A 115,343-nucleotide genomic window follows, 5' to 3' on the forward strand; every position below is an offset into this window, starting at 1 on the left:
CGGGTGGCGGCCGTCGATCGACTCAACGCACTCGTGGCGGAGCTTCAGGAGAGCACGCCGAGCGAGCAGATCGACGGGTTGGCGGATCTGGCAATTGCGTTGGCTGCGGTCGGGGACTTAGCGCGGGCGAAACAGTTGCTGGCGACGGTTCCCGAGCAATGCCTTGGCTATGCGTTGGCCCCCAAGAAAGACCCGCAGTACGCAATCTGGCAAGACATCCTGGTCCTTGCGAGCGCCGCTGACCCGGAGACCCGTGTCAAGCGAGTCTCGACCTTGATGCGCCAGGTCGGTGGCATGACCGAAACGGAAGGGTCGTCGGCCGCGCATCGTTTGACGATGTCGCTAATCGAGGAAGCGACGCAGGTCGGACCTCGCTTCGGCTTCGAGGTGTCAAAGACACTGGCGGATTGGCATCTGATTGGCTGGCCGAACCGCGTCGACCTGCTCATGACGGGGATGGTCCGGCGAAGCCCTGAACTCGTAGTGGCTTGCGCGACGGTCTGGTGCGGTCTGTGTCTGCCGTTCTACATGGAACCGCACTACCGGGCCCCGTACCACGTCGGCGACTTCATCGACGTCGCCGCCGACGCCGCAGGACCCAGAGAGATTGAACCGCTCACGCGGATGCTTTTGGGGGCGATCGAGGTAACCAGCAGGGCACACGAGAGGGTCGGACTGCTCCAGCGCCTTCACACCGCTGCCGGAAGACATGGGTTTTCATCGGCCGAGCTCGATGCCGCCGTAGCCCGGTGGGCGTCAGAAGCGCCGGAACCTCGACACTCGTATACGCCAAGCAAGTACGACTCGGAGACTACTCTCGAGCAGCTTGAGCGCGCGTTTGAAGCGGATGGCGACGAACTGAACTACAACGCCCCGTACCGTTTCAGAGATTTGGCCGAGACGGCCCCGCTTCATTTGGTGCGGAGGATGTTTGAGCGCTGGCAGGTCTTGCAGGATGACGCGCGCTGCCGCTTCCTGGTGGTTAGAAAGTTGGCTGCGGCTGGGGAGGTCGAGTACGCCAAGAAGCTGATGCAAGGCTACGAGTCAAGCAAGGAGCCCTGGAGCTCCTGGAGCCAGTGGATGGGTGGCGGCAAGTTCTTTTACTTTGAGGCGAAGAAGCTCTTGCAGGGCCCATCCACATGCCCTGCTGCCTTCGAGAACATCGTCGATTCAGTGACGGCGGGCCAGGAGAGCACCCAGTCGCTACTGACAGAGCTAGATTCGATACTGCCGGTAATTAGCGCGACGCCGGATTGGCCAGCCATCTGGTCTCTGCTTGAGGAGCAGATGACCTGCACTCGCGAGTTCCAACTGGGGCGGCCCTTCCAGCCGAGCGAGCTACCGCTCAGAGACACGGAACTTTTGGAGGATCTGCTGCACTTTGCCTATCGGCTGCCCGTTGCAGAAGTTCAGCGGCACGCGCGCAATTGCACGTTGAGCTTGGCAAGGCAAGCCGGACTCGGCCAAGCTTTGTTCAAGTCCCTTATGCGGCGACTTATGGCCGGCGAGTTAGATGCCCCCTTGCAGGCGCTCGGAACGCTGCTGGCTGCTGACAGTGCGGACCTCGCACCCGAGTTGGGCAGCGCCGTGGCTGCGTTGGTCAGTCACCGTGACATAGCGGTGGCAGAGTCAGCCGCGCTCTTGTCGCATTGGTGGGGGCTGGCTGTCCCCTTGGACGCGATGCCACTTCCGCTCTTCTATCGCCTCGAACTCGAGCACCCGCCAGAGGGCGACCAGGCATTCACGGACGAGAGGACTGGTGCAATGCGCGTCGAGTCGCCGCTTGGCTGGACCGAGATGTTGCGCTCGACGGCACGTCACATTGCGAAGGCGGCAGGCATTGAGGAGATGACAGTTCGCCGACGCGCGGCGATGTTCATCCAGGATTGGGGTGGACTTGAGGCATTCGGGCTCTCTGGCGTCAAGAGGCTTGAGGCTCAGCTTCGCGTCCTCGACATGCAGATCACTTACCTGAAGCCCCACGCCTACATTGCCATTGCCGCCCTTCGCCACGTCGCGGGAGAACTGCGGCTGGCCGGCAAGCTGAAAGGCCGCGACAGGACGACGCTGTTGGAGCGTTTGGGTTGCCCGCTTCCGCCTCGGCCGCTGAGGCTCCCGCGAGTGCGTCCCGAATGGATTCGCATGCCGCTGCTTGACCGAAGTGCGGGTTGGTCCGAGCGAGAGCGGAAGTGGATTGACGAAGTCGGCGGTGACGTTGCCCCCTTCCCAGCAGACCGCCACGGCCTAGTCGTGGCCGAAGTATCCCGCTTCAAGATCCTCAAGCCACGGCTGTCGGAGCACCGCCTCTACCGCTTTAGAGCACCCTCGACAGAGATTGACAGTGAAGACTTCGACGACTGCTATGCCAGGCTGCCCATCGCTGTTTGGCTAGGCCAGTATGTCGCACTTGACAATGATCTGGCGCCAACGCTGGTAAGGCGAGTAGTTTGCTCCGTGGACATGGGCTTTGACGCAGCGGCCTATTCGTTCGCTTTGTGCCCGAACTGGGTGAAGCGGCTTCGCTGGAGCGCGCATGACGAGGAGCCCAGCGTCTTCCTCGACCCGAGCGGCGCTGTGGTCGCAAGGCTCTACTGGTGGCGTGATGCCGGCCCGGTTGATATCGATGCGGAGTCTCTATGGGGCGAGGGTTGCTACCTCCTTCTCACGTCCGTAGGCATCGAACAGGTCACCACTGCCCGTGGGAAGCCGGACCTGGACATCAGCGTGTTCGCAAGCAGGCAAATCAAGCAACCGAGCAGCTACGGGCAGTCTCTCTTGAAGACGGCGAAGAACGGCTACTCAATCTAAGCCATTCAGATTCAGCGGCGATGTCAAGCGAGAGGGGCCGTGCTGGCACGAGCTGGCTGTCCCGGAGGGCTGCTTCCCGCCGGTGGCTAGCGTTCGTAGCACCCTAACCATCGATCGCTCCCGCTGCGAAGCAGCCATCGGACTTTCCAAATCGAACTTCTGCTTTGGGTCGGTTGCTGCCTTGGATGTGCGACAGCTACCGACCCATAGAGGACATTTCAACGAGACGGGACAATCCAACCTGCATGAGACGCTTTTTCCGGTTCACTCAAGCTTTTTAGCTAACCTCTCACAACCCCGGTTGGGGGATTGAGTGAATGGCTAAGTGCATCTATACCGTAGCGATGGCATGAAGCCAGACGTCAAGTTGCTGCTCTACGTAGTCTTGAGACAACCGCTCCTGTTCTAGTCGACCAACTCCGTGTCGACCAGAGCGCAGCTCCTCAAAAAGGGACCGCTCAGTAAGAGTCAGGCCATAGTCCGGTAGCTCGGCTGGTCGCTCTTCGCACACCCCGCGCTCAACATGGGCGATCAGCGTGTCGCGATCCATCATCACGGCCTCAACATGGGGCTGCCTCAACCGTGCATCGGCGAGGAATTTCAGCCCCCATGTATCGAGATCCCCCCAGTAACCTACCTTTTTGTCCTTCAGCCACTCGGCTTGTAGCCAGGCGGTATTTGCGCCTCCTCCGAACACTGCAATGGTGCCTGGTAGCTCAGGAAGTCCGTAGCCAGCCTGGAGGTTCTCGATCACCAGCACACTCCGAGCGGGCAACGGATAGGTCATCAGTTGCTCAAAGGACAGCCGAACGAGATCAAGCCCAGCAAGGCGACCTTTCACGTCAGGGCAAAGTGGTTTCACGTGAAGCCAGTTGGATGGTGTGGCGCGGCAGCCTAACCAAGCCTCTAACCCGCCATGAGCGGAAACCTCTTGGTCGTGCATCGAATCCAACAGAGCGGCAATTAGACTCTGGTTCAGCTCCACGAACTTCGTATCCACCCTCTGTAGTGGCAGGGCCCGCAAGTATCGACGCTGGCCCATTCCACACTGGAGTTGCGGCAGCAGGCACGCCAGCAAATGGATGTCAGTCATGGAGAGCTTCTCCAGCTCTCCAAGCTGCTTGATGAGGGTAGTGAACAGAGCTTTATCCAACGAGAGCAACGGCTCCATTCGCTCCGCCCAGCCTCTGCTTCGTTCAACAGCCTCAGCCCCCAGCGCAGCGATGAGGGCTTGCGTTGATTCGATCTCCAACCTTATCGGGACTTCGCATTCACCCAGTTGCCGAAATCGCTTCGTCACCCATGCCACTTGATGTGGCCACGGCCATTTCCGCCAGGCCGCGATATAGCCATGGAAATGGTCAAGATCCTCAAGCGCCTGGCTACCGGTTGGCGGCTTCAGCAAGCAAGGAATGGGGAAAGGTCGCGTACCCAAGAGTCGCTCCCGCAGCCGGCCTGTATGGTCCCACTCCAGTCGGCGCAGCTCCTCAACAACGTCATCTGGAAGCCGTCCCCAATCCCTCACAGTGCTGGCTCCACTTCGATCCCCAGTGAACTGGCTGCCTTTTGCAGCCCCTGCTGTTCATGACGCGCCAGCTGCTCGTCAATTTCCTCCCAGGTGACCTCACAGAGCCGACTCTCATGCTTGTCCTGGTCACGCTCTGCGATCAACAGCGAGCGCGCCGATTCACGTGCAAGGTTGAGGTTCTTGTATGGAGTGATCAGATTCACGTGGATCTTCAATTCCCGGAAGACTTTGAGCACCCGGCGACTCACCGCCTCGGCGGTATTGGAGAACGCCTCATCCAGGAACACGGTGCAGTACAGCGGACGGTCGCTGCCGTCGGGCGTCAGCACGTAAGCCAAGCTGGCGGCTACTATCGTGCCGGCAAACGACTCCTTTTCCCCGCCTGACTTACCGCTGGAAGACTCCAGCACATCGCGTACCTTTTTGCTGCCTTTCTCTACTTCCTCGGCGAAGAAGGACAGCTGGTAGCGCGAATCCAACAGTCGCAGACTCTCTAGATTGCCCGAGGTTGCAGGATTGGTGGCTTTCTCCAGTTTCTCGATCAGCTCCTTCAGCTCGACAAAGCGAGCCTCATGATCGTCACTTCCAGCTCGCGCCAGCACGCGCATCAACTGGGCATTGAATGCTTTCACGTGTTCGAAGATTTCTGGCCGACTTCCCAGACGAAGGTAGGTTCCCTGCCGAAACTCCGTGCGCTCCAGAACATCGTTGATCGTTTCGATTCGGTCCTGGATGTCCTCACGTTCGGCCTGGATGGTTTGGCTGATTCGAGCAAGCGACTGTGTTGCGTTGCGGTTCAAGCGCTCTCGGAAACGCTCGACCAGGTCTGGCAATCCTTCCTGCTCCAAATGGGCCAAGTGATCGACGTACTCTTCTAGGGCATCAACTCCGACGAGCCAATCATTGGCGATGAGCGGCCATTTTGTTTTGAACTCGGAGACAATCCCGCTAGCCTTGTTCGATGCTCGAAACTCTCGGTTGTGGGCCCCCTTACGGGCCTCTTCCAGCGCTGATCGATGGCGATTTTCGAGTTCTGAAACCATCTCCAAATCGTCAAGGTCTAGCTGTCCCACACGCTTAGAAAGCAACTCCCTGACCTCATCCACCAAACCGGTCCGGGCGGCATCTAACGCCAGCTCCAGTTGTTGGTTCGCCTTGAGCTTGTCGCTCTCCAGCCCCCCGACTTTTTTGCTGACCAGTTCTTTCTTGCCTTGTACTTCCTTCAGCTCAGCACCTGCCTGCTCCCACCGAGCCTTCGCCACTCCCAATTCACTATCAGGCCGCTCCAGCGCCTCTAGATCCGCCCTCAGCGATTGCATCCGATCTTGCGCTGACTGGACATCAATTGCCGCCCAGGTGAGCTGGGCGATGCGCTCCCACACCCGAGTGTGCTTCTCGAGGTCGTCCATGGCCGTGCGCGCATCTGCTGTAAGCTGGGCCAACTTCTTGACCTCTGCCTCCAACTCGACACGATCCTTCCTTAACGCCGCTAGACGCCCCTTGTTACTGAATCCCAAACACCAGAAACGTGGGTTATCAATGCGCTGCTGGTCCTTCTTCTCAAATCGCCCTTTATCCAGGTGCACCAGGCCCTGGATGGTCATCGAGAAGTCGATCTGGTCCAGTATTTCAGTCGATGCCACGCAGTGCAGGTCGAAGCGTGAGAGGTGCTTTTTCAGCCAATCACGATAGGGGTGCGGCTTCCAATCCAGCATTTTTAGAAAGCCATCCGGTAGGAACTCAGCAACCTGCGGATGCTGGTTCAGCCGAACAACCTGCACCCTGACATGGAGACCCGTGTGGCGAGTGTTCAGCCACTTGGTCACCAGGCGATATCGCTCATCAGGCACCAGCAGTGTGGTGCGATGCCCTCCCAGCGCCCGTTCAATGGCGCCTTGCCAAGGTCGATGCGCCTCCAGGACATCGATCAGCTCGCCAACGAAAACAACCTCCGCAGGATCAAGCGATAAGCTCTCTACCAGTTGGTCGCGGAGCTTCTGATAGGAAGGTTCAATGTTGGAGTCCGGTCGCGACTCCATGTCTTCGATTTCACCTACCAGCTCCTTGAGCTGTGTTTGCTCACGGGAGAGGTTCGCTGCCGACGAAGCGAACTGATCCTGGCGCGCTTGACGTAACGCCGGCATATCCGCCAGTTCCGTTTGCGCTCTCACCTGGTTTTGCTTGAATACGTCGAGCGACAGCGTGTCTGGCAGACTAAGGTCTCGTACATCCATCTGATACAGGCGCGCATCGCGTACGCTGTCGTGATGCACCTGCGTTGCCGCTTTCAAGTCCTTCCGCAGCCCCTCCAGTCGCTCACCACCTTGCGACTGGTAGGCATGGAACAACGCCTGTACCCGTTCCGTTGCTTGCTCCTCCAAAGCTCCAAGGCGGGTCATTTCCTCTGCCAACTGAAGCAGTTCCGCCTCGTATTGCTTCAGGCGCATTTGCCACAGTCGAGAGCACTGCTCGCCAAAGTAGACCGGCAGGCCGGCTAGCTCAGCTGAGATCCGCCGCATCTCCTCCCTGGCCTGATTCAGCGCTTGGCTGGTCTCTGGCAACTCAATCAGGGCATCCCGCTGTCGCCGAGCATCATCGAGTTCGCTATGGACGCTGACCAAGTCATCGAATTCACTGACCGCAAGCCGGGCATGCTCCTTGACCTGACTGGGCTCCAGGACCAGATCTCGAATCAAGCTGGTGAGGTCATCAATCTTCTTCAAACCCAGCGCCCGGGAGAGCAGGGCAGGAGCGTTACGGTTCTCCATGCGCAGGAGTCGCACATAGGTCTCTTGATACTCGGTAAACGAATCGAATGCCTCGACCAGCGGGTCCTCTTTGAGGTGCTGTTTCAGCACACGGGCATTGCCCTCACCGAAGAGATGCAACAGCTCATCCAAGCCCACATCGCGCTTACCCACCACAAAAAGGCGTTTGAGGTCGTTGAGCGAGTTGCTGGCCTGGGTAATCCAGAACAGGGCCGCCAAGGTGATCTTCGAACCATCGTCCGCTTGGTACAGCGCCCGAAGCCCCGTTGCGGTCGCCCCTGAGCGTTTCAGCAGGGTAGCCGTCTCGCTGCCATCATGGGCCTTGCCATAGTTTCCTCGCACATAGGACATCAAGGTGCGATCCGTACGGTCCCCTTGAGCAGCCGCGATGTTGAACGACGCCTTGCTGGAGGGCAGCAGAAGCGCCATCAACCCATCAATGAGTGTCGACTTACCGGCACCGTTGTCACCGGTAATGAGGGTGCCCTCGGGGTCAATCTTCGCGGAATGCAGGCCATGGAAGGAGCCCCAGTTGTATACCGACAGCTCGGCTAGACGGATCTGACCGGTGCTGAACAACTCACTCAGACTTACCTCGCTTGCCTCAAGCATCCTGCACCTCTTCGCCCGTTTTGACGTCCGCATCACCGGCTAGGCGTTCGTACTCTTTCAGCAGACGTTCAAGAAAATCGGCATTGACGACATAGCGGATCACCGAGGTGATCTCAAACCGCTCGTCATCCCCGCGGACCGCACTGATGAGACGCTTATCTTTCAACAAGGCAAGCGATCCGTTGAGCGTCCTCCGCTCGGAGCGGGAGCTGTAGGTCAGCGGCAAAAAGGGTGTCATCAATGCCTCGATCCGCTCGATATCAATGATGATCTTCTGTTCGCCCGCTGTTTCTCGCTCCTGGTAGTACTTGCGCAGCACCAGCAAAAGCAGCGTGTCATAGAGGCTGAGCGTGCGCTTGTTGATCAGGCGTGACGCTTCGTCGGCCTCCTCGTCCTGCTCTGCCACCTCCTGCTGGAGCAGGATGGCGATACCGGCCTTCATGTCCAACAACATGCGCATGAACATGTTGCCCAAGTGCTCTGCGATCAGGCCCTCGTGCCGGCACAGCGCTTCGAACGCCAGGCGTTTGCTATCGGCCATCACCACCCCTTGGCGGAGTAGCAGCACCAGGGCGCGCCTGGCTTCCAGTGGCATGCCGACCTCAGAATCCCCAACGACGGGCGGCTCAACGGGAGCATCCCCAAACGTCTCCACCTCTCCGCTGACTGACGGCGTGTCAGGCCGATTTGCTCGATACTGGTCGAACAGGGCTGGGGCCTGTTGGGAATGCTGCTCTTCCTCGTTCATAAGGCGAGTTCCTCCAAATCCGTTGGAAACTGCTCGGCGGACATCAGCAAAGAGGGAATGTTGGCCCGAATCCAATTGCCAGTCCGATCCACTACCACCAGACTTTCAGGGTGTTCCAACACCACAGCGCTGACTGCTTTGGCGATCCGCACGTGCGCCACCAGCTCTTCCAATCCTCCGGTGATGGGGCGGTGACTAACGATGCTCGCCACCGTCATCGGGCCGTGCTCAGTGAGCAACTGCTTCACATCCTGGGCCACTTCCAGCACCTTGACCGTGTTGAGGTGATCCAGCATGCCGAGACTGGCGACGTGACTATTGGTATTTGCGGCCACCTGCCGGGTATCCAGGCGTTCCTCAGGTAGTCGTAGGTGGATACTGGACGGAGAACGCACGCGCAGACTGCCCGTGGGGAGGTCCACAACTACCGGCTCGCGCAGACTCACCTCCTGGTCTTTGAAGTTCACCGCCAGCCGCTCCAGTTGGCGAAGCAGTCGCTCGACTGCACGGCGCTCTTGCTGAACGCCGCTTTCCACAAAAGCCCGCAGGCTCTCCTCGGTCCGGCGACGGACCTGGAATACCCGCTCACTTTCCTTGCCCAACTCGCGGACCAAATGGGATAGGTAACGCAATTCGTCTGACTTCAGATACTGGGATGCCGGACGTGCCAAGATCGAGCGTATTTGCTCACGGAATTCAGTGATTCGATTCTGATCACAGAGCAACTGATAGAAGCCGTCGAAGGCCTGTCCGGCATCGGTCTGGAGCAGTTCACCTTCATGCTCTATCAGCGCCTTCACCACCTCACCGCGCCCAGACTCCGACTCGATCATGCGGATCCGCATACGCTGATCGAGTTGGCGAATTTCGTCCTCCAGCCGGCGAAAGTCGCCCGTGAGCACTGACGTCAACTGATACAGTCCCCGGATGCGCTCACGCTGCTCCGGCGCGCTCAGCTCTGGCACCTCGCCCATCCGCAAGCGCTCAATCTCCAGATCGAGTTCCTGCCGGCGGGCCGTCAGCAGAGTGATTCGCTCTTCCGGGTTTGGGCTCAGGGCGACAGCCAAATCTCGTACGGCGTCTTGCACAATGCGCAGGTGGGAGGCCGTGGCATTACTGTCTCGCTGATCCAAGCTCTGGGCAAAGCGCAGTGCCAACTCGAAGGCATCGGTTCGGGTGAGTTTGTCATCAAGCTCACGCAACCAGCCCGCCTGGATCCATTGGCGCAGATAGGTGCCCGCGTTGTCGTGCAGGCCATAGACCTCCTGCCAGATCGGCAGCTCGGCCTCCAGCGCGACACGTGCTTTCCCAAACGGCACTTCGCTGTCTTGAGCGAATAGATCATTGATGAAGGCAAGAACGATGGACGCATTCTCAGCGCGTAGCAGACGCCAAGCTGCATGCTCGGAGAGCAATCGCCTAAAACGCGCCTGCTGCTCGTGCAAGCTCATCGACACCTCCTTGTGTATCGAATTACGTCAGGTGCTGGTCTTTGAGACGTCCCGGCTCTTTACACCATATCTCGAAACATGCTGGTTTTCAGCAGGTCAGATAGCCACACCATGGCTTAGCCTACCTATTAGATCTAGCACCATCCGTGCCTTTACTTCGGCCAGCAGCTAGTCGACCAGGGCCTCCACCCAACCGGTGAAAGGCATACCGCGACAACTCGGGAACCTGCGCCATCATCACGACGCTCCTGTTCATTGATGCGCCAATGGCATCGACAGCGCAGCGCCACGCGTGAAATTCGCCAGCGTTTCGCGCAATGAGCGAAGACCGCCCTGGGAATGAAAATTAAAGATCAGATGCTCCACATGGTGACTGCGCACCGCATTGCGACGCGTATATCGCACGATGCACTCGACATCGGCGTTGAGTAGCTCGCTATTTTCGTATCCAAGCGCCCTGTAGATCACGAGGCGTGAAGTAAGGGTTAGGATGCATTTATGCAAATCGTAAGTGGGGACCCGCGATGACCATTATGAAAGGAGTGCGCATCGTGTCCGCGCCATGCTGCGGAGCTCACTACGCAGTGCCGCGATATCTCACGATGAACTTTATGGCGCTCGAGTACTGGACGGATGGCTGGCGTGAGTGCTCTCTCATGCCAAATGGAGCGGGCCTGCGCCGCTGCACATGCGGGCAGTTCGTTCTTATGAAGGAGTTGGTTGAGATCGGATCTGCCGAGGCCAGTGATCTGCCTCGCATTGACAAAGTCCCCGACGAACTTCTGCCTGAGTGCATCGAACAAACGGATCGTGAGGATCTTGAGGTTGCCGCAAGGCTGGAGTATTGGCGCTGCCTCAATCACCCATACAGAGAGCGATATCGGCTGCATCGGGATGCGGAAGAGGATTCCACCAAAGCTGCATGGGAGGCGGCCAATCCCGATCGCAGGACCTGGCTGGACAAATTTCGCGGTCTGAAGGCACCCACCTATCGCAGACCACTAGGGAGCCCCTTCACGTACCCAGCGTTCGAAGTGACGAACGAGCAGCTTCAGAACATGAAGCGGCTTAGCGAGATATTGTTGGGGTGGGTCAAGGCGTCTCGGCGCGGATACATCCTGGAGCTTTCCGAGCTCTACCGAGAGCAAGGGCGTTTCGCTGAGGCCGAGCAGGTGATCGTAACTCTCAATAACAACGAAGTTGGCATAACTAGCCGACTTATCAGCGACCTGGTCAATGAAAAACAGCCCGCACCGATGCGCTACATGATGTGACTTGGAAATTGACGCGAGGTGGTAATGCTATCCGCTAAGAGCTGCCCCAGATCTAGCGCAATGGCTGCACGCTTGTTCAATCCAGCAGCTCGCGGCGGGCCTTGTCCTGCTCGCGCATCTCGCGAGCCAGGTCGCGCAAAAGCGGCCTGACTCCACCCTTCCAGGCATTACGCGCGGTCGCGGCCTTTCCTTCCGAGCTTCTAGGGCCGGTGCTCTGCTTCCACGGTTGCCACTTCCGTATCAATTCCGCCTGCCGCGCCCGTCGCTCGGGTGTCCAACCGTTCGCCATGCTCCACCTCCAATAGTTCGTTCTGCGCTTTTTGGGATTTTTGCGGGCGCGCGGTTTGCTTGGTCGTGCTGTTGTTGACCTGCACCTGGTTGCCGATATTGGCCTGCTGCACGAAGGCGACCTGCCGAGGTGCCTTCAGCTCGGCGAGTGTCTGCAGAGTGGCTCTGGCCTGATTCTGGGCCTTGAGCGCCAGGCGCATATAGGACTCCAAGCCATCGCGTTGCTGGGAGCGCAGCGCCCGGCCGGTGAGCTGGGCGAACAGGTTGTCCAGCGTGTGGGCCTGTGCCAGCAGCATGCCCTCAACGCGGGTCAGGTCGCCGCTATTGATTGCGGCGGTCTGCCGACGCAGCTCGTCTACGACCTCGGTGACATCCGTATTACCCATCATCTTGCTGTCCACCAGTACGGCGGCGCTGAGGCATTCCGGGGTCAAGGCCGCACGTGCCATGGCCTGGGAGGCCGTTTCGCTGTCGTGCAGGGATCTTTTGAGCTTGTCGCTCATGCGTTCGTCTCCAGGGAGGTGTCATTGTAGTGTTGGCGCAGGGCGCTGCCACTGGTGCAGTAACGGCCTACCGGGGCATGGCAGGCCCGGCAGGACATCAGGTGCTGATAAAATTGGTCGCGTGCCCTCAGCCAGTCAGTCGAATCCGTCGCGGCCGTGTGAACGGTGCGCTGTGGCTTGTCTTCCTTGCCCTCGGCATGAACCAAGTGCTGCGGCTCGATCCACTGCGGGCGATTGATCCATGCCGGACTTGTGCGGATGAGCTCGGCCACCAGAGTGGTATCCGTATCGGCCTGCTCAATCAGATCGTGCGGCTCCAGATGCCCGCCTTCCAGCAGTTCCGCCGGTTGGGTGCCCAGCAGGCGGACAACATGACGCAGCCAGGCGCTCGACGCTCGCGATGGAGCACGTGTCTCATCGAGAGTGCCTACCCGGGGCTTGGCGATCTCCTCCAGGGACTGCTTGCGTTCAATTCCAGGTGCGGGCACCTCGGCCAGCTCGAGCTTCCGGGTCACCGGGGCGGCGGTGGTTTCATTCGCGGCGCTCAGTTCGGTCAGCAGTTCGTCCTTGTGGACGACGATGAACTGGCAAATCTCCGGGGTGATCCGCTCAACCGGCGAGACGCGCAGCTTGCCGGCTTCGGCCTCGACCGTCAGACCGGCCCGGTGCAGATAGTTCAGGGCGGCCATAGGTTAGAACTCCAGGTAGCCGGCGGCGGCGTTTGCGGATGCCGGGGGGGGCGGATTTTGCGGATTCTGCGGAGCGCCGAGCGACTGCTGGGCCTCAATGTGCGGAAGATTTGCGGAAGTTTGCGGATGCTTTGCCGTGGCCGGGCAGGGAGCGGGGATGAGCAGCGCTCCTTCCGCAACTTTCCGCAGGTCTTCCTCAATTGCATAGCCGAACAGTTGCTGGGCTTCCGCAGAGTCCGCAGCTTCCGCACGAGGGTTGATCCTGAAGTGTTTCCCGTCATAGGTCAGCAGGTGATGATGGTTCACCAGTACGGCCAGCACCTTGTCGCGCACCTTGGCCGAGCGAACTGCTGCCGGTCCCGATTTGCCCAGGTCATTGACGTGGAACTCTTTCCACTTTGCTGCGCGCTTGGAGTCACGCAGCCAGTTCATCAGCTCGAATGCGCGCTTCATCTCAGGATTAACCGTGTCGGCGTCGGTGTAGCGCAGCCACTCATCCAGGGAGTAGCGCGCCAGCATGCAGGCTCGGCGCATGCAGTCGGCGTCGATCTTCTCGGCCCCTTCGAAGTAGCCCAGCACGGTGGCCAGGCGCAATGCCTGTTCGGCCCCTCGTGCGGCGAACGGTTTCAGGTTCGCGAATTTTCCGAGCGGCCCTCGCTCATTTTCGATCTCGTTGCGGAAGTCCACCCAAACCTGAATTGCCTCTTCGTCAGGCTCCAGAACGGGCGGCGTAACCTCGCCAGTGTCCGGCTTGATATGCTCCGGGTTGGCGGCGATCTCGTTGCAGCGCGACCAGAACGCTTGCATACGCGGGTCCGCGTAGGCGCTGCTGCGCAGCGACTCGACGCTGATGAAGCAGGTGCCGGCCAGGCTAGCCGGCGCTGCGAGCAAGAAACGCGGCAGGAAGCCCTGCCCAACCAGCAGCTGATTTTCCAGCGCCTCGGCCACGGCCACCCGCTGTGCCATCAGAAGAATAGTCAGGCGCCGGTTGTGGGCCACGCCGGAGCCTTCCAAGTTGCCACGCGAGCGGGTGCGCTCGAATTTCCCCGAGCTGAAGGCCGTCGTCAGGCCACCGAGAGTCGCGGCTACGGTGTCAGCCTTCAGCGAGTGACCTCCGAGCATCTGCCCGCCTTCGTCCGTATCCCAGCTTGCTGCCGGCTTGCCTCGGATGAAGTCGCCCACCAGAGGCTCGAAAGTCGCATCGCTGTATTGGGTCTTGGGATCGGGCGGCATCGGGTTAGCCGCCAGGAACTCCTCACGCGCCTTGCCCTTCAGGCCGACTGCCATTTCCTCAATTTCCGCACAGGCTTGGCGGTGCTGAGCGCGTGCCTCCTTCTCTGCCTCGTCAATCGTCTTGAAGGCCAAGTCACGTGCGCTCGACTTACCTTCCCCCGAATCGAACAGCGACAACATGAACAGCGAACAGGGTGCGCCACCCGACTTACCCTTGAAGTGCCAGGCATTGACGCGGGTCTGTGCCAGATGGGTGGCCGCGCCGATAACGCACTGCCCGGCGATGGCAGCGGGCACCATTGCATGTTCGGCAATCGCCTCGACCGCGCTACGCATTTCGTAGGTCAGGGCGCTCTGGGGGTAGGGCGTCGGCGGTGCAACGTCCGGCAGCAGCGGTTTGGGGGCCGGCCCGGTCGGGGTCTGGATCTCGGTCATCAGGGGGGCATTCATACCCGGCCCTCCCTCAACAGGATCAAATCGTTGAAGTCGGTCAGATGCAGCGGTGCATCCTCCGGCCAGGCCGGCAGGACATACCCGCAATCGAGCATCGCGGCTGCATGGATGGCTGCCAGCTTGCCGGCGTTGGGCTTGCCCTCGGACTCCTTGGCGCGGTCATCGTCGCCGCCGACAATCAGCACGGCATTGGGATAGCGGCGCTTCAGTTCCAATCCAACCGGCAGCAGGTTGCCGGCGCTCATCGCCGCGGCGACCGGCTTGCCGGTCTGCTCGTGGAGAGAGGCCGCCGTGGCGATGCCCTCGACGATGAACAGTTCAACACCGGCCTTGATACGCCCGAACGGACAGTAGCAGCCGTTGATCCGGCTTCCCGGCAAGAAACGCTTGTTGCCATTCGCCTCGATGCGCTGAAGGTTCACCACTTCGCCGTGCAAATAGATCGGAGCCAGAAGCACGTCGCCGAGTTGGCGCAGGTGGTGGGGCTCGATGCACTTGCGGGTCAAGTACGGGTGATCAGGATCAGCCGGGCCGGCGAGCGCCCAATCGTGACACGCACGGGCAGCGGCGCGATTCCATTCGGCCTGCCGCTCTGCATCGGCTTGTTGCTGTCGCTGCTCACGCAGGCGTGCTAGATGCTGGTGCTCGACCTCCTTGGCGAGCCGGTCACTCTTATAGTCGCTGCCGAAGGGCAGCCCCAGTTGCCCCGCAATCATGCGGGCGGCATCAATCTGCCGGCAGCCGCGCAAGTAGGCCAGCAGCGACACGAGGTCGCCGCCTTTGTCGCCGCTGGCGAAGTCGTGCCAGTTGCCGGAGTGCATATTGATGCTGAACGACCCCGGATTGCGGTCGCCACGTACCGGGTTGGTCGGCCAGAACTCTTTGCCCTTGCGGGTGCCGTCCGGCAGCCAGTCAGTGAGCAGGTGGTCAGCGGCCAGCAGAGCCTTATCGGCGATACGCTGGATATCGAGGTGCAGGTTACCTTGCGAGAGGTGGGGGATGGTCTTCTTCATTACGCGCGCACCTCGCCGGTATGGTTGGCGGTGCGGCGCGCGAGGAACTCGGCGAGGTCGCTCAGGCGGTACTTCACCAAGCGGCCAACCTTGAGGAACGGCAGGTTATAGCGGCCGGTCGAGCGCCAGACGGCGAGGGTGGTCGGCTTCACGTCGAGCACGTAGGCGGCCTGTTTGTCGTCGACGCTGACGGGCGGGCTATTCGGATCAAAGCCGAGTTGGGCGGCGATCTCGGCTTTGAGTGCCGCGATAGTGGCGGCGTGCGGGGTGGACATGGGTACGACTCCATCGAGTGTGATTCGGCGGAGTCATGCTCTGAAAAGGCGGGAACTAGAAATATTCCAATCGTTACGAGTATTGGATTTTCGTTACGATTGTCAGATTGGCGCTATCTCTGTGCTCCCGGTTTTTTTGCGTAGTCCGGGGCAACGGGTCTAATCCATCTCCTGACGACGTCAGGGCCGCTTGCCAATTTGCGGTCCTCAGCCTCTTGAAGGTCGCCGTAGACGATTTCTGCCATTTTTCCGATCTTGATTTTCTGATGGGGATCCTCGCGCCATTTCTCCGTGGCGATGCTTCTGGCTAGAGCCATTACATCCTTTTTCCTATTACGGACAGCGTCCGCTCGCTTCTCAGCAAGATGCTTCCGCCTCGCTTCCAGTACAGTCATTGCGACCTCGGTTGCGATCTTCTTGGCAATCTCGACGATGTAGTCCGGCTCAGTCTTATTTTCTTCCAGCACGCACTTCAGCTCATCCACATAGATAATGTGCTGGGCTGTGACTACAGCAAGGCTCTCGGGGGTATAGGTTTCGAGCAGCTCCTGTGCGAGTTGCTCTGTGAATCGGGCATATTCTTCAGCGGACTTGGCCCTCACGCCCGGACTCCATTGGCTTGGACGGGCCAATTCCTCCGTTTGCGTTTTTTTAGCCGCGATCAGGCCACGAAGACCGAGGCCCGGAGCAGATGGCTCCTTTTTGTCGTCACTCATTTCACTCATTTCCAGACGATCCCACTTATTGATGAGGTCGGCCTGCCACGCGGGTGGGAAATCCGCTGCTCGGTTGCCACCATAGGCTGGCCGGTAACTAGCTTGAGTTGGTGTTCTACTTCTTCACCTTGCTTTTCGCCGGCAGCTTTACCTCATCGACCGGTGGCTTGATGCCTGCCGCCTCCAGCATGGCTTGCGTTGCTGTCTCGACAGACTGGCGCACTGGGTCGAGGTCAAGTCGGGCATAGATTGCCGTTGATTGAAGGTTCTTGTGGTTTAGGCTCTTGCCGATGATGGCCATCGAGGCGCCAGTCTTGGCTTGCCAACTGCCGAGGGTGCGGCGCAGATCATGGATGCGCAGGTCGGTCATGTCATAGAGCGCCGGCTCGACTGTTAGCTTCTCTGCGATGGCTCTGTAGTGCTTCTCGGCGGCGGCCGGGGCCTCGGTAATCTGGTTGTCGGCCTGTTTGCGCTCCTCGGCTGTCAGATTGCCGAGGCTTTCCAAGTGTTCGAGAAGGCGGCGCAGGCTTGCGCGGAGCAGAATCGCTGCCCATGCCTTTTTAGGCTCGACCAAATGACCAGTCTTCCCTTCCCCGGGGAACACGAATTGCGAGGTTCCGGTGGAGCGCTTGCGGACACGGAGGGCGGCTACGGCCTCTGGCGGCAGGGTTACATTCTGCGGTGTTCCGTTCTTCGTCATGCCGATGCGCCAGATCCGGGCGTCGAGGTCGAGGTCCCGCCAGGCCATTTCCTGCACGTTGGAGCGCCGCGCGCCAGTCAATAGCGACAGTAGGAAAAAGTCGCTCAAGCTCGACTCGGCTATGGCTGCGAACAGGTATGGAAGTTCGGCAGCTTGTGCGAAGCGGTCGCGAGAAGGTGCGGGGTTTTTCTGAACGCGGCTCGCCGGGTTGGTGCCCTCGAACAGCTCAAGGTCTGTGGCGAAGTTGAATACAGAGGAGGCGACGGCCATCGCCTTATCGGCTTGCGCTGGACTTGTTTTGGTCGCCTTTGCATGAGCAGCTTTCATGTCTTGCTTGGTGATGTGTGACAGCTTCTTCGACTTGATCGATTCCAGGTGCAGGCGCAGAAGGTCGCGGTAGTCCCTTTTAGTCTTCTCGCCCAGCGCAGTGCCGTCGCGCTTTTTCTTCTTCTTGAGGAAATCCTCGAACATCTCGGCAAAGGTCGGTTCTTCTCGAATCGCTCGGCGAGCTGCTGCGGGGTTCGCGCCGGTGGCGAACTCGCCGAGGACTTTCTGAGCCTCGGTGCGTGCCTGCTCGACAGTCATTTCAGGGAAGGTTCCCAGTTTCACCCAAGCAATCGAGGCGCCTGCCCGCTTGATTACGTAGAAGGTGCGGGTGCCGGTTGCGGTGATCCGCATTGCCAGCTTTGGCACTTCGGTATCGTAGATGGCCAAACGCTTGCCGGCCTCGGGCAGGGGGAATGCCAGAAGAGCGGTTTTGGTGAATTTCAGCTTCGCCATGATCCTGCCTCGACTCCTTCCAATAAAAGCCGGGCTAACACCGGGCTAACATGGGCTAACAAATTTGGTCGAAATTCATGTTAGCCCGTAAAGCTAGGGTAGGCGTTAAGGTAGGGTTTTGTATAGGATTATTAAGGTAGGTAAATGAGAGGGTATCTGTATACCTTCCCATTCGTAATGAGAAGGTCGGGGGTTCGATTCCTCTTACCGGCACCAGCTTCAACAAAAAGCCCCGCTTTCGAGCGGGGCTTTTTGTTTGTCTGGACTTCAGTCTGCGGCGTGGCCGTGGGGGTTGTGGCTCTGCCAGTTCCAGGCGTCGCGGCAAATGTCTTCGACGTCGCGCGTGGCATGCCAGTGCAGTTCGTCAACGGCCAGGCTGGGGTCTGCGTGGGAGCTCGCCACATCGCCAGGTCGGCGCTCCAGGAATTGCCGGGCAGCTCATGGTCGCAGGCCTTTTCATAGGCGCCGATGATTTCCAGCACGCTGTAGCCGCGCCCGGTGCCGAGGTTGAAGGTCCTGGCGCCCTGGGCGCCGTCCAGCCAGCGCAATGCGCAGAGGTGGGCGTCGGCAAGGTCGCAGGCGTGCAGGTAGTCACGCACGCCGGTGCCGTCGGGCGTTGGGTAGTCGCTGCCGAATCTGCGGATGTAGGGTTGTCGGCCGGTCGCCACTTGCGAGACGTAGGGCATCAGGTTGTTGGGGATGCCGTTGGGGGGGCTCGCCGATCTGCCCGCTGGCGTGGGCTCCGACCAGGTTGAAGTAGCGCAGGATGGCGATCTCCCATTGCGGGTCGGCGTGGGCGATGTCGCGTAGCGCAATCTCGGCTATCAGTTTCGACTGGCCATAGGGGCTGGCCGGCGAGGTGGGTGCGTCCTCGCGGATCGGGCTTTGCGCGGCGAGTCCGTAAACCGTTGCGGAGGAGCTATAGATGAAGCGCTTTACGCCATGGCGCTGCATCACCTCGCAAAGCGGCAGGGTGCCGGCGAAGTTGTTCTGGTAGTAGGTGATCGGGTTGGCCACCGATTCGGCGACGGATTTCAGCCCGGCCAGGTGGATGGTCGCTTCGATCGCGTGCTCGCTGAAGAGTCGTCCAGCGTGGCTTCGCAGCGGATATCGCCTTCGACGAAAGGAATGGCCTGCCCGGTGAGCTGCTCGATCCGCCGCAGCGGAACGGTGGAGCTGTTGCTCAGGTTGTCCAGGATGACAGGGGTGAAGCCCTGTTTGATCAGCTCCATACAAATGTGGGAGCCGATGTAGCCGCAGCCCTCGGTCAACAGGATCTTTCTCTTCATGATCTCGCCAGTGCTTTCCTTGCGCCGAATCGGCCGTCCCTGAATTCTCTCAGAGGCGGCCGAGCCGGCCCTATGCAGGGCGGCGTGATCGAATTGGCAACTTGGTGTCGTGTTACAGGCTCAAGCGCATCGACAGGTCCAGGGCCTTGACGTCCTTGGTCAGGGTGCCGATGGAGATGTAGTCCACACCCGTCTCGGCGACGGTGCGCAGGGTCGCCTCGGTGATGCCGCCGGAGGCCTCCAGCTTTGCGCGGCCGGCGGTGAGGGCGACGGCGGTGCGCATGTCGTCCAGGCTCAGTTCATCGAGCATGATGATGTCGGCACCGGCATCCAGAGCCTGACGTAGTTCGGCGAGGTCTTCCACTTCGATTTCCACCGGCTTGCCCGGGGCGATGCGGTGGGCTTCGGCGATGGCCTGGGCAATGCCACCGCAGGCGGCGATGTGGTTTTCCTTGATCAGGAAGGCGTCGTACAAGCCGATGCGGTGGTTGTGGCAGCCGCCGCAGGTGATCGCGTACTTCTGCGCCAGGCGCAGGCCGGGCAGGGTCTTGCGGGTATCGAGCAGCTTCACGCCGGTACCGTCGACCAGGTCGGAATAGTGGCGGGCGCGGGTGGCGGTGCCGGACAGCAACTGGAGGAAGTTCAGCGCGCTGCGTTCGCCGGTGAGCAAGGCGCGGGCCGGGCCTTCGAGGGTGAACAGGGTCTGGTCGGCGCTGACTCGCTCGCCATCGCGGACCTGCCATTTCACCTCGACGCGCGGGTTGACCTGGCGGAAGACTTCATCGACCCAGGCGCTGCCCGCTACGGTGGCATTCTCGCGGGTAATGATGCGCGCGGCAGCGTCGCGCTCGGCGGGGATCAGCTGGGCGGTGATGTCGCCGCTGCCCACGTCTTCGGCCAAGGCGGCGCGCACGTTGGCCTGGATTTCCCCGGAAAGCTCGGCGAGGGTGAGGTTCGGCATGGAGGGCTCCTGTTCGCAGTGGCGGGATTATACGGGCGACGGGCCTGGGCGGGTATCGATTGGCGTCTGCGGCCAGCCGCTTGTCTGTCAGACAAGCGGCATCTGAAACGACGTGAAATTCTTCAAGAATGCGAGAAATGACTCTTGGTTGTTCAAGAACCTTCCCTATAATGATGCCGAATCTTTCTACTTTTTGACGCCACGAAATTGACGTTATGGATGACGCTTCGATGACTGTTGGTACCGCCAGCCAGCCCGGCCAGGGCTGACGGCAGGAGACTTGCGATGCAGAAGGACGCGAACGCGAACGTAGTGCCGCTGAACAAGTCGGCTGCTCCCGAGCCGTCGGCGAGTTCGCTTGCCGTTCGTCTGCCGGCGGCAGTGGTCAGCGTGCGCGACAAAGTGGCTGTCCAGTTGCGTCAGGCCATGCAGGCGCTGTTCGACAACGCCGACGACACCCTGTTCGAGATGGCCGATCGCGCCGGCAACAACGCCGAACAGAGCGCCTATTTCGAAGCCATGCGCGACCTGCGTCTCAAGCGCAAGAACATCGAGCGCGACTTCCTGCAGAAAGTCTTCGAACAATTCGCCAAGCTCGGTCAGTACGAAATCGGCCGCGCATCGCCGCTGGGCGCCGTTTCCTACGACAATCTCACCCTGGTCCAGAACGATGAGCTGGAAGAGTCCGTGGCGCTGGATGCCATGGTCGCCAAGGTGATGAGCCGTGACGGTATTGCCCTGGGGCACCTCACCACCCGTTTCAACAAGCTGGTCAGCAGGAAAGTCGAGGACAAGACCAACCCGCTGGGGCCGCGCCTGCTGTGCGAGGCGTTCCTCGAGGCATGCCAGGGGTTGGGGGTGGAGATCAAGGTCAAGCTGATCATCCTCAAGCTGTTCGACAAGTATGTGCTGGCCGAGGCCGAGCACCTGTATGCCGAAGCGAACCAGACGCTGATCGCCCTCGGCGTGCTTCCGGAATTGAAGAACGTACCGCTGCGTCGTCCGCCGCAGCGTACGGCGCCAAGCCAGGGAAGCGCCGCTGCCTCCGGCACCGGCTCGGTGGAGCAGGGCGGTGCGCAGTACCTGGACAGCGAGTCCCAGGCGGCCTTCTCCGCCCTGCAGGACCTGCTCTCACAGGTGCGTGGCAGAACCGTCGCGCCGACCCGCGCCGTACCTTCCGATGCGGTACCGATCACCAGCAGCGACCTGATGCGCCTGCTCTCCCACCTGCAGTCTCACCTGCCGGCGCAGACCATCGATGAGATCGATGTACGCCAGCACTTGGATCACCTGCTGACCCGCGTCAGCTCCAAGAGTGGCCGCTCTCGCGTGGTCGGCCAGGTCGACGAGGACGTCATCAATCTCGTCTCCATGCTCTTTGAATTCATCCTCGACGACCGCACCCTGCCGGACTCCCTGAAGGCCCTGATCGGCCGCATGCAGATTCCGATGCTCAAGGTCGCGGTGCTCGACAAGACCTTCTTCAGCCGCGGCAGCCACCCGGCGCGCCGCCTGCTCAACGAGATCGCCTCGGCGGCTCTGGGCTGGGGCGAGCAGACCGACGGCCAGCGCGACTACCTGTACCAGAAGATCGAGCAGGTGGTGATGCGCCTGCTGAACGACTTCGTCGACGATCCGGCGATCTTCTCCGAGTTGCTCGAGGAGTTCATCGTCTTCACCGGTGACGAGCGTCGCCGCAGCGATCTGCTCGAACAGCGCACCCGGGACGCCGAGGAGGGCCGCGCCCGTGCCGAGCTTGCGCGCCAGGACGTGGAGCAGGTTCTCAACGAACGCCTGCTGGGCCGCACGCTGCCTGAAGTGGTGGTGCGCCTGCTGCAGGAAGCCTGGAGCAAGGTGCTGCTGCTCACCTGCCTCAAGCACGGCACTGCGTCTAACGAGTGGAGCGCGGCGCTGGTTACCATGGACGATCTGATCTGGAGCGTGGAGCCCCACGACGACCCGGATTCACGTCTGCGCCTGCTGGATAAGGTTCCGCAGCTCCTCAAGTCGCTGCGCGAGGGCCTGACTTCTGCTGCCTTCGATCCGTTCTCCACCGGCGAATTCTTCAGTCGCCTGGAAGGGCTGCACGTGCAGGCCTTCCAGCGCTACAAGCAGGCCGAGGAGCAACGGACCGCGGCGCTGGACGACGACCTGCCGTTGCTCGATGAGCCGCTGGATGCGCCTGTGGCGGCCGCTCCCGCTCCCGCTGCGCCGGCGATGGTGGCCGTCGTGGCGGAAATCATCCTTGCTGCTCCCGAAGAGGCCCGGGTGGTGGAGCCCGAAGAAGTGCTTGCCGATGATGACGCGTCGCTGCGTCGGGTCGATGATCTGCGGGTTGGCAGCTGGGTCGAGATCCAGGAAGACGAAGAGCACAAGCTGCGCTGCAAGCTGGCGGCGGTGATCCGCCCGAGTTGCCGCTACATCTTCGTCAATCGCACCGGCATGAAAGTACTGGAGAAAACCCGTATGGGCCTGGCCCTGGAGTTCCGCCGCAACGCCGTGCGCCTGCTCGACGACGCCCTGCTGTTCGACCGCGCCCTGGAGTCGGTCATCGGCAACCTGCGCCGCCTGAAGAACGCATGACCGGACCGCGCCATCGCGGCGCGGTGCTCCCGCGAGTTCATTTCCCTGTGCGGCTGCTTTAGAGTGGGGTTCTGCCAAGGAGCCCCCATGCAGCTCGATCCTCTTACCGGCTGGTGCCAAGGCGCCCAGCATTGCCCCTCGCCGAACTTCAATGCCCGCCCGGACGGCGAGGTGGTGTCGTTGCTGGTGATCCACAACATCAGCCTGCCGCCGGGCCAGTTCGGTACCTGTAAGGTTCAGGAGTTCTTCCAGAACCGTCTCGACGCCGACGAGCATCCCTATTTCGCCGGCATCGCCGCCATGACCGTTTCCGCGCACTTCCTCATCGAGCGCGACGGTTCGCTGTTCCAGTTCGTGTCGTGTAATGAGCGCGCCTGGCACGCCGGCGTGTCACGCTTCGACGGGCGGGAGAATTGCAACGATTTTTCCATCGGCATCGAACTGGAGGGGACCGATTGCGATCCCTATAGCGATCGCCAGTACGAGGTGCTGGCGGAGCTGACACGGCAATTACAGGCGTGCTATCCGGCCATTACCCCGGCGCGCATCCAGGGGCACTGCGATATCGCCCCCGAGCGCAAGACCGACCCGGGTGAGGCGTTCGACTGGGCGCGCTATTTCGCCGCCATCGGAGCGAAGGAGTCGATATGAGTTTCCTGGTGCTGTTGCTGGTTCTGGTTGTCGAGAAACTCTCTTCCTGGCGCGCGCGCCTGCAGCGCGACAGCCTGTGGCTCGGCTGGTTGGATACCGTGGGCGGTGTGCCGTCGCTGGTGGCCAAACCCTGGCTCGGGCTGCTCACGGCGCTGTTGCCACCCTTGCTGCTGCTGGCGCTGCTGCTGACCTTGCTGGAGCCTGTCGCCTATGGGCTGCTGGCGCTGCCGGTGCACCTGCTGGTGGCGGTGTGGAGCCTGGGGCGTGGCGACATCCTGCGGGCCACCGGCCCGTTCCGTGATGCCTGGCGCCGCGAGGATGCCCAGGGTGCCTACCACGTTGCCGAGCGCGACCTTGGCGTGCAGGCCGACAACGACGACGAGCTGCTGGCGCAGGTACAGGGCACGCTGGTGTGGCAGGCCTATCAGGCGTTCTTCGCGGTGATCTTCTGGTACGCATTGCTGGGGCCGGTGGCCGCGCTGACCTATCGTTTGCTGGCCATCGCAGCGGAGCAGGGCAGGCAGCCGGAGTTGCGCGAGCGTGCCGTCCAGTTGCGTCATGCGTTCGACTGGCTGCCGGCGCGGGCGTTGGTGCTGAGCTTCGCCCTGGTGGGCAACTTCGTCGCCGTCAGCCGCAGCCTGCTGCATGACCTGCTGGCCTGGGATGTACCCGCCGCCCGGCTGCTGGCCCAGGCCGGCTACGTCGCCGAGGACTTCAATGAAGGTGGTCTGGGCGCCAAGGGTGTCGCCAGCCTGGATGCTCTCTGGCAGTTGCTGGTGCGCTCGGCGGTGCTTTGGTACGCGGCCTTCGCCGTCTGGACCCTGCTGTTGTAAGAGCCTGACACCGGACCCGCCGCCGTTGGTCCGGTGATGGCATTTTAACCTTAAGTTACAGAACTCCCCGCCGATATCAGGTACACAGAAGCCTGTGCGCGCCGTTCCGGTCTGTGATCTCCATCACGAGCCGTTCCGGCGAGCGCGCGTGCGGCGTGCGCCAGTCCAGGGGCGCACCTGCCATCCCCGACAAGCGACATAACAATAACGGGAACAGGAGACGTCTTTGTGAGGACTGTGCTCTATCCGGCCATCGCGCTGATGAACCGCCTGAGCTTCGGCATGAAGTTCAGCCTGATCAGCGTGCTGTTTTTCCTGCCGATGCTGATCACCAATTTCTATCTGGTGCGTGACTCCTATCGCCAGTTCGTCAGCACCCGCTCCGAACTTCAAAGCCTGCAGCTGATCGGCAATGGCCAGCAGATCCGCCGCAATGTCGAAGCCTACAACGATCTGCTGCAGATCAACGGCGTGCTCGGCCAGTCCAGCAAGGGCGGCGGCATCGACGGGCGCATCGCCCAGGTGCACAAGGACCTGCTGGCGCAGATCGGTGCGCTGCAGCCGGTCACCCAGGACGTCGATCAGGTCGCCGAATTCAACGCCAAGCGCGACGAGTTGCTCAGCTCCCTCAAGGGCGTGGAGAGCGAGGGCTCGCTGCAGAGCAAGGCGGCTACGGCGGCACGCCTGCTCAGCCAGGTGCAGGTGTTCAACAAGCTGCTGCTGTCCCAGGGCGGGCTGAGCCAGGACGACGCCCGTGACGTGCGCCAGCTCGCCGAACTGATTACCACCGTGACCCCGCACATTACCCAGACCCTCAGCGTGGGCCGTACCATCGGCTCCGGTGCGCTGGGCCAGGGCTTCCTCAATTCGTCCGCGAGCGACCGCTTCAATGACCTGCTGCAGGAGCTGGAAAAGCTCCACGCCGAGTACGGCCTGAAGTTGCAGGACGCCCTGGGCGGCAGTGCCGCCGCGCAGGCCGCGCTGGCCACCGACGCCGAGGCCAGCCGCGAAACCCTCAAGAGCCTGGGCAAGCTGTTCGAGGACAAGGTGGTGATGGCCGATACCCTCGACACCCCCTGGGCCAACTTCTATGACCAGGTCAGCCAGTCGATGGACAAGACCTACCGCCTCGACGACCAGGTGCTGGCCTTCATCGACCACGCGCTGCAGGAGCGCCTGGCCAGCAAGCAGCGGCAGATGGTGCTGCTGGTGCTGGCGCTGCTGGTGGTGTTCCTCGCCATCGGCTACCTGTACAGCGGCTTCTACGTCTCCACCCGCACCACCCTCAAGAGCCTGGGGCAGATGATGGAGCACGTCGCCTCCGGTGACATGACGGTCACCTTCCGCGCGCAGAGCCAGGACGAGCTCGGCGAGCTCGGGCAGGCCTTCAACCAGACGGTGGCGAGGATTCACGACCTCATCGAGCAGGTCGGCCGCACCGTCGCCGAGGTCGAGCGGCAGACCGTGCGGGTCGAGTCGGTATCCGCCGAGAGCAACCAGGCCGTGACCGGCCAGCGCAACCAGATCGAGCAGGTCGCCACGGCGATGAACCAGATGGCGGCCACTGCCCAGGAGGTGGCGCGCAGCGCCGCCGTGGCGGTGGGCAGCGCGCACAATGTCAACCAGGAAACCGCCAGCGGCCGCGCCCTGGTGGAGTCCCAGGTGGGCAGCATCCAGCGCCTGGCCGGCGAGATCGACGAGTCGGTGGCGGTGATCAACCAGTTGGCGGCCGACAGCGCCTCCATCAGCCGCGTGCTGGATGTGATCAAGGGCATCGCCGAACAGACCAACCTGCTTGCGCTCAACGCCGCCATCGAAGCGGCGCGGGCTGGCGAGCAGGGCCGCGGTTTCGCGGTGGTGGCCGACGAGGTGCGCACGCTGGCCAAGCGCACCCAGCAGTCCACCGAGGAAATCGAGCAGATGATCGCCCGCCTGCAGAACGGCGTGGGCGCGGCGGTGAAGGCGATGGGCAGCAGTCATCACACCGCCGATGGCACTGTGAGTCAGTCGGAGCAGGTGCAGCTGGCGCTGGAGAACATCCTCCAGGCGGTGGGCGCCATCGTCGACCAGAACCAGCAGATCGCCGCCGCCGCCGAGCAGCAGACGGCGGTCGCCCATGACATCGACCAGAACATCGTGCAGATCAACCAGGCCGGTGAGCGCACCGCCGAAGGCGCCAGCGAGACCGAGCGCGCCAGCCGCGAGCTGACCGGGCAGGTGGTCGAGCTCAAGCGCCTGATTGGCGCGTTCCGGGTCTGAGAAAGGGTTTTCATCAGCAGCCCGGTATCCGCGTGAGCGCAAGGACGCTTCCCCATCTCGCGGATACCGGGTTGTCGGTGAATTCAGGTTCATGATCGAGTGCTTGTGACCCTGTAGGAGCGAGCTTGCTCGCGAACAGATGTCCCCTATGACGCCATCGCCGGGTGGTTCGCGAGCAAGCTCGCTCCTACGAAGAGCACGAGAGCGAATCGCGCAGCTTCGCTGTTACCCGTTCAATCCCGAGTTTCCCGGAGGAGCGGGCCATGCCCGCGATCGCGCCCATGGGGCGCTCCTACAAGAGCAGCGGCTCAGGTCCAGCCGAACAACTCCATCGCGTTGCGCGTGCTGGCGCTCGCCAGTTCTTCCGGGCTGACGCCCTTGAGCTCCGCCAGCGCCGCGCAGATCTCCGGAAGGTGTTCGGGGCTGTTGCGCACGTAGGGATACATGGCCGGCGCCATGTCCGGCGAGTCGGTCTCCAGCACGATGGACTCCAGCGGAATCTCCGGTACCACCTTGCGCAGGCGGTTGGCCTGCGGCCAGGTTGGCGCACCGCCCAGCCCCAGGCGGAAACCCAGCTTGAGGTACTCGCGGGCTTCCTCGCGGCTGCCGGCGAAGGCATGGATGATGCCCTGGCGCTCGGACCTGAAGCGCTTGAGGGTAGCGATCACCGCCGCATGGGAGCGGCGCACGTGCAGCAGCACCGGCAGTTCGAAGTCGATGGCGGCGCGCAGCTGATCCTCGAAGATCGCCTGTTGGCCGTCACGGTCGAGGTCTTCCAGGTAGTAGTCCAGGCCGATTTCACCCACTGCGCAGAGCTTGGGATGACCCGCCAGGCGCTCCAGCCAGTCACGCAGCGCCGTCAGGTGCTCGGGCCGATGGCGCGCCAGGTAGATCGGGTGTAGCCCGATGGCGGCATACAGGTCGGGTTCTTGCTCGACCAGTGTCCAGACGTCCTCCCAGTTCTCGCGGGACACCCCTAGCAGCACCTGACGGATCACCCCGCGCTCGCGGCTGCGCTGTAGCACCGCCTGACGGTCGTCGGCGAAGTCCGGGCAGTCGAGGTGGTTGTGGGTGTCGATCAGCTGCATGGTCTTACTCCGTGCGCAGTTTCAGGGTGCGCGCGACGGGATGTACGCCGGGGGTGTAGCTGTTCTGTTCTATCGCGCTCAGCGCCAGGTCCAGGGCCCGCTCGGCGATCAATGCGTGCTGCTGGGAGATCGCATTGACCTTCAGCGGGACGAAGTCGAGCAGCTGGGTGTCGCCGAAGGTGGCGATGCGCAGCCCCGCGGGCCAGCCCTCGGGCCGGGCCTGGAGCACGTCGAAGACACCTTCGAGCAGGACGTAGGAGGTGGTGATCAGCGCATCGGGCAACTGGCCCTGAAGCGCCAGCAACTCTTCCATCAGCCGGCGGCCGCAGTCACGGCTGAATGTCTCGCCGTGCTCGACCAGGACCTGTCCCTTGAAGTCGCGCAGCGCGCTACGGAAGCCCGCCGCCCGCTCCTGGCTGATGATCAGTTCCGAGCGCGCGCCGAGCAGGGCGATGCTCCGTGGCGCCGGGTTCAGCAGGCTGGCGGTGAGGCGCTGGCAGGCCTCGCGGTCGTCGCTGACCACCGAGCAGAAGCGCTGTGGATCGAGCTGGCGGTCCACTGCGATCACCGGCACGCCGATGGCCAGCAGGCGGGCCAGGCTGTCGTCGTTGCCCGGCAGGCAGCTGGCGACGATCAGCGCATCGCAACGTCGCGCGCGGAACAGGTTGAGTACCTGGCGCTCGGTATCGGGCTCGTCGTCGGAGCTGGCGATCAGCAACTGGTAGCCACGGGCCCGGGCGCCCTGTTCGAGCAGCTTGGCCAGCTTGGCGTAGCTGGGATTTTCCAGGTCCGGGAGGACGAAGCCGAGGGTACGGGTCTGGCCGCGGCGCAGGCTGGCGGCCTGCTGGTCCGGGTGGTAGCCGTGCTCTTCGATCACCGCGCGCACGCGCTCCACCGTGGCGGCGCTGATGCGTCGCTGCACGGCCTTGCCGTTGATCACATAGCTGGCGGTGGTGACCGAAACACCGGCCAGGCGGGCGATATCACTGAGTTTCAACGCGATGGGCTGCCGACAATTGGGGGCTTCAAGGATCACGCATTATCGAGTAACGTTCCAGTCTCAATAGGTGAAACGATTCAGCATTCCATGTGGACATTGCCTGAAAGCCGCTCCGGCGGCCGAGAAATCCACAGGTTCTAAGCTGTTCACCATACAAGCGGAAGACCGCCCCACGACGCCGGAGCACAGCTGCGCCGGCGAGGAGATCGCGATGCTCGAACTGAACGCGCAGCAGGTTCGCATGGACCAGCGCGCCGCCGACAAGCAGGCCGCCCTGGCCTTGCTCGGCGCGGCCCTGGAGGACGACGGACTGGTCGCCGCCGGCTATCTCGCCGGTCTGCAGGCCCGCGAAGCGCAGGGCTCCACCTACCTTGGCCAGGGCATCGCGATACCCCACGGCACACCGGACACCCGCCACCTGGTACAGCGGACCGGTGTGCGCCTGATGCATTTCCCCGAGGGCGTCGCCTGGGGGGATGGGCAAGTGGTGCACCTGGCCATCGGCATCGCCGCCAAGTCAGACGAACACCTGCGCCTGCTGCAATTGCTGACCGTTGCCCTGGGGGATGGCGAGATGGGCGAGGCTTTGCGCCTGGCCGGGAGTCCTGAAGCTGTCCTGCAACTGCTGCGTGGCGCGCCACAGACGTTGCTGCTGGATACGCAACTGGTCGGCCTGGGCGTCGTCGCTGAGGACTTCGACGAGCTTACCGTGCTGGGCGCGCGCCGGCTGAAGAAGGCTGGCTGCGTCGAACCCGGCTTCGCCGCCGAGTTGCACGGCAGCGAGGCGCTGCCGCTGGGTGACGGGCTCTGGTGGCTGCACAGCGCCGAGCGCGTCTCGCGGCCGGGCCTGGCCTTCGTCACCCCGCAGCGCGAGCTGAATCATGCCGGGTTGCCGGTGCGCGGGCTGTTCTGCCTGGCCAGCCGGGGCGATACGCACCGGGCGATGTTCGAACGCCTGTGCGACCTGCTGGTGGACGGCCGCGCGGGTGAGCTGGCGCTGGCCACGACCAGCCGCCATGTGCTGGAGGCCCTGGGCGGCGAGCTGCCGGTCGACTGGCCGAGCGTGCGGGTGCCGCTGGCCAACCCGCACGGGCTGCATGCTCGCCCGTCGCAGGTATTGATGCTGCTGGCGCGGGACTTCGAGGGCGAAATTCGCGTGCGCATCGCCGAAGCCGATAGTGCGCCGGTGTCGATCCGCAGCCTGAGCAAGCTGCTCAGCCTCGGCGCGCGGCGTGGGCAGGTGCTGGAGTTCTTCGCCGAGCCGGAGATCGCCGAGCGCGCGCTGGAGGCCGTGCGCCTGGCGGTGGAGCAGGGGCTGGGCGAGGAAGTCGAGCCGCTGCCCGAAACCTCCGGGCCCACTGCCGAAGTCGTTGAGGCCATCGAAGCGCAAGCGCCCGCCGCGCCGGAAGCGGGCAGCCGCCTGCAGGCCATTGCCGCGTCTCCCGGGATCGCCAGCGGGCCCGCTTATCTGCAGGTCGAGCGCCACTTGCGGTTCGCCGAGCGCGGCGAATCCGTCGAGGCCGAGCGCCGGCGCCTGGATGAGGCGCAGGAGGCGATTTCCGCCGAGATCGAGGCGCTGGTGAAGCGCACCCAGGTCAAGGCCATCCGCGACATCTTCGTCACCCACCAGGCCTTGCTGGAGGACCCGGAGCTGGCCGACGAAGTGCAGTCGCGCCTGGCCGAAGGCGCCAGCGCGGAGGCCGCCTGGAGCCAGGTGATCGAACGGGTCGCCAGTGAGCAGGAAGCGCTGCGCGACGCCCTGCTGGCGGAGCGTGCCGCCGACCTGCGCGACGTTGGTCGTCGAGTGCTGGCGCGCCTGTGCGGCGCAATGGGCAGCATGGCGCCGGAGCGACCGTACATCCTGGTGATGGACGAGGTCGGCCCCTCCGATGTTGCGCGGCTGGACCGCGAGCGGGTGGCCGGCATTCTCACCGCACGCGGCGGGGCGACCTCGCATAGCGCGATCATTGCCCGCGCGTTGGGCATCCCTGCGCTGGTGGGCGCTGGCGCCGCAGTGCTGGCGCTGGCCCCCGATACTCTACTGTTGCTCGACGGTGATCACGGCGAACTGCTGGTTTCACCGAGTGCCGAGTCACTGGCCGAGGCCGAGCGTCGGCGTGATCAGCGGCGGCGCCGGGCCGAACGGGCTGAGGCGCGCCGTCATGAACCGGCGATCACCCGCGACGGCCACGGGGTGGCGGTCTGCGCCAATCTCGGCGACACCTCCGGCGCCGCGGCAGCGGTGGAGCAGGGCGCGGAAGGCGTTGGCCTGCTGCGTACCGAATTCGTGTTCATGGACAACCCCCAGGCGCCGGATGAGGCGATGCAGGAGGCCGAGTACCGCCGCGTGCTCGACGCCCTCGACGGACGTCCGCTGGTGGCGCGCACGCTCGATGTGGGCGGCGACAAGCCGCTGCCTTACTGGCCGATCCCGCAGGAGGAGAACCCCTACCTTGGCGTGCGCGGGGTGCGCCTGACCCTGCAGCGTCCGCAAATCTTCCAGACCCAGCTGCGCGCGTTGCTGCGGGCCGCCGCCGGACGCCCGCTGCGCATCATGTTCCCGATGGTCGGGCAGGTGCAGGAGTGGCGGCAGGCGCGCGACCTGACCCGGCAGCTCTGCGTGGAGCTGGGCGGCGAGCACGACCTGCAACTGGGCATCATGGTCGAGGTGCCGTCGGCGGCATTACTGGCTCCGGTGTTGGCGCAGGAGGTGGACTTCTTCAGCGTCGGCACCAACGACCTGACCCAATACACCCTGGCCATCGACCGTGGCCATCCGACCCTCTCGACGCAGGCCGATGGTCTGCACCCGGCGGTGTTGCAACTGATCGACATCACCGTGCGCGCGGCCCATGCCCACGGCAAGTGGGTGGGCGTCTGCGGCGAACTGGCGGCGGATGTGCAGGCCGTGCCGCTGCTGGTGGGGTTGGGAGTGGATGAGTTGAGCGTGTCGGCGCGCAGCATCCCGCTGGTGAAGGCGCGGGTGCGAGAGCTCGAGTTGCCGGTTGCCCGTGAACTGGCGCAGGCCGTGCTGGCCCTGGGTTCCGCTGCCGAGGTGCGCGAACGCGTCGCCCAGGCCCTGCCGGAGGTGAACTGATGGCGCGCATCCTCACCGTGACCCTGAATCCCGCACTGGACCTGACGGTACGCCTGCCCCGGCTCGACGTCGGCGAGGTCAACCGCAGCGAGTCGGTGCTCAGCCAGGCGGCCGGCAAGGGGCTGAACGTCGCCCAGGTGCTGGCCGACCTCGGGCACTCCCTGAGCGTGACCGGCTTCCTCGGGGCGGACAACGCCCCGCCATTCGAGGCGCTGTTCCAGCGCCGTGGTTTCGTCGATGCCTTCGTCCGCGTGCCGGGGGAAACCCGCAGCAATATCAAGCTGGCCGAAGGCGGCGGACGCATCACCGACATCAACGGCCCCGGCCCTGAGGTGAGTGCCCCTGAGCAGGATGCCTTGCTCGACCGTCTTGACCGCATAGCCAGCGAGCATGAGCTGGTGGTGGTCGCCGGCAGCCTGCCGCGCGGTGTCGATCCCGACTGGTTGCGCGAATTGCTGCTACGGCTGGGGCGGCGCGGCCTGAAGGTGGCGTTCGACAGCAGCGGTGCGGCTCTGCGCGCCGGGCTCGACGCGGCGCCCTGGCTGATCAAGCCGAACGATACCGAGCTGGCCGAAGCCTGCGGCCAGCCTCTCGATACGCCAGCGGCGCTGGCGGCGCAGGCCGAGGCGCTGCGTGCGCGGGGTATCGAGCAGGTGGTGTTGTCCCAGGGCGCCGAGGGTGTGCGCTGGTTCGGCCCTCTGGGGAACTGGAGGGCCGTTCCGCCGAAGGTCGAGGTGGCGAGCACGGTGGGAGCGGGTGACTCGCTGCTCGCCGGCATGCTGCACGGCCTGCTGGAAGGCTGGCCGGCCGAGCGCGTGCTGCGCCATGCCACGGCGGTGGCTGCGCTGGCGGTCACCCAGTTCGAGTTCGGCATCGGCGATGCGCCGCGCCTGATCCAGATTCAAGACGGCGTGCAGGTCCAGGCCCAGGCCTGACCCGTACCGCCTCCAGAACAACAAGAGGTTATGAAGATGAACCTTGCCCTCATCACCGCCTGCCCGAATGGTCAGATCACCAGTGTGCTCAGCGCGCGCCTGCTGCGTGCTGCGGCCGAGCGCCTGGGCTGGTCGGTGTGCGTCGAACAGCGCGACCCGCAGCATCCCGAACGCCAGCTCTCCGAAGCTCAGATCGCGGCGGCCGACTGGGTGCTGGTGGTCAGCGCACAGCCGCTGGACCTCTCGCGCTTCGTTGGCAAACGTCTGCTACAGATTCGTCCGGCCGAGGCGCTGGCCGATCCCGCCGCCTTCCTCCAGCGCGCTGTGCAAGATGCGGAGGTCTGCCGGGCCGACGACTCACCGAGCGTCACCACTGGGACCGCGCGTGCGGTGAAACTGGTGGCGGTCACGGCCTGCCCGACCGGGGTGGCGCACACTTTCATGGCCGCCGAGGCCTTGCAGCAGGCCGCGCAGCAGATGGGCTACGGGCTGAAGGTGGAGACCCAGGGCTCGGTCGGTGCACGCAATCCACTGAGCGCCGAGGACATTGCCGACGCCGATGTGGTTCTGCTGGCGGCGGACATCGAAGTGAACACCGAGCGTTTTGCCGGCAAGCGCATCTTCCGCTGCGGCACCGGGGTGGCGCTGAAGCAGCCGCAGGCGATCCTCGATCGCGCGTTGAGGGAGGCGGTAGAGGAGTCCGCCACGGCAGCCGGCAGCGGCACGGCAGCGGGGAAGAGCGAGGCGCGCGGGGTGTACAAGCACCTGCTCACCGGCGTGTCCTTCATGCTGCCGATGGTGGTGGCGGGCGGTCTGTTGATCGCGCTGTCGTTCGTCTTCGGTATCGAGGCGTTCAAGCAGCAAGGCACTTTGGCGGCCGCGCTGATGCAGATCGGCGGCGAGGCGGCGTTCAAGCTGATGGTGCCGATGCTCGCCGGTTACATCGCCTGGTCCATCGCCGACCGTCCGGGGTTGGCGCCGGGGATGATCGGCGGCCTGCTGGCGAGCACCCTGGGCGCGGGCTTCCTGGGCGGCATCGTCGCCGGGCTGCTGGCCGGGTACTGCGCGCGGGCCATCGCGCAGTGGCTTCCGCTGCCGGACAGCGTCGCCGCACTCAAACCAATCCTGATCATTCCGCTGCTGGCCAGCCTGTTCACCGGGTTGGTGATGATCTACGTGGTGGGCTCGCCGGTGGCGGCGATGATGCATTCGCTGACGGGCTTCCTCGCTGGTATGGGCACCACCAATGCCATCCTGCTGGGGCTGCTGCTGGGCGGGATGATGTGCGTCGACCTCGGTGGCCCGATCAACAAGGCGGCCTATGCCTTCTCGGTCGGCCTGCTGGCTTCGCAGAGCTATGCGCCGATGGCGGCGGTGATGGCGGGAGGCATGGTCCCGCCGATCGGCATGGGCATCGCCACCCTGCTGGCGCGGCGCAAGTTCGCCCAGAGCGAGCGCGAAGCAGGCAAGGCGGCGCTGGTGCTGGGGCTGTGCTTCATCTCCGAGGGTGCGATTCCCTTCGCCGCCAAGGACCCGCTGCGGGTGATCCCGGCCAGCATCGTGGGCGGCGCGCTGACCGGTGCGCTGTCGATGCTGTTCGGTTGCAAGCTGCTGGCGCCCCATGGAGGGCTCTTCGTGCTGCTGATTCCCAACGCAATGAACCACGCGTTGCTGTACCTGCTGGCGATTGCCCTGGGCAGCGTGGTGACGGGCGTGCTCTATGCCGTGCTCAAGCGCTCGGAGGCGGCGCCGATGATGGTGATGGGCGAGCCCGCCCGGTAGGGCAGGGAGCGCAGTGAATAGCCCAAAAAACAGTTCTTCTTGCGAAGGTTGGCAGCGGCGAGCCACGACTCTGGCCCGGCGCTGCTCCGCTTATTTCTGCGCGATTACTGGCACCGGCAGGCGGTGCGAGTCGCCGCGGCCCATCGGGAAGTATTCGAAACCATGGCGCGCCATGCGCTCCGGATCGAACAGGTTGCGGCCGTCGAAGATCACCGGGGCTTTCAGGCGGCTGGACAGCAGGTCGAAGTCCGGGGCCTTGAACTGCTGCCACTCGGTGCAGATCACCAGCGCATCGGCGCCGCCGAGGGTGGCCTCCGGGGTGCCCATCAGCGTCAGGCGCTCATCGTGACCGTACAGGCGTTGCGCTTCGGTCATGGCCTCCGGGTCGAAGGCGCGTACCTGGGCGCCGGCTTCCCAAAGCGCTTCCATCAGTGCGCGGCTTGGCGCATCGCGCATGTCGTCGGTGTTGGGCTTGAACGACAGCCCCCAGAGCGCGAAGGTGCGTCCGGCCAGTTGACCGTCGAAGTAGCGGTGGATGCGCTGGAACAGCTTGTTCTTCTGGCGGACGTTCACCGCTTCCACGGCACGCAGCAGGTCGTTGGAGCAGTCCGCTTCCTTGGCGCTCTGGATCAGGGCTTGTACGTCCTTGGGGAAGCACGAGCCACCGTAGCCGCAGCCGGGGTAGATGAAGTGGTAGCCGATGCGCGGATCGGCGCCCATGCCCTGGCGCACCGATTCGATGTCGGCGCCCATGTGCTCGGCCAGTTCGGCGATCTGGTTGATGAAGCTGATCTTGGTCGCCAGCATGCAGTTGGCGGCGTACTTGGTCAGTTCGGCGCTGCGCAGGTTCATGCTGATGATGCGGTCATGATTGCGGTTGAACGGCTCGTAGATCTCGCGCATCACGTCCATCACTTCCGGGCGCTCGCAGCCGATGACGATGCGGTCGGGCTTGCGGCAGTCGGCCAGTGCGGAGCCTTCCTTGAGGAACTCGGGGTTGGAGACGATATCGAACTCCAGCGTGCGCCCCAGGTCGTTCAGCACCTTCTGCAGGTGCGCCTTGATGCGGTCACCAGTGCCCACCGGAACCGTGGACTTCTCGACGATGATCACCGGCTGGTGGCGGTGGCGGGCGATGCTCTCGGCCACGGCGAACACGGCGCTCAGGTCGGCCGAGCCATCGGCGCTGGGCGGCGTGCCCACGGCGATGAACTGCACACGACCGTGGGCAGTTGCTTCGGCAACGTCGTCGGTGAAGTGCAGGCGACCGGCTTCCAGGTTGTCCTTCACCAGCTCGGCCAGGCCGGGTTCGTAGATGCTGATCTGGCCGCGCTTGAGCTTGGCGATCTTTTCCTTGTCGATGTCCATGCACAGGACGTCATGGCCGACTTCCGCCATGACGGCGGCTTGAACGAGCCCGACATAGCCGATACCGAATACGCTGATTTTCATGCTGTGCTCTCCCGCTGAGGGCTCATGACCGTTTCAGGGGTCATTCGAACTGTGTGGAATTTTGGCGAGCGTCGCCGGGTTTGAGGGGGTTGGTTCCGTTGCGGCGGCGCGGTGCATTGATGGTGATCACACCGGCGATCACCAGGCCGACGCCGAGCGTGCGCGACAGGCTCAACGGCTCGCCCAGGCCAGGCAGCCAGGCGGCGCCGAGGTAGACCAGGGCATAACTGAGGCTGAGCAGCGAGTAGGCGCGGCTCAGCGGCAAGTGATTCAGGGCGAGCAGCCAGCAGAGCATCGACAGCGCGTAGGCCATCACTGCACCCGCCAGCACCAGCAGGGCGGCCAGGTCGAGGCTTGCGAGTGACTCGAGCCACTGTGCGGGGGCCGGCAGACGCGTCATGCCCCAGCGCATGCCCAGCTGCGCACCGCTGACCAGCAGCACGCTGCCCAGGGAGAAACCGATACCGCGCCAGACGCTCATGACTGCAGCCCCAGCAGGGCCACGCCGCCGACGATCAGGGCGACGCCACACCAGTGGCGCGCGTCGATGTGCTCCTGGAACAGCGCTCGTGCGGCGAGGGTCACCAGTACGAAGTTCAGGCTGAGCATCGGGTAGGCCAGTCCCACATCCAGGCGTTGCAGCAGCAGCAACCAGAGCAGCAGGCCGCCGCCCAGGCAGGCGACAGCCAGCACCAGCCAGGGCGTGAACAGCTTGGCCGACACACTGAGTTCGCGGCCTCGCCAGCTTTCCACCGCGAGCTTCTGCGAGATCTGCCCCAGGCAGGTCAGCAGGCACACGCTGGCCAGGAGCAGTGCGATCACGGCGCGGCCTTCGGAATCAGCAGCACCACGAGGTGGTTCTGCCGGAAGCTGACGGCGTCCTTCGGCATTTCTGCCAGGTCGTGCTCGTCATTGGCGCTGTTGACCCGCAACACGATGCCAACGGAGCCCTTGGCGCGGGCCTGGGCGATCCAGGTCTGGGCGTCGCTCAGCACAATGCTGCGGCCGGCGCCTTCGGGATAATTGAGGCCGTACTTCAGCTCGCCAACGGTATTGAGCAGGTGGATGTCGCTGCGCCCGGTGCGCCAGGCGAGCGCGGTGGCGGCGCCAAGGTCATTGCTCACCAGGCTGTCGGCACTGCGCAGCTCATCCAGGTGCTCGAGGATGAACTGGTCGGGCATCTTGCTGTTGACCATGCTGTTGGGCATGGCGTTGGGCAGCAGCGCCACCAGGATCCACAGGGCGAATGCCGGGGCCGCCCAGAGCTGCGCCGGACGCATCAGTTGCAGTGCGCCGCAGACCACCCAGGAGAGGCAGACGATGCTCACCATCAGTACGCTGGGCGTTTCGCCCTTGTACAACGGGTGGCGCAGTTGCAGGACCACCAGTGCGATCAGAGCGACCAGGCCGATCACCAGGACGAGCGCGCCGTTGATCCGCAGCATGCGCTGACGGCCTTGTTGCAGGGCGTCTGCGAGACTGTCGGCCATCATCAGGGCCAGCGGTGCGAAGCACGGCATGATGTAGGTCGGCAGCTTGCCCTTGGCCAGGCTGAAGAACAGGAACGGCATGACGAACCAGAGCAGCAGGAAGCCCAGCTTGCGATCACGCAGCCCGGTGAAGCCCTTGCGCAGCGCGGGGATCACCAGCACCGCCCAGGGCAGGGCGCTGGCGAACAGCAGCGGTACGAAGAACCAGAAGGGGCGGCTGTGCTGCGCATCGTCGCCGGCGAAGCGGCGGATGTGCTCGTGCCAGAAGAAGAAGTTCCAGAAGTCCGGCTCGCGGGCGTGGATCATCAGCGCCCAGGGCAGGCTCACCAGGACCGCCACCAGTACGGCCAGCGGGCCGTAGCGCAGCAGTTCGCCGAAACGCTTGTTCATCAGCGCATAGGGCAGGGCGACGATCACCGGCAGCAGCAGGGCGAGGAAGCCCTTGGTCATGAAACCCATGGCGCAGGCCGCGCCGAGCAGGCTCCAGGCGGCGACGCGCCCCCGTGATGTGGCGGCGTCGAAGGCGAACCAGACCGCGGCGAGGCTGAGATTCACCCAGAGGGTGAATTGCGGGTCGAGGTTGGAATAGCCGGCCTGTCCTGCTATCAGCCCGAAGCTGGCATACAGCAGTCCCGCGGCCCAGGTGCGGCGCGGATCATTCCACAGGCGGCGGGCCACCAGCAGCACCAGCAGGGTGCTGAAGGCGGTGACCAGGGCTGACGCGAAACGCACGCCGAACAGGTTTTCACCGAACACCGCCTGGCTTGCGGCGATCAGCCAGTAGCCGCCGGTGGGCTTCTCGAAATAGCGCAAGCCCATCAGGTGCGGCGATACCCAGTCGCCGCTCTGCAGCATCGACTGCGTAATCTGTGCATTGCGGGTTTCGTCGGGAATCCACAGACCGTGGAAGCACAGCGGTAACAGGATGCAGAGCACGAACGCGGCAAGTAGCGTCGGATAGGCGAGGCGCTTCATGCCCGTTGCACCCCCAGCCAGCCTTCGCGGCCGGCCAGCTCGCCACGCACCAGGCGGGCGACGGGAAGAGTGGCGGGGTTTTCCGGCAGCAGCCGGCCCAGGGGTTGGAACTGGATGTCATCCTGTCGGGCGCGCCCGAGCAACTGACGGAAAGTCTCTGCCATGAGAATGCCTTCTACCTCGGCATGGATCGTGTAGACGTTGAGTGCGTCGCGGCGGAAGCGTTGGAGGATGAAGTCGTTGAAGCCGGCGGCGGACACCTGCGGCCCGACCACTTCGTCGTACGTCGGCATATCCACCGGGACTTGCGGCGTACCGGCGCGGCCATCCTCGAGCCGGGGGCGGAACAGCCCCGTGCCACGGCAATCGCTGTTGTAGCGGAAGCCGAAGCGTTCCTTGGCCTCGACGACGCGCTCGTCGGCTCGCCAGCCAGCGACGGCGGAGCATTCCACCGGCTGGCCGATGATGTCGGCGAGGGTATCGACGCCCTGGCGAATCTGCTCCACCAGTTGCTCCGGGCTCCAGCGGCCGGCGTTGGCCTGCCAGCCGTGATGGTCCCAGGCATGCAGGCCGATTTCGTGGCCAGCGTCCTTGGCGCGCCGCATCAGGTGACCGAGGTCACGGCCGATGGGCTTGCCCGGCCAGGCGGTGCCGGCCAGGAGGATGTCCCAGCCGTACAGCCCGGCGGCATTGGAGCGCAGCATCTTCCACAGGAACTGCGGCCGGATCAGGCGCCACAGGTGTCGGCCCATGTTGTCCGGGCCGACACTGAAGAAGAAGGTCGCCTTGATGCCGGCTTCGTCGAGAATATCCAGAAGCCGAGGCACCCCTTCACGGGTGCCTCGGTAGGTATCCACATCGATACGCAGTCCTGCCTGCATTACGCGATGCTTTTGTCTTTCTGCGGTGCTGCGGCCGCATCGCTTGCGCGTTCGGCCAGCGCTTCACGCAGGAAGAAGTCCAGCGTCTTGCCGATGGTCTCGGACAGTTCGACGGTGGGCTGCCAGTCCAGCAGGCGACGGGCGTTCTCGATGCTCGGCTTGCGGTGCGACACGTCCTGGTAGCCGTCGCCGTAGAAGCTGCGGCTTTCCACTTCGCGGAAGCCGGCGAAGGGCGGGAAGTTGTCGCGCAGCGGGTGGGCTTCGAACTGACGCAGCAGCTCCTCGCCCAGCTGGCGGATGCTGGCTTCGTTGTCCGGGTTGCCGATGTTGACAATCTGCCCGTCGCAACGGCCGCCTTCGTTGTCGATGATGCGTGCCAGTGCCTCGATGCCGTCGTCGACGTCGGTGAAGCAGCGTTTCTGCGCACCGCCGTCGACCAGACGGATCGGGGTGCCTTCGACGAGGTGCAGGATCAGCTGGGTGATCGCGCGCGAGCTGCCGATACGTGCCGAGTCCAGGCGGTCCAGACGCGGGCCCATCCAGTTGAACGGACGGAACAGGCTGAACTTCAGGCCCTTCTGGCCGTAGGCCCAGATGACGCGATCGAGCAGCTGCTTGGAAACCGAGTAGATCCAGCGCTGCTTGTTGATCGGGCCGACCACCAGGTTCGACGTGTCTTCGTCGAAGTTGGCGTCGGTGCACATGCCGTACACCTCGGAGGTGGACGGGAAGATCACGCGCTTGTTGTACTTCACGCAGTAGCGGACCAGCTTGAGGTTTTCCTCGAAGTCCAGCTCGAACACGCGCAGCGGGTTGCGGGTGTACTCGATCGGCGTGGCGATGGCCACCAGCGGCAGGACCACGTCGCACTTCTTGATGTGGTACTCGATCCACTCGGTGTGGATGCTGATGTCACCTTCGACGAAGTGGAAGTCCGGGTTGCTGCGCAGGCGCTCGATGGCGTCGGAGCCGATGTCCAGGCCGTAGACTTCGTAGTTGCCGTCGCGCAGCAGGCGCTCGGACAGGTGGTTGCCGATGAAGCCGTTGACGCCCAGGATCAGGACGCGGGTCTTGCGCTTGGCCTTGCGAACGGCGCCGCGCAGGCGCGAGCCTTCTACCAGGCCCATTTCGCGGGCCAGTTGCGGACCGGCGAGGAACAGGCCGGCTTCGCCCTGCTGGCCGGAGAGGATCTCCAGCGAGTCTTCACCGCAGGCGATGCGCAGCGGATCGACGCTCAGGACCGAGCCGGGTGCCTGGCCGCCGTTGCCGCTGGCAACGCGGGAGCTCCAGACGATCAACTTGCGATCGCCCACAGGCGCGAAGGCGCCGGGGTAGGGTTGGGTTACCGCGCGGACCAGGTTGTGCAGTTCGCGGGCCGGACGCTGCCAGTCGATGGCACCGTCGGCGGCGGTGCGGCGGCCGAAGTAGCTGGCGCGGGACTCGTCCTGCGCAACTTCGCTCAGCTCGCGCTTGGCCAGCTTCGGCAGCGCGTCGTCCAGCAGCTCGCGGGATGCCTGGCGCAGTTTGCCGTGGAGGATCAGGGCGGTGTCGTCAGCGCCGATCGCTACGCGCTGCTGGGCGAGGATGGCGCCGGCGTCGGCGCGCTTGACCATGCGGTGCAGGGTGACACCGGTCTCGGTCTCGCCGTTGACCAGCACCCAGTTGGCCGGGGCGCGGCCACGGTAGCGCGGCAGCAGCGAGCCGTGGAGGTTGAAGGCACCTTCGGAGGCGCAGGCCAGCAGCTCTTCGCCGAGCAGGTTGCGGTAGTAGAAAGAGAAGATGAAGCGCGGCTGCAGTTCGCGGATACGCGCGATCCACAGCGGGTGGTTGACGTCTTCCGGCGCATGTACCGGGATGCCGTGACGCGCGCAGAGCTGGGCTACGGAGCCGTAGAAGCGGTTTTCCTGCGGGTCGTCGGCATGGGTGAAGACTGCGTCGATCTGGTAGCCGGCGGCGAGCAGGGCTTCGATGCCGGTGCAGCCGATGTCGTGATAGGCGAAGACGATGGTCTGCTGGGTCATGGCTGGAGAGACTCAAGAGAAGAGGAAGGGGTGGTAGAACGGGTTTCGAGGGTGGTCCGCTGGCGGACGATGCGCTCGATGAAGAAGCGTGGACGTGCGCGCACGTCGTTGTACATGCGACCCAGGTATTCGCCAAGCAGGCCCATGCCGACCAGTTGCACGCCGGTGAACATGAACAGTACGGCGAACAGCACGAAGACACCGTGGCCGGCCCAGGCGGCGCCGAAGATCGCGCGCAGGACGATGAGCAGCAGGGCGAAGCAGAAGCCGGCCGCCGCCATGGCGCCACCCGCCAGCGACAGCAGGCGCAGCGGGGTGGTGGTCATGCAGGTGACCAGGTCGAACATCAGGTTGATCAGGCGCATGAAGTCGTACTTCGACTCGCCGTGCTCGCGCTCGGCGTGGGCGACCAGGATCTCGGTGGTGTGGCGGGCGAAGCTGTTGGCCAGGATCGGGATGAAGGTGCTGCGCTCGCGGCAGGCCAGCATCGCCTTGACGATGCTGGAGCGGTAGGCGCGCAGCATGCAGCCGTAGTCGCTCATGGCAACGCCCGTGGAGCGCTGTACGGCGAGGTTGATCAGCTTCGACGGCCAGCGGCGCAGGGCAGAGTCCTGGCGCTTCTGGCGGACGGTGCCGACCACGTCATAGCCCTGTGCGGCCTGTTCGACCAGACGCGGGATTTCTTCCGGCGGGTTCTGCAGGTCGGCGTCGAGGGTGATGACCAGGTCGCCGCGGCATTCCTCGAAGCCGGCCATGATGGCCGCGTGCTGGCCGTAGTTGCGGTTGAGAATCACCGCGACGACGTGGCTGCCGGGGGCTTCGGCGGCTTCCAGGAGCAGATCGGCGGAACTGTCGCGGCTACCGTCGTCGATCAGGATGATCTCGTAGTCACGGCCCAGCTTCTCGCAGGCAGCGCCAGTGCGGCGCAGCAGCTCGGGGAGGCTGGCTTCCTCGTTGTACACCGGGATGACGATGGACACGAGGTTGATCGGATAGGGTTTCACAATTGCGTTACCGGGTGATGGTTTCGATAGCTTCCACCACTCGGTCGAGGTCGCCGGTGGTCATGTCGGGGAACAGCGGGATGGAACACAGGCGTGCCGAGTTCCATTCGGTGTTGGGCAGACTGACATCAGGGAAGCGCTGGCGATAGTAACTGTGAAGGTGGCTGCCGATAAAGTGGATACCGGAACCGATGCCGCGTTGCTGCAGGGCCTGCATGAAACCGTCGCGGTCGATACCGCAGCGTTCGGCGTCGATACGCAGGATATACAGGTGCCAGGCGTGGTGTTGCGGGTAGTCCGGCACGGCCAGGGGTTGCACCGGCAGGCCGGCCAGGCGTTCCTGGTAGGCGGCTGCCAGTTCGGCGCGGCGCGCGTTGATCGCTTCCAGGCGGTCGAGCTGGACCAGGGCGATGGCGGCGTTGATGTCGGAGAGGTTGTACTTGAAGCCCGGCTCCATCACCTGGGCCTGCGGCTTGCGGCCGTGGGTCAGGCGGTCATAGGCGTCCACGCCCAGACCGTGGAACTTGAGCATGCGCACGCGATCGGCCAGGGCATCGTCGTCGGTGACGAACATGGCGCCCTCGGCGCAGGTCATGTTCTTGATCGCATGGAACGAGAAGATCGCGGTGCCGGTCTGGCCGACAGGACGGCCACGGTACCGGGTACCGGCGGCGTGGGCGGCGTCTTCGATCACCGGGATGCCGTGGCGCTGCGCCAGCGCGTTGATCGGGTCCATGTCGGCGGCGGCGCCGGCGTAGTGCACCGGGATGATGGCGCGGGTGCGCGGCGTGATCGCGGCTTCGATGCGTGCGGCGTCGGTCATCAGGGTGTCGCGGTCGACGTCGACGAACACCGGGGTGGCGCCCAGCAGGCAGATCATGTTGACGGTGGACACCCAGGTCTGCGACGGGGTGATCACCTCGTCGCCCGGGCCGATGCCCAGCGCCAGCAGCGTGATGTGCATGCCGCCGGTGGCCGAGGCCAGCGCTACAGCGTGCTTGCAGCCGATGTATTGGGCGAAGCGCTGTTCCAGTTCCTGGTTCCGCGGGCCGGTGGTGATCCAACCCGAACGCAGCACCTCATTGACCGCCCGGATCTCTTCGTCACCGATGCTGGGGCGGGAGAAGGGGAGGAAGTTCATGTCCATGTTATGAGTCCTGATGGGCCTGTGCCGCAGTACTTGAGTGTAGGAAAGTTAGCTGGGTATACGTTAAGAACCCGTTAAGTGCTTGTGGTGAAACTGTAATCGGGCTCTCACGGAGGGTCACATAGCCTAGCTGAGCCTGGGCAGAGTGGGGGAATGAGTATTCTGAAAACGACAACTGAGTGTCGGTATTCGCTGTTGAACACTCGTTCATTCCTGGCGTATGTTGGTCCCACGATCTGACGGACAAAAATTCCAATACCCGTCGGACACTCCGTCATTCGGATGAGGCTCTCGCATGCGTTATTCCTCGCTTGTGGACAGGATGGTCGGACCCGGCGTTGCCGCCTGGGACATTCACTACGCGGCCATCGCCGCCCAGCGCGAAGGCCGGGATGTGATCGTCCTGAGCGTTGGAGATCCGGATTTCGCCACGCCGGACTTTATCACCGAGGCCGCCATCACCTCGTTGCGCGCCGGCGATACCCATTACAGCGACGTGGCCGGGCGCCCGGAGCTGCGCCAGGCCATCGCCGCGCTGCATCAGCGACGTTGCGGGCAGTCGGTGGCGGCGGAAAACGTAATCGTCGTCGCCGGAGCGCAGAATGGCCTGTTCGCCGCGGCCATGTGCCTGCTGGAAAAGGGCGATGAGGTGATCGTCTTCGATCCGGTCTATGTCACCTACGAAGCGACCCTGAAGTCCACCGGCGCCGTGCTGGTGCCGGTTCCGACCCGCGCAGGCAACGGTTTCCGCCCCGAGGCCGCCGATCTGGCCGCCGCCATTACCTCGCGCACCAAGGCGATCTTCTTCGCCAACCCGAACAACCCCACGGGCGTCGTGCTCAACCGCGAAGAGCTGCTGGCTATCGCCGAACTGGCCAAGGCCCACGACCTGTGGGTGGTGGTCGACGAGGTCTACGAGGGCCTGACCTTCGAGCGTGAGCACCAGGGATTCGCCGCACTGCCGGGCATGGCCGAGCGCACCCTGAGCATCGGCAGCCTGTCGAAGTCCCATGCCATGACCGGCTGGCGCGCTGGCTGGATCATCGCCAACCCGACGTTGGTCGGTCATCTGGAAAACCTCGCGCTGAACATGTTCTACGGCCTGCCGGGCTTCGTTCAGGAAGCCGCGCGGGTAGCCGTCGAGCGGCATGACGAGGTGGTTTCGTCGATGCGCGGGATCTATCGCCGCCGCCGTGACCTGGTGGTCGCCGCCTTGAGCGACTGCCCGCGTGTCAAGGTGCTCAAGCCGGAGGCCGGCATGTTCGTCCTGGTGGACGTGCGCGAAACCGGCCTCAGTTCGCTGGATTTCTCCTGGCAACTGTTCCATGCCACCGGCGTCTCGGTGCTCGATGCGGCGGCGTTCGGGCCGCAGGCGGAAGGTTTCGTGCGGCTGTCGTTCGGCCTGAGCGATGAGAGCATGGCCGAGGCCTGCGCTCGGATCATCCGCTTCGTCGAGTCCCTGCCGGCGAGTGGCAATCGCCCCGCAGGAACGGACTCCGTCCGCGATATCCCATGTGCCGATGCCGATCGCGGACGGAGTCCGCTCCTGCAAGAGCCGGCACAGCCGGCGACCAAGCCCGTCATCGAGGTCCGCGACCTGCACAAGCGCTTCGGCGACTTCGAGGTGCTCAAGGGCGTGTCGCTGTCGGCCCGCGAGGGCGGGGTGATCTCGCTGATCGGCGCCAGCGGCTCGGGCAAGAGCACCCTGCTGCGCTGCATCAACATGCTGGAGATTCCCAACCAGGGCACGGTTACCGTCAACGGCGAGACCATCGGCCTGACCCAGAACCGCCACGGCGAGCCGATGGTGGCCGACCAGAAGCAACTGACCCGCATCCGCTCGCAGCTGGGCATGGTGTTCCAGAACTTCAACCTGTGGCCGCACCGCACCGTGCTGGAGAACCTGATCGAGGCGCCGACCTTCGTCCTCCACGAGAGCAAGGCCGAGGCCCGCGAGCGCGCCGAGGCGCTGCTGGAGCGTGTCGGCCTGGCCGAGAAGCGCCACGTCTATCCGGCCTTCCTCTCCGGCGGCCAGCAGCAGCGGGTGGCTATCGCCCGTGCGCTGGCGGTACGGCCGAAGGTCATGCTGTTCGACGAACCGACCTCGGCGCTGGACCCGGAACTGGTGGGCGAAGTGCTGCGGGTGATCCGTTCGCTGGCCGAGGAGGGGCGGACCATGATCCTGGTTACCCACGAGATGGCCTTCGCCCGCGACGTTTCCAGCCACGTGGCGTTCCTCCACAAGGGCCTGATCGAAGAGGAAGGTACGCCCGAGGAAGTCTTCTCGCGGCCGTGCAGCGAACGCTGCCGGCAGTTCGTCAACGCGCACCAGAATCGCTGACCGATGCCGCGCAGTCGGCGCATCGATGAGCGTGACCCATAACAATTGAAAACAACGCAGGGGATCACGATGAACAAGAAAGGTCTGTGCAACTGGGTGGTGGGTGCAACGATGCTCATGGCCGGCGCGGTAAGCGCGCAGGCCGAGACGATTCGTTTCGCCCTGGCCGCCGAACCCTATCCGCCGTTCTCGCAGAAGCAGCCCGACGGCAGCTGGGTCGGCTTCGAACCGGACCTGATCCACAAGGTCTGCGCCGAGATGAAAGCCACCTGCGAGATCGACGAAGTGGCCTGGGACGGGATCATCCCGGCGCTGCTGGCGAAGAAGATCGATGTGATCTTCAACTCCCTGTCGATCACTGAGGAGCGCGAGAAGCAGATCGCCTTCAGCCGCCCCTACTACGACACCCCGGTGGCCGTGGCCGCGCCCCAGGCCGCGGACCTGCAGATCACCCCTGAGGGCCTGAAGGGCAAGACCATCGGCGTGCAGATCTCCACGGTCAGCTCCAACTACCTGAAGAAGTACTACGAGAAGATTGCCGACGTGCGCTACTACGACACCCAGGACTCGGTGAACGCAGACCTGGTGGCCGGGCGCATCGACCTGATGATGGCCGATGGCATCGCCGTGGCGACCTTCATCAAGTCGCCGGACGCGCAAGCCGCCGGCATCGTCAACAAGGGCGAGGTGAAGTACGACCCGCTGTTCGGCCGCGGCGTTGGCGCCGGCATGCGCAAGGACGACACCGCGCTGAAGGCGAAGATGGACGAAGCCATCGGCAAGTTGCTGGCCAGCGATGACTACAAGGCACTGTCGGACAAGTACTTCGGCATGAGCGTCGCGCCCAAGCAATAACGCTCCGGCGCGAGTGAGTAGACCCGCGCCCGTTCCGGGCGCGGGTACGATACTGAGCCTCCAGTTATGGAGAAGGCCATGCAAAGCATCTTCGACCTGATCGGATTCGGCCCCGCGGGCTGGGGCCCGGCGTTGCTCAAGGGGCTCCTGGTCACCCTGCAGATTTCCGTCGGCGCCTTCCTGGTCGGCCTGCTGATCGGCCTCGCCGCGGCCAGCGCCAAGATCGGCGGCCCCCGCCCGCTGGCGATGCTCGCGCGCGGCTATACCACCCTGTGCCGGGCGGTGCCGGAGCTGCTGCTGATCCTGCTGCTGTTCTACGTCGGCTCCATGGGCCTGAACGAGCTCTTCGCCTGGGCGGGCTACGGCGAGGTGAAGCTCAACGGCATGGTGGTGGCCATCGTCGTGCTCGGCCTGGTGCAGGGCGCCTATGCCTCGGAGATCTTCCGTGGCGCGATCCAGGCGATCCCCTACGGGCAGATCGAAGCGGCGCGGGCTTACGGCATGCACGGCTTCGGCCTGTTCCGCCGCGTGACCCTGCCAATCATGGCGCCCAACGCGCTGGCCGGCATGGCCAACCTCTGGGTCAACCTGATCAAGGACAGCGCGCTGATCAGCGTGGTGGGCACCAACGAGTTGCTCTACACCGCCAAGCAGGCCGCAGGCTCCACACGTCACTACCTGACTTTCTATCTCACCGCGGCGGCGCTGTATTACGTGCTCACCGTGCTTTCCAACCTGTTCGCAGGCTACATGGAGCGGCGCTTCCGCCGCTGGATTCCGGCGGTTTGAACGAGGCGCGGCGATGAACGAACACTGGCTATTCGTCTACGGTGCCCTGCTGCTCAAGGGGCTGGGCACCACCCTGATCATCCTGCTGATTTCCGCCATCCTGGGCTTCGCGCTGGCATTGGGCGTGGCGCTGGCGCGAATGTCGCGCAACTTCCTGGTCGCGCGCCTGGCGCTGGCGTACACCAGCGTGATCCGTGGCACGCCGCTGCTCGTGCAGATCTACATCTTCTACTACGGCCTGGGCAGCCTGTTCGCGCAGTTCCCGCTGATCCGCGGCAGCTTCCTCTGGCCCTATCTGCGTGACGGTTTCTGGTACATCGTCATCGCCCTGATCCTCTCGGTCGGCGCCTACGTCGGCGAGGTGGTGCGTGGCGGTCTGAAGGCCGTGCCGCGCGGCGAGCTGGAGGCCGCTTCGGCGTTCGGCATGAACCGCACGCTGGTGCTCTACCGCGTCTGGCTGCCACGGGCGATCCGCCTGCTGCTGCCGACCCTGGCGGGGGAGAGCGTGATGCTGCTCAAGTCCACGGCGCTGGCCTCGACCATCGCCGTGGTCGACCTGCTCGGCGCGGCCAACGTAGTGCGCGCACAGACCTTCAACGTCTATGAGCCCCTGCTGCTGGTGGCGGCGATCTACATCTGCCTGACCTTCATCATCGAAGCCGGCTTCGCCGTGCTGGAGCGCACCACGCCGATTCGCCGCGAGGCGCAAAGCACGACGCAGCGCTCCTGGCTGGGCAAGCGGCGGCCGCGCACGGCTGTTTGATAGTGGATTTATGGCTCGCATTACGATCTCGCGAGCTAGAGCTGGATTAGGCGGGCGGGGCTCGAGGAGCGGAGTTTACGCCAGTAAATGAGCATCTGAGAGCGCCGTCCAACGACATCCAGCCGACGCGCAGCAGGTCGTCAGGCATAGGCGCCGCGACGTAGCCCCTCTACCCAGCAGCGGCTGAGTTCCAGGCCGTCGGCGGCGCTGAAGGTGGCGGGGTTCAGACACCACTCCAGCCAGAGCCCGTCGAGCATGGCGGAGAGTCCGATGGCGGCCAGGCGCGGTCGCGCAACGGAGAAGCCCTCGGCGCTGGCGAGGTCACTGATGAGTTTTTCCAGGATGGTGAGGTAGCTCTGGTAGCCGCGCTCGTGGGCGTCGTTCACCGGCGGCGAGTGACGGATCAGGCTCCAGAACACCACCCAGGGGCTGAGCAGGTCGGGGTCCAGCACCTGGGGCGAGAAGGAGCCGGTAAGGAAGGCTTCCATGCGCGCCGCAGGATCATTGCCGGCGGCGTCGACCTGCTCGTAGAGGGCCTGGGTGACTTCGCTGGCGAGGGTCTCGTAAGCCTGGGCGACCAGGGCGTCGATGCTGCCGAAGTGGTGGTTGACCAGGCCGACGGCGACGCCGGCCTCCTTGGCGATGCGGCGCACCGAAATGCCCGCGTGGCCGTCGGCGACCAGGCACTTGAGGCAGGCGCGCACCAGGTGGTCGCGACGTTCCTCGGAGGTGGCGCGCTGGGCTTTCTGGCGAGGCATATCCAAGGGGGTGTCCTTCTGGGCTAGCGAATGGCTCCGATACTAGGAGGCGCCGAAGAAGATTTCCATGGGCGATTCGGACAGAGGCCCAACAGAGGAGAGTGCATATGATCGAGGACGTTTCCTTCAGCGTACCCGGGGATTCCGGTGCCGAGCTGCGCGTGCGCGCCTGGCGTGTCGATGGCGGCAAGCCGGGGCCGAAGGTGCACCTGCAAGCAGGTGTGCATGCCGATGAAATCGCCGGGATGCTGGTGCTCCACGAACTGCTGCCGCGCCTGCACGAGGCGGCGCGGAACGGTACGCTGAACGGCAGCGTGACGCTGGTGCCGCAAGCTAATCCCATCGGCATCGGGCAGTTCCGCCAGGGGCGCATCCTGGGCCGTCATCACGAGGCGAGCGCGCGCAACTTCAATCGTGGCTTCCCCACTTCGGCGGCGGCCACGGGGACCCTGGACAACCTCACGCTGTGGCAGAAGCGCCTGGCCGAACTGGCTGCACCGGCGGACATCGTGCTCGACCTGCACACCGACGACGAAGCGCTGCAATACGTCTACCTGCACGAGTGCTTCTGGCCCGCCGGCCAGGACCTCGCCGCGGCGCTGCGCGCGGAACTGGCGATCATCTGGGAGGGCGACAGCGACGGCGCCTTCGAGGAGGTGGTGATTGCGCCCTGGCTCGCCGAGCAGCGCCTCGATGGGCGCCTGGTGGCCACGGTCGAATTGCGTGGGCAGGGCGATGTCAGCGATGCGCTGGCGCGGCAGGACGCGGAAGGGCTCTATCGCTTCCTCGGGGCGCGCGGCGCGGTGACGGACGCCGAGCTGTTGCCGGAATGGAAAGGTGTCGCCACGCCCATCGGATTCATGGAAACCGTGTTCGCCCCGGCTGCCGGTGTGCTGGTGTTCGAGCGTGAGCTGGGCGAACGCGTCGAGGCCGGCGAGCGCTTCGGCCGCATCATCGCCCGTCCTGGTGATGCGAGCAGCGAGCACATCCTGCGTGCGCCGCAGAGCGGCATCCTCGCCACCCGCTACCGCGATCGTCTGATTCCCCAGGGCGCCATCGCGGCCAAGCTCACCGGCAGCGCATCTTCGAGCACCTGGAACTCCGGCGCGCTCGATCCGTGATGTACGGCCTTTCGTAGGAGCGGACTCCGTCCGCGATCATTTTCGACGCGGGTAGATCAAGGGTGGAGTCTGCTTTTACACCTGTATCTGGGGCCCCGCGTTCGCGGGGATGACGTGTGCGGGGGGGCTGGGCACAATACCGTCACTCCCGCGAACGCGGGAGCCCAGAAGACAGAAGGCTGTTCCTACGAAAGCAGCCCGGCGCAAATAAAAACGCCCGCGCAAGGCGGGCGTTTTCGTGAACGGCGAACTCAGTGGTGTTCGCGGGTGGCGCGGAAGGTGATGTCCGGCCAACGCTCTTCCATCAGGCCCAGGTTGACGCGGGTCGGGGCCAGGTAGGTGAGGTGGCCGCCGCCGTCCACGGAGAGGTTCTCCATGGCCTTGTCCTTGAACTCCTTGAGCTTCTTCTCGTCCTTGCATTCGATCCAGCGCGCCGACCAGACGTTGATCGCCTCGTAGGCGCACTCGACCTTGTATTCCTCCTTCAGGCGGCTGGCGACCACGTCGAACTGCAGCACACCGACGGCGCCGAGGATGATGTCGTTGTTGCGCTCGGGGAAGAACACCTGCGTCGCACCTTCCTCGGCCAGTTCCTGCAGGCCCTGGCGCAGCTGCTTGGACTTCAGCGGGTCCTTCAGGCGCACGCGGCGGAACAGTTCCGGGGCGAAGTGCGGGATGCCGGTGAAGCCCAGCGCCTCGCCTTCGGTGAAGGTGTCGCCGATCTGGATGGTGCCGTGGTTGTGCAGGCCGATGATGTCGCCGGCGAAGGCCTCTTCCAGCTGCTCACGCTCGCTGGAGAAGAAGGTCAGGGCGTCGGCGATCTTCACGTCCTTGCCCAGGCGCACGTGGCGCATCTTCATGCCCTTCTCGTACTTGCCCGAGCAGATACGCATGAAGGCGATGCGGTCGCGGTGTTTCGGGTCCATGTTCGCCTGGATCTTGAACACGAAGCCGGAGAACTTCTCCTCGGTCGGCGCCACGGTGCGCTCGTGGGTGCCGCGCTCCAGCGGTTGCGGGGCCCAGTCGACGATGCAATCGAGCACCTGGTCGACACCGAAGTTGCCCAGCGCGGTACCGAAGAATACCGGAGTCATCTCGCCATCGAGGAACGCCTGCTTGTCGAATTCGTGGCAGGCGCCCTGCACCAGTTCCAGCTCTTCGAGGAAGTTCTCGTAGAGGTCGCCCAGGTGCGCGCGGGCTTCGTCGGAGTCGAGCTTGTCGATGATCTTGGTCTCGATGCGCTCGTGGCCGTGGCCCGGCACGTAGACGATGATCTTGTCCTGGGCGAGGTGGTAGACGCCCTTGAAGTCCTTGTAGCAGCCGATCGGCCAGGTGATGGGCGCGGCCTTGATCTTCAGGACGGCTTCGATCTCGTCGAGCAGCTCGATGGGGTCACGGATGTCGCGGTCGAGTTTGTTGATGAAGCTGACGATGGGCGTGTCGCGCAGGCGGCAGACTTCCATCAGGGCGATGGTGCGCGGCTCTACACCCTTGCCGCCGTCGAGGACCATCAGCGCCGAGTCCACCGCGGTCAGGGTGCGGTAGGTGTCTTCGGAGAAGTCTTCGTGGCCGGGGGTGTCGAGCAGGTTGATCATGTGCTCGCGGTAGGGGAACTGCATCACCGAGGTGGTGATGGAGATGCCGCGCTGCTTTTCCATCTCCATCCAGTCGGAGGTGGCGTGGCGGTCGGATTTACGCGACTTCACGGTACCGGCGACGGCGATCGCCTTGCCCATCAGCAGGAGCTTTTCGGTAATGGTGGTTTTACCGGCGTCGGGGTGGGAGATGATCGCGAACGTACGGCGTTTGGCGACTTCGGCGGCCTGGAGGGTCATGGATGCGTGCCTGGCTGGAATCGATGATGGGCCCGGATCGGCCCAAAAGCGCCGGATTATAACGGGAAATGGCCGGTCGATCAGCGCCGCCGGGCAACCGGTGGTTGATGTGCGTTCGGGTGGCACCCATGAACTCACTCCCGATGGGTGTCCCGGCAGTCGATCAGAGGAGAGCGACGGCGCCATCGGCCAACCCGGCAATGGCCTCTTTATCCAGGGCGAAAAAAGCGCCTCCGGCGTCCCTTGTCATCCCTCTGAAACCCGCGCCTGTGCAGCATTTCATGACGTTTTGTTAAGGATTTGAAACGAAACGCCGGATCGCGACAAAGGGTTATGAAAAAGCGGCAATTTTTGATTGATCTGTGGTGCCTGTGGTCCTAAAGTTCGCGCCCGAACGCTCATGCTGGAAACGATCCATCCGGCTCAAGTACTGACGACGAGAGGTTGCCGGCCCGGTGACTCCGCCGCCCCGACAGGGGCAGGGAGTCCTGGAGAACTGGAACCGGTGATACTCGGCGACATGCCTTGGGAAGTAGGCGAACCAAAGTGGGGAAACTGATCAGGCGTTCGTGGCTCGAAAGATAAGAGCCGTCCCTCTTTTCAATTGCGTGTTTTGCCATTTGGAGTCCCAACCATGTCCATCAAGGTCGAGGATTACTTCGCCCCGGAAACCTTCCAGCGCATGAAGGCTTTTGCCGACAAGCAGGAAACCCCCTTCGTCGTCATCGACAAGCAGACCATCGCCAACGCATACGATCAGCTGACCGACTGCTTCCCCTTCGCCAAGATCTACTACGCGGTGAAGGCCAACCCGGCCACCGAGATCACCGAGCTGCTGCGCGACAAGGGTTCGAACTTCGACATCGCCTCGATCTACGAGCTGGACAAGGTGATGAAGACCGGTGTGGGCCCGGAGCGCATCAGCTACGGCAACACCATCAAGAAAGCTCGCGACATCCGCTACTTCTATGAGAAGGGCGTGCGCCTGTTCGCCACCGACTCCGAAGCCGACCTGCGCAACATCGCCAAGGCCGCGCCGGGCGCCAAGGTCTACGTGCGCATCCTCACCGAAGGCTCCACCTCGGCCGACTGGCCGCTGTCGCGCAAGTTCGGCTGCCAGACCGACATGGCCATGGACCTGCTGGTGCTGGCCCGCGACCTGGGCCTGGTGCCCTATGGTGTGTCGTTCCACGTCGGATCGCAGCAGCGTGACATCGGCGTGTGGGATGCGGCCATCGCCAAGGTGAAGGTCATCTTCGAGCGCCTGAAGGAAGAAGACGGCATCGAGCTGAAAATGATCAACATGGGTGGTGGCTTCCCGGCCAACTACATCGCCAAGACCAACAGCCTGGAAACCTACGCAGAGGAGATCATCCGCTTCCTCAAGGAAGACTTCGGCGACGAGCTGCCGGAAATCATCCTGGAGCCGGGTCGTTCGCTGATCGCCAACGCCGGCATCCTGGTCAGCGAAGTGGTGCTGGTGGCGCGCAAGTCGCGTACCGCCGTGGAGCGCTGGGTGTTCACCGACGTGGGCAAGTTCTCCGGCCTGATCGAAACCATGGACGAGTCCATCAAGTTCCCGATCCACGTGGAGAAGCAGGGCGAGCTGGAAGAGGTGGTGATCGCCGGCCCGACCTGCGACAGCGCCGACATCATGTACGAGCACTACAAGTACGGCCTGCCGCTGAACCTGGCTGCCGGCGACCGCCTGTACTGGCTGTCCACCGGCGCCTACACCACCAGCTACAGCGCGGTGGAATTCAACGGCTTCCCGCCGCTGAAGGCGTTCTACCTGTAAGCCCCAAGTGCGAATGAAGAGGCCCCGCGATGCGGGGCTTTTTCGTTTCCGGTGTTGGCTTTTCGTAGGAGCGAGCGTGCTCGCGAACGGATTCCGCAGCGGGGCTGGTTCGCGAGCACTCTCGCTCCTGCAGGATGCCGCTCCCTACGTTCAAGCGTCCCGGTAACCTGTAGGAGCGGACTCCGTCCGCGATGAGCCGGTCGCGACGTTGGATCGCGGACGGCGTCCGCTACTACGAAAAACGGTGCACCGGGAAATGAAAACGCCCCGCAGAGCGGGGCGTTTTCATTGTCAGGATCGACTCAACCCTTGTTGGGCTGTGCCGCCGGCGTCTGGGCGGTGGCCGGCGATTTCGCGTTCTTGACGATCTCCTGCTGCGGCGCGGACTGGGTCGGCGGCAGTTTGTCGAACTCATGCAGGCCATTCTTGGCGTAGGGGTCGCCGATCCAGCGCGGGGCCGCCACGAACTGGTCGCTGACCAGGCTCTTGGCCGGCTCGAAATGGTCGTAGCTCAGGCCCGCGAGGTCCGACAGGGTGTGGATCAGGTGCGAGCTGCTGTACGGGCGGCTGGCGGCAGCCTGCAGGTCACGCGGGTGCGCCGCCTGCCAGCTGGGCGAGGTCCAGAGCATGAACGGGATGGTGTACATCGGCCGGGTCGGGGCGCCTTCGTTGCGGCCCAGGCGATCGTGGTTGCCCGAGCTGTAGACATCCTCGCCGTGGTCGGAGAGGTACAGCAGGAAGCCGTTCGGATCGGTCGCGGCGTAACGCTTGATCAGGCTGGAGATCACGAAGTCGTTGTACAGCACGGCGTTGTCGTAGAAGTTGTAGGTTTCCACCTGCTCGTCGGACAGCGCCGAGGGCACGCCCTGGCGGTCATTGAAATGGCCGTACTGCTCCGGATAGCGGTAGCGGTAGTCCATGTGCGTGCCCAGCAGGTGCACGATGATGAGCTTTTTCTGCGCCGGGTCCTGCAGGGCCTTCTGGAACGGCTCGAGCACCACGCCGTCGTACTGGCTGGCGTTCTGGTTGCGCTGGTTGTTCAGGTAGACCGGCGCGTCCGTCTGCTGCGAGAAGGTGGTGAGCATGGTGTTGCGCTTGGTCATCGTCTGCTGGTTGGTGATCCAGAAGGTCTTGTAGCCTGCCTGTTTCATCAGATTGATCAGCGACGGATCGGTGAGGAACTTGTCGGGGTTCTGCTCGTCACCGAAGGTGAGGATCTGCTGCATCACCTCGATGGTGTAGGGACGCGGCGAGACTACGTTCTGGAACACCGTCAGGTTGTGGCCCTCGGCGGCCAGCGCATCGAGGTTCGGGGTGGTTTCGCGCGGGTAGCCGTACAGGTGCATGTGCTCGCGGGTGGTGGATTCACCCAGTACCAGCACCAGGGTGCGCGGCGCCTCGCCGCTGCCGTCCTTGAGGTTCTGCAGCGGCGGCAGCGCGGCGTTCTGTTCCAGCAGCTTCTGCATGTTGTCCAGTTGCTGGCGGTACTGGGCATAGCCCACTACCAGTTGCCAGGGCACCGCAGGCTCCATGCGCTGCTGCACCTTCTCCAGCGATTCGGCGAAGGTGCGATGCTGGGTCACCATCTGCTTGTAGAAGGGGTAGATCAGGTTCATCACCACCAGCAGCACGGCCACCGGAATGCGCGAATACAGCGGCAGGCGGACCGGGCGGATGCGTCGCCACAGCAGCACCGCGACCGCGCTGTAGATCAGCAGCGCAAGGCATAGCCAGACGCTGAAGTACTGACTGAAATACTCGCCGGCTTCGGCCGTGTTCGATTCGAACATGACGAAGATGACGCTCTGCGAGAACTCCTGGCGGTAGATGCCGAAATAGCTCAGGCCGACCAGCGAGGCGCCCCACAGCACCAGGCCGATGATCGCGGAAATCCCACGGGCGAAGCGTGGCAGCAACAGTACCGGGGCAAGCCACAGGCTGCTGAGGAAGAAGGCGTCACGGAAGCCGGCGAAGCCGGTGGTGCCGTTGAGCAGGATCAGCAGTTGGGTGACGCCGGAGAAGTACCAGAAGAACAGGAGCAGCCAGCCCAGGCCGGCCCAGTCGATGCCTTTACGGGCGGAAGGAGAAATCAGGGTAGACACACACGCCTCGTCGAATTCGGGACAGGAAGCTGCAATCCCGCAGCCGAAAAAGCCGGGGAGGGTATCAGGTCTGGCGTGAAAATTACGTCAAGTTGCAACAATCCTGTGCTAGACGCAGCGAATTCAGACGCATCCTGTCGGATTCTTCCCCCAGTTCAGCCGCGCGGAGGCAGTAGGCAAGCGCCATCTGGCGCAGAGGTTCCTGGGGGGAGCGGGCCAGTTGCTCGCGGGCGACCCGCAGGAAGTTCAGGTTGCCGCCATCCAGGGCGCGCTGCAGCCAGGGCAGGGCGGCCTCCAGATAGCCGGCCTCGGCCAGCACCGTGGCATGGCTGAACTGCCCACGAAAGTCGCCGGCCTCGGCGGAGCGCCGGTACCAGCGATGGGCGGCCACGGCATCGCGGGGGACCACCAGCCCATCCTCATGGAAGCGGCCGACCAGATTCATCGACTTGGCATGCCCCAGCCCTGCCGCCCGACGGTACAGCGCAAAGGCGCGCGCCTCGTCACGGGTCACGCCGCGACCGGTGGCCAGAAGGTTGGCCAGGTTGTACATCGCCCAGTCCAGGCCCGCCTCGGCGGCAAGCGCGTAGTGGCGAGCCGCTGCCGCAGGGTCGGCGGCGCAGCCCCAGCCGTGTTCCAGGCAGCGGCCGAGGACGTTGCGGGCCATGGAGTGGCCGCGCTCGGCGGCGATACCGAACCAGATCATGGCCAGCGCCGGATCGCGTTCGATGCCGTGGCCGTCGAGGAGGATCTGGCCGAGCAGCGCCTGGGCTTCCAGATCGCCCTCGCGGGCGGCGGTGAGGATCAGTCGTGCCGCCTGGCGTGGATTGTCGGCGAGCTGGCCGGTGAGGTCTTCAACGGCGATTTCTTCGGTACGGCGCAGGACGAAGCTCATGGGCGGTCAGACATCCACCCAGCGGCGCAGCAGGTTGTGGTAGGTGCCGGTCAGCTCGACCAGTGCGGGATGCTCGGGCACATCGCGGGTCAGGGCCTGGATCGACTGGTCCATCTGGAACAGCAGGGCCCGCTGGCTGTCCTCGCGCACCAGGCTCTGAGTCCAGAAGAAGGAGGCGATGCGCGCGCCACGGGTCACCGGGTTGACCTTGTGCAGGCTGGTGGCGGGGTAGAGCATCAGGTCGCCGGCCGGCAGCTTGACCTGCTGGGTGCCATAGGTGTCCTGGATCACCAGTTCACCGCCGTCGTAGTCCTCGGGGTCGCTGAAGAACAGGGTCGAGGAGACGTCGGTACGCACGCGCTCGCGGCCACCCTGGATATCGCGTACGGCGTTGTCGATATGGAAGTCGAAGGAGCCGCCGCCGGTGTAGCAGTTGAACAGTGGTGGAAAGACCTTGTGCGGCAGCGCCGCAGACTGGAACAGCGGATTGCTCCACAGGCGCTGCAGCATGGCTTCGCCGATCTCGCGGGCCAGCGGGTGGTCCTGGGGCAGTTGCAGGTTGTGTTTGGCACGGGCCGACTGGTAACCGGCGGTGGCCTTGCCGTCACCCCATTCGGCCTGTTCCAGGGCCGCGCGGATGCGCGCGACTTCCTCGCGGGTAAAGATGCCGGGAATGTGCAGCAGCATTGGGCGGTTCCGTCGGTGCCTGAAGAGGTGCCAATGATAATGATTTGCAACGGAGGCCTACAACCGTCGCGCTTTGTCATCGGCCAGTCACAAAGTGTAAATCTTGTAAATCAGATGCGTATGATAATGCCTAGTAATTGATATGAATTCTTAATTGCAATAGATTGCGCGGCCTTCATGAGCCCCTGGGGAGGGATTTGCAATGTTGCGCCAATCGTCCGATCTCGCCGGCAATACGCCGCGCCTTCTGGCATCCGCCGTCGGTGTCGCCATCACCGCCATGTCCGGCAGCCACCTGGCCTATGCCGCCGAGTCTTCGGAAAAGAAACCGACCCAGGACGTGCTGTCCCTGGACGCCGATACCGTCGTCGGCACCCAGCAGCAGGACCCGACGACCTACAGCGTCGAGAAGTCCGCGTCGAAAAAGTACACCGCGCCGCTGCTGGATACGCCGCGTTCGGTGACCGTAGTGCCGCAGCAGGTGATCAAGGACACCGGCGCGCTGACCCTGCAGGATGCCCTGCGTACCGTGCCGGGCATTACCTTCGGCGCCGGCGAGGGCGGCAACCCGACGGGCGACCGTCCGTTCATCCGTGGCTTCGACGCGCAGAGCGACACCTATGTCGATGGCGTGCGTGACACCGGTGCGCAATCCCGCGAAGTCTTCAACCTGGAGCAGATCGAAGTCAGCAAGGGCCCGAACTCGGCCTTCGGCGGCCGCGGCTCGGCCGGTGGCAGCCTGAACCTGATCAGCAAGCAGGCCAAGGCCGGTAACTTCACCGACGGCGGCTTCACCTACGGCTCTGACCAGACCCGCCGCTACACCCTGGACACCAACCAGGAGTTCCTCGACGGCAACGCCGCCTTCCGCCTGAACCTGATGACCCACGACCAGAACGTCGCCGGTCGCGACAACGTCGACTACAGCCGCTGGGGTATCGCACCGTCGCTGACCTTCGGCCTCAACGGTCCGACCCGTCTTACCGTCAGCCACTATCACCTGGAAAGCGACGATACCCCGGACTCGGGCATTCCCTACGCCAAGAGCGCTGACCGCAGCAAGCACAACCCGGACAAGCCGGTGAACGTCGACCGTAGCAACTACTACGGCCTGGAGGACCGCGACTTCCAGAAGAGCCGCGTGGACACCAGCACCATCACCTTCGACCACGACTTCAACGACAACCTGAGCCTGCGCAACACCACGCGCTATGGCACCAGCCACACCGACTACATCTGGACCCAGCCCGACGACAGTCAGGGCAACATCAACAACGGCACGGTCTGGCGGCGCAACAACAACCGCATCAGCACCACCACCACCGCGACCAACCAGACCGATCTGTTCGGCGAGTTCTACCTGGGCGGGTTCAAGAACAGCTTCACCACGGGCGTGGAATTCACCCGCGAAGACAGCAAGCGCGACAGCTACACGGTCAACACCAACACCGGTTCCAGCGCCGGCGCCAACAAGTGCAACCCGTCGATCATCGGCGCGCCGAGCGGCTATAACTGCACCAGCCTGGAAAACCCGACGCCGAACGATCCGTGGAGCGGCAGCATCACCCGCAACTACAAGCCGCTGAACACCGTCGGTACCACCCAGGCCATCTACGGCTTCGACACCATCGACCTGAACGAGCAGTGGCAGGTCAACCTCGGCGCGCGTTTCGACGCCTTCCAGACCACCGCGAAGAACCACGCCGTCACCCCGACCACCAAGTTCGAGGACAACTCCACCTTCTGGAACTGGCAGGGTGGCGTGGTTTATAAGCCGGCGCACAACGGCAGCATCTACGCGTCCTACGCTACCTCGGCGACGCCGCCGGGCAGCATGCTGGACAACGGCGACACCTCCAACGCGGTGGACGCCTTCGCGGTGAAGAACAGCCTTGAACCGGAAGAAACCACCAACTACGAGGTGGGGACCAAGTGGAACTTCCTGGACGAGCGCCTGGAACTGACCGCGGCGGTCTTCCGCACTGAGAAGGACAACGCCCGCGTGCTCGTCGCGCCGCAGACCTACGACAACGCCGGCAAGTCCCGCGTCGACGGCCTGGAGCTCTCCGCCAGCGGCAAACTGACCGACAAGTGGAAGGTCTTCGCCGGCTACAGCTACCTCGACAGCGAGCTGGTCAAGGCGGGCAAGGCCGGCCGTAGCGGCAACATCACCGCCAACGCCCCGTCCAACGACGGCAACCAGATGCCCAACACGCCGGAGAACAGCTTCACCCTCTGGACCACCTACGACATCCTGCCCAAGGCCACCATCGGCGGCGGCACCTTCTACGTCGACAAGGTCTACGGCGATGTGGCCAACACCATGTACGTCCCGGACTACTGGCGCTACGACGCGATGGCCAGCTACAAGCTGAGCAAGAACGTCGACTTCCAGCTCAACGTGCAGAACGTCTTCGACAAGAAGTACTTCGACAAGGCTTATGCCGCGCACTACGCGTCGGAGGCGGCTGGCCGCACCGTGCTGCTGTCCACCAACTTCCACTTCTAAGGATCGCCTGCAGGCGACCCACCCCGGCCGATGCTCCTCGGCCGGGGCTTTTCTTTGTCGGAGCGCCAGGCTGGCCCGGCGTAAGGCCTGGGTAAAGATTGTCAAATCGGCTGCATTTGCGAGCTGTTCTCAATAAAATCCCGCTCCGCGCAGAGTCGGCAGGACGTGAGGCCACGGTGTTGAAGAAAGTCTGGTTCCAGTTGCATTGGCTGTTCGGTATCAGCGCGGGGCTCGTGCTGGCGCTGATGGGCATGACCGGGGCGATGCTGTCATTCCAGGATGAAATCCTGCGCACCGTGAACCCTGCCAGCCTCACCGTGGAAAAGCGCGCCGAGGGCACGCTGCCGATGGACGAGCTGATCCGCCAGGTGGAGAGCGCAGAGCCGGGCAAGAAGGTTGCCTTCGTCTGGGTGAACATCGACGGCGACCAGGCCGGCCGTCTGTTCTATACGCCCCAGCCGGGCCAGCGCCGTGGCGAGTCGCGCTACGTCGATCCCTACACCGCTGACTTCCTGCCGGCGCCCAGGGGGGAAGGCTTCTTCAACTTCGTCATGCAGCTGCACCGCTTCCTCGCCGCAGGCGAGGCGGGCAAGCAGGTCACCGCCGCCTGTACCCTGATCCTGCTCTACCTGTGCCTGTCCGGCCTGTACCTGCGCTGGCCGCGCAAGGCCCTGAGCTGGCGCGCCTGGCTGACCTTCGACTGGGCCAAGAAGGGCCGGACGTTCAACTGGGACCTGCATGCCGTCGCCGGCACCTGGTGCCTGGCGTTCTACCTGCTGGCGACATTGACCGGCCTGTTCTGGTCCTACGACTGGTATCGAGCTGGCTTGTTCAAGCTGCTCGACGACGCCCCTGCCGGCCAGCAGAAGGGCGGCCAACGCGGTGGCGGCAAACGCGGGCCGGCGCCGGAAGGCCCGCCGCCCGTGGTCGACGCCAGCGCCGTCTGGGCGACCATCGAGCAGACCGGCGGCGCCGCGATGACCACCTACAACCTGCGCCTGCCGCCAGTGCAAGGCCAACCGGCCACCGTCTTCTACCTCGAGGGTGATGCCGACCACGAGCGCGCTTTCAACGAGATGAGCATCGACCCGGCCAGCGGCAAGCTGCTGGCCCACAAGCGCTACGACGACAGTTCGTTCGGCAAGCAACTGCTGACCAGCGTCTACGCCCTGCACGTGGGCAGCTATTTCGGCCTGCCGGGGCGCATCCTGATGATGCTGGCGAGCCTGTCGATGCCGCTGTTCTTCGTCACCGGCTGGATGCTCTACCTCGACCGCCGTCGCAAGAAGCGCGCGGCCCAGGCGGCGCGCGGGGAACTGAGCAACGATCCGGGCGCCGATGCCTGGCTGGTGGGCTATGCCAGCCAGAGCGGTTTTGCCGAGCAACTGGCCTGGCAGAGCGCCGGGCAATTGCAGGCCGCCGGCCTGCCGGTACGTGTGGAGCCGCTGGCGAAACTGGACCGTGCCCAGCTGGAGCAGACCCGCAACGCGCTGTTCGTGGTCAGCACCTTTGGTGATGGCGAGGCCCCGGACAACGCCCGTGTCTTCGAGCGCCAACTGCTTGGCCAGCGCCTCGGGCTGGCCGACCTGCGCTTTGCCGTTCTCGCCCTGGGTGATCGCCAGTACGACCACTTCTGTGGTTTCGCCCACCGCTTGCAGGGCTGGCTGCAGGGGCAGGGCGCTCGGGCGTTGTTCGAGGGTGTCGAGGTGGACAATGGCGATGCGGCCGCGCTCCACGACTGGCAACAGCGTCTGGCCGGGCTTTCCGGCGCCGCGCCGCAGGCCGCGTTCAGCGCACCGGCCTTCGAGGTCTGGACGCTGGCCGGTCGTTTGCACCTCAATCCGGGCAGCCAGGGCGAGTCCACCTGGTTGCTGTGCCTGGCTGCACCGAGCGATTCGCAGATCGAGTGGAGCGCCGGCGACCTGGTGGAAATCGTGCCCCGCCAGCCGCTGTTCCTGGTCAACGCCTGGCTTAACCGCCTGGGGCTGGACGGTGATTCCCGTATCCAGGTCGATGGCGTCGCCACGACGCTGAGGGATGCCCTGGCCGGCTGCCTGCTGCCGGGCAATCTCGAGCACTTGGTCGGCCAGCATGGCCAGGCGGTCTACGACGCGCTGATCAAGCTGTCGGTGCGCCAGTACTCCATTGCCTCGCTGCGCAGCGACGGTGCGCTGGAACTGATGGTGCGCCAGGAGCAGCACGCCGATGGATCGCTGGGCATCTGCTCCGGCTGGCTGACCCAGTATCTGCCGGAGGGCGACAGCCTCCTGCTGCGCCTGCGCCGCAACCGCGCCTTCCATCTCAGCGAAGACGACCGCCCGCTGATCCTGATCGGCAACGGCACGGGCCTCGCCGGCCTGCGCAGCCTGCTGCGCGCCAGCATTGCCGAGGGCTGCCGCCGCAACTGGCTGCTGTTCGGCGAGCGCAGCATCGCCCATGACTTCTACTGCCGCGAGGAACTGGAAGGCATGCTTTCGCGTGGTGAGTTGCAGCGCCTGGACCTGGCGTTCTCCCGCGACCAGGCCGAGAAGATCTACGTGCAGGACCGCCTGCGCGCCGAGGCCGGGACGCTGGCGCAGTGGCTGGACGAGGGCGCGGTGATCCATGTCTGTGGCAGCCTGCAGGGCATGGCCGAGGGCGTCGACCGCACGCTGCGCGAGCTGCTCGGTGATGCCGGGGTCGAGGCGTTGCTGGAGAACGGGCGCTACCGGCGCGACGTGTACTGACGCGCGGCTCTCGCTGGCATGGCCCGCTCCTACAGGAAGAACCGATTTCTACTGCAGGAGCGACTGTCCTCATGCCCTACGCCCCTGCTCCCGTAGGAGCGGGCCATGCCCGCGATGCTGTTGCGGCGCACAAACAAAAAGGCCCCCGCGAATGCGGAGGCCTTGATGTCGGGGGCGTCACTCAGATCCAGATGAACACAGCCAGCACTGCCGCGAGGAAGCCCCACTTCTGCAGGTAGTACAGCTTGCGGTTGCGCTTCTTCAGCGCCTTGCCCTGCAAGCGGATCTTGTACAGCGAGGCGAAGGCGCGGTTGATGCCGCCGGTCTTGTCGCCCGCATCGTTGGGCGAAGCCGCCGCCGCCATCACGCTGCGGCTGAACCAGCGGTTGAACGCCGTGGCCCAGCGGTATTTCAGCGGGCGCTCGATGTCGCAGAAGAGAATCACCCGGTCATGGTCCGTGGTGTTCTCGGCGTAATGGATGTAGGTCTCGTCGAACACCACCGCCTCTCCATCGCGCCAGTGGTAGCGCTCGCCGTCCACCTCGATGAAACAGCCCGGATCGTTCGGTGTCATCAGTCCCAGGTGGTAGCGCAGCGAACCGGCATAGGGGTCGCGGTGGCGGACCAGGCGCGAGCCCGGCGGCAGCTCGGCGAACATCGCCGCCTTGACCGAGGGGATCTGCCGCAGCAGCTCGGTAGTCTTCGGGCACAGCGCGTCGGCGGACGGATGGCTGTCGTCGTACCACTTCAGGTAGAAGCGTTTCCAGCCGGTCTTGAAGAAGGAGTTGAAGCCCACGTCGTTGAGCTGGTCGGAGCGCTTGATGCTGCCGGCATCGCGCAGGTGCAGGGCTTCGCTGCGGATGGTTTCCCAGTTCTCGGTCAGCAGGCGCATCTCGGGGAATTCGTCGGTCGCCAGGTACGGGCGGCTCGGTACCCTGGAGAACAGGTACATGATGCAGTTGATCGGTGCCAGGAAGCTGGAGTGGTCGGTCAACTGGCGAGAGAATTTGTGGCGCACCCGTCCACGCAGATGGACATAGATGATGCTCAGGCCGAAGGCGGCCAGAATGGCGGCTTTGATCATTCAGGGAGGTTTCCGCGGGTCTAGGTGGGGGATAGTACTCCTCCTGAACGTGACTGAGTATTCTCCGAAGGCCAAAGGCCAGCGCGTGCTTTAACCTGTAGGAACTTTCGAAGGATGGTGAGACCGATGACCGAGCGCACGACGCGGATCCTGCTCAACTGCGACATGGGCGAAAGCTTCGGTGCCTGGCGAATGGGTGACGACACCCATGCCATGCCGTTGATCGACCAGGCGAACCTCGCCTGCGGCTATCACGCTGGCGATCCGCTGACCATGCAGCGCACCGTGCGCCTGGCGGTGGAGCACGGCGTCAGCATTGGTGCGCACCCTGCCTACCCGGACCTCGCGGGTTTCGGCCGCCGCCACATGAGCTGCTCGCCCGAGGAGGTGCAGGCGCTGGTGCTCTATCAGCTTGGCGCGCTGGACGCCTTCTGCCGCGCCGCCGGTACCCGCGTCGACTATGTGAAGCCCCACGGCGCGCTGTACAACGACCTGGTGCGCGACGACGCGTTGCTCTGCGCCGTGCTCGACGCCTGCGCCGCCTACCGCAAGAGCCTGCCGCTGATGGTGCTGGCGTTGGCCGACAACAGCCGCGAGCTGCAACTGGCCGATGCCGCCGATGTGCCGCTGATGTTCGAAGCCTTTGCCGACCGCGCCTACCTGCCCGACGGTCAACTCGCGCCGCGCCGCCTGCCCAATGCGGTGCACCACGAACCCCAGCGCATCCTCGACCAGGCCCTGGCCATCGCCCGTGGCGAGCCCTTCCCGGACATCGACGGCAACCCGCTGCGCCTGCGCGCCGACAGTCTCTGCGTGCATGGCGACAACCCCGAGTCCCTGGCGGTGCTGCGGCGTCTGCGTGGCCTGCTGGACCAGGCATGATCCGTGTCGAAGCCTTCGGTGCCCAGGCGCTGCTGATCACCCTGGCCGAACAGCCAGACGGAACGTTGCCCTTGCGCATCGCCCGCCTGGCCGAGCGCCTGCGCGTCGAGCTGGGCATGGCGCTGACGGATTGCGTGCCTGGCTGGACCACGCTGTTGTTGCACTACGACCTGCTTCGTATCGACCTGAGGCAACTGCAAAGTCGCGTCCAGGCCGCGCTGGCGGAGTGGCCCGATGATTTCCTCGACGACAGTGCCGGGCGCCTGCACGAAATCGCCGTGTGGTACGCCGGTGAAGACCTCGGCGACGTCGCGCGGCAGTGCGGGCTCAGGCCTGCACAGGTGATCGAGCTGCACGCCGGCCGCGATTACCGCGTCGGCGCCATCGGCTTCGCCCCCGGTTTCGCCTACCTGGGCGAGCTGGACGAGCGCCTCGCCTTGCCGCGCCGGGCCACGCCGCGCACCAGGGTAGCCGCCGGCAGCCTGGCCATCGCCGAGCGGCAGACGGCGGTTTATCCACAGGCGTCGCCCGGCGGCTGGCACCTGCTCGGCCGCACCGCGCAGCGATTGTTCGATCCGCATCGACAACCGCCTTGCCCATTGGCGGTCGGCGACCGCGTGCGTTTCGTACCCATCGGCGAGGCGGCCTACCGCGCCGCCGGTGGCGAATCGTGAGCCTCAAGGTCATTGCCTGCGGCCCGTTGTGCCTGCTGCAGGACGGCGGCCGGCAGGGTTGGCAGCGACTGGGCGTATCGCCTGGCGGCCCCGTGGATAGACACGCGGCGGCCTGGGCCAATCGGTTGCTCGGCAATGCCCAGGGCGCTCCGCTGCTGGAAATCGCACTGGGCGGCGTGGAGCTGGAAGCACAGACTGACAGCTGGCTGGCGTTGACCGGCGCCGAGCTGCCCGCGACGCTGGACGACGAGCCGCTGCTTGCCTGGTCGCGCTTCCGCGTGCGGGCAGGGCAGCGCCTGAAGCTGGGCTTCGCCCGCGCCGGGCAACGTATCTACCTCGGCGCGGCGGGAGGCTTCCATGCCGAGCCGGTATTGGGCAGCGTCGCCACCCAGACGCGGGAAAAACTGGGCGGTCTCACCGGGAATGGCCAGCCGCTCGTCGTGGGCGACCTGCTGGAATGTGTCGACGAGAGCGATCGCTTCACTTCGGGCGCCAGCGTGCCCTGGCCCTATCGGCCGGATTATCGCGAATCTCCGGTGCTGCGCGTGCTCCCCGGCCCGGATGCGTTCCCCCACGAACAGCGACAGGCGTTCTTCGACCAGGCCTGGCAGATCAGCCCACAGTCCGACCGCATGGGCGTGCGCCTGCGCGGCGAGGCACTGAGCGCGCCGCGCCGGCAATGGTCGTTGGGGATAGTGGAAGGCGCCATCCAGGTGCCGCCAGATGGCCAGCCGATCCTCCTGCTGGCCGACCGGCAAAGCATGGGCGGCTACCCGCTGCTGGGCGTGTTGCACCCGCTGGACATCGGCCGCCTGGCGCAATGCCCGGCACACAGCGAAGTGCACTTTGCGCAGGCGAATGTGGAACAGGCGCAGGCGCACCTGCGCGCGTTCCTGCGCTTCTTCGCTACTTAGGCAGGTGCCGCAGCGGCAGCGGCGCCGACTCCTTCACCGTCTGGATGGCGAAGTTGCTGCGGATGTCGCTGACGCCTGGCAGCTTGAGCAGGGTGCCGGTGAGGAATTGCTCATAGGCGCGCAGGTCGGGCAGCACCACTTGCAGGAGAAAGTCCGATTCGCCGCTGACCAGGTGCACCGAGATGACTTCCGGCAGGTCGATCACCGCCTGGCGGAAGGCGGACGCGCTGCTGTCGCTGTGACGCTCGACCTTCACTCCGACAAATACCGTCAGGCCCAGGCCCACTTCGTCACGGCCCAGCTCGGCGTGGTAGCCGCGGATCATCCCGGCCTCTTCCAGCAGGCGCACGCGGCGCAGGCAGGGGGAGGGCGAGAGGCCGATTTCCTCGGCGAGCTGCACGTTGGTCAGGCGGCCGTCGCGCTGCAGGGCGGCGAGGATGCGGTGGTCGTAGGCGTCCAGTTTTGGATTTGGCACGATTGGATTCTCTTGCGGGTCACGATTGGCAGAGTGTGCCAATCAGTCTGCCGATCATGGTCGAATACGCAAGCACCTGCCTTGGCCTTCGGGCATAGAATCCTTATCCGCTATCCCATTCTCTGGAGCGGATCTATGGATATCGGTGTGTTCCTGCTGGCCCTGGCGATGGTTTACCTGCTGCCGGGGCCGGACATGATTCTCCTGCTGCACACCGGCGCCCGCGACGGTAGTCGCGCCGCGCTGGCGACCGCCGTCGGCCTGGCCCTGGCGCGGGGCTGCCATGTGGCGCTGGCGGCGACCGGGCTGGCGCTGTTGTTTCGCACGGCGCCCTGGACCTTCGATGCGGTGCGTGTCGTCGGCGGTGTGTACCTGGCGTGGATCGGGCTGCAATTGCTGCGGGCGCCTGTCGGCCTCGCTGTGCAGAGCGGCGAATGCACTAAATCCCCGGCAAGTTATGGGCGAGCCTTTCGCCGTGGCGTGCTGACCAATCTGCTGAACCCCAAGGCGCTGTTGTTCTGTTCGGTGCTGCTGCCGCAGTTCATCCAGCCGCAGAACGGGCCGCTGGCCATGCAGTTCGCGTTGCTGGGCGGCGTGCTGGTGGTGGTTGGGCTGGGTTTCGACAGCTTCTATGCGGTCAGCGGCGAGCGCATGGGCCGCTGGCTGGCGCGGCATCGGTTGATGCAGCGGGTGCAGCAGTGGGGCTTTGGCGGAATTCTTTTGGGCTTCGGTGTGCGCCTGGCACTGATCCGCGACCTGTAGGAACGCGCCATGCGCGCGAATCGCGGCATGGCCCGCTCCTACAAAGGCTCGGATGTCAGAGGTCTTCCGGCTCGATTTTCCACAACCTCGCCACCGAGGGCTTCTGTGGATTGCGCGCCACCACCAGCAGGCCCAGCCCAGTGCCGCGCAGCTCGCGCAACAACTGGTCGCCCTTACACTGCAGCAGGTCTTCGGCGAGATGGCCCAGTGCAATGGCAGCGGCTGCCGGATGGGTGGCGACGGGCACGTAGCCGCCATCGTCGATGTCCAGCACGACATGCTCTTCGCCGGGCTCCGGGGCGGGTAGGTACAGGCTGGCCTTGAGCAGTTGCGCCATGGCCTCGTGGCGCTGTGCGGCGGACAGCTGCCCCTGTGGCAGTGCGCGCTCCAGCGGGTAGAACTCGTCCTTGGGCTCCGCTTTCGGTCTGGTCTCGGGAGGTGCGGCGGGCGTTTTCGCAGGGGCGGGTTTGGGCGACGGTGCAGTCGCAGGCGCAGGGGCGGGTTTGGGGGGCACTACAGGCGCAGGCGGCGCAGTGAACTCCGGTTCTTCGGGGGCCAGGCCGTCCCAGTCGATCTCGTCGAGATCGATCTCCTGCTGGGCCTTCTTCCTCGGCGTCGCTTTTTTTCGCGAGCTCACGGCCGCGCGAACATCCGATCGCCGCTGGCGTTTCCACTTGTGGATCTGGACGTTGGCGATGATCGCGGCGACGAGAATGAGCAGGAGGAAGAACAGCAGCATGAATGGCGTGGCCCTCTGGATAACGGCCACTGCGGTGCGGGGCGGTGGCGGGACGCCACCCTAGCGGGGAAGTTCAGGCCAGGCGGTAGGCCTGATCCTGATGCGTCGAAGGACGCAGCTGAATCCGGAGGGGTGGGCCGGCCTAAGACCGGCCCACCGTGTTTCAGTTCAGAAACTGCTCCGCGTGGTGGCAGGCCACCTGGCGCTCATCGAGCAGGCGCAGTTCCGGCACCTCGGTCCTGCAACGCTCGGTCGCATACGGGCAGCGCTTGTGGAAGGCGCAGCCAGTGGGCGGGTTGAGCGGGTTGGGGAGTTCGCCCTGGATCTTGATCTTGGGCTTGTCCGGATCGGGGTGGATGGCCGGGGTCGCCGAGAGCAGCGCCTGGGTGTAGGGGTGCAGCGGGCGTTCGTAGAGCTTGTCCGCTGGCCCCATCTCCGCCGGGCGACCGAGGTACATCACCAGCACATCGTCGGCCACGTGGCGGACCACGGCGAGGTTGTGGGAGATGAACACGTAAGCGGTGCCGAACTCCTGCTGCAGATCCATGAACAGGTTGAGCACCTGGGCCTGGATCGATACGTCCAGCGCCGAGGTCGGCTCGTCCGCCACCAGCACCTTGGGCCGCAGCATCATGGCGCGGGCCAGGGCGATGCGCTGGCGCTGGCCGCCGGAGAACATGTGCGGGTAGCGCTGGTAGTGCTCGGGGCGCAGGCCGACCTGTTTCATCATCGCCTGCACGCGCTCGCGGCGTTCGGCGCGGGACAGGCTGGTGTTGATGACCAGCGGCTCGGCCAGCTGGTCGCCGATCTTCTGTCGCGGGTTGAGCGAGGCGTAGGGGTTCTGGAACACCATCTGCACGTCGCGGCGCAGTTGTTTGCGCGTCTCGTGGTTGGCGCCCTTCACTTCGTGACCGGCAATCTGCAAGGAGCCGGAGGTGGGTTCCTCGATCAGGGTTAGGGCGCGCGCCAGGGTGGACTTGCCGCAACCGGATTCGCCGACCACGGCGAGGGTCTTGCCGGCCTGCAGGTCGAAGGACACGCCGTTGAGTGCGCGGACCAGGGCGTGCGGCTTGAACAGGCCCTGGGCGATTTCGTAGTGACGGGTGAGGTCGCGGGCGGTCAGGACGGTGTTCATCGGGCCACCTCGGCGTTCAGGTTGAGCGGGTAGAAGCAGCGCACCGCGCCACGCGCATGGGGTTCCAGCGCCGGGCGCACGCTGCGGCAGTTGTCCTGGGCATAGGGGCAGCGCGGCGACAGCAGGCAGCCCTGCGGCCGGTCGTACTTGCCGGGGACGATGCCGGGCAGGGTGGCCAGGCGTTCCTCGCCGGCGCTGTGCTCGGGAATCGCCTTGAGCAGCGCTTCGGTATAGGGGTGGGTAGGCAGGTCGAACAGCGCCGGCACCTGGCCGATCTCCACGGCCTGGCCCGCATACATCACGCAGACACGCTGGGCGGTCTCGGCGACCACGGCGAGGTCGTGGGTGATCAGGATCAGCGCCATGCCCTGGTCACGCTGGAGGTTCAGCAGCAGCTCCATGATCTGCGCCTGGATGGTGACGTCCAGTGCGGTGGTGGGTTCGTCGGCGATCAGCAACTTGGGTTCGCCGGCAATGGCCATGGCGATGGCGACGCGCTGGCTCATGCCGCCGGAGAGCTGGTGCGGGTAGGCGTCCAGGCGCTGGGCGGCGCCGGGGATTTCAACCCGTTCGAGCAGTTCCAGGGCGCGCTGGCGGGCGGCTTTGCCGCGCAGGCCGAGGTGCAGGTTGAGCACTTCCTCGATCTGGTAGCCGACGGTGAAGCTGGGGTTGAGCGCGGTCATCGGGTCCTGGAAGACCATGGCGATGTCCTTGCCGACGATGCGCCGCCGCTCACGGCCCTTGAGGCGCAGCATGTCGGTGCCGTCGAATTGCATGGTGTCGGCGGTGATGATGCCGGGGGCGTCGATCAGGCCCATCAGCGCCATCATGGTCACCGATTTGCCGGAGCCGGATTCGCCGACGATGGCCAGGACTTCGCCCTTGTCCACCGAGAGGTCGAGGCCGTCCACCACCGGAACGGCGTTGCGGTCGCCGAAGCGGACCGAGAGATTGCGCAGGTCGAGGAGGCTCATACGGCGGTCTCCATCAGGCTCTTGTTCTTGTAGGAGCGAGCTTGCTCGCGAACGGGGAACGCAGGGGGTTGCAGGTTCGCGAGCAAGCTCGCTCCTACGAAGAGCATCAGGGTATTCATCGGGATGCTCCTCACGCCGCGTTCTTCAGCTTCGGGTCCAGCGCGTCGCGCAGGCCGTCGCCCATCAGGTTGATTGCCAGCACGCTGAGCAGGATGGTCAGGCCGGGCAGCGAGACGACCCACCAGGCGCGCTCGATGTAGTCGCGCGCGGAGGCCAGCATGGTGCCCCACTCGGGAGTCGGCGGTTGCACGCCAAGGCCGAGGAAGCCCAGGGCGGCGGCGTCGAGGATGGCCGAGGAGAAGCTCAGGGTGGCCTGCACGATCAGCGGCGCCATGCAGTTGGGTAGCACGGTGACGAACATCAGGCGCAGGGTACCGGCGCCGGCCAGGCGCGAGGCGGTGACGTAGTCGCGGTTCAGTTCGCCCATCACGGCGGCACGGGTCAGGCGCACATAGGCCGGCAGCGAGACGACGGCGATGGCGATCACCGTGTTGAGCAGGCCTGGGCCGAGTACGGCGACGATGGCCACCGCCAGCAGCAGCGAGGGCAGGGCCAGCATGATGTCCATCAGGCGCATGATCACCGGGCCCAGGCGGTTGGGCGAGAAGCCGGCGAGCAGGCCGAGGATGATGCCGGGGATCATCGAGATCAGCACCGAGGTCAGGCCGATCATCAGCGACAGCCGCGCGCCGTGCATCAGGCGCGACAGCAGGTCGCGGCCCAGCTCGTCGGTACCAAGCAGGAACTGCGCGTGGCCGCCTGCCAGCCACACCGGCGGGGTGAGCAGGAAGTCGCGGAACTGCTCGCTCGGGTCATGGGGCGCGACCCAGGGCGCGAACACCGCGCTGAACACGATGACCAGCATGAACAGCAGGCCGCCGACCGCGCCCTTGTTGCGCGAGAAGGCTTGCCAGAACTCTTTCAGCGGGGACGGGTAGACCAGGCTCGGATCGCTGGCGGGAGCTTTGCTTGCGGTATTCATGGCGTGGGCTCCTCAGCGTTGGTGGCGGATGCGTGGGTTGGCCAGACCGTAGAGGATGTCCACGATGAAGTTGACCAGGATCACCAGCGTTGCCACCAGGAGGATGCCGTTCTGCACCACCGGGTAGTCGCGGCGGCCGATGGCGTCGATCAGCCATTTGCCGATGCCCGGCCAGGAGAAGATGGTTTCGGTAAGCACGGCGCCGGCGAGCAGCGTGCCGACCTGCAGGCCGAACACGGTGAGCACCGGGATCATGGCGTTGCGCAGGGCGTGCACGAACACCACGCGGGTCGGTGACAGGCCCTTGGCGCGGGCGGTGCGCACGTAGTCCTCGCGCAGTACTTCGAGCATCGAGGAGCGGGTCATCCGGGCGATTACTGCCAGCGGGATGGTGCCCAGCACGATGGCCGGCAGGATCAGGTGGCGCACGGCGTCGAGGAAGGCGCCTTGCTCGCCGGAGAGCAGGGTGTCGATGAGCATGAAGCCGGTCTTCGGCTCGATGTCGTAGAGCAGGTCGAGGCGCCCGGATACCGGGGTCCAGCCCAGGCTCACGGAGAACAGCATGATGAGGATCAGGCCCCACCAGAAGATTGGCATGGAGTAACCGGCCAGGGAGATCGTCATCACCCCGTGGTCAAACAATGAACCTCGCTTGAGCGCGGCGATCACCCCGGCGAGCAGGCCGAAGGTTCCTGCGAACAGCAGGGCGGCCAACGACAGTTCGAGGGTGGCGGGGAAGAGGGTGAGGAATTCCTTCCACACGCTGTCGCGGGTGGTCAGGGATTCGCCCAGGTTGCCCTGGGCAAGATTGCCGATGTAGTCGAGGTACTGCTGGTAGAGAGGCTTGTCGAGGCCCAGGCGGTGCATGGCCTCGGCGTGCATCTGCGGGTCGACGCGGCGTTCACCCATCATCACTTCCACGGGATCGCCCGGAATCAGGCGGATCAATGCGAAGGTCAGGAGGGTGACGCCGAAGAAGGTCGGGATCAGCAGACCGAATCGGCGTGCGATGAAACTCAGCATGGTGGTTGAGGACTCCTCATCGAGCGGCTACTCATCGGGGGTGCTGATGGCGCCGGTTTCTTATTGCTTCACCTGGATATTGGCGAAGTTGTTGGTGGTCAGCGGGCTTATGGTGTAGCCCTCGATATTGCTGCGTCGCACATTGAACAGCTTAGGATGCGCGAGTGGAATCCATGGAGATTGTTCGTGGAACACTGATGTCGCCTTTCTATAAAGTTCCGCCCGTTTTTCCGTGTCATTCGTCTGACGAGCTTCCTGAATCAGTGATTCGAAGGCCTGATCACACCAGAACGCGTGGTTTTCTCCGGATTTCGGCGCTGCGCAGGAGAGGTTCGGTGAGAGGAAATTGTCCGGATCGCCATTGTCCCCGGCCCAGCCGCCGTAAAGCGACAGATCGTGCTCGCCGGCTTTGATGCGCTTGATCAGCTCGCCGAACTCCAGGGTACGGATCTGCAGGTCGATGCCGACTTTGGCCAGATCGGATTGCAGCATCTGTGCCATCTGCGCGGCGTTGGGGATGGTCGAGGAGCTGCCGTTGCGGGTGAACAGCGTCAGCTTGAGGTTCGCAACGCCCGCTTCCTTGAGAAGCGCCCTGGCGCGATCCGGGTCGTGCGGCCAGTCCTGGATGTCGCGGTTGTAGCCCAGCATGCTGGACGGGTACGGGTTGATGGCCGGAGTGACGGCGTCGGCACCGTAAACCGCGTCGAGCATGGCTTTCTTGTCCACGGCGAGATTGATCGCCTGGCGTACGCGCACATCGTCCAGCGGCTTGTGCCGGGTGTTGATCGCGACATAGGTGGTCAGCAGGGCGTCGATGCTGTCTACCGCCAGGTTCTTGTCCTGTTGCAGCGCTGGCACGTCGGCGGGCTTGGGGTAGAGCGCGATCTGGCATTCGCCACGGCGAATCTTCTGCAGGCGAACGTTGGAGTCCGGGGTAATGGCGAAGACCAGGTTGTCGACGGCCGGCTTGCCGCCGAAGTAATCCGGATTGGCGCGGTAGCGCACCTGGGCATCCTTGGCATAGCGACTGAAGACGAACGGCCCGGTGCCGATGGGCAGGTTGTTCAGTTGGCCCTGCTGGTTGGCGGCCAGCAGCTGGTCGCCGTATTCGGCGGAGTAGATCGAGGCGAAGCCCATGGCCATGTCGGCCAGGAAGGGCGCTTCGGGGTGGTTGAGGGTGAAGCGCACGGTGAGGTCGTCGACCTTGTCCACCGACTTGATCAGGTCGCGCATGCCCATGGCGTCGAAATAGGCGTAGCCGCGCACGGCGGAGTCGTGCCACGGGTGCTTGGGATCGAGAGCGCGGTGGAAGGTCCAGAGTACGTCGTCGGCGTTCAGCGGGCGGGTGGGCTTGAAGTACTCGGTGCTGTGGAATTTCACATCGGGGCGCAGGTGGAAGGTGTAGGTCAGCCCGTCAGGGCTGACCTCCCAGCGTTCGGCCAGGGACGGCGTCAGTTCGGTGGTACCGGGACGGAAGTCCACCAGCCGGTTGAAGATCGCTTCCCCGGAAGCGTCGTTGGTCACCGCGCCAGTGTACTGGACGATGTCGAAGCCTTCCGGGCTTGCCTCGGTGCAGATCACCAGGTTCTGCGCCAGGGCGGTGCCGCTGCCCAGGACGAGCAGCAGGGGAAGTATGCGTGCGATGGACATGCCGGCTCTCCTTACAGCAGGTTGAAGGGGAAGTTGCTGACCAGGCGGATCTCGTTGACGCTGCCGTCGCCCTGGTTCTGGCTGGCGAGATGTTTCATGTAGCTCAAGCGGAAGTTGCTCTGCCTGAGCGGGCCACCCTGGAGCGTATAGCCGCCCGACAGGCCGAGTTCGTGATGCCTCTCACCGTCCTGATTGCGCACTTCGTCGTAGTTGCCGTAGGCGCCGTTGCGATCGCCGTCGTAATGGGTGCCATCGATGCCCCAGCCCTTGGCGTACCAGGCCATGCTCGTCAGCCCCGGTATGCCGAAGCCGGCCCAGTCGGTGCTGTAGCGCAGCTGCAGGGATTTTTCGTTCGGGCCGTTGTAGTCCGACAGCAGCGAGTTGGCCAGGTAGATGGCGGCGGTCTCGTGCACGTAGTCGAAGTACTCGTCGCCGCGGATCTGTTGCCAGCCCAGCAGCACGGCATGGGCGCCGTGGGTCAGGGTGAAGCCCAGGCTGTAGGCGTCGTTGTCGATATAGCCAGCCCTGCGGTCGCCGGTATCGTGGGTGCTGTAGTAGTTCAGGCTGGTATTGAGTGCCAGGGCTTCCGGGTCGCCCAGGTCGTGGGAGGCGCCGAAGTAGTACTGGTTCCAGACGTCCTCGAAATTGCCGGCATAGGCCGTCAGCTTCAGCTCCTTGAGCACCTGGTAGCTGCCGCCTGCATAGCTGAAACGGTCGCCGTGGAAGCCCCTTGCCCCGTATTCGCTGGTGAGACGTTCATTGCCTGAGCCGGTGCGCGGGCTGGCGCGGGTGAAGCTGCCGCCCTGCAGTTGCAGCCCTTCGAGTTCTTCGCTGAGCAGGCTGATGCCGTCGAAGCTGGACGGCAGCGCTCGGTTGTCATTGATGTTGAAGACCGGCGTCTTGACTTGCTGGCGGCCGGCGCGCAACTCGGTGCTGGAGGCGCGCAGTTTTACGTTGGCCAGGCCCGCCTTCGACCACTGCCCGATGGCATCGCCGTCGCTGTCGGTCAGGGTTCGGGTGCCACCTCCGGCGATGGCTCCGTGCCCGCGTTCCAGGGCTGCCTCGTTGAAGACGGCGGTCTCCAGGCCAACCCCCACGGTGCCCTGAGTGTAGCCGGAGCTGTACTTGAGCTGGCTGCCCTGTGTCCAGGTGTAGCGGCTGTGGGTCGGTTCGGTATAGCCGTCCTTCTTGATGTTGAAGTGGAAGCTGTCCTTCATCTGCTCGCGGGCGGCGAAGTTGCGCGTGCTGAAGGTCAGTTGCTGGCCTTCGATGAAACCGCGGGCACCCGCCTGGCCTTTCATCACCACCTCTTCTGCGCGATTACCTTCCTCGGGCGGCAGATCTTCGCCAGCCTTGGCGGCCCAGGCCTGGTTGAGTACGGCCCAGCTGATGGCCATGGCCAGGAGGGACCGGGTACGCGTGTAGTGCTGCATGAGTTGCTCCTTGTTGTAGTTGGGTTTTCCTAGCAACGAATGCATCTCCTCCACCCATCGCGGTGATAGGGGAGCCGGCAGGCGGAGGAGAGGGCGGGGTGCGCCGCCCGGTCTGTGCCGGGCTGGCTGTCAGGCTGCGGTCAGGGTTGGTTGGCCACGCCGTAGAAGGAGTTGCGCCCGAAGGGGCTGATCAGGAAGCCCTGCACCGACTTGCGCATGGGCTGGTAGACGGTGGAGTGGGCGATGGGGCTGATGGGGAACTGCTGGGCCAGGAGCTGCTGCGCCTTCTGGTAGAGGGCGACGCGCTGGTCGTGGTCGGTGGTGGCCTTGGCCTGGCGAACCAGTTTGTCGTAGTCCGGGTTGCACCACTTGGAGACGTTGTTGCCGCTCACCGAGTCGCAACCATAGAGGGTGCCCAGCCAGTTGTCCGGATCGCCGTTGTCGCCGGTCCAGCCGAACAGCATGGCGTCGTGTTCACCCGCGTGGGCGCGCTTGATGTATTCGCCCCATTCGTAGGTGACGATCTTCGCCTTGATGCCGACCTTGGCCCAGTCGGCCTGGATCATCTCGGCCATCAGCTTGGCGTTGGGGTTGTACGGGCGCTGTACGGGCATTGCCCACAGGGTGATTTCGGTGCCTTCGGCCACGCCGGCTTTCTTCAGCAGCGCCTTCGCCTGTTCCGGATCGTAGGCCTGGCCCTTGATCGAGCTGTCATAGGACCACTGGGTGGGCGGCATGGCGTTCACCGCCAGCTGGCCGGCGCCCTGGTAGATGGCGTCGATGATCGCCTGCTTGTTCAGCGCCATGTCCAGCGCGCGGCGCACGTCGGTCTTGTCCAGCGGGGCGTGGGTGACGTTGTAGGCCAGGTAGCCGAGGTTGAAGCCCGGTTGCGAGGGCATGTTCAGGTTCGGGTCCTGCTTCAGCGCTTCAAGGTCCGCCGGGCGCGGGTTCAGGGTGATCTGGCATTCGCCGGCCTTGAGCTTCTGCACGCGCACCGAGGCGTCGGTGCTGATGGAGAAGATCAGGTTGTCGACCTTCACGTCGTCGGGCTTCCAGTAGTCCTTGTTGCCCTTGAAGCGGATCAGCGCGTCCTTGTGGTAGCGGCTGAATACGAAGGGGCCGGTGCCAATGGGCTTCTGGTTGATCTCGGCCGGCTTGCCCTGCTTGAGCAACTGCTCGGCATACTCGGCGGACTGGATGACGGCGAAGTTCATCGCCAGGTTCTGCACGAACGCGGCGTCGACCTCGTTGAGGGTGAAGGTCACGGTGTGTTCGTCGACCTTCTTCACCTTGGCGATGTTGCGGTCCAGGCCCATGTCGGTGAAGTAGGGGAACTCGGTGGGATAGGCCTTGCGGAACGGCTGGTCCTTGTCGAGCATGCGGTTGAAGGTGAACAGCACGTCGTCGGCGTTGAACTCGCGGGCCGGCTTGAAGTACTCGGTAGTGTGGAACTTCACGCCAGGGCGCAGGTGGAAGGTCCAGGTCTTGCCGTCGGCGGAGGTTTCCCAGCTTTGCGCCAGGGCCGGCTGGACTTCGGTGCTGCCACGCTGGAACTGCACGAGGCGGTTGAACAGGGTTTCGGAGGTGGCGTCGTAATCGGTGCCGGTGGTGTACTGGGCGGGGTCGAAGCCCGCCGGGCTGCCTTCGGAGCAGTACACCAGGCTGGAAGCGGCATGGGCCGCGGAACCGGCGAGCAACAGCCCACCCAGGGCGATTGCGTGCAGGGAGTTACGTCGCATGTTGCGCATTGCCTGACCTCATTCTTGTTCTTCTGCAGCGGCCGGCGAACCGATAGGGTCCGGGACCGGCTCGGGCGGACGGGGCCGGATAGGCCTGTCCGTAAATGGCTGGACTGTGGGTGTCCAGCCGTCGCAGAAGTTAAGTCAGGCTGAAATTAAGTTCAACTTAAAATTCAGTGGGACTGAAAGTACTTCCAGTCTGTGAATCAGGTCGCGGGGTGTTCGCCGAACAGCGGCAAGGTGGTGACCGAGAGCATTTCCGCGACGCTGTCACCTGCATTGCGCAGGCAGTGGCGTTTGCCTGAATCAAAATGCACGGAGTCGCCGGGGCCCAGCGGATAGGTGTGGCCATCGATCACATAGGTGATGCGTCCGCTGAGGACGTAGGCGAATTCCGAGCCATCATGGGTGATCAGTTCCGATTCGTAGCCCACCGGGACTGTCACCTTCACTGCATTCAGCTGATTGCCGGGAAAGCTGCTGGACAGGCGCTCGTAGCTCAGCGGTTGGCCTTCGATGGTGTAGCGCACGCGCTCGCCCTGGTGCGAGTCAGGCGGTATTTGCTGCGGCGAATCGAACAGTGTGTTGAGCGGCACATCGAGGGCCTTGGCAATGCTCGCCAGGGAAGACAACGAGACGCCGGTGAGATTGCGCTCGGCCTGGGACAGGAAGCTGGCGGTAAGGCCCGACTCGGCAGCTACCTGGTTCAGGGTTTTCTTCGCCGCGCGCCGATAACGACGCAGGCGTTCTCCGATTCGATCTGAGGACATTGGCAAGGCTCTTGTGGGACGTCGGCAGCATACCAGCGCGATCGCTCTCTGAAAGCATTGAGCCATAAAGTCTTTGACCGAAAATTTCAGTGCTGCTTAAATTTCTGTTGTTTCCATTCTCGTAGGGAGAGTCGCATGACACTGGGTGTAGGGGGCGTCAGCCCCGAACAGGCACTGGCCACGTTGCAGGTGATGACCGCTGGCGCCAAGCCGATCGCGCTGGAGGAGTACCGCTTGCGCATCGCGCGCCTGCAGCAGCTCATGCTGGCTCAGGGGATGGCGGCGGTGTTCATCGATGCCGGCAGTTCGCTGTTCTACTTCACCGGGCTGAAATGGAATCCCAGTGAGCGGATGGTCGGCGCACTGGTGCCGGCGCGTGGCGACGTGCACTACATCGCGCCCGCCTTCGAGGAGGGTACGGTACGTGAACTGCAGGTGCTGCCCGGCAGCATCTGCGTCTGGGCTGAACACGAAAGCCCCTTCACGCTGCTGATGGCGATGCTGGCGGAGATCGAAGTTGGCGCCGGAGCGCGGGTCGGTCTTTCCCACAGCCTGCCGTTCGGCATGTATGAGCGCCTGCGCCAGGTGACGGGATCAGTGCAACTGGTCGATGCCGGCGCGTTGATCGAGCAGTGCCGGCGCTGCAAGTCGCCGGCCGAGCTGGCGCTGATGCAGCGGGCCAAGGACATGACCCTGGAGGTGCACAAGGCCGCCGCCAGCATCCTGCGCGAAGGCATCACCACCACCGAAGTGGTGCGCTTCATCGAGGCGGCGCACCGCAAGGTCGGTGCGCCGGATTCGACCTTCTGCATCGTGCTGTTCGGCGAGGACAGCGCCTTCCCCCATGGCGTGCGCCAGCCGCGCCCGCTGCGCGATGGCGACATGGTGCTGATCGACACTGGCTGCCAGCTGTATGGCTACAACTCGGATATCACCCGCAGCTATGTGTTCGGCAAGCCCAGCGCGCGCCAGCGCGAGCTGTGGAGCCTGGAGAAGGCCGCGCAGCAGGCTGCTTTCGATGCAGCGGTACTGGGTTCACCTTGCGAGCAGGTGGACGCCGCTGCCCGCCGTTGCCTGGAAGCTGGTGGCCTGGGACCGGACTACGCGCTGCCCGGCCTGCCGCATCGCACGGGGCATGGCATCGGCCTGGATATCCATGAGGGGCCGTACCTGGTGCGTGGCGATAGAACGCCGCTGGAGATCGGCATGTGCTTCAGCAACGAGCCGATGATCTGCGTGCCGGGTGAATTTGGCATCCGCCTGGAAGATCACTTCTACATGACGGCCGAGGGGCCGCGCTGGTTTACCCAGCCGAGCCATTCGTTGGACGATCCGTTCGGCCTGGACGCCTGATCGCTCGCGAACAATCTCGTTGTGCGGCAATTCTGTGCGTAGGAGCAACTGTCTTTTGGGCTCCCGCGTTCGCGGGAGTGACGGTGTCATGTATCGCCCTCTGCACACGTCATCCCCGCGAACGCGGGGACCCAGAAAACGATGTAGGAGCGGGCCATGCCCGCGATAGGTCAGCATCGCGCTGGACGCCATCGCGGACGAAGTCCGCTCCTACGGGGCCAGTTCGACCCGTGAGAAGTTGTTCGATCCCAGTGGGCTCAGGGTGAAGCCACTCACTCCAGGCCGCACCACCGCGAACTGCTTCGGGTAGGCCAGGGCGATCCACGGTGCCTCGCGCTGGAAGATCGCCAATGCCTGGCGGTAGAGGCCTGCGCGGACATCCTGATCGGTGTTGGCGCGGGCCTGGCGCAGCAGTTCGTCGAACTCGGTATTGCACCAGCCAGCCTGGTTCTCGCCGCTCCTGGCCGCCTCGCAGGACAGGTTCGGCGTGAGGAAGTTGTCCGGGTCGCCGTTGTCGCCGACCCAGCCCATGAAGATCAGGTCGTGCTCGCCTTCCTTGGCGCGCTTGATCAGCTCGCCCCATTCGAACACGCGGATGTCCGCGTGGATGCCGATCTTCTCCAAGTCATCCTGCAGCATCTGTGCGCCGATGCCGGGGTTGGGGTTGGTCGGGCCGCCGCCGGGGCGGGTCCAGATCGACAGCTTCAGGCCGGGTTTGATGCCAGCTTCATCCAGCAGCTGTCGTGCCCGTGCCGGGTTGTGCGGCCAGCCCTTGAGCTGCGGGTCGGAGCCCCAGAGCGTCGGCGGGTAGGGCGCGATGGCCTGCGTGGCGGCGCCTTCGCCGAACTGTGCCTTGAGGTAGGCCCGGCGATCGAAGGCGAGATTGATCGCCTGGCGCACACGCACGTCGTCCAGCGGCTTGTGCCGGGTATTGAGGGCCACGTAGGCCACCAGCAGGGAATCCAGCTCCTCCACCTTCAGGTTCGGCTCAAGGCGCAGTGCGGGGATGTCGGTGGGCTTGGGGTAGACGGCGATCTGGCAGTCGCCGGCCTTGACCTTCTGGATGCGTACGTTCGGGTCCGGGGTGATGGCCAGCAGCAGGCGGTCGATCTTCGGTTTGCCAGCCCAGTAGTCCGGGTTGGCGTTGAAGCGCACCTGGGCGTCCTTCTGGTAACGCTGGAAGATGAACGGGCCGGTGCCAATGGGGAGATTGTTCAATTGCTCGGCCTTCTGGGCCGCGAGCAGCAGGTCGCCGTATTCGGCGGAATAGATCGAGGCAAAGCCCATCGCCAGGTCGGCGAGGAAGGGCGCCTCGGGGTGCCTGAGGGTAAAGCGCACGTGATGGTCGTCGAGCTTGTCCACTGCGCCGATCAATCCGGGCAGGCCCATCGACTCGGCATAGGGGAAGCCGCGCGGCGCCAGCTTGTGCCATGGATGCTGCGGGTCGAGCTGGCGCTGGAAGCTCCAGAGCACGTCGTCGGCATTGAACTCGCGGGTGGGGCTGAAGTAGTCGGTACGGTGGAACTTCACGCCCTGGCGCAGGGTGAAGGTGTATTGCAGGCCGTCGGGGCTGATCTCCCAGCTTTGCGCCAGGGCCGGCACCACGCGGGTGCTGCCGGGAGCGAACTGCACCAGGCGCTCGAACACTGTCTCGGCCGATGCGTCGGCGGTAGTGGCGGCGGTGTATTGGGTGATGTCGAAGCCTTCCGGGCTGGCCTCGGTGCAGACCACCAGGGATTGGCCGAAGGCCGGCGCGCAGCCAAGCAGGCTGGCGAGGGTCAGGCGGACGAGCGCTTTGCGCACGGCGGTTCGCCGGGGGATGGGCCGCCGGAAGTTCCGGCGGCCACTGGCCTTACTTGCCGACGCTGACGCCGTAGAAGGAGTTCAGCGCGAACGGACTGATCTTGAAGTCCTGAACGCTCTTGCGCATCGGCTGGTACACGGTGGAGTGGGCGATCGGGGTGATCGGCACCTGCGCCTTGAGGATGTGCTGGGCCTGCTTGTACAGCTCGGTGCGCTTGGCCTGGTCCGGCGTACGCTTGGCTTCCTTGATCAGCGCGTCGTAGGGCTTGTCGCACCATTTGGAGAAGTTGTTGCCATCCACGGCGTCGCAACCGTAGAGGGTGCCCAGCCAGTTGTCCGGGTCACCGTTGTCACCGCTCCAGCCGATCAGCATAGCGTCATGCTCGCCGCCCTTGGCGCGCTTGATGTACTCGCCCCACTCGTAGGTGACGATCTTCGCCTTGATGCCGACCTTGGCCCAGTCGGACTGGAGCATCTCGGCCATCAGCTTGGCGTTGGGGTTGTACGGACGCTGTACCGGCATGGCCCACAGGGTGATCTCGGTGCCTTCGGGTACGCCGGCCTTCTTCAGCAGTTCCTTGGCTTTCTCCGGGTTGTAGCCGGCGTCCTTGATACTGTCGTCGTAGGACCACTGGGTCGGCGGCATGCCATTCACGGCGAGCTGGCCGGCGCCCTGGTAGACGGCGTCGATGATGGCCTTCTTGTTCACCGCCATGTCCAGCGCTTCACGCACTTCCAGCTTGTCCAGCGGCTTGTGCAGCACGTTGTAGGCGATGTAGCCGAGGTTGAAGCCCGGCTGCGACGGCATGTTCAGGTTCGGGTCCTTCTTCAGCGACTCCAGGTCGGCCGGGCGCGGGAAGAGGGTTACCTGGCACTCGTTGGCCTTGAGCTTCTGCATGCGCACGGAAGCGTCGGTGTTGATGGCGAAGATCAGGTTGTCGATCTTCACCTCACCCTTGTTCCAGTAGTCCGGGTTGGCCTTGAAGCGGATCATCGCGTCCTTCTGGTAGCGACTGAACACGAAGGGGCCTGTGCCTACGGGCTTCTGGTTGATGTCGCTGGCCTTGCCCTGCTTGAGCAGCTGGTCGGCGTATTCGGCGGACTGGATGGAGGCGAAGCTCATCGCCATGTCCTGGATGAACGCGGCGTCGACCTCGTTGAGGGTGAACTTGACGGTGTGGTCGTCGACCTTCTCCACCTTGGCGATGTTTGCGTCCATGCCCATGTCGGTGAAGTAGGGGAATTCGGTCGGGTAGGCTTTGCGGAACGGATGGTTCTTGTCGAGCATGCGATTGAAGGTGAACACCACGTCGTCGGCGTTGAACTCGCGGGTCGGCTTGAAGTACTCGGTGGTGTGGAACTTCACGCCAGGACGCAGGTGGAAGGTGTAGGTCTTGCCGTCTTCGGAAATGTCCCATTTTTCCGCCAGGCCGGGGATGACCTGGGTGCCGCCGCGCTCGAACTGGGTCAACCGGTTGAACATGGTTTCCGCCGACGCGTCGAAATCGGTGCCGGTGGTGTACTGGCCGGGGTCGAAGCCCGCCGGGCTGCCTTCGGAGCAGTAGACCAGGTTGTTGGCGGCGTGAGCGAGCAGCGGAGCGCTGGCGATCAACCCAGCGGCAATCATGGAGCGGATGACGGCGTTCTTACGCATACGGACCTCTGGTTATTCTGGTTGTCATCGAGGAACAGCCTTGTGAGCTGCGTTGCGTGAAACTATGCACGGCACATGCCGGGCGCAAGCTGCTGACGGGGATGAGTGTAGAAGTTGTGACGCGGGTGCAAGGGAATGTCGCAATTTCGACAATGGGAACCCGGCGGTCAGGTCGCGGCGCCCCGGTTCCCGGTGGCGCTGCGCGAGGGGAGGGGGATGGCGTTACCGCTGGCCCGCGAATGGGGCGCAGCGGTAACGGCGGAGGTCAGGGCATCTGCACTTCGATCGTGCCATCGGCGCTGACCACCACCTGGCTGGTGCCGGCTTCAACTTCCGGAGCGGCTGCGCCGCCGTAGCTGTCGGCCTTCATCGCCGCCATGCGCATCATCGGCATCGGGCGCGGCGCGCCGGAGGTGTTCAGGTTCAGGCTGACCAGCTTGTAGCCCTTGCCGCCGAGCGCGTCGGTGAGCACCTGGGCACGGGCCTTGAAGGCGCTCACGGCATCCTTCATCAGGGCATCTTCATTCTTTACCCGGGTGGCGTCGGCGATGCTGAAGTCCATGCTGCCCATCTTCAATTTGCCCAGCAGGTCGGCGGTGAGCTGCGACAGGGCGGCGAAGTCGGCGCTTTCCAGGCGGATTTCGGCGCGCTCGCGCCAGGCGGTGATCTTCTGGCCCTTGTCGTCATACACCGGGTAGCTGTTGCGGCTACCCAGGCTGACGGTCACGCCCTTGACCTTGCGCGCCTGCTCAAGCGCTGCGTTCAGCGCGGTGGTGGTCTCGGCGGCCAGCTTGGCCGGGTCGCTGGCCTGGACCTCGCTGTAAAGGGTCACGTGCATCAGGTCGTGGGCGACTTCCTGGCTGACCTCGGCGCGCAGCGAAACCTGGTTGTAGCGTGGTTCGTCTGCCAGCGCGCCCAGGCTGGTGGCACACAGGGCGATGGCGGCGGCGATGGCGGTGAAGGGTTTCTTCAGTACAGACATGGATGACTCCTTGTTCCAGAAAATGTCCCGGCCACAGCTTAATAGCGGCAGTGGCGAGGACTGTCAGACCCTTTGACGGGGATTGGTTCCGAAACGGGTCAGGGGCGGGTGTCACCAATTGTTTCCGACCGCCGAACCCTGCGCTGGAGTATGCTGTGGCGCTATGCCGCATAAGTTGGAGGGGGCTCTTGGCTATACTCGCGCAAATTCCGGAATTCACCATGCGCACACCGGTTTTCCAGCTTTCCGCCAGTCGTCAGAACCTCCTGCATCTGACGCTTATCCGTATTCTCGTGCTTGCCGCCCAGGCAGGTTCTGTCGGGCTCGCGTACAAGGCGCAACTGATCCAGTTGCCCTGGCTGGCCCTGGGTGTGACCCTCGGTGTTTCCCTGGTGCTCTGCCTGGGTACCGCCCTGCGCCTGCGCGGCCCCTGGCCGGTGACCGAGCTGGAGTACGCCGTCCAGCTGGCCTGCGACCTGCTCATCCACAGCGTGCTGCTGTATTTCTCCGGTGGCTCGAACAATCCCTTCGTTTCCTATTACCTGGTGCCGCTGACCATTGCCGCGGCGACCCTGCCCTGGCTCTACACCATTGTCCTCGCCGGCCTGGCGCTGGCCAGCTACACCGTGCTGCTGGTGTGGTTCCACCCGCTGGAGATGGCCGCCGGACAGCGTGACAACCTGCTGGTCTATGGCATGTGGCTGAGCTTCGCCCTGGCTGCCGCCCTGATCACCTTCTTCGTCGCACGCATGTCCGAATCGCTGCGCCGACAGGAACAATTGCAGGCCCAGCGCCGCGAGGAAGGCATGCGTGACCAGCAGTTGCTGGCCGTGGCCACCCAGGCTGCCGGCGCCGCCCACGAACTGGGTACGCCGCTGGCGACCATGAGCGTATTGCTCAAGGAATTGCGCCAGACCAATGCGGACCAGCCGATGTTGCAGGAAGATCTCGCCCTGCTGCAGGAGCAGGTGAAGCTCTGCAAGGACACCCTGCAACACCTGGTGCGCGCCGCCGAAGCGGATCGCCGGCAGGCGGTGGTGGAGCAGGGCGCCGATGAGTGGGTGGATTCGGTCCTGCACCGCTGGCACCTGATGCGTCCGGAGGCCAGTTATCGTTACCAGACCCTCGGCAAGGGCAAGGCGCCGCGCATGGTGCCGCCCACCGACCTGAGCCAGGCGCTGCTCAACCTGTTGAACAACGCCACCGATGCCTGTCCGGACGACCTGGATGTCCGTCTGGACTGGGATGCCGGGGAAATCTGCCTGAGCATCCGCGACCAGGGGCCGGGCGTTCCCCTGGCGATTGCCGAACAACTCGGCAAGCCTTTCTTCACCACCAAGGGCAAGGGTTTCGGCCTGGGCCTGTTCCTCAGCCAGGCCAGCGTGACGCGGGCAGGCGGTACGGTGAAGTTGTACAACCATGAAGATGGCGGCACTCTGACGGAGTTGCGTCTGCCAAGAAGTTATGGCGTGGCTTGAGGGCCGCGTCTGCGAGGAAGTCCCATGAGCGAAGAGATCCAGTTCGAAGGCGAAGAGCAGCCCCACCTGTTGCTGGTGGATGACGACGCCACCTTTACCCGCGTCATGGCCCGCGCCATGACCCGCCGCGGTCTGCGGGTATCGGTTGCCAGCTCCGCCGAGGAAGGCCTGGCCCTGGCCAAGGAAGACCTGCCCGACTACGCCGTGCTCGATCTGAAGATGGATGGCGATTCCGGCCTGGTGCTGCTGCCCAAGCTGCTGGAGCTGGACCCGGAGATGCGCGTGGTGATCCTCACCGGCTACTCCAGCATCGCCACCGCGGTGGAGGCCATCAAGCGCGGCGCCACCAACTACCTGTGCAAACCGGCCGACGCTGACGACGTGCTGACCGGTCTGCTGTCCGAGCATGCCAACCTGGATACCCTGGTGCCGGAAAACCCCATGTCGGTTGACCGACTGCAGTGGGAACATATCCAGCGCGTGCTTGCCGAACATGATGGCAACATCTCCGCCACCGCCCGTGCCTTGGGTATGCACCGGCGAACCTTGCAGCGTAAGCTGCAGAAGCGCCCGGTGAGGCGTTAAGTAATCGATAACACGAGGAGCGCCAACTGAGCGCTCCTTTCATTTTCAGCCGTGCGAGCGAGAATCCATGACCGACAGCGCCGAATACCGCGCGGCGAACGATGCCGTTCGCAGCCATTTCTTCCACCGGGTCTGGCAACTCACCGCGCCCTACTGGCGCAGCGAAGAAAAAGGCACCGCCTGGCTACTGCTGATCGTGGTGATCGCGCTGTCACTGGTCGGCGTGGGCCTCAGCGTCTGGCTCAACAGCTGGTACCGCGACTTCTACAACGCCCTGCAGAACAAGGACCTGAAGAGCTTCATCCACCTGATGCTGATGTTCTGCGGCATTGCGGCGGTATTCATCCTCACGGCGGTCTACCGCCTGTACCTGACCCAGATGCTGACCATCCGCTGGCGCCGCTGGTTGACGGAGAAGCACTTCGCCGCCTGGTTGGGCGACAAGAACTACTACCGCCTGGAGCAGCGTGGTCACACCGACAACCCTGACCAGCGTCTCTCCGAAGACCTCAACAGCTTCACCGACACCACCCTGACCCTTGGCCTGGGCCTGATTCGCAACCTGGTCAGCCTGGTCTCCTTCGCGGTGATCCTCTGGGGTGTGTCCGGCAGTGTCGAGCTGTTCGGCCTCACCATCCCCGGCTACATGTTCTGGGCCGCGCTGATCTACGCGGCGGTCGGCAGCTGGCTGACCCACCTGATTGCCCGTCGCCTGATCGGCCTGAACAACCGTCAGCAGCGTTACGAGGCGGACCTGCGTTTCGGCCTGGTGCGGGTGCGCGAGAACGCCGAGAGCATCGCCCTGTACAACGGCGAGGCCAACGAGAACGAGCGGCTGATGACGCGCTTCCGCAATGTCTGGGGCAACTTCTGGGAACTGATGAAAATCCAGAAGCGCCTGACCTTCTTCAGCTCCGGCTACGCGCAGATCGCCACCGTCTTCCCCTTTATCGTTGCCGCTCCGCGCTATTTCTCCGGGCAGATCCAGCTCGGCGAACTCATGCAGATCAACTCGGCCTTCGGCAACGTGCAGGACGGCCTGAGCTGGTTCATCGATGCGTATGCGAGCCTCGCCACGTGGCGTGCTACCTGCGACCGTCTGCTGAGCTTCCGTGGCGCCATGGCCGAGACGACCCACGAGTCGGCCAATATCGACGTCCGCAAGACCGGCGACACTCTGCAGCTGCAGAACCTCAGCCTGAGCCTTGGCAGCGGCCGCGAATTGCTGGAGCCCGCCAGCCTGACTGTGAACCCCGGCGAGCACGTGCTGATCGGCGGCCCTTCCGGTGGCGGCAAGAGCACCCTGCTGCGGGCGATGAGCGGCCTGTGGCGCTACGGCAGCGGCGTGGTGCAAATGCCCGAGGCGCGTAGTCTGTTCGTGCCGCAGAAACCCTACCTGCCGATCGGCACCCTGGCCGAGGCGCTGTGCTATCCGGAACCGGGCAACAGCCACGACGCCGAGCGGATGAAAGAGGTGTTGCACCTGTGTCGCCTGGACTCGCTGGCGTCACGCCTGGACGAAGCCGATCACTGGCAGCGGGTGCTGTCGCCCGGCGAGCAGCAACGCCTGGCCATCGCCCGTGCCTTGCTTTTCGCACCGCGTTGGCTGTTCCTCGACGAGGCCACCTCGGCCCTGGACGAAGCCGACGAAGCGGCGGTCTACCAGGTACTGCTGGAGCAATTACCGGGCGTGACTCTGGTCAGCATCGGCCACCGCGGCAGCCTCAAACGATTCCACCCCAGGCAGTTGCGTCTGGAGGATCGCCGGTTGCGGGAAATGGAGGCGGTATTGCCAGCCTGATGGCAGTTTGATTCCCTGGAAAAGTGTGAGCTGGTTAGTAGGAAACGTCTGAAAGTCATCTCAAAAGGGATGAATTCATCTTAATTTCTTACATTTTCCAGTGCTTAGTCGCTGCGAAACTTTCAGGAACAGGTACCCTGTGCGCCCCGGCCGGGCACTGCCCGGCTTCAAGGCAGCTCAACGGTACCGTTATGAAGTCCCTTTCCCCGTCACGGCAGGCACTGACCCGTTCGGACCTGCGCCTGGTCGATCCGCACCGGCTCCTGCTGGGCGTTGCCGGCGTGTCGTTGGTGGTGGCCGTGGCGGCTTTCGCTGGCGGTATCTGGGTGGGGCGCGCCCATGTCGAGCCTGTCGCGCAGCCGGTCGCCGTAGTCGGGAACGGTGCGGAAGAGCCGCAGGAGCGCTTTGCCGCCGAGCGCATCGGCCAGCTGTCCGGTCGCCTGCAGGTGCTGGAAAAGGATGCCGCCTACCTACTGCAGGCCGTCGACAGCCACGAAGAGATCGCCCGCAAGCTGTCGAAACTCGATCCCGCGCTGGCTCCGCAGGCCAAGACGCCCACACACCGGCGCGCGGTCGAAGGCGATGGTGAAGGCGGTATCCTGCTGCCGCCCCGTCCGTGCGCCGAGCCACTGCCGTCCGCCGACATCGACCAGAACGAGCGCTCCGCCCGCTGCCTGCGCCGTGTCTTTGACCAGCTGATGGATCAGGTCGCCCGGCGTAGCGCCGATTTCATGGCGATTCCGGCGCGCCGGCCGATGGAGGACGCGCGCCTGGGCTCGCCATTCGGCAATCGCGTTGATCCTTTCAACCGCCGCCTGGCCTTCCATTCCGGCCAGGACTTCTCCGCGCCCGCGGGTAGCCCGATCCACGCAGCCGCTGGCGGGCGCGTCATCGTCGCCGACCGGAATCCCTCCTACGGCAATCGCGTTGAAATCGACCATGGCAATGGCCTGGTGACCCGCTATGCCCATGCCTCGAAGCTGCTGGTGAAGGTGGGGGACGTGGTGCTGCCGGGGCAGGAGATAGCCAAGGTTGGCTCCACCGGCCGCTCCACCGGGCCGCACCTGCACTTCGAGGTGCTCTACCACGACGAGTTCGTCGATCCACAGAACTTCCTCTCTCTGGGCGGCATGGAGATCGACAGCGATGGCATGGCCTCGGACTAGGAAACCCTCCACCCGCGACCTGCTACGCGCCGAGCACTTCCCCCACGTTCCTCGCCGTCATGCCCGCGCGGGCTGGGCGGTCCTGCTGGCGTGCTTGGTTCTGTCCGCGCTGCTCGGGGGCGCCTACCTGCTGCGCGCGCAGGATGACGGCCAGATGCGCGAACGCATCGAAACGCTGGAGGCGGAAAACGCCAGCCTGACGGCGGCGCTGGCGGAGTGGCGCCTGCAAGGCGATGAGGACCGCGCCAATCGCGAGCAGCTGATGCGCCGGATCGACGCGATGTCCGCCGAAATCAAGAAACTGAAGACTGAGCTGGCCTTCTTCCGCCAGCAGAAACCTGGCAAGTAGTCCGTTGTAGGAGGACAGATGTTCAGCAACAGCAAGAAGAAGGCGCCGCAGGTGTCGGTGGACAAGTTCTCCAGCCTGCTGTCGGGCAATGTATCGCTGGTAGGGGACCTGCAATTCGAGGATGGCCTGAAGATCCTCGGCACGGTGAAGGGCAACATCAGCCACAAGCCGGGCGCGGCGAGCCTGCTGGCCTTGAGCGCGGAAGGACGGATCGAGGGCAACGTGAGCAGTTACGATGCACTGATCGACGGCACCATCATCGGCGATCTCTATGTCGAGCACCTGCTGGAACTGCACTCCAACGCCCGGGTTATCGGCAACATCCAGTACCGCCAGCTGAGCATGGAGAACGGCGCCACGGTGGATGGCAAGCTGACCCGCCTGGCCGATGGCGAGGCGCCCAAACCGCTGGAGCTGCCGGCGCCTGCGCGCGAAGAGGCAGCCGAGGCCTGATTTGCCCCGGCGGGATCGGTACTTAGCTTGCTATGATTGCCGTTCCCGCCGCCCAGAACGCTCCGCCCCATGCTCGCACTCCTGCTCCAGACCTTCGGCATCACCGCCCCGGTCTTCGCCATGCTGTTCCTTGGCGTGCTGCTGCGCCGCGTGGGAGCGATCAATCCGGAGTTCATCCAGACCGCCTCGGCGCTGGTGTTCAATGCCACCATGCCGGCGATGCTGTTCCTCGGCATCTATCATTCCGACCTGCACAGCGCGGCGCGTCCGGCGTTGCTGCTGTACTTCTGCGTGGCGACCCTGGCGGGCTTCCTGCTTGCCTGGGGCTGGTCGATCTGGCGGGTGCCCCGTGCCGATCGCGGCGTCTATACCCAGGGGGCGTTTCGCGGCAACAACGGCATCATCGGCCTGGCGCTGGCGACCAACCTCTACGGAGATCACGGCCTGGCGCTGGGCTCGGTCCTCGCCGCCCTGGTGATCCTCTGCTACAACACGCTCTCGTCGGTGGTGCTGGCGATCTACAGCCCAAGCATGAAGTCCGACCCCTGGAGCATCCTCAAGAGCGTGCTGCGCAACCCGTTGATACTCGGCGTGCTGGCGGCGCTGCCGTTTTCCTGGCTGCAGATCGCGCTGCCAGCCTGGCTGCTGACCTCCGCCGACTATTTCGCCCAGATGACCCTGCCGCTGGCGCTGATCTGCATCGGTGGCACGCTGTCACTGGCCTCGCTGCGGGAAAGCGGTGCTCTGGCGGTCAGCGCCAGCCTGATGAAGATGGTCTGGCTGCCGCTGCTGTGCACGTCCGGCGCCTGGCTGTGCGGCTTTCGCGGGGCCGAACTGGGCGTGCTGTTCCTCTACTTCGCCAGCCCGACGGCGGCCGCCAGCTTCGTGATGGCCCGTGCGGCGAACGGCAACCATGAGCTGGCTGCCTCGATCATCGTGATCACCACCCTGGCGGCGGCGGTGACCACCAATTTCGGCATCTTCCTGCTGCAGTGGGGCGGCTGGATGTGACGGACGGCGGTACGCGCTTCCAGACGGCCGAAGTGCGATAAGCATGAGTTTTCTTGTAAGACATTGCTGAAAGACTGTACTGCGCCCCACGTCGCTGCGAAGTTCATTTCTTCGTTGTACAAGAACGGTTACATTTGGCACCCGTTTGCACGATCAAGGATTGTTCATGCATCTCACGCGCCGGAACCTGTGTGCCGCTTCCTGTCTTCCAGCCTGTCTGCTGGCGGCCGTGGTCGCTGCCGAGCCGAGCGCCGAGCTGAGCAGTCCAACCGCCGGCTGGCGCTACTCCGGCCTGACCGATGACGTGAACGCCCCGCGCGTGGCTTATCCCACGCCGCCGATCGACCGTGGCGCCGTTCGTGGTCGCAGCCTGATCGAAGGCCACCTGCGCGAAGTGGCCGGCGTCGACCGCGCCCAACGCCTGGTCGTCAACGGCAATCCGCTGCCCCTGTATACCGACGCCGACGGCAAGTTCGTCCGCCCCTATAACTTTGGCGCGGGCAGCAACAGCGTCGCGGTGAGCAGCGACCAGGGCAAATCCCTCAAGCGCATCCAGTTCTACGAGGCCAACAACGGCCGGGTGCCGCCACGCATTCGCCTGGTACTGGGTTGGAACGACCCCAAGGCGGAACTCGACCTGCATATCGTCACCCCGGATGGCCAGCATGCTTTCTGGGCTCACCCGCGCCTGAGCAATGGCGGCGGCCTCGACCCGGATGGCGTCGACGGCCCCGGCCCGGAAATGTTCACCATGGCCGCGCCGCTCCACGGCACCTACCTGGTCTACGTGAACTACTGGGGCAACTACAACGCCAGCCAGGGTTACAACTTCCAGGAAGGTAACCACGAGCAGGACGTGATCACCGCCGAGATCAACCTGGTGTTCAACGAAAACACCGTCAACGAGAAGCGCGAGACCTTCGTGGTGCCCATGCGCACCATCGGCGATCTGGTGCTGGTGAAGACCTTCAACTACTGAATTCGCCCCTCGCAGGGATGACACGGGACAAGCGATCCATGAGCGACAACACCCCCTCCATCAACCAAGACAGCACTCCCACGCCGCCGGCTGCGCAGCCTCCTCGCCGCGGTCCGCTGATCGCCATCGGTGTGGTTGCCGCCGTACTGGTCGCCGGTGGTCTCGCCCTGGCCTTCGGCCTGATTCCGGCCTTCCACTCAGCGCCGGTGAGCAACCTGGAAGCGCCGGAAAACCCGGAGGTGGTGCGCGACCTGAAGCGCCCCGACGCCCTGATCGAGAGCGCCTCGCTCAGCCAGTTGCCCAAGGCCGTACTGGAAGTGCCGCTGCTGCGCGACGTGCTGACAGAGGACTTCGTCTTCTACTACGAGAACAATGCCGACCGCCTGGGCCTGACCGGCACCCTGCGGCGCATCGTCTACGAGCATGATCTGAGCCTGAAGGACAGTGTCATCGAGGAGTTGCTCGACCAGCCGGCCCAGGTCGCCCTGTGGCACGGCGCCGATGGCCGCCTGCGCGACTTCATGGTGGTGCTGCGTCGTGGCGGCCTGGCCAAGCTCCTGGAGCCGCTGGCGAAAGTCGCTGCCGACGATAGCCAGTTGAAGAAGGTATCGGAGATCCAGGTGAAGGGCGCTGCCACGCCGGTCTACAGCCTGCGCTACGGCGCCGAAAGGAGTGTGCTGTTCATTTCCCGTGGCGATCAGATGCTGGTGCTGTCGAATCCGAAGATGCTCTTCCCCGCCGCCAATGAAGGCAGGTTGGGTGAGTCGGACGCCGCCATTGCCAAGGACCTGGGCACGCTCCTCGAAGGTGAGCCGCTGTTCGCCAAGGACTTCGGCCTGGAGCCGCGCGGCGAGTTGAAGCAGCGCATCACCCTGGGTGCCGGTGCCCTTGCCATGGGCTACCAGCGTTTCATCCCGACCTTCGCCGGGGTTCGTTTCGAGCAGGGCAAGGAAGGCTGGCACAGCTACCTGGCGCTCAACGAAGTGGCCCGTCAGCCGGAACTGGATTTCACCCCTGTCTGGCAGGCCATGCCCATGGGCGCCAGCGCCTGCGTGGCGTTGCCGGTCACGCCGGGCCTGTACGACAGCATGCTGGTGAAGCTGGGCGCCGAACAGAAGATGGCCGCGGCCTTCTCCGAGCACCTCTCCGGCGCCGCCGGCCTGTGCTGGTATCCGGATTCGCGCCTGCATTCGCCGCTGCTGGCGGTAAAGCTCGACGCACCCGCCAGCCCGGAACTGGACGAGCAGCTGGGCAAACTGTTCGGCAGCATGATCGGCGCCTACGAGGCCAATGTGGAGGCGGGCGCCTTCGAGGTGGAGAGCCGCGCCGAGGGCGACGGCCGCCTGTGGCAGCGCCAGGTCAGCTCGCGCTTTGGCCAGTACCCGGCCAGCGAGGCGGAGAACCCCGATCAGGTCAGCGGTAACGGCTTCTTCCGCGTCAGCCTGCTGCGCGAGGGCAATACCCTGTTGTTCTCCATCGACGACAAGCTGCTCGACAAGGCTCGCAACACCCTTGCCAAGCGCTTCCCGCCGCTGGCCGACGTGCTGCCCAAGGATGCCCTGGTGCCCGCGTACCTCGCGCCCAAGAGCCTGTCCGAACTGCTCCAGAATGAAACCCTCGACAGCCTTCCGCAGGACATCGAGCCGGTGTTCCGCAATGCCGCCGACACGCTGCTCCTGCCGCGCCTGAAGACCCTCGCCGGCAACGGCTCCTACGCCCTGACCCTGCCTGCCGGCAGCGAGCCCGGTGGCGAGTGGCAGTGGCTGCCGCTGGACTGGAAGGCGCTGTGATCCGAAAGCCCCTCACGCTGCTCGCAGGTCTGCTCGTCGCCACGCTGGCGCAGGCGACGGAGCCTGCGCTGGATGCGCAGCAGACCCAGGTGTTCCGCGCCTGGTTCGTGCGCATCGCCGAGGAGCAGCTGCATCGCGGCCCGAACCCGCGCTGGTACCAGCAGGACTGCGCGGGGCTGGTGCGCTTCGCCGCCAACGAGGCGCTGAAGGTGCACGACGCCAAGTGGCTGCGCGCCAACGGCATGTCCAACCGCTACCTGCCGCCGGAGCTGGAGCTCACCGGCGAGCAGCGCAACCTGGCGCAAACCTGGCAGCAGGGCGGTGGCAAGACCGGCCCCTACGTCAACGCGATCAAACTCATTCAGTACAACAGCCAGCTCGTCGGCCGCGACCTCAACCAGGCGCGGCCGGGCGACCTGATGTTCTTCGACCAGGGCGATGACCAGCATCTGATGATCTGGATGGGCCGCGACATCGCTTATCACACCGGCACTCGTACGGTGACCGACAACGGCATGCGCTCGGTCAGCCTGCAACAACTCATGACATGGAAGGACACCCGATGGATACCCGACGAATCCAATCCCAACTTTATCGGCGTCTATCGCTTGTCCTTCCTGACCCGATGAACGCGCTGCGCGGTATTGCCGCTGCCCTGGCCTGCGCCGGCCTGTTCGCCGCCGCCCCCGCAATCGTGCAGGCGGACGACGAGGTCCCGGCGAGCAACTACACGCCCATGGCCGGCGAGTCGTTCTTCCTGCTCGCCGACTCAAGCTTCGCCTCCGACGAAGTGGCCAAGGTGCGCCTCGAAGCGCCGGGCCGCGATTACCGCCGTTACCGCATGGAGCCATACGGCGGCGCGGATATCCGCGTCTACCGCATCGACAAGCCGCTGGACTTCCTCAAGCGCCAGAAGAACCTGCACCGCGTGCTGTCCGAAGGGCAGTTCAAGGGCGAAGGCCTGTCCAACACCCTGGCCTACCTGTGGGACAACTGGTACCGCAAGTCGCGTCGGGTGATGCAGCGGACCTTCTCCTACGAGTCGCGCAAGCAGGTCACCGAAGTGGTGCCGGAGCTGAAGATGGGCAACGCCATCGCCGCGCCGACGCCCTATGATCCGCAACCGCAGTACGCGCCGATCCCCGGCCTGCCGATGGTCAGCCAGTTCCGCTACCCGCTGTGGGACGCCAAGCCCATCCAGCCGCCGAAGGACGTGACCCTGATGGGCTCGTCCAGCGAGTTCATCAACGTTGCGCCGGGCAACGTCTACGTGCCGCTGGGCAAGTTGAAGCCCGGCCTCTATCTGGTGGAAGCGCTGGTCGGCAAATACCGCGCGACCACCGTGGTGTTCGTTTCCAACAGCGTCGCGGTGAGCAAGATCGCCGGCAACGAGCTGTTGGTGTGGACTGCCCGCAAGCACGAAGGCACGCCAGTGGGGGGCGCCAAGGTGCTGTGGACCGACGGCCTGGGCGTGATGAGCAGCGGCAGCAGCGACGCCGACGGTCTGCTGCGTCTGCAGCACGTCAGCCCCGAGCGCTCCTTCGTGATCGGCGAGGACGAGGAGGGCGGCGTCTTCGTCTCCGAGAACTTCTACTACGACAGCGAAATCTACGACACCAAGCTCTACGCCTTCACCGACCGTCCGCTGTACCGTCCGGGCGACTGGGTGTCGCTGAAGATCGTCGGCCGCGAGTTCAAGAATTCCCGCGAATCGCAGTCGCCGCAGAGCGCGCCACTGCGCCTGTCGGTGATCGACGCCGCCGGCACCACACTGCAGACCCTGGATCTGAAGTACGACGCCAAGAGCGGCACCAACGGTCGCTTCCAGCTGCCGGCCAACGCCGTCGCCGGCGGCTACGAGCTGCGCTTCGACTACCGCGACCAGACCTACAGCAGCGCCTTCCGCGTCGCTGAGTACATCAAGCCGCACTTCGAGATTTCCCTCGACCTCGCCAAGCCGGACTTCAAGACCGGCGAGCCGGTGAAGGGCAACCTGATCCTGCTCTACCCGGACGGCAAGCCGGTGGCCAACGCGCGCCTGGAGCTGAGCCTGCGCGCCCAGCAGCTGTCCATGGTCGACAACGAGCTGCAGTACCTCGGCCAGTTCCCCGTGGAGCTGTCCAGCTCGGAGCTCACTACCGATGCCCAGGGCCGCGCTGCGATCGACCTGCCGGCGGCCGAGAAGCCCAGCCGCTACATGCTCACCGTGTTCGCCAGCGATGGTGCCGCGTACCGCGTGAAGACCAGCAAGGAAATCCTCATCGAGCGTGGCGCCGCGCGCTACCGCGTGAGCGCACCGCAGCGCTTCAGCGCCGCCGGTGACAAGGTCGAGTTCACCTATGCCGCTGAACAGCAGACGCAGGTCCTGCCCACCGCCTACCGCTGGCTGCGTCTGGAAGACCGCAGCAGCGGCGACGGCGCGGTGGCCGACGGCAAGTTCGCCATCACCTTCGACAGGCCCGGCACCTACAGCATCGAGCTGCGCGACAAGGCTGGCCAACTGCTCGGCGGTACCGGCCACTCGGTCAGCGGCGACGGCGTCAAGGCCGTGCCGGGTACCGTGGAGATCGTCCTCGACAAGGCCGAGTACAAGGCCGGCGAGGAAGCCCTGGCGCTGATCACCTTCCCCGAGCCGGTGGACGATGCTCTGCTCTCGCTGGAGCGCGACAAGGTCGAGGCCACCGCACTGCTGTCCAAGGGCGGCGACTGGCTGAAGTTGGAGAGGCTCAACCCGACCCAGTACCGCGCGCGCATTCCGGTGAAGGCCGAATTCTCGCCGAACCTGACTTTCTCCGTGCTCTACACCCGCAGCGGCGACTACAGCTTCCAGAACGCCGGGATCAAGGTCGCCGTGCCGCAGGTGGATATCGCCGTCAGCACCGACAAGGAACGCTACGAGCCGGGTGAGACGGTCACCGTCAACCTTGACACCACCTACGCCGGCAAGCCCGTTTCCAGCCACCTCACCGTGAGCGTGGTGGATGAGATGATCTACGCGCTGCAGCCGGAGATTGCACCGGGAATCGACCAGTTCTTCTACCACCCGCGCCGCAACAACGTGCGCACCAGCGCCAGCCTGTCGTTCATCAGCTACGACGTCGCGCTGCCCGGCACGCCCAGCGCGCCCGGTCGCGCCAACCGCAGCGAACGTGGCGTGAAGGTGCTGGAGCGTCCGCGCCGTGAGGAAGTGGATACCGCCGCCTGGGAGCCGGAGCTGGTCACCGATGCCAACGGCAAGGCGAAGTTCACCTTCCGCATGCCCGACTCCCTGACCCGCTGGCGTATCACCGCCCGCGCCATGGATGACGAAGGGCAGGTTGGCCAGAAGAAGCAGTTCATCCGCTCCGAAAAGCCGCTGTACCTGAAATGGAGCGGCCCGAAACGCTTCCGCACGGGTGATGCGCCGGACCTCGGCCTGTTCGTCTTCAACCAGGGCGAGCAGGACACCAAGGCCGAACTGCTGATTCGCGCCAACGGCGAAGAGAAGACCCAGGCGCTGGAGCTCAAGCGCGGCGTCAACTACATCGCCCTGCCGCAGCAGCCGCTGAGCGACGGTGACTGGAGCGTGGAGCTGCGCCAGGACGGCCAGGTGCGCGACAGCCTCGGCGTGCACTTCAGCCTGGTAGCCGACAGCTGGCAGGTGCTGCAGTCCAAGCCGCTGCAGGTCAACGCGCAGAACACGCCGCTGCAGCTGCCGGCGGATGCTCGTGATGTGACTCTGCGTCTGGACGACAGCGCTCAGGCGCTGCTGCGCGGCAATCTCGACTCACTGCTGAACTACCCCTGGGGCGGCGTCGAGCAGACCGCCAGCCAGCTGCTGCCGCTGAGCATCGCCTACCCGATGCTGGCCAGCGGCGAGCCGCGCGTGCGCGACCGCCTGCGGCTGATCTTGCAGACCAGCCGCCTGCGCCTGGTGCAGATGGCCGGCCCGGATGCCTACTTCACCTGGTGGGGCGGCGAAGACAACGACGCTTTCCTCACCGCCTACGCCTACTACGCCGACTGGTACGCCAGCCGCGCGCTGGAAATCCAGCTGCCGCCGGACCACTGGCAGCGCGTGCTGGAGCTGTATTCCGCACGTGCCACCGCCACGCCGCTGCTGCAGCGCGCACTGATCCTGGCCTTCGCCCGCGACATGCAGTTGCCGGTGCAGACCCTGGTCAGCGGTCTGCTCACCGACCTGGAAAACGCCGGCAACGGCGAGGCGGCGAAATCCGTGAACGACTTCGACAGCGTCGACAGCCTGGTCATGGGTCAGCCGGACTCCGAGCTGGGCCTGGCGGTCGCCCGTGTGCTGGCGGCCAGTCTGGCTGAGCAGAGCAAGGTCGCGCTGCCGCAAGGCTTCGCCAAGCAACTGGATGCCGCTCGCCTGAAGGTCAACACCAGTGAGCAGCCCTTCGCCCGCGCCGTGCAGCTCTACGGCGGCCCGCTGGATGCCAATCGCGCCCGCTCGCTGCTGTTGAGCCTGGCGCCGCAGCAATCTACCGTCGAGCGCGCGCTGGCCCTCGCCTGGATGCAGCGGGCTGTGGCGGCCGCTCCCGCCGCGGAGCTGCCCAAGCCGGTGGCTGACTGGAAGGAAGGCCGAAGCACCACCGGTGACGCGTTCTGGAAGTGGCAGGGCAAGGACGTTCCGGCGCAGCTGGACCTCTCCGCCGCGCCGTCGCGCCCGCTCAATGCCTCCGTCACCTTCCGCAGCGCCGAAGCGCCGGCCAGCCAGTTACCGGTCACCATCAAGCGCCGCCTGCTGCGCCTGGTGCCGGGCGACGACGCCTTCGCCTTCAACGCCGAGGAGCTGGGCGACAAGCCGCTGTCCAGCGACGAGCTGTATCTGGACGAAGTGACCCTGACCACCGAGCAGGCGCAAGCGCTGCGCTACGGCATGCTGGAAGTGCCGCTGCCGCCGGGTGCGGATGTCGAGCGCACCACCTGGGGCCTGCAGATCAGCGGCCTGGGCGGCGTCGAGGCGACCAGCCTGGAGCGCGCGCGCAACGAGCCGGGCGACCTGTTCTACGGCGTGCCGATCGATACCCTGGGCGGCGAGTTGCGCTTCCGTCATCTGGTCCGTTTCTCGCAGAAGGGCGAGTTCGTCTTGCCGCCGGCACGCTACCAGCGCCTCTATGCGCCGCAGGAGCAGGCGCTGGAGCAGCAGCCGGCCCTGGCGAAGATCAAGGTCCAGTAATCCATGCGTGCGTGCTTCGCCGGGCTGATCCTGCTGTTGCCGTTCTGTGCCTTCGGAGCGCCTGCTCTGGCACAAGGGCAGTCGGCGCAGCTGGCCTGGCGCAGCGCGCAGGGTGACGAACTGCTGCGCCTCGGGCCGCAGCAGGTACTCGATCGTCAGCCGTTGCCCGATGATCTCAAGACTCCGCTGGGCAGCCTGTGGAAGCTGTTCGTCTATGCCTGGCTGAACGATACCGGCCAGCAGGAGCCGGCCTACCAGTGCCGTGGCGAGAGCAAGGAAGAAGTCTATTGCTGTGCGGCGGGGCAGAGCATCGAGCGCGATGCCGCGCTGGTGAAGTCCTGTGGCCTGTACTTCCAGCCGCAGCGCCTGGGCATCGACGGCGAAGTCTGGCAGCAGTACTGGCAGGCGCGCCATGCCCCGGCCTGGATCGCGCAGCTGGACCGTCTGGCGCCGCAGACCGAAGTCCCGGTCGGCGAGTTGCTCGATCAGCTGCAGCACCTGCCCGCTCAGGAACAGGCGCAGAAGGTGTTGCTGGATGTCAGTCTCGCCGCCGACGAAGGCCGTGCCCCGGCCTTGCTGGGGGGACGCCTGCGGGTGAAGACCTGGAGCTGGGATGAGGCTGGCAAGCGCGAAGGCGGCTTTGCCGGGTGGCTGGCTGACGGCACGCCGCTCTGGGCGCGCGGGCCGGGTACCAGCAAGACGGTGCTGGCGAATTACGGCAACGCCATCGGCGCTGCGCTGCCTGCTCCCTGGCCTCGTGATCCGGGGCGTTGCGTGGAGGTCAGCCTGTTCAGCCGCTATCCGCTGAAAGAGGTCTACGACGCGCGCAATCAGCCTGCCACCGAAGGCTTGCTGGACGGTTCGCAGAATGTCCTGTTCGCCAATGGCGTTCGGCTCGACGTGAACAGCCATGGCGATCTGTTCCTTGAGCGCGGCGCCGCTGGCCCGCGCCTGACTGCGCGCCTGTCCCGCGAGGAATACGTGGCCCGCGTACTCGACCGCGAGGCCTCCGCCACGCCGCCGGAAGCGGCCAAGGCGCTGGCGGTGACCATCCGTACCTACCTGCTGCAGAACGCCGCGCCGCGTGGTGACTGCCTGAGCATCGATGACAGCAGCCAGCGCCAGCGCGTCGCACCGCGCCCGGCCAGCGAAGCTGCGCGGGGTATCGCCGCCTGGACCGCCGATCTGGTATTGGCTGGCGGCACTGTCACCTACCACTCGGACGAGGCGGGGCAGTCGAAATTATCCTGGCGCGACGCCCAGGAGCAGGCCGCCCAGGGGCTGCGCTACGACGCGATCCTCGCCCGCGCTTTCCCGCGCACCAGCCTGAGCCGCTGGAGCAACCCGTCTGCCGCGTGCCAGCCGCTGCCCGAGGCCGAGCGCTGGCTGCGGGCGCAGCGCCGCAATTGGCGGCCACGCCTGGAAGGCGAGCCGGGTTATGAGGAATTGCAGTCCTTCGCCGTGTGCCGCCTGAGCAGCGGACGGCCCTATGTCGACCGCGAACGCCAGCGCATCTTCGTGCGTGGCCTGTACTCCCAGCAGGACCGGCTCGACCTGACTCATGAATACCTGCACCTGGCTTTCCAGGCGCACCCCAATGGACAAGACGAGGGCTACGTGGAAAGCCTGGCCCGTCGCCTGATACTGGAATGATCGCCATGAAACTCGCCCACGCGCTCCGCCTGTCCCTGCTCGCCAGCCTGATTCCGTGGGGCGTACAGGCTGCCGAATCGCCAATTCACTTCGACACGCCGGTAGGCGGCTGGCGAGCCGGTGATGGCGACAAGGCGGACTTCCGGCAGACGGTGAACTATCCGGCGTCGTCGGTGAATACCCGTGCGGACCAGGCCGAGACCGCGCGCATCCGTGGCGAGATCCGCTCGCTGCCCAAGGACAACAAGGACCCTGCGCGGCTGGTGGTGAATGGCGTGGCGATGCCGCTGAAGGTCGATGACAACGGCGGCTTCGACCGTCCCTTTTCCTTCCCGGCCGGCACCAACAGTGTCGAGGTGATTACCCCGGACGGCCAGCAGCGCAAGCGCGTGCAGTTCTACCACGGCGGTGGCGGCGGCGAGGTGCCGGCCAAGCTGCGCGTGCTGCTGTCCTGGGATTCCGACAACACCGACCTCGACCTGCACCTGGTCACGCCGGACGGCGGGCACGTCTGGTACGGCAACCGCTCATTGGCCAACGGCGCAACCCAGGATGTCGACGTGACCACCGGCTACGGTCCGGAAATCATCGCCAGCCCGACGCCGCTCAAGGGCCAGTACCTGGTCTACGTGAACTACTACGGCGGTGGCTGGAGCGAGGATGAAAGCTCGGGTGACGTGAATGCGGCCAAGCCGCTGACCACGGCGCAGGTGACCATCGTCACGGAGGAGGGGACGGTGAACGAGAAGCAGGAGAGCTTCCTGATCCCGATGCGCCAGCCGGGTGAGCTGACCCTGGTTAAGCGGTTCAGTTACCCGTAAGGCCAGGAAAGTATCTGTAGGAGCGGACTCCGTCCGCGATGGCCTCTGGCGCGAGGCAAACCTGTCGCGGACAAGGTCCGCTCCTACAGGATCACGCCACGCGCTGTTTGTAGGGCGAATAACGCGTCAGCGTTATCCGCCGCCGAGGTATAGGCGGATAACCCGTTCCGGGGGGATGCACCCTACGTGCTGCTTCGGGTGAGGTTTTTTGCGCCGCTTCGGCGTGCGCGCGACCTTCTTGTTTCGCCCCCTCGGGCGACCTACTTTGGCAAACCACCCAAAGTAGGCAAAGGTCTCGCCCCTCCATCCGGTTTCTCGCTTAGGCGAAAAATACCCTCGTTGAAGCGCAGTTTCAGGGGCCCGAACTAGGCGTCCCCCCACGAAGGGCCATCCATGGCCCATCGCGGCTCTCGCGGCATCCATGCCGCTCAACCCCTGAAACTCCGCTTCAACGAGGCCTCCTGAAAGGGGCACTTCGGAGTGTGCGGGTACTTCTCTGGAAGTCATCAAGAGCCAGAACCGAAGCTCGATGCGCTTTTCGTAGGAGCGGGCCATGACTGCGATCAGCGGCCGTTGGTGCTGCTGAAAGTCAGGCTTTCTGATCCGCCTGCCACGCCTCGATCACTTCCTGCGCCGCCCGGAAGGCATCAATAGCCGCCGGGACGCCGGCGTAGACCGCGCAATGCAGCAGTGCTTCGCGAATCTCTTCCACCGTACAGCCATTGTTCAGCGCGCCACGCACATGGCCTTTGAGCTCCTGAGGGCATTTGAGCGCCGTCAACGCGGCCAGGGTGATCAGGCTGCGGGTCTTGCGCGGCAGGCCTTCGCGATTCCACACACCGCCCCAGGCGTGCTCATTGACGAAGTCCTGCAGCGGCTGGCTGAAGTCGGTGGCGTTGCCTAGGGCGCGGTCGACGAAGGCGTCGCCCATCACTTCGCGGCGAACCTGCTCGCCGGCCTTGCGGTTGTCGTTGTTCATGGTGATTCCTTCAGAGACCTTCCAGGCGCACCCGGGCGGTGCCGGAGCGCAGCATGTTGAGTTGTTCAGCGGCGGCTTTCGAAACGTCGATGATTCGCCCACGGCCGAACGGCCCGCGGTCGTTGATACGCACCACAACGCTGCGGCCATTCTCGAGGTTGGTGACCTTCACTCGTGTGCCGAAAGCCAGGGTGCGGTGGGCAGCGGTGAGGGTATTCTGATTGAAGCGCTCGCCGCTGGCGGTACGCTTGCCATGGTGCGCCTTGCCGTAATAAGAGGCGGTGCCCTCGGCGCGGTAGCCGCGGCCGGAGACCTCCGAGTCGCTGTTGTACGACGAAGTGCTACAACCGGCCAGTAGGGCTAGGCCGGCGAGGAGGAGGAGGGTGGGGAGCGAACGCCACATAAGGGAGCTTCCAGGAGTGGGGCGATTTACCCGGTGCTGATCGGGCTCTGCCCTGTCATTCCTGTCGCAGCACCGAGGGGGCCATCCCTGGCCGGTCGTTCGCCGGGCCAACGCAGGCGTTGGCGCTCTTCTGGAAAGAAGGGGCGATTACCCTTCGAGCTTCTTCTTCAGCAGTTCGTTCACTTGTGCCGGGTTGGCCTTGCCCTTGGCGGCTTTCATGGCCTGGCCGACGAAGAAGCCGAACATCTTGCCGCGCTTGGCTTCGTCGCTGGCGCGGTACTGCTCGACCTGCTCGGCGTTGGCTGCCAGCACGTCGTCCAGCAGCTTCTCGACGGCGCCGGAATCGGTGTTCTGCACCAGGTCCTTGGCCTTGATGATCTCGTCGGGTGAGCCTTCACCCTCGGCCATGGCGGCGAACACGGTCTTCGCGGCCTTGCCGTTGATGGTGCCGTCCTTCAGGCGCAGGATCATGCCGCCCAGGTGCTCGGCGGAAACCGGCGATTGCTCGATCTCCAGGCCATCCTTGTTGAGCAGGCTGGAGAGCTCGCCCATCACCCAGTTGGCCGCCAGCTTGGCGTCGGCGCAGATGGCCTGGACCTGTTCGAAGTAGTCGGCCATCTCGCGGCTGGCGGACAGCACGCTGGCGTCGTAGGCGGACAGGCCGTACTGGCTCTCGAAACGCTCGCGCTTCTGGTCCGGCAGTTCCGGCAGCTGGCCGCGCAGTTCTTCGAGGAAAGCGCGCTCGATCACCACCGGCAGCAGGTCCGGGCAGGGGAAGTAACGGTAGTCGTTGGCTTCTTCCTTGCTGCGCATGGAGCGCGTTTCGTCCTTGTTCGGGTCATACAGGCGGGTTTCCTGCACGACCTTGCCGCCGTCCTCGATCAGCTCGATCTGGCGCTGCACTTCGTGGTTGATCGCCTTCTCGATGAAGCGGAAGGAGTTCACGTTCTTGATCTCGGCACGGGTGCCGAACTCGGCCTGGCCCTTGGGGCGTACCGAGACGTTGCAGTCGCAACGCAGCGAGCCTTCGGCCATGTTGCCGTCGCAGATGCCCAGGTAGCGAACCATGGCGTGGATCGCCTTGACGTAGGCCACGGCTTCCTTGGCGCTACGGATGTCCGGCTCGGAGACGATCTCCAGCAGCGGCGTGCCGGCGCGGTTCAGGTCGATGCCGCTCATGCCGTGGAAGTCTTCGTGCAGGCTCTTGCCGGCGTCCTCTTCCAGGTGCGCGCGGGTAATGCCGACGCGCTTGACGGTGCCGTCTTCCAGGGTGATGTCCAGATGGCCCTTGCCGACGATGGGGTGGTCCATCTGGCTGGTCTGGTAGCCCTTGGGCAGGTCCGGGTAGAAGTAGTTCTTCCGGGCGAACACGTTGCGCTCGGCGATTTCGGCGTTGATCGCCAGGCCGAACTGGCAGGCCATTCGCACGGCCTCCTGGTTCAGCACCGGCAGGGTGCCGGGCATGGCCAGGTCGATCAGGCTGGCCTGGGTGTTCGGTGCGGCGCCGAAGGTGGTGGCGCTACCGGAGAAGATCTTCGATTGGGTGGAGAGCTGTGCGTGGATTTCCAGCCCGATCACGGTTTCCCATTGCATGTGTGTCGTCCTCAGAATCCAGCCGGTGCTTGTTTGTGCCAGTCGGTCGCCAGTTGGTACTGGTGCGCGACGTTGAGCAGGCGGCCTTCCTGGAAGTACGGCGCGAGCAGCTGGACACCCACCGGCAGGCCGTCGACGAAGCCGGCTGGCATGGACAGGCCCGGAATGCCGGCGAGGTTGGCGGTGATGGTGTAGATGTCTTCCAGGTACTGGGCGACCGGGTCGTTGTTCTTCTCGCCCAGTTTCCAGGCCGGGTTCGGCGTGGTCGGGCCGAGGATGACGTCGACTTCGGCGAAGGCGCTGGTGAAATCGTTCTTGATCAGGCGGCGAATTTTCTGAGCTTTCAGGTAATACGCGTCGTAGTAACCGGCGGAAAGCGCGTAGGTGCCGACCATGATGCGGCGTTTCACTTCAGCGCCGAAGCCTTCGGCACGGGAGCGCTTGTACAGGTCCTGCAGGTCCTTCGGGTCCTCGCAGCGGTAGCCATAGCGCACGCCGTCGAAGCGAGACAGGTTGGAGCTGGCCTCTGCGGGGGCGATCACGTAGTAGGCAGGGATCGCGTGCTGCATGTTCGGCAGGGAGATTTCCTTGACCACTGCGCCGAGCTGCTTGAGCTGCTCGACCACCTTCATCACCGCGTCGGCGATGCGGCTATCCAGGCCGGCGCCGAAGTACTCCTTCGGCAGGCCGATGCGCAGGCCGGTCAGCGGCTTGGCCAGGGCGGCAAGGTAGTCGTCCACCGGCTGGTCGACGCTGGTGGAGTCCTTCGGATCGAAGCCGGCCATGGCACCAAGCATCAGCGCGCAGTCCTCGGCGGTGCGGGCCAGCGGGCCACCCTGGTCGAGGCTGGAGGCGTAGGCGATCATGCCCCAGCGCGATACGCGACCGTAGGTCGGCTTGATGCCGGTGAGGTTGGTCAGCGCGGCCGGCTGGCGGATCGAGCCGCCGGTGTCGGTGCCGGTGGCGGCCGGGATCAGGCGCGCGGCCACGGCGGCGGCGGAACCGCCGGAGGAGCCGCCCGGTACACGGGAGGTGTCCCAGGGGTTCTTCACCGGGCCGTAGTGGCTGGATTCGTTGGCCGAGCCCATGGCGAATTCGTCCATGTTCAGCTTGCCCAGACTCACGGTGCCGGCGTCCGCCAGGCGCTCGACGACGGTGGCGTCGTAGGGCGAGACGAAGGCGTCGAGGATCTTCGAGCCGCAGCTGGTGCGCACGCCCTGGGTGCAGAACAGGTCCTTGTGGGCGATCGGCGCACCCAGCAGGGCGCCGATGTCGCCCTTGGCGCGCCGTTCGTCGGCGGCCTTGGCCTGGGCCAGGGCAAGCTCTTCGGTGACGGTGATGAAGCTGTTCAACTGCGGGTCGAGCTGCTGGATGCGCGCGAGCAGGGCAGTGGTCAGTTCCTGGGCGGAGAATTGCTTGTCGGCGAGTCCGCGGGCGACTTCGGCGAGGGTCAATTGATGCAGCATATGTCCGTGTCCTTAGCGCTTACTCGATGACTTTCGGGACGAGATAGAGCCCGTCTTCCACGGCCGGGGCGATGGCCTGGTAGGCTTCGCGGCGGTTCTCCTCGGTGACTGTGTCGGCACGCAGGCGCTGCGTGGCTTCCAGCGGGTGGGCCAGGGGCTCCACGCCGTCGGTGTCGACCGCTTGCATGGCGTCGATCAGGCCGAGGATGTTGTTCAGGGTGTCGGTGGTGCGCGAAATGTCGGCTTCCTCCAGGCCCAGGCGGGCGAGGTGGGCGATCTTTTCCACGTCGGTGCGTTCAAGCGCCATCGGGGGTCTCCAGCTAGAGCGGCCCGGTTCGAACTGGACCTGGCCGGAAGGAATTTGTGGGGCAGGGAACAGAACCCGCGGCGGACGGTCGAAGGCCGCTGGGACGGGCCTGCGGGCCCGAAAAACGAGGAATCTAGCATAAATTGCCGCCTTGCCCAAAACCCCCGTCATTGTTAGAGTTTGCCGCACTTTTTTACCCGCGCATTTTTCACCCACGCTCCACCTACGGGTTTCTTTCCAATGTTCAAAAAACTGCGTGGCATGTTTTCCAGTGATCTGTCGATCGACCTGGGCACTGCCAATACCCTTATTTATGTGCGCGAGCGCGGCATCGTCCTGAACGAACCGTCCGTGGTCGCCATTCGTAGCCACGGCAGCCAGAAGAGCGTGGTAGCGGTCGGTACCGAAGCCAAGCGCATGCTCGGTCGTACCCCGGGCAACATTGCCGCCATTCGTCCGATGAAGGACGGCGTGATCGCCGACTTCAGCGTCTGCGAGAAGATGCTGCAGTACTTCATCAACAAGGTTCACGAGAACAGCTTCCTGCAGCCCAGCCCGCGCGTGCTGATCTGCGTGCCGTGCAAGTCCACCCAGGTGGAACGCCGCGCCATCCGTGAATCGGCCCTGGGCGCTGGCGCCCGTGAGGTGTACCTGATCGAAGAACCGATGGCCGCAGCCATCGGCGCCGGCCTGCCGGTGGAAGAGGCCCGTGGTTCCATGGTCGTCGATATCGGCGGCGGCACCACCGAGATCGCGCTGATCTCCCTCAACGGCGTGGTCTACGCCGAATCCGTCCGCGTTGGCGGCGACCGCTTCGACGAAGCCATCGTCACCTATGTGCGCCGCAACTACGGCAGCCTGATCGGCGAATCCACCGCCGAGCGCATCAAGCAGGAAATCGGCACCGCCTTCCCGGGTGGCGAAGTCCGCGAAGTCGACGTCCGTGGCCGCAACCTGGCCGAAGGCGTACCGCGCAGCTTCACCCTGAACTCCAACGAAGTGCTCGAAGCGCTGCAGGAGTCCCTGGCGACCATCGTCCAGGCGGTCAAGAGCGCCCTGGAGCAGTCCCCGCCGGAGCTGGCTTCCGACATCGCCGAGCGCGGCCTGGTGCTGACCGGTGGTGGCGCGCTGCTGCGCGACCTGGACAAGCTGCTGGCCCAGGAAACCGGCCTGCCGGTGATCGTCGCCGAAGACCCGCTGACCTGCGTGGCTCGTGGCGGCGGCAAGGCGCTGGAAATGATGGACCGTCACTCGATGGACCTGCTCTCCACCGAATAAGGTGGGGAGTCCTGTAGAGGTCGGTTGACGTTTCGTCCGGGCGGGTGGAACTTCAACCGACCTTGCACAGCTAGGAGCCGGTCATCAAACCGATATTCTCCAAAGGGCCCTCGCTGGGCGCGCGCCTGCTGGTGCTCGCCGTCTTGTCGGTCGCCTTGATGGTGGTCGATGCCCGATTCGATTATCTGAAACCGGTACGCAGCCAGATGGGCCTCGTGCTGAGCCCCTTCTATGGCATTGCCGACTTCCCCGTTCGTGCCTGGGAAGGCGTGCGCGATCAGTTCACCAGCCGCAGCGAGCTGCTGGCCGAGAACGAGCGCCTGAAGGCCGAGCAGCTGCTGATGCAGCGCCGCCTTCAGAAACTGGCCACCCTCACTGAACAGAACGTTCGCCTGCGCGAGCTGCTCAATTCCTCCGCCCTGGTCGACGACAAGGTGCTGGTGGGCGAGTTGATCGGTGTCGACCCGAACCCCTTCACCCAGCGCATCCTGATCGACAAGGGCGAGAAGGATGGCGTGTTCCAGGGGCAGCCGGTGCTCGACGCCAGCGGCCTGATGGGCCAGGTGGTCGAGGTCATGCCCTACACCGCGCGCGTCCTGCTGCTGACCGATACCACCCACAGCATTCCGGTGCAGGTGAACCGCAATGGCCTGCGCGCCATCGCCGTGGGCACCGGCAACCCGGAACGCCTGGAGCTGCGCTACGTCGCCGACACCGCCGACATCAAGGAAGGTGATCTGCTGGTCAGCTCGGGCCTGGGGCAACGCTTCCCGGCGGGCTACCCGGTAGCCACGGTCAAGGAAGTGCTGCACGACACGGGTGGGCCCTTTGCTACCATTCGCGCAGTGCCCACCGCAAGAATGAACCGCAGCCGCTACGTGCTGCTGGTCTTCACCGATAGCCGGACGCCCGAGCAGCGCGCCACCGATGCTGCCGAGGCCCAGGCGGAGGCAGACCGCAAGGCCGCCGAATCCGCCGCGCCGGCCCAGCCTGGAGGCGCCGCACCGGCATCGCCGGCACAGGGCGCCACTCATCCTGCGACTCCGGCCGCCCCTGCTGCTGCCGCTGCTGCGCAGCCGTCGCACCCGGCAGCAGTTGCCGGAGGCGCGGCCGCACTGGCTCCGGCACGCCCTGAAGCAAGGAACCGCCACTGATGGCCGCCCAAGGCTCGCAAAATGGCTGGGTGGTCTGGCTCAGCCTGATCATGGCGCTGTTGCTCTCCGTGGCGCCGATGCCCAGCTTCATGGAGATCGGTCGGCCGCTCTGGCTGGCGATGTTCCTGACCTACTGGGTGCTTTACCTGCCGCAGAAGGTCGGCCTGCTCAGCGCCTGGGTGCTGGGGCTTGGCGAGGACGTGCTGTACGGCACTTTGCTGGGGCAGAACGCGCTGATCCTGAGCCTGATCATTTTCCTGGTGCTGTCGCTGCACCAGCGTTTGCGGATGTTCCCCATCTGGCAGCAATGCCTGGTACTGGTGGTGGTATTCGGTCTGGCACAACTGGTTCAGCTATGGATCAGCGCGTTGACCGGCAACCGCCCGCCAACTCTGGTTTTCCTGCTGCCGGCGCTGGTCAGTGCCTTGCTCTGGCCGTGGGTCTATACGCTGCTCCGGGCCCTGCGTCTGCGCCTGAACATCAATTGAGGCCCCGCTGCGGGGCGTTTCGTCGGGTCTGGCGCCAGTTGCGCCGGGCCGGCTTCGGGAGTCTCTGATGTCCCAGTTGTACCTTGCTTCCAGTTCGCCGCGCCGCCGCGAGCTGCTGACCCAGATCGGCCTGCCGTTCCATATCGTGCCCGCTTCCATCGACGAGACGCCTCAAGCCGACGAGTCGGCTGTCGTTTATGTCGAGCGGCTGGCGCGCGAGAAGGCCCTGGCGGGGCTGCATTTCCTGGCTCAGCGGGCGGACGTCTGCGTGCTGGGCGCTGATACCGCCGTCGTGCTCGACGGACGCATCCTCGGCAAGCCCGCCGATCGCGACGAAGCGCTGGCCATGCTGCAGGCCCTGTCCGGCCGCGAGCATGACGTGCTCACCGCGGTGGCCGTGGCTAACCGTGACCGCTGCGAAGCGAAGGTGGTGAGCAGCCGCGTGACTTTCCGTAGTGTTTCGATGGAAGAGTCCGAGCGCTACTGGGACACTGGCGAGCCGCATGATAAAGCTGGTGGCTATGCTATCCAGGGACTCGCGGCGGTCTTCGTCCGTTGCGTGGAGGGCAGCTACAGCGCTGTGGTCGGCCTGCCGCTTTGTGAAACTGCGGCATTGCTGGCTGACTTCTCCATCCCTTGCTGGCAGTCTTGATTACGACGTAGCGCTGCACAACTCCCGGCGCGATAAGGAAGGGCGCATGAGCGAAGAGATCCTGATCAATATCACGCCGATGGAATCGCGCGTGGCGGTGGTGGAGAACGGCGTCCTGCAGGAGGTCCATGTCGAGCGCACGTTGCGCCGCGGGATCGTCGGCAACATCTACAAGGGCAAGGTCGTACGCGTGCTGCCGGGCATGCAGGCGGCCTTCGTCGACATCGGCCTGGAGCGTGCGGCCTTCATCCACGCGGCGGAGATCTCCACCCGCGAAGGCAGCGCGGTGGAGAGCATCAGCGCACTGGTGCACGAGGGCCAGAGCCTGGTGATTCAGGTCACCAAGGACCCGATCGGAACCAAGGGCGCGCGCCTGACCACCCACCTGTCGATCCCTTCCCGTTACCTGGTCTACATGCCGCGCACCAGTCATGTCGGCATTTCCCTGAAGATCGAAGACGAAGTCGAGCGCGAGCGCCTCAAGCAGGTGGTCGCCAAGTGCGTTGCCGCCGAGGGTATCGTCGAGCAGGGCGGTTTCATCCTGCGGACTGCCGCCGAGGGTGCCGGGGAGGATGAGATCCTTGCCGATATCCGCTACCTGCGCCGCCTCTGGGATCAGATCGATGCGCAGATCAAGACCGTTGGCGCGCCAACGCTGATCTACGAAGACCTTTCCCTCGCCCTGCGCACCCTGCGCGACCTGGTGAACCCGCGTATCGAGAAAATTCGCGTCGATTCCCGGGAGAACTTCCAGAAGATCACGCAGTTCGTCGAAGAACTGATGCCGGAAATCGCCGATCGCCTCGAGCACTACCCGGGCGAGCGGCCGATCTTCGACCTCTACGGGGTCGAGGACGAGGTGCAAAAGGCGCTGGAGCGCAAGGTACTGCTCAAGTCCGGCGGCTACCTGATCATCGACCCGACCGAGGCGATGACCACCATCGACGTGAACACCGGCGCGTTCGTCGGTCACCGCAACCTCGAAGAAACCATCTTCAAGACCAATCTCGAGGCGGCCACCGCCATTGCCCGCCAGCTGCGCCTGCGCAACCTGGGCGGGATCATCATCATCGACTTCATCGACATGGAAGATGAAGAGCACCGCCGCCAGGTCCTGCGGACCCTGGAGAAGCAGCTTGAGCGCGACCATGCCAAGACCAACATCATCGGCATCACCGAGCTGGGCCTGGTGCAGATGACCCGCAAGCGCACACGCGAGAGCCTGGTGCAGGTGCTCTGCGAGCCCTGCCCGAGCTGCCAGGGGCGCGGCATGCTGAAGACGGCCGAGACCATCTGCTACGAGATCTTCCGCGAAATCCTCCGTGAGGCCCGTGCCTACCAGGCCGATTCGTACCTGGTGCTGGCCAACCAGAAGGTGGTCGATCGACTGCTCGACGAGGAGTCGGGTAACGTCGCCGATCTGGAAGTTTTCATCGGCCGGACCATCAAATTCCAGGTCGAGGCCATGTACTCTCAGGAACAGTATGACGTTGTCCTGCTTTGAGAAGCAGGTCGCAATGTCTTGGCTGCACACGGGACACCGCTCTGGAACGGGCGATTGCGGAGCTTTCGTTGACGCACATTGTCAGACGGGGTTCGCAACTGCATGGCTGGGAGCCAGCACGATGACCGATTACCTTCTGCCACGAGCGCCTGACTGACATGGGGCGCCTGTTCACTGCGTCACTGCGCGTGATCCTGGGGTTACTGGCCCTGGGCCTGGTTCTGCTCGCGCTGTACGTCAGCCTGGGGCGGCAACTGGTGCCGCTGGTGGCCGAATACCGCGAAGACCTGGCGCAGCAGGCCAGCGCCCAGCTCGGTCTGCCGGTGAGCATCGGCGGGCTTGAGGGGCATTGGCAGGACTTCGGACCGATCATCGTGGTGCGCGATATCCAGCTGGGCAATGGCAACGATGCGCTGCGCCTGGAGCATGTGCGCCTGACGCCCGACATCCTCGGCAGCCTGATGGCACGTCAGCCGCGTATCGACAGCCTGGAGCTGGAGGGCCTGCAGCTCACCCTGCGTGAGGATGAGCAGGGGCAGTGGAGCGCCGATGGGCTGCCCAGTCACGGCGGCGATACCGATCCGCGCAAACTGATCGACCTGTTGCTGGCACCGCGTCGCCTGTCATTGATGGACAGCCAATTGACGGTGCTGCCGCAGGGTGCTGAGCCCCTGTCGCTGAGTTATGTCGGCATGACGCTGCACAGTGGCAGTCGCCAGCACCTCGATGCGCGCCTGACACTGCCGGGCGGTGAGCCGGTTGCGGCTCGACTGGACGCCCGTCTGAATCGCGACGACTGGCGGCAGAGCTCGGCGCAGGCCTACCTGAGCCTACCGCAGACGGATTGGTCGAAGTGGCTGCCTGCGCGCCTGACCGGAGCCTGGAAACTTTCAGAGTTCAAGGCTGGCGGCGAGTTTTGGGCGACCCTCGAGAAGGGCATGCCGGTGTCGGGCGTAGCGCGCCTCAACGCGCCCTCGATCAAGGTCTCGCTGGGCGAGCAGAAGCCGGTCAAACTGAGCGACCTCGGCGTCAGCCTGTATTACCAGCGCAATGGCGAGGACTTCGACCTTCGCGTTGCCGACCTGGCGGCCAACCTGGGCGATACCCGCTGGGGCGAGGTGGAGCTGTCCCTGACCCGGCGGATGAAGGGCGAAGAGCACTGGCAACTGCAGGCCGACCGCCTCGACCTGACCCCGTTGGGTCCGATGATCACCGCCCTGGCGCCGCTTCCGGACGCCGCCATCACCTGGCTGCAAGGGCTGAAGCCGCATGGCGTGCTGCATAACGTCAATTTTGATTACTGGCCCCAGCGCACAGGCGCCGAGCGTGTGGCCTACGCCACCAACCTGGAAAAGGTAGGTGTCAGCGCGTTCCATGAGGTGCCCGCGGTAGCCAATGTCGACGGCACCTTCAGCGGTAATCTCGAAGGCGGCCAACTGGACGTGTCGGCCCAGGACTTCATGCTGCACCTTGCGACCCTGTTCCCCGAGCCCTGGCGTTATCGAAGCGCCCACGCTCGCCTGTTCTTCCAGCTGAACGATGAGGCCTTCACCCTTGGCAGCCACCTGATGAAGGTGGAGGGCGAGGAGGGCAGTCTGGCCGGCGACATGCTGATCCGCCTGATGCGCGACCCGGCGCAGGAGGGCTACATGGACCTGCGCGTGGGGATGAGCAACGGCGATGCGCGCTTCACCGAAAAGTATCTGCCTACCGTCATCCCGCAGATGAGCAAGGACCTTGCCGCCTGGCTCAAGGGCTCGATCAAGAGCGGGCGCATCGAGCAGGGCTATTTCCTCTGGCAAGGTTCGCTGCAGAAGGGCGCGGCGCCCGAGGCGCATGCGATGAGCCTGTATTTCAAGGTCCACGATGGCGTGCTCGACTACCAGCCGGGCTGGCCGGGGCTGAGCAAGGCCGAGGGCGAAGTGCGGGTGGAGGACAGCGGCGTGAGCATCACTGCGCGCTCCGGCCAGATCCTGCAAAGCCAGGTGCGCGATGTGTCGGTGGAAATTCCCCACGTACCGAGCGGCGAGGTGTCCCACCTGCACGTCGATGGCGATATCGACAGCAGTCTTGCTGACGGCCTGAAGATCCTCCAGGACTCGCCCATTGGAGCCCAGCATACTTTCGAGGGCTGGAGCGGCGACGGCAAACTGGCTGGACATCTCAAGCTGGATATCCCGTTGGCCAAGGAACAGGCCCGGCAGGCTCGGGTGATCGTTGATTTCTCCACGCAGTCCGCACGGTTGAAGATCGCCAGACCCGAACTCAATCTCGAACAGCTCAAGGGCAAGTTCCGCTACGACACCGACAGCGGCCTGAGCGCGCAGAACGTTTCGGCCCAGACGCTGGGAGCCCGGATCACCGGCAGCATCCGGGCCGAAGGGCGTAGCGGTGACCCGCGCACCCGGGTGCTGGTGGGCGGGCAGATGCCAATGAAGGCGCTGCTGGACTGGGGCAAGGTGCAGAAGCAGTTGCCGGTCGACGGCCGCGTGCCCTTCCAGCTCAACCTGCTGCTCGCGGGCACGGACAGCCAGTTGCAGGTCACCTCCAACCTGCAGGGTGTGGCCATCGACCTGCCGGCACCGCTGGGCAAGACGGCCGTCGAGACCCGAGACAGCGAGTGGCGTATGACCCTTGATGGCGCCGAGCGCCGTTACTGGGCGACCTACGGCGACCGTGCCAGTCTGGCGTATGCCGCACCGGCGGATAATCCTCTCGCCGGCCGCGGCGTGTTGCGTCTTGGCGGCGATCCGGCGGTACTTCCGAACTGGAGTGGCGTGCAGGTGCGTGGCCGCCTCGATGAAGTGGATGCCGACGCCTGGCAGGCGGTCCTGAAGAAGTACAGCAACACCGGGGTCGAGGGTGCAACCGGGCTGCTGCGCGGAGCCGATTTGCAGATCGGGCGCTTCAAGGGCTTTGGCCAGAGTCTGGACAATCTCAGTATCGACCTCTCGCGAGGCGATGGCAGTTGGCAGCTCGGTCTGGTCAGCGCCCTGGTTTCCGGCAAGATCACCTTGCCGGATGGCGGCAAGCGGCCGATCCAGGTCCTGCTCGATCGTATCGATCTACCCAAAGGCGAGGCCATCGACTCGCCCGGCGCGGTGCAAGCGCCGGATCCAATGGCCAACATCGACCCGCGTTCGCTGCCGGCGATGGATGTGTCGATTCGCCAGGTCAGCAAGGCCGGCAAGCCGGTCGGCGCCTGGAGTTTCAACCTGCGGCCGACACCGACCGGCACCAGTTTCAACAATGTGGCGCTCGACCTGCGGGGACTGGCGCTCAAGGGTACGCTGCGCTGGGACGGCGTGGCCGGCGCAGCGCGAAGCAACTTCGAGGGCCGACTGGACGGCAAGAACCTCGCCGATGTGCTCAAGGCCTGGGATTTCGCGCCCACGGTCACCAGCGAGCGTTTCCGCGTCGATATCAACGGCAACTGGCCGGGATCGCCGGCAGCGCTGAATCTGCGCCGCTTTGGCGGCAGCATCGATGCCGGCCTGCGCAAGGGCCAGTTCGTCGAAGTGGAAGGTGGCGCCAATGCGTTGCGCGTGTTCGGGCTGCTCAACTTCAACGCCATCAATCGCCGCTTGCGCCTGGACTTCTCCGATCTGCTGGGGAAGGGGCTGAGCTACGATCGGGTGAAGGGCGTGCTTACCGCTACGGACGGTGTCTACTTCACGCGCGAGCCGCTGCGCCTGGACGGGCCGTCGAGCAATCTGGAGTTGAACGGGACGCTGGACCTGGCTCACGACCAGATCGACGCCAAGCTGCTGGTGACCTTGCCGGTGACCAACAACCTGCCGCTGGCGGCGCTCATCGTTGGCGCTCCCGCCGTGGGCGGCGCGCTGTTCGTGGTCGACAAGCTGCTGGGCGACAAAGTGGCGCGTTTCGCCAGCGTGCAGTACAGCGTGAAGGGCCCCTGGCAGAGTCCGGCCATCACGTTCGAGAGACCCTTCGAAAAACCCCGTTGAGCAGAGTCGTCGGGCATCGGTTAGCATGACCTGAGGATTTAGCCGGAGCTAACCATGTCCATCGCAGTCATTCAGATGGTCAGCCAGGACGATGTCCTGGCTAATCTTGCCGCCGCCCGTCGCCTGCTCGAACAGGCCGCACGGGATGGAGCGCGCCTCGCCGTCCTGCCGGAAAACTTTGCCGCCATGGGCCGTCGCGATCTTGCTGATCTCGGCCGTGCCGAGGCGCAAGGACATGGGCCGATCCTGCCCTGGTTGAAAAGCACCGCCCGCGACCTCAGGTTGTGGATAGTCGGCGGAACCCTGCCGCTGCCGCCAGCCGGCCAGCCGGAGGCCAAGGCCAATGCCTGCTCGCTGTTGATCGACGATCAGGGCGAGATAGCGGCGCGCTACGACAAGCTGCACCTGTTCGACGTGGATGTCGCCGACGCGCGTGGCCGCTATCGCGAGTCGGATGACTACGCCTTCGGCCAGCGCGTGGTGGTGGCTGACACGCCAGTCGGGCGCCTGGGGCTGACGGTCTGCTATGACCTGCGCTTCCCTGAACTCTATACCGCGCTGCGCGAGGCCGGTGCGGAACTGATCAGTGCACCGGCGGCCTTCACCGCGGTGACCGGCGCGGCACATTGGGAAGTACTGATTCGCGCCCGCGCCATCGAGACACAGTGCTACCTGCTGGCAGCCGGGCAAGGCGGCAGCCATCCCAAGGGGCGGGAAACCTGGGGGCAGTCG

89 protein-coding genes and 1 pseudogene (2 of these 90 running past the window's edge) are annotated in these 115,343 nt (G+C 64.6%); 42 read left to right on the forward strand and 48 right to left on the reverse strand.

From position 1 onward, the window contains the following. Positions 1-2,808, forward strand: the 3' portion of a protein-coding gene (locus GA645_RS05010) for an ATP-binding protein (protein ID WP_152220507.1). It extends 3,240 nt beyond the left edge of the window; 2,808 of the gene's 6,048 nt are visible here — the last part of the coding sequence; its start codon lies off the left edge, out of view; the stop codon is at positions 2,806-2,808. Between the two features lie 331 nt (positions 2,809-3,139). Here the strand turns inward: GA645_RS05010 and GA645_RS05015 are convergent, their stop codons facing one another. Genes GA645_RS05015 through GA645_RS05030 form a run of 4 tightly spaced genes read right to left on the reverse strand, consistent with a single transcriptional unit; the run spans position 3,140 to position 9,915 of the window. Beyond that, the gene (locus tag GA645_RS05015; protein WP_152220509.1) at positions 3,140-4,333 is read right to left on the reverse strand and encodes a DUF3322 domain-containing protein; all 1,194 of its coding nucleotides are present in this window, start codon (positions 4,331-4,333) and stop codon (positions 3,140-3,142) included. Further along, positions 4,330-7,716, reverse strand: a complete 3,387-nt coding sequence (locus tag GA645_RS05020; RefSeq protein WP_152220511.1) for an ATP-binding protein — start codon at positions 7,714-7,716, stop codon at positions 4,330-4,332. The genes GA645_RS05015 and GA645_RS05020 overlap by 4 nt, the downstream gene beginning before the upstream one ends. Then, entirely contained in the window at positions 7,709-8,464 is a 756-nt protein-coding gene (locus GA645_RS05025) for a DUF4194 domain-containing protein (RefSeq protein ID WP_152220512.1), read from the reverse strand. Before GA645_RS05025 ends, GA645_RS05020 begins: the two co-directional genes overlap by 8 nt. Beyond that, positions 8,461-9,915, reverse strand: coding sequence for a DUF3375 domain-containing protein (locus GA645_RS05030; RefSeq protein ID WP_152220514.1), 1,455 nt, complete (start codon positions 9,913-9,915; stop codon positions 8,461-8,463). Before GA645_RS05030 ends, GA645_RS05025 begins: the two co-directional genes overlap by 4 nt. Positions 9,916-10,439: 524 nt before the next feature. Between GA645_RS05030 and GA645_RS05035 the strand changes: the two genes are divergently transcribed. Next, complete coding sequence (locus GA645_RS05035; RefSeq protein ID WP_152220516.1) at positions 10,440-11,189, forward strand: hypothetical protein; 750 nt, start codon at positions 10,440-10,442, stop codon at positions 11,187-11,189. A 200-nt stretch (positions 11,190-11,389) separates the two neighbouring features. On the opposite strand, the gene GA645_RS28965 is transcribed toward GA645_RS05035, so the two are convergent. The 9 genes and pseudogenes from GA645_RS28965 to nadC all read right to left on the reverse strand — a co-directional run bounded on the left by GA645_RS28965 (position 11,390) and on the right by nadC (position 20,089). Further along, positions 11,390-11,980, reverse strand: coding sequence for a hypothetical protein (locus tag GA645_RS28965; RefSeq protein WP_256676069.1), 591 nt, complete (start codon positions 11,978-11,980; stop codon positions 11,390-11,392). Next, positions 11,977-12,669, reverse strand: coding sequence for a hypothetical protein (locus GA645_RS05050; RefSeq protein ID WP_152220520.1), 693 nt, complete (start codon positions 12,667-12,669; stop codon positions 11,977-11,979). The genes GA645_RS28965 and GA645_RS05050 overlap by 4 nt, the downstream gene beginning before the upstream one ends. A gap of 3 nt (positions 12,670-12,672) precedes the next feature. Then, entirely contained in the window at positions 12,673-14,352 is a 1,680-nt protein-coding gene (locus tag GA645_RS05055) for a DUF3987 domain-containing protein (RefSeq protein WP_152220522.1), read from the reverse strand. Next, on the reverse strand, positions 14,349-15,368 hold the full coding sequence (locus GA645_RS05060) for a toprim domain-containing protein (RefSeq protein ID WP_152220524.1): 1,020 nt from the start codon (positions 15,366-15,368) through the stop codon (positions 14,349-14,351). The genes GA645_RS05055 and GA645_RS05060 overlap by 4 nt, the downstream gene beginning before the upstream one ends. Continuing rightward, the gene (locus tag GA645_RS05065; protein ID WP_152220525.1) at positions 15,368-15,643 is read right to left on the reverse strand and encodes a helix-turn-helix domain-containing protein; all 276 of its coding nucleotides are present in this window, start codon (positions 15,641-15,643) and stop codon (positions 15,368-15,370) included. Before GA645_RS05065 ends, GA645_RS05060 begins: the two co-directional genes overlap by 1 nt. A 113-nt stretch (positions 15,644-15,756) precedes the next feature. Then, positions 15,757-16,359, reverse strand: a complete 603-nt coding sequence (locus GA645_RS05070; RefSeq protein WP_152220526.1) for a hypothetical protein — start codon at positions 16,357-16,359, stop codon at positions 15,757-15,759. A 115-nt stretch (positions 16,360-16,474) separates the two neighbouring features. Then, the gene (locus tag GA645_RS05075; protein ID WP_152220527.1) at positions 16,475-17,839 is read right to left on the reverse strand and encodes a tyrosine-type recombinase/integrase; all 1,365 of its coding nucleotides are present in this window, start codon (positions 17,837-17,839) and stop codon (positions 16,475-16,477) included. 267 nt (positions 17,840-18,106) lie between these two features. Then, positions 18,107-19,128, reverse strand: a pseudogene (gene galE, locus GA645_RS05080) (UDP-glucose 4-epimerase GalE). A gap of 112 nt (positions 19,129-19,240) precedes the next feature. Further along, positions 19,241-20,089 (reverse strand): carboxylating nicotinate-nucleotide diphosphorylase, encoded by an 849-nt coding sequence (nadC, locus tag GA645_RS05085; RefSeq protein ID WP_152220529.1) that lies wholly within the window; start codon positions 20,087-20,089, stop codon positions 19,241-19,243. Between the two features lie 285 nt (positions 20,090-20,374). Between nadC and GA645_RS05090 the strand changes: the two genes are divergently transcribed. From GA645_RS05090 to GA645_RS29255, 4 genes are all read left to right on the forward strand, one after another. Continuing rightward, positions 20,375-22,672 (forward strand): DUF1631 domain-containing protein, encoded by a 2,298-nt coding sequence (locus GA645_RS05090; RefSeq protein WP_152220531.1) that lies wholly within the window; start codon positions 20,375-20,377, stop codon positions 22,670-22,672. 87 nt (positions 22,673-22,759) lie between these two features. After that, positions 22,760-23,323 carry a 1,6-anhydro-N-acetylmuramyl-L-alanine amidase AmpD gene (gene ampD, locus GA645_RS05095; RefSeq protein WP_152220533.1) on the forward strand — a complete coding sequence of 188 codons (564 nt, stop codon included), beginning with the start codon at positions 22,760-22,762 and terminating at the stop codon, positions 23,321-23,323. Further along, on the forward strand, positions 23,320-24,156 hold the full coding sequence (gene ampE / locus GA645_RS05100; protein ID WP_152220535.1) for a regulatory signaling modulator protein AmpE: 837 nt from the start codon (positions 23,320-23,322) through the stop codon (positions 24,154-24,156). Before ampD ends, ampE begins: the two co-directional genes overlap by 4 nt. 1,554 nt (positions 24,157-25,710) lie before the next feature. Then, on the forward strand, positions 25,711-26,415 hold the full coding sequence (locus GA645_RS29255) for a methyl-accepting chemotaxis protein (protein WP_372239799.1): 705 nt from the start codon (positions 25,711-25,713) through the stop codon (positions 26,413-26,415). A gap of 308 nt (positions 26,416-26,723) precedes the next feature. Here the strand turns inward: GA645_RS29255 and GA645_RS05110 are convergent, their stop codons facing one another. Together GA645_RS05110 and cra are read right to left on the reverse strand one after the other, a co-directional pair. Next, on the reverse strand, positions 26,724-27,503 hold the full coding sequence (locus tag GA645_RS05110) for a TatD family hydrolase (RefSeq protein WP_152220539.1): 780 nt from the start codon (positions 27,501-27,503) through the stop codon (positions 26,724-26,726). Positions 27,504-27,507: 4 nt separating this feature from the next. Beyond that, positions 27,508-28,500 carry a catabolite repressor/activator gene (cra, locus tag GA645_RS05115; protein WP_152220541.1) on the reverse strand — a complete coding sequence of 331 codons (993 nt, stop codon included), beginning with the start codon at positions 28,498-28,500 and terminating at the stop codon, positions 27,508-27,510. Positions 28,501-28,714: 214 nt separating this feature from the next. Here cra and ptsP point away from each other — a divergent pair, with 214 nt between their 5' ends. From ptsP to GA645_RS05130, 3 genes are read left to right on the forward strand one after another with little or no spacing between them, the layout of a single operon-like run. Next, the gene (gene ptsP, locus GA645_RS05120) at positions 28,715-31,600 is read left to right on the forward strand and encodes a phosphoenolpyruvate--protein phosphotransferase (protein WP_152220543.1); all 2,886 of its coding nucleotides are present in this window, start codon (positions 28,715-28,717) and stop codon (positions 31,598-31,600) included. Then, a complete protein-coding gene (pfkB, locus tag GA645_RS05125) occupies positions 31,600-32,535 on the forward strand; it encodes a 1-phosphofructokinase (RefSeq protein ID WP_152220544.1) in 936 nt (311 codons plus the stop codon). Before ptsP ends, pfkB begins: the two co-directional genes overlap by 1 nt. A gap of 36 nt (positions 32,536-32,571) precedes the next feature. Next, the gene (locus GA645_RS05130) at positions 32,572-34,317 is read left to right on the forward strand and encodes a PTS fructose-like transporter subunit IIB (RefSeq protein WP_152220545.1); all 1,746 of its coding nucleotides are present in this window, start codon (positions 32,572-32,574) and stop codon (positions 34,315-34,317) included. A gap of 90 nt (positions 34,318-34,407) precedes the next feature. On the opposite strand, the gene GA645_RS05135 is transcribed toward GA645_RS05130, so the two are convergent. From GA645_RS05135 to arnB, 8 genes are read right to left on the reverse strand one after another with little or no spacing between them, the layout of a single operon-like run. Next, positions 34,408-35,769: a UDP-glucose/GDP-mannose dehydrogenase family protein gene (locus GA645_RS05135; RefSeq protein ID WP_152220546.1), complete on the reverse strand. Its 1,362-nt coding sequence runs from the start codon at positions 35,767-35,769 to the stop codon at positions 34,408-34,410. Positions 35,770-35,809: 40 nt separating this feature from the next. After that, positions 35,810-36,250: a 4-amino-4-deoxy-L-arabinose-phosphoundecaprenol flippase subunit ArnF gene (arnF, locus tag GA645_RS05140; RefSeq protein ID WP_152220547.1), complete on the reverse strand. Its 441-nt coding sequence runs from the start codon at positions 36,248-36,250 to the stop codon at positions 35,810-35,812. Then, on the reverse strand, positions 36,247-36,591 hold the full coding sequence (gene arnE / locus GA645_RS05145) for a 4-amino-4-deoxy-L-arabinose-phosphoundecaprenol flippase subunit ArnE (RefSeq protein WP_152220548.1): 345 nt from the start codon (positions 36,589-36,591) through the stop codon (positions 36,247-36,249). The genes arnF and arnE overlap by 4 nt, the downstream gene beginning before the upstream one ends. Then, the gene (gene arnT / locus GA645_RS05150) at positions 36,588-38,234 is read right to left on the reverse strand and encodes a lipid IV(A) 4-amino-4-deoxy-L-arabinosyltransferase (RefSeq protein ID WP_152220549.1); all 1,647 of its coding nucleotides are present in this window, start codon (positions 38,232-38,234) and stop codon (positions 36,588-36,590) included. Before arnT ends, arnE begins: the two co-directional genes overlap by 4 nt. Next, positions 38,231-39,115, reverse strand: coding sequence for a 4-deoxy-4-formamido-L-arabinose-phosphoundecaprenol deformylase (gene arnD, locus GA645_RS05155; RefSeq protein ID WP_152220550.1), 885 nt, complete (start codon positions 39,113-39,115; stop codon positions 38,231-38,233). The genes arnT and arnD overlap by 4 nt, the downstream gene beginning before the upstream one ends. Further along, a complete protein-coding gene (gene arnA, locus GA645_RS05160; protein WP_152220551.1) occupies positions 39,115-41,136 on the reverse strand; it encodes a bifunctional UDP-4-amino-4-deoxy-L-arabinose formyltransferase/UDP-glucuronic acid oxidase ArnA in 2,022 nt (673 codons plus the stop codon). Before arnA ends, arnD begins: the two co-directional genes overlap by 1 nt. Next, positions 41,133-42,140: an undecaprenyl-phosphate 4-deoxy-4-formamido-L-arabinose transferase gene (arnC, locus tag GA645_RS05165; protein WP_152220552.1), complete on the reverse strand. Its 1,008-nt coding sequence runs from the start codon at positions 42,138-42,140 to the stop codon at positions 41,133-41,135. Before arnC ends, arnA begins: the two co-directional genes overlap by 4 nt. A 7-nt stretch (positions 42,141-42,147) precedes the next feature. Then, complete coding sequence (arnB, locus tag GA645_RS05170) at positions 42,148-43,287, reverse strand: UDP-4-amino-4-deoxy-L-arabinose aminotransferase (RefSeq protein ID WP_152220553.1); 1,140 nt, start codon at positions 43,285-43,287, stop codon at positions 42,148-42,150. Positions 43,288-43,582: 295 nt separating this feature from the next. Here arnB and GA645_RS29170 point away from each other — a divergent pair, with 295 nt between their 5' ends. The 4 genes from GA645_RS29170 to GA645_RS05190 all read left to right on the forward strand — a co-directional run bounded on the left by GA645_RS29170 (position 43,583) and on the right by GA645_RS05190 (position 48,035). Next, positions 43,583-45,628, forward strand: a complete 2,046-nt coding sequence (locus GA645_RS29170; protein ID WP_152220554.1) for an aminotransferase class I/II-fold pyridoxal phosphate-dependent enzyme — start codon at positions 43,583-43,585, stop codon at positions 45,626-45,628. Positions 45,629-45,697: 69 nt separating this feature from the next. After that, complete coding sequence (locus GA645_RS05180; RefSeq protein WP_152220555.1) at positions 45,698-46,483, forward strand: transporter substrate-binding domain-containing protein; 786 nt, start codon at positions 45,698-45,700, stop codon at positions 46,481-46,483. 78 nt (positions 46,484-46,561) lie between these two features. Beyond that, a complete protein-coding gene (locus GA645_RS05185; protein ID WP_152220557.1) occupies positions 46,562-47,272 on the forward strand; it encodes an ABC transporter permease in 711 nt (236 codons plus the stop codon). A 13-nt stretch (positions 47,273-47,285) separates the two neighbouring features. After that, entirely contained in the window at positions 47,286-48,035 is a 750-nt protein-coding gene (locus tag GA645_RS05190) for an ABC transporter permease (protein ID WP_152220559.1), read from the forward strand. Between the two features lie 140 nt (positions 48,036-48,175). Here GA645_RS05190 and GA645_RS05195 read toward each other — a convergent pair whose 3' ends face one another. Continuing rightward, complete coding sequence (locus tag GA645_RS05195; protein ID WP_152220561.1) at positions 48,176-48,799, reverse strand: TetR family transcriptional regulator C-terminal domain-containing protein; 624 nt, start codon at positions 48,797-48,799, stop codon at positions 48,176-48,178. A 101-nt stretch (positions 48,800-48,900) separates the two neighbouring features. Here GA645_RS05195 and GA645_RS05200 point away from each other — a divergent pair, with 101 nt between their 5' ends. Further along, positions 48,901-49,914 (forward strand): succinylglutamate desuccinylase/aspartoacylase family protein, encoded by a 1,014-nt coding sequence (locus tag GA645_RS05200; RefSeq protein WP_152220563.1) that lies wholly within the window; start codon positions 48,901-48,903, stop codon positions 49,912-49,914. 251 nt (positions 49,915-50,165) lie between these two features. Here the strand turns inward: GA645_RS05200 and GA645_RS05205 are convergent, their stop codons facing one another. Further along, a complete protein-coding gene (locus GA645_RS05205; RefSeq protein WP_152220565.1) occupies positions 50,166-51,749 on the reverse strand; it encodes a peptide chain release factor 3 in 1,584 nt (527 codons plus the stop codon). A gap of 634 nt (positions 51,750-52,383) precedes the next feature. Between GA645_RS05205 and GA645_RS05210 the strand changes: the two genes are divergently transcribed. Then, positions 52,384-53,547 (forward strand): type III PLP-dependent enzyme, encoded by a 1,164-nt coding sequence (locus GA645_RS05210; protein ID WP_152220567.1) that lies wholly within the window; start codon positions 52,384-52,386, stop codon positions 53,545-53,547. 302 nt (positions 53,548-53,849) lie between these two features. Here GA645_RS05210 and GA645_RS05215 read toward each other — a convergent pair whose 3' ends face one another. The 3 genes from GA645_RS05215 to GA645_RS05225 all read right to left on the reverse strand — a co-directional run bounded on the left by GA645_RS05215 (position 53,850) and on the right by GA645_RS05225 (position 57,231). Continuing rightward, on the reverse strand, positions 53,850-55,649 hold the full coding sequence (locus GA645_RS05215; RefSeq protein ID WP_152220570.1) for a phosphoethanolamine transferase CptA: 1,800 nt from the start codon (positions 55,647-55,649) through the stop codon (positions 53,850-53,852). A gap of 82 nt (positions 55,650-55,731) precedes the next feature. Further along, the gene (locus GA645_RS05220) at positions 55,732-56,544 is read right to left on the reverse strand and encodes a tetratricopeptide repeat protein (protein WP_152220572.1); all 813 of its coding nucleotides are present in this window, start codon (positions 56,542-56,544) and stop codon (positions 55,732-55,734) included. A gap of 6 nt (positions 56,545-56,550) precedes the next feature. Then, entirely contained in the window at positions 56,551-57,231 is a 681-nt protein-coding gene (locus GA645_RS05225; protein WP_152220574.1) for a Fe2+-dependent dioxygenase, read from the reverse strand. Positions 57,232-57,433: 202 nt separating this feature from the next. On the opposite strand from GA645_RS05225, the gene GA645_RS05230 reads away from it, so the two are divergent. Further along, on the forward strand, positions 57,434-59,740 hold the full coding sequence (locus tag GA645_RS05230) for a TonB-dependent siderophore receptor (RefSeq protein ID WP_152220576.1): 2,307 nt from the start codon (positions 57,434-57,436) through the stop codon (positions 59,738-59,740). Between the two features lie 179 nt (positions 59,741-59,919). Next, positions 59,920-62,466, forward strand: coding sequence for a sulfite reductase flavoprotein subunit alpha (locus tag GA645_RS05235; protein ID WP_256676167.1), 2,547 nt, complete (start codon positions 59,920-59,922; stop codon positions 62,464-62,466). 181 nt (positions 62,467-62,647) lie between these two features. On the opposite strand, the gene lpxO is transcribed toward GA645_RS05235, so the two are convergent. Continuing rightward, positions 62,648-63,547, reverse strand: coding sequence for a lipid A hydroxylase LpxO (gene lpxO / locus GA645_RS05240; protein WP_152227930.1), 900 nt, complete (start codon positions 63,545-63,547; stop codon positions 62,648-62,650). Between the two features lie 129 nt (positions 63,548-63,676). On the opposite strand from lpxO, the gene GA645_RS05245 reads away from it, so the two are divergent. The 3 genes from GA645_RS05245 to GA645_RS05255 are packed head-to-tail and all read left to right on the forward strand — an operon-like array spanning position 63,677 to position 66,020. After that, positions 63,677-64,432 carry a 5-oxoprolinase subunit PxpA gene (locus tag GA645_RS05245; protein ID WP_152220580.1) on the forward strand — a complete coding sequence of 252 codons (756 nt, stop codon included), beginning with the start codon at positions 63,677-63,679 and terminating at the stop codon, positions 64,430-64,432. Further along, positions 64,429-65,106 (forward strand): 5-oxoprolinase subunit PxpB, encoded by a 678-nt coding sequence (gene pxpB, locus GA645_RS05250; protein ID WP_152220581.1) that lies wholly within the window; start codon positions 64,429-64,431, stop codon positions 65,104-65,106. The genes GA645_RS05245 and pxpB overlap by 4 nt, the downstream gene beginning before the upstream one ends. Then, positions 65,103-66,020, forward strand: a complete 918-nt coding sequence (locus tag GA645_RS05255; RefSeq protein WP_152220583.1) for a biotin-dependent carboxyltransferase family protein — start codon at positions 65,103-65,105, stop codon at positions 66,018-66,020. The genes pxpB and GA645_RS05255 overlap by 4 nt, the downstream gene beginning before the upstream one ends. On the opposite strand, the gene GA645_RS05260 is transcribed toward GA645_RS05255, so the two are convergent. After that, positions 66,013-66,495 carry an Lrp/AsnC family transcriptional regulator gene (locus tag GA645_RS05260; protein ID WP_152220585.1) on the reverse strand — a complete coding sequence of 161 codons (483 nt, stop codon included), beginning with the start codon at positions 66,493-66,495 and terminating at the stop codon, positions 66,013-66,015. The two genes, GA645_RS05255 and GA645_RS05260, sit on opposite strands and share 8 nt — an antisense overlap. A 135-nt stretch (positions 66,496-66,630) precedes the next feature. Between GA645_RS05260 and GA645_RS05265 the strand changes: the two genes are divergently transcribed. Further along, positions 66,631-67,257, forward strand: a complete 627-nt coding sequence (locus GA645_RS05265; protein ID WP_152220587.1) for a LysE family translocator — start codon at positions 66,631-66,633, stop codon at positions 67,255-67,257. A gap of 55 nt (positions 67,258-67,312) precedes the next feature. On the opposite strand, the gene GA645_RS28750 is transcribed toward GA645_RS05265, so the two are convergent. The 10 genes from GA645_RS28750 to GA645_RS05315 form a co-directional block, all read right to left on the reverse strand. Next, positions 67,313-67,996 carry a hypothetical protein gene (locus GA645_RS28750; protein WP_178119488.1) on the reverse strand — a complete coding sequence of 228 codons (684 nt, stop codon included), beginning with the start codon at positions 67,994-67,996 and terminating at the stop codon, positions 67,313-67,315. A 163-nt stretch (positions 67,997-68,159) separates the two neighbouring features. Next, on the reverse strand, positions 68,160-69,131 hold the full coding sequence (locus GA645_RS05280) for a peptide ABC transporter ATP-binding protein (RefSeq protein ID WP_152220591.1): 972 nt from the start codon (positions 69,129-69,131) through the stop codon (positions 68,160-68,162). Beyond that, entirely contained in the window at positions 69,128-70,105 is a 978-nt protein-coding gene (locus GA645_RS05285) for an ABC transporter ATP-binding protein (protein ID WP_152220593.1), read from the reverse strand. The genes GA645_RS05280 and GA645_RS05285 overlap by 4 nt, the downstream gene beginning before the upstream one ends. After that, the gene (locus GA645_RS28980) at positions 70,102-70,224 is read right to left on the reverse strand and encodes a hypothetical protein (protein ID WP_256676072.1); all 123 of its coding nucleotides are present in this window, start codon (positions 70,222-70,224) and stop codon (positions 70,102-70,104) included. The genes GA645_RS05285 and GA645_RS28980 overlap by 4 nt, the downstream gene beginning before the upstream one ends. An 11-nt stretch (positions 70,225-70,235) precedes the next feature. Beyond that, positions 70,236-71,147, reverse strand: a complete 912-nt coding sequence (locus tag GA645_RS05290) for an ABC transporter permease subunit (protein ID WP_152220595.1) — start codon at positions 71,145-71,147, stop codon at positions 70,236-70,238. 12 nt (positions 71,148-71,159) lie between these two features. Next, complete coding sequence (locus tag GA645_RS05295; protein ID WP_152220597.1) at positions 71,160-72,170, reverse strand: ABC transporter permease subunit; 1,011 nt, start codon at positions 72,168-72,170, stop codon at positions 71,160-71,162. A 60-nt stretch (positions 72,171-72,230) separates the two neighbouring features. Then, on the reverse strand, positions 72,231-73,820 hold the full coding sequence (locus GA645_RS05300) for an ABC transporter substrate-binding protein (RefSeq protein WP_152220599.1): 1,590 nt from the start codon (positions 73,818-73,820) through the stop codon (positions 72,231-72,233). Between the two features lie 11 nt (positions 73,821-73,831). Further along, positions 73,832-75,253, reverse strand: a complete 1,422-nt coding sequence (locus tag GA645_RS05305) for an OprD family outer membrane porin (RefSeq protein WP_152220601.1) — start codon at positions 75,251-75,253, stop codon at positions 73,832-73,834. A 140-nt stretch (positions 75,254-75,393) separates the two neighbouring features. Then, positions 75,394-76,992, reverse strand: coding sequence for an ABC transporter substrate-binding protein (locus GA645_RS05310; RefSeq protein ID WP_152227932.1), 1,599 nt, complete (start codon positions 76,990-76,992; stop codon positions 75,394-75,396). Between the two features lie 206 nt (positions 76,993-77,198). Then, positions 77,199-77,762: a helix-turn-helix domain-containing protein gene (locus GA645_RS05315; protein WP_152220603.1), complete on the reverse strand. Its 564-nt coding sequence runs from the start codon at positions 77,760-77,762 to the stop codon at positions 77,199-77,201. A 135-nt stretch (positions 77,763-77,897) separates the two neighbouring features. On the opposite strand from GA645_RS05315, the gene GA645_RS05320 reads away from it, so the two are divergent. Continuing rightward, positions 77,898-79,115 carry a Xaa-Pro peptidase family protein gene (locus tag GA645_RS05320; protein WP_152220605.1) on the forward strand — a complete coding sequence of 406 codons (1,218 nt, stop codon included), beginning with the start codon at positions 77,898-77,900 and terminating at the stop codon, positions 79,113-79,115. 210 nt (positions 79,116-79,325) lie between these two features. Here the strand turns inward: GA645_RS05320 and GA645_RS05325 are convergent, their stop codons facing one another. The 3 genes from GA645_RS05325 to GA645_RS05335 all read right to left on the reverse strand — a co-directional run bounded on the left by GA645_RS05325 (position 79,326) and on the right by GA645_RS05335 (position 83,554). Continuing rightward, a complete protein-coding gene (locus tag GA645_RS05325; RefSeq protein ID WP_152220607.1) occupies positions 79,326-80,918 on the reverse strand; it encodes an ABC transporter substrate-binding protein in 1,593 nt (530 codons plus the stop codon). Between the two features lie 49 nt (positions 80,919-80,967). Further along, on the reverse strand, positions 80,968-82,572 hold the full coding sequence (locus tag GA645_RS05330) for an ABC transporter substrate-binding protein (RefSeq protein WP_152220609.1): 1,605 nt from the start codon (positions 82,570-82,572) through the stop codon (positions 80,968-80,970). A gap of 265 nt (positions 82,573-82,837) precedes the next feature. Next, positions 82,838-83,554 carry an SIMPL domain-containing protein gene (locus tag GA645_RS05335; RefSeq protein WP_152220611.1) on the reverse strand — a complete coding sequence of 239 codons (717 nt, stop codon included), beginning with the start codon at positions 83,552-83,554 and terminating at the stop codon, positions 82,838-82,840. 221 nt (positions 83,555-83,775) lie between these two features. Between GA645_RS05335 and GA645_RS05340 the strand changes: the two genes are divergently transcribed. The 13 genes from GA645_RS05340 (at position 83,776) to GA645_RS05400 (ending at position 100,819) form a co-directional block, all read left to right on the forward strand. Continuing rightward, on the forward strand, positions 83,776-85,032 hold the full coding sequence (locus GA645_RS05340; RefSeq protein WP_152220613.1) for an ATP-binding protein: 1,257 nt from the start codon (positions 83,776-83,778) through the stop codon (positions 85,030-85,032). Between the two features lie 24 nt (positions 85,033-85,056). Then, positions 85,057-85,617 carry a response regulator transcription factor gene (locus tag GA645_RS05345; RefSeq protein WP_152220615.1) on the forward strand — a complete coding sequence of 187 codons (561 nt, stop codon included), beginning with the start codon at positions 85,057-85,059 and terminating at the stop codon, positions 85,615-85,617. A 67-nt stretch (positions 85,618-85,684) separates the two neighbouring features. Further along, positions 85,685-87,418: an ABC transporter ATP-binding protein/permease gene (locus tag GA645_RS05350; RefSeq protein ID WP_152220617.1), complete on the forward strand. Its 1,734-nt coding sequence runs from the start codon at positions 85,685-85,687 to the stop codon at positions 87,416-87,418. 191 nt (positions 87,419-87,609) lie between these two features. Continuing rightward, positions 87,610-88,584 carry a M23 family metallopeptidase gene (locus tag GA645_RS05355; protein ID WP_152220619.1) on the forward strand — a complete coding sequence of 325 codons (975 nt, stop codon included), beginning with the start codon at positions 87,610-87,612 and terminating at the stop codon, positions 88,582-88,584. After that, positions 88,565-88,933: a hypothetical protein gene (locus GA645_RS05360; protein WP_256676073.1), complete on the forward strand. Its 369-nt coding sequence runs from the start codon at positions 88,565-88,567 to the stop codon at positions 88,931-88,933. Before GA645_RS05355 ends, GA645_RS05360 begins: the two co-directional genes overlap by 20 nt. 18 nt (positions 88,934-88,951) lie before the next feature. Beyond that, the gene (locus tag GA645_RS05365; RefSeq protein WP_152220621.1) at positions 88,952-89,386 is read left to right on the forward strand and encodes a polymer-forming cytoskeletal protein; all 435 of its coding nucleotides are present in this window, start codon (positions 88,952-88,954) and stop codon (positions 89,384-89,386) included. Positions 89,387-89,455: 69 nt separating this feature from the next. Continuing rightward, entirely contained in the window at positions 89,456-90,397 is a 942-nt protein-coding gene (locus GA645_RS05370) for an AEC family transporter (protein ID WP_152220623.1), read from the forward strand. Between the two features lie 166 nt (positions 90,398-90,563). Beyond that, the gene (locus GA645_RS05375) at positions 90,564-91,376 is read left to right on the forward strand and encodes a YfaP family protein (protein WP_152220624.1); all 813 of its coding nucleotides are present in this window, start codon (positions 90,564-90,566) and stop codon (positions 91,374-91,376) included. A gap of 38 nt (positions 91,377-91,414) precedes the next feature. Continuing rightward, positions 91,415-93,166 (forward strand): DUF2138 domain-containing protein, encoded by a 1,752-nt coding sequence (locus GA645_RS05380; protein ID WP_152220626.1) that lies wholly within the window; start codon positions 91,415-91,417, stop codon positions 93,164-93,166. Further along, entirely contained in the window at positions 93,163-93,795 is a 633-nt protein-coding gene (locus GA645_RS05385; protein WP_152220628.1) for a DUF1175 domain-containing protein, read from the forward strand. Before GA645_RS05380 ends, GA645_RS05385 begins: the two co-directional genes overlap by 4 nt. Then, positions 93,792-98,345, forward strand: coding sequence for an alpha-2-macroglobulin (locus tag GA645_RS05390; protein WP_152220630.1), 4,554 nt, complete (start codon positions 93,792-93,794; stop codon positions 98,343-98,345). The genes GA645_RS05385 and GA645_RS05390 overlap by 4 nt, the downstream gene beginning before the upstream one ends. 3 nt (positions 98,346-98,348) lie before the next feature. Further along, positions 98,349-99,998: a DUF2300 domain-containing protein gene (locus GA645_RS05395; protein ID WP_152220632.1), complete on the forward strand. Its 1,650-nt coding sequence runs from the start codon at positions 98,349-98,351 to the stop codon at positions 99,996-99,998. A gap of 5 nt (positions 99,999-100,003) precedes the next feature. Then, entirely contained in the window at positions 100,004-100,819 is an 816-nt protein-coding gene (locus GA645_RS05400; protein ID WP_152220634.1) for a YfaP family protein, read from the forward strand. 589 nt (positions 100,820-101,408) lie between these two features. Here the strand turns inward: GA645_RS05400 and GA645_RS05405 are convergent. From GA645_RS05405 to gatC, 5 genes are all read right to left on the reverse strand, one after another. After that, positions 101,409-101,798, reverse strand: coding sequence for a carboxymuconolactone decarboxylase family protein (locus tag GA645_RS05405; RefSeq protein WP_152220636.1), 390 nt, complete (start codon positions 101,796-101,798; stop codon positions 101,409-101,411). A 10-nt stretch (positions 101,799-101,808) separates the two neighbouring features. Next, entirely contained in the window at positions 101,809-102,201 is a 393-nt protein-coding gene (locus GA645_RS05410; RefSeq protein WP_152220638.1) for a septal ring lytic transglycosylase RlpA family protein, read from the reverse strand. A gap of 147 nt (positions 102,202-102,348) precedes the next feature. Further along, positions 102,349-103,794, reverse strand: a complete 1,446-nt coding sequence (gene gatB / locus GA645_RS05415) for an Asp-tRNA(Asn)/Glu-tRNA(Gln) amidotransferase subunit GatB (protein WP_152220640.1) — start codon at positions 103,792-103,794, stop codon at positions 102,349-102,351. A gap of 11 nt (positions 103,795-103,805) precedes the next feature. Then, positions 103,806-105,260: an Asp-tRNA(Asn)/Glu-tRNA(Gln) amidotransferase subunit GatA gene (gatA, locus tag GA645_RS05420; protein WP_152220641.1), complete on the reverse strand. Its 1,455-nt coding sequence runs from the start codon at positions 105,258-105,260 to the stop codon at positions 103,806-103,808. A gap of 19 nt (positions 105,261-105,279) precedes the next feature. Then, entirely contained in the window at positions 105,280-105,567 is a 288-nt protein-coding gene (gene gatC / locus GA645_RS05425; RefSeq protein ID WP_152220644.1) for an Asp-tRNA(Asn)/Glu-tRNA(Gln) amidotransferase subunit GatC, read from the reverse strand. Between the two features lie 240 nt (positions 105,568-105,807). On the opposite strand from gatC, the gene mreB reads away from it, so the two are divergent. The 7 genes from mreB to GA645_RS05460 form a co-directional block, all read left to right on the forward strand. After that, positions 105,808-106,845, forward strand: a complete 1,038-nt coding sequence (mreB, locus tag GA645_RS05430) for a rod shape-determining protein MreB (RefSeq protein WP_017518164.1) — start codon at positions 105,808-105,810, stop codon at positions 106,843-106,845. Between the two features lie 92 nt (positions 106,846-106,937). Next, positions 106,938-107,999: a rod shape-determining protein MreC gene (gene mreC / locus GA645_RS05435; RefSeq protein WP_152220646.1), complete on the forward strand. Its 1,062-nt coding sequence runs from the start codon at positions 106,938-106,940 to the stop codon at positions 107,997-107,999. Then, on the forward strand, positions 107,999-108,487 hold the full coding sequence (gene mreD, locus GA645_RS05440; protein ID WP_152220648.1) for a rod shape-determining protein MreD: 489 nt from the start codon (positions 107,999-108,001) through the stop codon (positions 108,485-108,487). Before mreC ends, mreD begins: the two co-directional genes overlap by 1 nt. Before the next feature lie 67 nt (positions 108,488-108,554). Further along, on the forward strand, positions 108,555-109,139 hold the full coding sequence (locus tag GA645_RS05445) for a nucleoside triphosphate pyrophosphatase (protein WP_178119490.1): 585 nt from the start codon (positions 108,555-108,557) through the stop codon (positions 109,137-109,139). Between the two features lie 46 nt (positions 109,140-109,185). After that, positions 109,186-110,643 carry a ribonuclease G gene (gene rng, locus GA645_RS05450; protein ID WP_152220652.1) on the forward strand — a complete coding sequence of 486 codons (1,458 nt, stop codon included), beginning with the start codon at positions 109,186-109,188 and terminating at the stop codon, positions 110,641-110,643. Between the two features lie 158 nt (positions 110,644-110,801). Beyond that, the gene (locus GA645_RS05455; RefSeq protein WP_152220654.1) at positions 110,802-114,611 is read left to right on the forward strand and encodes a YhdP family protein; all 3,810 of its coding nucleotides are present in this window, start codon (positions 110,802-110,804) and stop codon (positions 114,609-114,611) included. A 54-nt stretch (positions 114,612-114,665) separates the two neighbouring features. Continuing rightward, a protein-coding gene (locus GA645_RS05460) for a carbon-nitrogen hydrolase family protein (RefSeq protein WP_152220656.1) crosses the window boundary here: on the forward strand, positions 114,666-115,343 show its 5' portion. It continues 171 nt past the right edge of the window; only the first 678 of its 849 coding nucleotides appear in the window; it begins with the start codon at positions 114,666-114,668; its stop codon lies beyond the right edge, outside the window.

Source organism: Pseudomonas sp. SCB32, assembly GCF_009189165.1.
Classification (GTDB): domain Bacteria; phylum Pseudomonadota; class Gammaproteobacteria; order Pseudomonadales; family Pseudomonadaceae; genus Pseudomonas.

Excerpts from the sequence above, each read along its gene's own strand:
- GA645_RS05375 (WP_152220624.1), top strand. The coding sequence starts at position 90,564 with ATGCATCTCACGCGCCGGAACCTGTGTGCCGCTTCCTGTCTTCCAGCC.
- GA645_RS05345 (WP_152220615.1), top strand. The coding sequence starts at position 85,057 with ATGAGCGAAGAGATCCAGTTCGAAGGCGAAGAGCAGCCCCACCTGTTG.
- gatC (WP_152220644.1), bottom strand. The coding sequence starts at position 105,567 with ATGGCGCTTGAACGCACCGACGTGGAAAAGATCGCCCACCTCGCCCGC.
- ampD (WP_152220533.1), top strand. The coding sequence starts at position 22,760 with ATGCAGCTCGATCCTCTTACCGGCTGGTGCCAAGGCGCCCAGCATTGC.
- GA645_RS05200 (WP_152220563.1), top strand. The coding sequence starts at position 48,901 with ATGATCGAGGACGTTTCCTTCAGCGTACCCGGGGATTCCGGTGCCGAG.
- GA645_RS05035 (WP_152220516.1), top strand. The coding sequence starts at position 10,440 with ATGACCATTATGAAAGGAGTGCGCATCGTGTCCGCGCCATGCTGCGGA.
- arnD (WP_152220550.1), bottom strand. The coding sequence starts at position 39,115 with ATGCAGGCAGGACTGCGTATCGATGTGGATACCTACCGAGGCACCCGT.
- GA645_RS05050 (WP_152220520.1), bottom strand. The coding sequence starts at position 12,669 with ATGGCCGCCCTGAACTATCTGCACCGGGCCGGTCTGACGGTCGAGGCC.
- GA645_RS05280 (WP_152220591.1), bottom strand. The coding sequence starts at position 69,131 with ATGAACACCGTCCTGACCGCCCGCGACCTCACCCGTCACTACGAAATC.
- GA645_RS05070 (WP_152220526.1), bottom strand. The coding sequence starts at position 16,359 with ATGAGTGACGACAAAAAGGAGCCATCTGCTCCGGGCCTCGGTCTTCGT.
- rng (WP_152220652.1), top strand. The coding sequence starts at position 109,186 with ATGAGCGAAGAGATCCTGATCAATATCACGCCGATGGAATCGCGCGTG.
- GA645_RS05220 (WP_152220572.1), bottom strand. The coding sequence starts at position 56,544 with ATGAGCTTCGTCCTGCGCCGTACCGAAGAAATCGCCGTTGAAGACCTC.
- GA645_RS05320 (WP_152220605.1), top strand. The coding sequence starts at position 77,898 with ATGACACTGGGTGTAGGGGGCGTCAGCCCCGAACAGGCACTGGCCACG.
- GA645_RS05315 (WP_152220603.1), bottom strand. The coding sequence starts at position 77,762 with ATGTCCTCAGATCGAATCGGAGAACGCCTGCGTCGTTATCGGCGCGCG.
- gatB (WP_152220640.1), bottom strand. The coding sequence starts at position 103,794 with ATGCAATGGGAAACCGTGATCGGGCTGGAAATCCACGCACAGCTCTCC.
- GA645_RS05390 (WP_152220630.1), top strand. The coding sequence starts at position 93,792 with ATGAACGCGCTGCGCGGTATTGCCGCTGCCCTGGCCTGCGCCGGCCTG.
- GA645_RS05020 (WP_152220511.1), bottom strand. The coding sequence starts at position 7,716 with ATGCTTGAGGCAAGCGAGGTAAGTCTGAGTGAGTTGTTCAGCACCGGT.
- GA645_RS05370 (WP_152220623.1), top strand. The coding sequence starts at position 89,456 with ATGCTCGCACTCCTGCTCCAGACCTTCGGCATCACCGCCCCGGTCTTC.
- GA645_RS05305 (WP_152220601.1), bottom strand. The coding sequence starts at position 75,253 with ATGCAGCACTACACGCGTACCCGGTCCCTCCTGGCCATGGCCATCAGC.
- GA645_RS05130 (WP_152220545.1), top strand. The coding sequence starts at position 32,572 with ATGAACCTTGCCCTCATCACCGCCTGCCCGAATGGTCAGATCACCAGT.
- arnB (WP_152220553.1), bottom strand. The coding sequence starts at position 43,287 with ATGGACATGAACTTCCTCCCCTTCTCCCGCCCCAGCATCGGTGACGAA.
- GA645_RS05455 (WP_152220654.1), top strand. The coding sequence starts at position 110,802 with ATGGGGCGCCTGTTCACTGCGTCACTGCGCGTGATCCTGGGGTTACTG.
- GA645_RS05055 (WP_152220522.1), bottom strand. The coding sequence starts at position 14,352 with ATGAATGCCCCCCTGATGACCGAGATCCAGACCCCGACCGGGCCGGCC.
- GA645_RS05185 (WP_152220557.1), top strand. The coding sequence starts at position 46,562 with ATGCAAAGCATCTTCGACCTGATCGGATTCGGCCCCGCGGGCTGGGGC.
- GA645_RS29255 (WP_372239799.1), top strand. The coding sequence starts at position 25,711 with ATGGCGGCCACTGCCCAGGAGGTGGCGCGCAGCGCCGCCGTGGCGGTG.
- GA645_RS05230 (WP_152220576.1), top strand. The coding sequence starts at position 57,434 with ATGTTGCGCCAATCGTCCGATCTCGCCGGCAATACGCCGCGCCTTCTG.
- GA645_RS05190 (WP_152220559.1), top strand. The coding sequence starts at position 47,286 with ATGAACGAACACTGGCTATTCGTCTACGGTGCCCTGCTGCTCAAGGGG.
- GA645_RS28980 (WP_256676072.1), bottom strand. The coding sequence starts at position 70,224 with ATGAATACCCTGATGCTCTTCGTAGGAGCGAGCTTGCTCGCGAACCTG.
- GA645_RS05285 (WP_152220593.1), bottom strand. The coding sequence starts at position 70,105 with ATGAGCCTCCTCGACCTGCGCAATCTCTCGGTCCGCTTCGGCGACCGC.
- GA645_RS05075 (WP_152220527.1), bottom strand. The coding sequence starts at position 17,839 with ATGGCGAAGCTGAAATTCACCAAAACCGCTCTTCTGGCATTCCCCCTG.
- GA645_RS05400 (WP_152220634.1), top strand. The coding sequence starts at position 100,004 with ATGAAACTCGCCCACGCGCTCCGCCTGTCCCTGCTCGCCAGCCTGATT.
- GA645_RS05065 (WP_152220525.1), bottom strand. The coding sequence starts at position 15,643 with ATGTCCACCCCGCACGCCGCCACTATCGCGGCACTCAAAGCCGAGATC.
- GA645_RS05445 (WP_178119490.1), top strand. The coding sequence starts at position 108,555 with ATGTCCCAGTTGTACCTTGCTTCCAGTTCGCCGCGCCGCCGCGAGCTG.
- GA645_RS28750 (WP_178119488.1), bottom strand. The coding sequence starts at position 67,996 with ATGCTGCTGTTCTTCCTCCTGCTCATTCTCGTCGCCGCGATCATCGCC.
- GA645_RS28965 (WP_256676069.1), bottom strand. The coding sequence starts at position 11,980 with ATGAGCGACAAGCTCAAAAGATCCCTGCACGACAGCGAAACGGCCTCC.
- pfkB (WP_152220544.1), top strand. The coding sequence starts at position 31,600 with ATGGCGCGCATCCTCACCGTGACCCTGAATCCCGCACTGGACCTGACG.
- arnA (WP_152220551.1), bottom strand. The coding sequence starts at position 41,136 with ATGACCCAGCAGACCATCGTCTTCGCCTATCACGACATCGGCTGCACC.
- GA645_RS05395 (WP_152220632.1), top strand. The coding sequence starts at position 98,349 with ATGCGTGCGTGCTTCGCCGGGCTGATCCTGCTGTTGCCGTTCTGTGCC.
- gatA (WP_152220641.1), bottom strand. The coding sequence starts at position 105,260 with ATGCTGCATCAATTGACCCTCGCCGAAGTCGCCCGCGGACTCGCCGAC.
- GA645_RS05205 (WP_152220565.1), bottom strand. The coding sequence starts at position 51,749 with ATGACCCTCCAGGCCGCCGAAGTCGCCAAACGCCGTACGTTCGCGATC.
- arnT (WP_152220549.1), bottom strand. The coding sequence starts at position 38,234 with ATGAAGCGCCTCGCCTATCCGACGCTACTTGCCGCGTTCGTGCTCTGC.
- GA645_RS05350 (WP_152220617.1), top strand. The coding sequence starts at position 85,685 with ATGACCGACAGCGCCGAATACCGCGCGGCGAACGATGCCGTTCGCAGC.
- GA645_RS05355 (WP_152220619.1), top strand. The coding sequence starts at position 87,610 with ATGAAGTCCCTTTCCCCGTCACGGCAGGCACTGACCCGTTCGGACCTG.
- GA645_RS05290 (WP_152220595.1), bottom strand. The coding sequence starts at position 71,147 with ATGAATACCGCAAGCAAAGCTCCCGCCAGCGATCCGAGCCTGGTCTAC.
- GA645_RS05180 (WP_152220555.1), top strand. The coding sequence starts at position 45,698 with ATGAACAAGAAAGGTCTGTGCAACTGGGTGGTGGGTGCAACGATGCTC.
- GA645_RS05090 (WP_152220531.1), top strand. The coding sequence starts at position 20,375 with ATGCAGAAGGACGCGAACGCGAACGTAGTGCCGCTGAACAAGTCGGCT.
- GA645_RS05410 (WP_152220638.1), bottom strand. The coding sequence starts at position 102,201 with ATGTGGCGTTCGCTCCCCACCCTCCTCCTCCTCGCCGGCCTAGCCCTA.
- GA645_RS05380 (WP_152220626.1), top strand. The coding sequence starts at position 91,415 with ATGAGCGACAACACCCCCTCCATCAACCAAGACAGCACTCCCACGCCG.
- GA645_RS05025 (WP_152220512.1), bottom strand. The coding sequence starts at position 8,464 with ATGAACGAGGAAGAGCAGCATTCCCAACAGGCCCCAGCCCTGTTCGAC.
- GA645_RS05330 (WP_152220609.1), bottom strand. The coding sequence starts at position 82,572 with ATGCGTAAGAACGCCGTCATCCGCTCCATGATTGCCGCTGGGTTGATC.
- GA645_RS05360 (WP_256676073.1), top strand. The coding sequence starts at position 88,565 with ATGGCATGGCCTCGGACTAGGAAACCCTCCACCCGCGACCTGCTACGC.
- mreB (WP_017518164.1), top strand. The coding sequence starts at position 105,808 with ATGTTCAAAAAACTGCGTGGCATGTTTTCCAGTGATCTGTCGATCGAC.
- mreD (WP_152220648.1), top strand. The coding sequence starts at position 107,999 with ATGGCCGCCCAAGGCTCGCAAAATGGCTGGGTGGTCTGGCTCAGCCTG.
- nadC (WP_152220529.1), bottom strand. The coding sequence starts at position 20,089 with ATGCCGAACCTCACCCTCGCCGAGCTTTCCGGGGAAATCCAGGCCAAC.
- GA645_RS05310 (WP_152227932.1), bottom strand. The coding sequence starts at position 76,992 with ATGCGACGTAACTCCCTGCACGCAATCGCCCTGGGTGGGCTGTTGCTC.
- GA645_RS05210 (WP_152220567.1), top strand. The coding sequence starts at position 52,384 with ATGTCCATCAAGGTCGAGGATTACTTCGCCCCGGAAACCTTCCAGCGC.
- ampE (WP_152220535.1), top strand. The coding sequence starts at position 23,320 with ATGAGTTTCCTGGTGCTGTTGCTGGTTCTGGTTGTCGAGAAACTCTCT.
- GA645_RS05340 (WP_152220613.1), top strand. The coding sequence starts at position 83,776 with ATGCGCACACCGGTTTTCCAGCTTTCCGCCAGTCGTCAGAACCTCCTG.
- GA645_RS05060 (WP_152220524.1), bottom strand. The coding sequence starts at position 15,368 with ATGAAGAAGACCATCCCCCACCTCTCGCAAGGTAACCTGCACCTCGAT.
- GA645_RS29170 (WP_152220554.1), top strand. The coding sequence starts at position 43,583 with ATGCGTTATTCCTCGCTTGTGGACAGGATGGTCGGACCCGGCGTTGCC.
- pxpB (WP_152220581.1), top strand. The coding sequence starts at position 64,429 with ATGATCCGTGTCGAAGCCTTCGGTGCCCAGGCGCTGCTGATCACCCTG.
- arnF (WP_152220547.1), bottom strand. The coding sequence starts at position 36,250 with ATGAGCGTCTGGCGCGGTATCGGTTTCTCCCTGGGCAGCGTGCTGCTG.
- GA645_RS05405 (WP_152220636.1), bottom strand. The coding sequence starts at position 101,798 with ATGAACAACGACAACCGCAAGGCCGGCGAGCAGGTTCGCCGCGAAGTG.
- GA645_RS05245 (WP_152220580.1), top strand. The coding sequence starts at position 63,677 with ATGACCGAGCGCACGACGCGGATCCTGCTCAACTGCGACATGGGCGAA.
- GA645_RS05110 (WP_152220539.1), bottom strand. The coding sequence starts at position 27,503 with ATGCAGCTGATCGACACCCACAACCACCTCGACTGCCCGGACTTCGCC.
- GA645_RS05225 (WP_152220574.1), bottom strand. The coding sequence starts at position 57,231 with ATGCTGCTGCACATTCCCGGCATCTTTACCCGCGAGGAAGTCGCGCGC.
- GA645_RS05295 (WP_152220597.1), bottom strand. The coding sequence starts at position 72,170 with ATGCTGAGTTTCATCGCACGCCGATTCGGTCTGCTGATCCCGACCTTC.
- GA645_RS05365 (WP_152220621.1), top strand. The coding sequence starts at position 88,952 with ATGTTCAGCAACAGCAAGAAGAAGGCGCCGCAGGTGTCGGTGGACAAG.
- GA645_RS05030 (WP_152220514.1), bottom strand. The coding sequence starts at position 9,915 with ATGAGCTTGCACGAGCAGCAGGCGCGTTTTAGGCGATTGCTCTCCGAG.
- GA645_RS05300 (WP_152220599.1), bottom strand. The coding sequence starts at position 73,820 with ATGTCCATCGCACGCATACTTCCCCTGCTGCTCGTCCTGGGCAGCGGC.
- GA645_RS05265 (WP_152220587.1), top strand. The coding sequence starts at position 66,631 with ATGGATATCGGTGTGTTCCTGCTGGCCCTGGCGATGGTTTACCTGCTG.
- GA645_RS05335 (WP_152220611.1), bottom strand. The coding sequence starts at position 83,554 with ATGTCTGTACTGAAGAAACCCTTCACCGCCATCGCCGCCGCCATCGCC.
- ptsP (WP_152220543.1), top strand. The coding sequence starts at position 28,715 with ATGCTCGAACTGAACGCGCAGCAGGTTCGCATGGACCAGCGCGCCGCC.
- GA645_RS05135 (WP_152220546.1), bottom strand. The coding sequence starts at position 35,769 with ATGAAAATCAGCGTATTCGGTATCGGCTATGTCGGGCTCGTTCAAGCC.